Here is a 115,343-nt window from a genome sequence, read left to right as displayed (position 1 = left end):
CACGTGGTTGGCGTCGTCATTTAAGTGAAAACGCCCACAAACCTAATGCCGATATTAATGTGGTACTAAAAGCGGCAGAGTTTGTTGATGCCCAGGCATTAGCAGAGTCACAGGCTTAATTCGATTACCTAATACCTAATATCATTGAGCTTTAACAAGTGAGTCGTCACTTATTAATGTGGATAGGTATAATATGCTCTTCGCTCGACTCTCCCTTAAAAGCGCCTTTATTTAGGCGCTTTTTTGTTTTTGATTATCCACAATGGATGTGGTTTTTCCTGTCGTATTCCTTCCATATTTTCTGTTGATTTAATGTACTAGTCATTTTCGCCAACTTGGTGGTTAATTTTACTACCTGTTGGTTTTTTGAACTCGATGAGTTTATGTTTTATATTCAGTTATAAATAGTAAAACTGTTTATTATTAGTCTCTTGCAATGGATTACAAAAGTTGGCACGCAGCTTGTAATACCCATAGTGTAATCAACTAGACGGGTGTTTAGTTGCCATTAACCAACACAAGAAAGGATGCCACCATGTTTACATTAACTTCAAATAAATTAGTTCGTCGTACTGTTCAATTATCTATTGCTGCTGTTGTACTGGCTACTGCGAGTGTATCTGCGCAAGCTGATGAAATGTCGGTGAGTCACACGCTTAATGCACTTGAGCAAAATATGACTCAAGCAAGCCAAGAAATGATTTCAACCGCTAAGCATGAGTTTATGTTGTCTTTACAGACTCAAATTGCACAGCAAGTATTTGAAATCAAATCAGGCTTTGCAGAAGTGACATTTGCTGAACCTGAATTGAACAAAACGGCAATTGCAGCGAAAACTGCAGAGAACAAGTAATGGATTGGGTGTTAAATATAGGCTTGGTGCTGCCGTTAATGTTGTTGCTATTAATGCCGGTAATCAGTTTTGCATTGTTTGCTACGTTAGTGCGCTACGTGAGTCAGCGGGCTGATATGGCCAGACATTAATGACCAAGCTTAAGAGATAGCAGTAAGAGATGTTGTTCATTGCTAATACGCGAATCATGAAAGTGGTCAGCAAAAATGAATACAGAATATCGATGTGTCAGTAGTCAATGTTACAGGAGATAAAATATGAATCGTTTAATCAGTCGATTACAAGATGAAGCACGGATTGTGTGTGGTGTATCGGCTAACTTAGCCAAGCAATACGGTTGGTCGTTATTATGGACTCGTGTTGTGACCATTGGCTTAGTGGTGACTAATCCGAGTATTAGCCTCGCTGCGTACTTTATTGTTGCTGTTGTTATGAGTCAAAAAACATCACGCTTTTAATGCTCAACCCTTGTTAAGTCGTCTGGGTTGAGCGGGGTAATTAGCCCCGCAACTAATGTGTAAGGCTAATGAAGTGGTCGTTATTTGTTTAAAAAGGCTTTAAAACGTTGTTTAGCCTCATCACTTTGTAAACGCTCGGCAAACTGCACAAGTTCTAATTTCATTTGGGCTTTTACTTGAGCCTGGTTATGACGTAATAGTTGTTTTGATGCTTGCATAGATAAAGGTGGCTGGGCCGCCAATTTTTTTGCTTGCGCAAGGCTGAAGCTCATTAGCTCATCTGCGGCAACCACACGATTAATCAAATTTAACTGCTCAGCGGTTTGTGCATCAAACGCGTCACCTAATAAAATCAACTCTGCGGCTTTATGTTGGCCAACAATCGATGGCAACAATATACTTGAAGCGGCTTCTGGTACTAAGGCTAAATTGACAAAAGGCATTTGGAATTTGGCTTTATTGTCGGCATATACTAAATCACAATGCAGTAGTAACGTGGTACCGATACCGACTGCAGCCCCAGTCACTGCAGCAACGACAGGTTTTTTCAGATCCAGTAAACAAAACAAGAATTTAACCGTTGGATGATTATCATCTAATGCACCACTTTGCAGGAAATCTACGATATCATTACCAGAAGTAAAGCAGTCGTCAGTGCCATGAAACATAAAGGCGCGAATGTCGTTGTCGGCTTCGCCTTGGATCAGGTATTCTGTTAGTTGTTGATACATTTCTAGATTGAAGGCATTACGTTTTTCTGGACGATTAAACCCGATGATGCGTACGCCTTGATCATCTCTTACCTGAATATAACTCATTCGTGATTTCCTATAGTGAATGCGAGTGTGGTTTACATGGAGTTTAAGACATTGAAAGCAATATTCAAACACCTGTTTAACTTTTTAGTGTTATCATCATTGTCATTCGCAGCGTCGGCTAGCATTGTTCTTGTTGATGGACATGTTAGAGCGATGCCTGCGAGTGTGCCAAATACTGCAGCTTATTTTACGCTAGAAAACCATACAGCAAATGCAGTGACATTAGTTGCGGTCAATACACCCGCGGCTAAAGAAGCACAGTTACATACGATAATTGAAGAAAATGGCATGGTAAAAATGCGCCAAGTTAACGGTTTTTCAATACCGTCTCATGGTTCGCTAACACTGCAACCTACTGGCGACCATGTCATGCTGTTGTCGTTAACAGCACCGTTAGTGGTTGACGATAAAGTGCCACTAAATTTAATTTTTGAAGATGGTCAGCAACTTATGATTGAGTTACCTGTTTTAAAACAGGCTGCAACTCAAGAAGGTGAGCAAGCTGACCATCATCACCATCATTAAGGAGTGATATTGATGCAAGTTACAAGGAATAAAATATTAGGCGTAGTTGGAGTACTTTCTTTAGTGCTTTATGGTGTGAGTGTTTGGTGGAGTATTGAGCCAGATCCAATCAAACCGATTTCGGCGCAAACGGATAATTCGAAAAAGATCATCGGCTATAGTACTACTAGCTCATTGATTTTAACCATGGAAACCCTGCTCGATAAGCCAGGTGGATGGTTATCAAATGATGTTATGCCACCGTCATTAATGATGGATAACATGCCAGCATTTGAGTTTGGTGCGTTAGAACAGGTGCGCGATTTAGCGTTAATTATGCGTAAAGAGTTTAGCCGCTCACAGTCTCAATCGACGGCTGATAACGACTTACTTGCCGCGCATTCTAAATTAAACATCGAAAACACCAGCTGGCTTGTTCCTAGTGCAGAGGGTGAATACCGTGAAGCGATCAAATTACTGAAACTTTACCGCGCTAAGATTAGTGACCCGAATAACAATAACGCGCAGTTTTATGCTCGTGCCGATAACCTAAATGAATGGCTAAAAGAAGTGCAAAAGCGTTTAGGCAGCATGTCACAACGTTTATCTGCAAGTGTTGGTCAAGAACGTTTAAACACTGATTTAGCCGGTGATAGCTCTGCCCGTCAATCAACACCAGGCGCCTCTAGCAGCGAAATTAAAACCAGCTGGTGGAAAATTGATGACGTATTTTACGAAAGCCGTGGTTCTGCTTGGGCATTACTAAACTTCATGCGTGCAATTGAAGTTGATTTTGCTGATGTGTTAGAAAAGAAAAATGCTGAAGTCAGTTTACGTCAAATTATTCGTGAACTCGAAGCAACCCAGCAGACAGTGTGGAGCCCTATTGTGCTCAACGGAAACGGTTTTGGTTTAGTGGCTAATCACTCGTTAGTGATGGCGAATTATATCTCGCGAGCTAACGCAGCGGTTATTGATTTAACTAACTTAATTTCTCAAGGATAATGATGAAAAAGACTCTTCTTGCCACCGCTGTAGTGGGGTTATTAAGCATGTCATCGGCACATGCGGCAACTGTTGTGGGTTTTAAAGTCGGTGCGGATTATTGGTTGGCTGACACGACTAACTCATTCAATGATGACGATGGTGTCGCGCACAGTTTTTCTGACGACTCGTCGCAGGGCAGTGTTTGGATTGCGGTTGAGCATCCTTTCCCGTTTATCCCTAATATCAAAATTCGTGAAAACCGCTTAGAATCAAGTGCCGGTTTAGACAATGTCGATTTTACATTCAATGGTCATGCATTTGAAGGTGAAGTGTCGGTAACCAACGAGCTAAACAACACGGATTTTGTGCTGTATTACGAAATTTTAGACAATGATTTAGTGTCAGTTGATTTAGGTGCTGCCTATAAAAAAATGAATGGCTCGTTACGCGTTGCTGACGCAGGTCATCCTGAAGAAATTGATATCGATAGTGGTATCTTTATGGGTTATGCCAGCGCGCAAGTTGGTATGGTTGGCTTAGGCTTATTTGGTTTTGCTGACGTATTATTTGGCGTTGATGAATCTAATGTCTATGACTACGGCGTAGGCTTAGGTTGGCAGTTTGACAGTTTAGCTGTCGATACTTTAGTGCGCGTGGGTTACCGTGATTTTAACTTTGATGTCAGTGATTTTTCTGATGTGTCACAAAACACTCAATTTAAAGGCGCTTTTGCGGGCGTTGAACTGCGTTTCTAAGTCTTTAACTAAAGTGCAGCTCAATAAAAAACCGCCAACTGGCGGTTTTTTTATGGTTAACAAACGGAGGTTACTGTGCAATCAAACCGTTGTTAATGGCAATCACATCATCTTCATTTAACGTACCCGCAGCCTGTTTTAGCGCTAGGATTGAGTTAATGTAGCCATAACGTGCTTCAGACAACTGACGCTTTGAATCGTATAAGTCGCGAGTACGGTTAAGTACATCAACAATGGTACGTGTACCGACTTCAAAACCCGCTTGAGTGGCTTTTAATGCACTTTCAGATGAAATAACTGATTGCTCATAGGCTTTGATAGAACTAATCGATGCCGTCACGTTATTGAAGTTGTTACGGACATTTTTAGTTACACTACGGTGCGTTTGTTCTAATAACTCGCTCGCTTCAACATAGGCAAATTGCGCTTGCTTAACCTGCGAGGTGACCTTAAAGCCTTCAAATAATGGAATGCTTAATGTCACACCAATATTGGTGTTGTCATAATCAGGGCCAGGAGTTTGATCCATACCTTTGTTATAACCCGCATTAAAGTTTAAAGACGGCATGTGACCCGCTTTGTACAAGCTGATGGTCTCATTAGCGATATCTTTAGCGATACGTTGAGTCATTAAATCAATACTGTTGGTCTCAGCCATTTTCAACCATTCAGCTGAAGATGTTGGTGCTGGAGAGCCGGCTGAGAAGCGGTTGGTGTCTAATACGTTGATTGACTTGTGGTCGATACCGGTAATTTCACGTAATGCTTCATAGCTGTTGTCTAGCGTATTTTGTGCAAGAATTTCAAGCGCTGAAGCTAGGTCATATTGCGCTTGAGCTTCATGTACGTCAGTAATGGCTGTTAACCCTACGGCAAAGCGTTGTTTAGTTTGCTCTAATTGGCGTTCAATCGCCGCTTTTTCTGCACCCTGGAACTCATAGTTGTCTTTAGCGGTTAATACATCAAAGTATGCGCTAGTAACACGAGTAATCAGTGATTGAAGCGTTGAGGCGTAAGCAGAATCGGCTTGTGATGCTGCCATTTCAGCCAAATCTAAACCAACCCATGCACTATGGTCGTATATCACTTGAGATAAGCTAACACCACCAATGAGTCCGTCGGTATCATCAGCTGGATCGTTCCATGCTTTTGCATAACCCACATTGGCACTAATTGTTGGTAGCAATGGTGCGCGGTTTTCTTCAATGCTTTCATATAACGCATCACGTTGTGCTTTGGCTTGTAAAACGATAGGGTCGCTAGTCAGCGCTTGCTGATAAATTTGCAATAAATCGTCAGCCTGCGCTGCTGGTGCAGCAATAGCAAAAGCTAATGCTGCGTATAATGAACCAATTTTGAATTTCATTTGCTGCCCTTTTAGACAATGCCTCATCAATTTGAGGTGTTAAATAACTGATTAATTTGGTCATGCCGCACAGTTAAGCTTAAGGTAGATAGCAAAGCAAACTTAACGTGGCAATCTGTCGGAGCATTGTGCTCAATTTTTTTAAGTGCTCAATGTGGTAAAAATACTTCACAATACGCAATTGTATTGTGCACTATTTTTATATCTACCATGCACTCTAAATAGTATTGATTTTTTGTTTTTCAAGTCAAATTTGAAGTGTAACAGATTTTATTTTATTTAAATCCGTTTGTGTTCGTAATCAGTGTGCCGTTTAGTTATTAATTATGTGATTTTAACCTGTTAAAATACACTTATATGAGCATTTTTTAAGCCACAAGGAACATTATGTCTGACCATTTGAGTACATCGACTTTTAATGCCGATTCCGATTTTGAGCTGATTGCTAAAAAAGTCCTCTATAAAGGTTTTTTTCAGTTAGATGAGTACACCTTTAAACATAAATTATTTAAAGGTGGCTGGAGTGGCGAGGTTACGCGTGAAGTTTTTGAGCGAGGTAACGCGGTTGTAGTGCTTCCCTATGACCCAATTCGTGACGAAGTCGTGTTAATTGAACAAATTCGCCTGCCAGCATTAGCAACTACTAAATCAATCTGGCTTCTTGAGTTAGTGGCGGGTATGATTGAGCCCGGCGAATCACCAGAGCAAGTAGCAACGCGTGAATTGGCAGAAGAAGCGGGCTTAACATTACAAAGTTTAACGCCAATAAACAGCTACTTAGTGAGTCCAGGCGGCACCACTGAACGATTTTATTTGTTTTGGGGGCACGTTGATGCCACTAAAGCATCTGGAGTACATGGGTTAGATCATGAAAATGAAGATATCCGAGTGCACGTTGTTAGTCGCCAGCAAGCCTATGATTGGGTGAACGATGGCCGCATCGACAACGCCTCTACAGTACTGGGTATTCAGTGGTTAATGCTGAACTACCAAATGATCCGCAATACACTTTAAGCGTATTAGAGACAAAGATTTGCAGATAGGAACGATTGAGTGACAGTGTCAAACCACAATAAAAAGCAAAAGTATCAACCGAATGTCAGCGCATTTTTAGCAGTGTGCGGTCGTAATTACGCGCATATTTTAAAATGGTTACCTGAACAGTTTAGCCTCAATGAGCCTTGGCCGGTTGAGGGTGAATTTGGCACTTTGATAGTCAATATTGTTGAAAACACTAAATACACTCAGTTAGTTGAAATTTCGCGCCCTATACCAAATGGACATTTTTTTAAATCTCCAAAAGCACTTGTTCGCGTCTATCACGATGCTCAATTAGCAGAAGTGTTAACTAGCCAACAGATTTATCGTTTAAAGCCAGTGTATGATTATCCTAATATACATATGCATCATAGCGATGAGAAGTTTCAAGTGAATGCATTCCTTGAAGATTTATTGAAGATTGGCGCTCGGAGAGTGGCTTGCCAGTCATAGTTTATTTACTATTTTATTGTGTTAGGGATCTTTAGTGCTTAAAGACGCAGTACATTATTCTGTTGCTGAAAATGAACCTGTGCGATTAGTCCAAGTGACTGATCCGCATCTTTTTGCCGATCCTGAAGGTCAGCTATTAGGTGTTAACACCACAAATAGCCTTCAAGCAGTGTTAAATACGTTCATGGCAACCAAATACCCCGCTGATTTATTACTGGCTACCGGTGATATCAGCCAAGATTATTCGCCTGAGTCTTATCAACATTTCGTTGATAGAATTGAGGCGCTTAATCTTCCTTGTCATTATTTACCCGGTAACCATGACGACCCACGCTTAATGGCCTTGCGTATGCAAGGTGAGAAGGTCTTTGGCCAACAGCTTATTGTGATTGGCGCATGGATTATTTTAATGCTCGATTCAACAGTACGCGGCAAACCCGGTGGTTACATGGGTGATCAACAATTTGCACTGATTGATGCCGCTATCAAAGCTCACCCAAACAAGCATGTATTGTTAGTGATGCATCATAATCCCATTATGATGGAATGTGCGTGGCTTGATCAGCATTGTATGATGAATGGTGCCGATTTTTTAGCGCGAACCAGCCGCTACCCGCAAGTTAAAGGCGTATTATGGGGCCATGTTCATCAACAAGTCGACAAAGTCCATGTTGGGCCACATGGTGATATCCCATTAATGGCAACACCGTCTACGTGTATTCAATTTAAACCACTTTCATCTTATTTTGCTTTAGACCAAGTACAACCCGGTTATCGTTTGCTGGAGTTGGCAGGCGATGGTAGCATTCGCACTAACGTTTACCGCGTGCCTGGAAATCGCTTTTCACCTGATAACGAAGCGAATGGGTACTAATTAAGATGTAATTTACCGACTCGCGAGGAAATATGCTGCTTTATATACATGGTTTTAATAGCTCGCCGCAGTCGGATAAAGCCGTTCAAACCGCTCAGTATATCAATCAACATTACCCAAACGTCGTATTTCATCAACCGCAACTGCCTTCTTCACCGCATGCCGCGATGACACTGTTATGTGAATTAACCGAGCAAGCTAAGCGACAAGGGCAAGCATTACGCTTTATTGGCTCATCTTTGGGTGGTTATTTTGCCAGTTATTTAGCCGAAACCTATGGTGGTAAGGCTGTTTTGGTTAATCCTGCCGTAAAACCCTTCGAATTATTTGAACAGTTTATCGGGCCTCAATATAATCCCTATACCAATGAACATTATCAGGTGTTGCCTCAACATCGAGATGATGTTGCGCTGTTTGATACTAACGTGATTCAACACCCTGATCGTTTTCTGGTGCTGTTGCAAACTGGTGACGAAGTGTTAGATTATCGACAAGCATTACATAAGTACCACAGCTGCGAATTACATCTAGAACCCAATGGCGACCACAGTTTTGTCGGCTATGAACAACAATTAGACAAAATTTGTAATTTTATTCAGCTGTAGCGTTTTACGTTATAAATAATGATCAATTTGAGCTAACTTTGGCTCCATTTAACTCCAAATGTGTGGACTATGACCAACCAATATACTTCAGATGCTATTGAGGTCCTTAATGGACTAGACCCGGTAAAGCGCCGTCCTGGTATGTATACCGATACCACCAGACCAAATCACCTTGGGCAAGAAGTAATTGATAACAGCGTCGATGAGGCGTTGGCAGGCCATGCAACTAAAATCGAAGTTATTCTGCATACTGATAACTCATTGGAAGTGACCGATGACGGCCGCGGCATGCCTGTGGATATCCACCCAGAAGAAGGTATTCCTGGGGTCGAGCTTATTCTGACCAAGTTGCACGCTGGTGGTAAGTTTTCAAACAAAAATTACCAATTCTCTGGTGGTTTGCACGGCGTGGGTATTTCAGTTGTGAACGCCTTGTCTACGCGTGTTGAAATTACCGTACGCCGCGATGCTCAAGTGTACGACATGGCATTTGAAAACGGCTTTAAAGTTGAAGAACTTGTGGTAACCGGAACGTGCGGGCGCCGTAATACCGGTACGCGAGTGCATTTTTGGCCAGACGTGAGTTACTTTGATTCACCTAATTTTTCAGTCAGTAAGCTTATTTATTTACTGCGTGCTAAAGCCGTGTTGTGTCCCGGTTTGCGCATTAAATTTACCAATAAGCACACCAGTGAAGTTCATGAGTGGTTTTATGAAAGCGGGTTAACCGATTATCTTCAAGAAGCGATAAAAGACTCGTTAATGTTGCCTGAAGTCCCTTTTGTCGGCAGCTTTAAAAGTGACTTAGAAGCCGCGGATTGGGCAATTACCTGGTTACCAGAAGGCGGTGAAAGCCTTAATGAAAGTTATGTAAACTTAATTCCTACACCGCTTGGTGGAACTCATGTTAATGGCTTTAGACAAGGGTTACTAGAGTCTATGCGTGAGTTTTGTGAGTTCCGCAATTTGATCCCCCGCGGGATAAAATTATCGCCAGATGACATTTGGGATCGTGCTGCATTTATTTTATCGATCAAAATGCAAGACCCACAATTTGCCGGGCAAACCAAAGAAAAGCTCTCTAGCCGTCAAAGCTCCGCCTTTGTGTCAGGCATTGTCCGTGATGCTTTTTCTCTGTGGTTGAACTCCAATACCGAGCTAGCCGAACAATTAGCTGAGCTATGCATTAATAATGCTCAACGTCGCTTAAAAGCCGCTAAGAAAATTGCTCGTAAAAGAGTGGTATCCGGCCCAGCATTACCGGGTAAGTTAACCGATTGCAGTGGCCAAGACCCAATGCGTGGAGAGTTATTCCTTGTAGAAGGTGACTCTGCTGGTGGCAGTGCAAAACAAGCCCGTGACCGTGAGTTTCAGGCAATTATGCCGCTACGTGGCAAAATTTTAAACACCTGGGAAGTTGATGCTTCGCAGGTACTTGGCTCGCAAGAAGTGCATAATATTTCAATTGCGATTGGTTGCGATCCCGACAGTGAAGATATTTCAGAACTGCGATATGGCAAAATATGTATTTTAGCCGATGCGGACTCGGATGGATTACACATTGCGACGCTGTTATGTGCATTATTTTTGAAGCATTACCGCGTGTTAGTTGAAAAAGGTCATGTGTATATCGCCATGCCGCCACTGTTTCGTATCGATCTTGGCAAAGAAGTGTTCTATGCGTTAGATGAAGCAGAGAAAAACGCTATTTTAGATCGCATTGCCGCTGAGAATAAAAAAGGCAAAGTACAAGTCACGCGATTTAAAGGTCTGGGCGAAATGAACCCATTGCAATTGCGCGAAACCACGATGGATCCTAATACACGCCGTCTAGTGCAACTGACAATCGATGATGCCGACGAGACATGGTCACTGATGGATATGCTTTTGGCAAAAAAACGCGCGTCAGATCGAAAAACCTGGTTAGAAAGCAAAGGTGATTTAGCATTACTTTAGCCATTTTTTCTGATGGTTATACCATAAGCTGTCATTTGGATGTCATAAGCTGTTATTTTTTGTACCATAAGTTGAAATATCTTCATTTGTGGCATAACTTTGAAGAAATTTTCAAGGTTATGCAATTATGTCTAAAAATCCGAAACGTCGTGTAGTAAAAAACTGAATGTCAAAAAGCGTTAATGTTTTTAATGGACGTAAATCTTTAGATAAAGTTACTCACTTAGAGAGTCCGCTAGAAGCTGATTTCTGCTATCACCTGGAATTCGACCAGAACATCAAGAGTTACCAAGCACAGCCTTTTCATTTCTGTATTATTTTGAGGGCGCTCCCCACAGCTATACCCCCGACTTTGAAGTTCTATATCAAGATGGAAGCATTAGCTATTTTGAAATCAAGTTTGATGCCGACATTGGGTAATACCCCCTAATATCGTTGACTCTAATACTTATAATCCTAAAAAAAATGCAATTATCACAATGGACTTGTTTCTAACAATTTTCCATAAATGGGTTATAGATATTTACCATCGAGATCTAGTTGCAAAAGGTACTCTTATCCCTTGGGTCAGCTGGCAGGAGGACCTGGAATTTGTTCCTCGTAGAGTCATGAATAAAGAAGCATTAGATATAGTGTTGGCTGAAAGAGCCACAAGGAAAAATGGACCCCATGGAATTATCTTTGAGCACATTCGCTATGATAGTGATGAGCTAATGAAATTGAGGTCGTTAACTAATATCGTGTTGGCTTAACAAGATCTGAGGTTTATTAATCAATCGATGAACGGATTCATTGTTAAATAAAGACATACCAATAACAGCCCAAACCATAGCATCCATCCGGAGTTTTCGTTGCCTTAATGTGGCAATACCGTTGGGAATCTAGGAAGGTTTGGATACTATCGGGCTCAAGGACATCAGCAAGGCACGAGAACTCTGTCAGGCGGTTAATTGAAGTGCGGGCTAATGCTTCTGAAAAATTCCATAAAAATTCCGATAAAGAAGATTATCGGATTTTGGCAGACTGAAAAGGTCGGTCAATAGATAGGTTTAATTTTATAACTTCAGTTCTTAACTGATTGGCATTACCAGATCACGCCTTGATTCTCAGGGCAACCGCATGAGTGTGCATTTTTTGATCACAATGAATGTTTTCAGTATAGAATCACTTCCAATCACTCTTGAGGTGATAACATTCCGAACAAATGTATTTGACTATTTTTACACCAACCATCTTAAAAAATGTGTTATTACTTTTATAACTATAACTATTAGATATCGTTATGCATAAAGAAAATTATTATCCACACTTGTGACAAGGAAAACATTTTTTTATAGTTTACAAAGTAAACTTTGAGATTGAGATTGAGATTGAGATTGAGATTGAGATTGCAATGGTTAATATAAAAAATATATTCGAAAAAACAACTAACATTAAAGTTTTTTGCACTTCTACATTTATTATAATGACACTGTTGGTATATTGCATCGTCGACAGTCATGGTGCTAATGATAATTTTTTTAAATTGCACGAATACATTTTAAGTAACCTTAGTTGGCTTTATATCTCTTCTACAGCATTATTCTTACTCCTCATTATAACTTTAAGTATTAGTCGGTTTGGTAAAATAAAATTGGGTCCCAAAAATTCAAGTCCAGAATTTAATAATCTTAGCTGGTTTTCAATGTTATTTTCAGCAGGTATTGGTATAGGGTTGATGTTTTTTAGTATTTCAGAGCCAGTGTATCATTTTAGTCATGCTCCGCATGTTGATATCGGAACCGTTTTAGGTGCACAACAAGCCTTGAGTATTACTTTTTTTCACTGGGGATTTCATATATGGGCAACCTATGCCATTGTTGCCTTGATCATGGCATATTTAAGTTTTAAAAAAGGCCTTCCGTTAACGTTAAGCTCATTATTATATCCGCTAATTGGCAAGCGGGTTAATGGTCTATTAGGTGACATGGTCAATATAATAGGAGTACTTGGTACTCTCTTCGGTATTGCAACTTCATTGGGATATGGTGCAATACAGATAAACTCTGGGTTGAACTATTTGCTTGATCTGCCTTTTGAACAGTACATCCAAATTGGGATTATCGTATTTATAAGCTCAATAGCGATGTTATCCGTCTTCCTTGGGTTAAAAAAAGGTATTAAAACATTAGCTCAACTCAATATAATTCTAGCGGTGCTATTTATGGCTTTTGTATTAATAAGCGGTGATACAGTGATGCTAATACAGATGTTAATAACAAACACGGGGAACTACTTTTCTGAATTAATAGGAAAAAGTTTTGATTTTAATACTTATGAAAATAAAGAATGGTTTGGGCAATGGACTTTACTTTACTGGGCCTGGGCTGTTGCTTGGACACCTTTTGTGGGTATATTCATTGCAAAAGTATCATATGGAAGAACGATTCGAGAGTTTGTTTTTGGTGTACTAATTTTACCTACTTTATTTACTTTCTTATGGATAACAGTTTTTGGGAACTCAGCAATAGATTTGATTCTGAATATGGGAAAGACTCAACTATTGACTGTTATCGAACAAAATAATGCTAATGCTATGTATGCTTTTTTAGAATATGTGCCTTATTCTTCTATTATGTATGTCGTAGCCACTATTTTAGTCGTTGTCTTTTTTGTTACCTCTTCAGATTCAGCATCTATGGTTGTGGCTATGCTAGCCAGTAACTCTGAAGATGAGCCTAGTCGTTGGCAACGAGTGTTCTGGGCATCAATGCAGTGCCTTATCGCGATAACCTTACTCTTTTTCGGTGGATTAAAAGCGCTACAAAGTGCAACTATAGCAATAGCATTCCCATTTCTACTTATTTTATTATTTGGGATCTATGGTTTTGTCAAAGTGTTATTGAATGATGAGTTAGAAAACAAAAAGATGCTAATGCTTGATGATGTTTGATTTCTTATCTTCGTAATCGAAAACTTCAATGCGAGATATTGAATGTTTTACGAGTAAGTTAGGTACGTTTTTTAAACTATATTTCTCAGAATCTCTTCATGAATCGGAATGATTGGAAGTGAGTCTGTCGGCTGTTTTGAAATTATTCATTGTGAAAAAGTGCATGCTCATGTGGTTATCCTTTTGAGTGCTAAGCCTTACTTAATCACCACATAAATCTTATTATGAGTCCTTTGCCGCCTTCAAGGTTAACGCCAAGTGTTAAGAAATCGCTTTGCTGTTAACCTTATTGTGTTCACTAATTTTAACTACGATACAGAGTTTAGAACAGCGATGGGGTAAACAGGCTCAAGTGGACGTGACTGTCACTCTATTACCTGGTGTATGATTGAGTTCGTCACTTCGAAAACGAAGTAGAAGAGATTTCAGTACCTACAGATCATGTAAAGTATCGATAATGTATTGTGTCGTCTCATGCCCTGGGCATAAAGATGTATATTCTTACCATCCATTTATATGAAGCGGCTTTGATAGTACAGGTTAAAAACTGTCATTAAGGTAGTGAGGCGTGTCTAACTCAAAGCTACCGTCTTCGGTTTTAACTTTTCTGCTGGAGTAACCATTATGACTGTTGCTAGTGAGGGCTTTCTCATTTTTTGATAACCTAAATAATGTTTAAATTCATTAGTCAATACCGCTTCAACGGTAACTTTAGTTAACATTACCCTGAAATCATTTAGGTCTACTTCCTACTCTATGCCTTCCCCCTTTGGCTACTTGTTTAGCGAATAGGTCTAATTCTTGTTCTACTTTCCAGTGTCAATATAAGATACAGATTTTTTTAGTTGAAATATGTAAATAGCCAGTCTTTGAATACTTGAATACATTTGTCATTTTGACCTTCGACATTGGCAAGAAAGTAACCAATTCCTGAGTTATATTTGGGAAGTTGTAGTTCGACTAATTCGCCACGGTTAAGTTGTTCTTCAATGAATGGGCGCCAGCACAAAGCCACACCAAGCCCTTGACTTGCAGCATCAATAGCTGCAGATACTTGTTCTAAATTAATAACTACATTCTGTTTATCGTAAATAATCCCTGTACCTGCAGACCAATGTGCTAGATCGGTGTGATTTGTTTCGTAATCGGTATCAATCAGAGGTAAATTACCCAATATGGTAAGATCTGTGATACCGTTTTCGTCAAGTAGATCTTGTTTACAAAATGGAATAATAATTTCGGTTGCTAATAGCTTAAACTCATAACCCCGTTGTAAATTGTTGCAAGTAATAAATATATCCGCCGTGTTCGGTGATAGTTTGTAGAAAAGACCTGACATAACCACAAGTTTAATTTTTATTTTTGGATAGTGTTTATAAAAATCACGTAATTTTGGCATTAATACTCTAGTAATTGTTGCTTGATTCCCTGCTATGCGTAATTCTCTACCATTACTATCGCAAAATATATCGGATAATGATGCTATTTCATCCATAATACCATCAACTTTCGCATGTAACCGATGTCCATCACCTGTCAATCTAATATTTTTGCCATTCCTCTCAAATAGTTGTTTTTCATAGTATTGCTCTATAATTCTTATCTGATGAGATACCGCGCTCTGAGATATAAATAAAGAGGCAGCTGCTGCAGAAAAAGATCCAGTTCTAACAATACATTCAAACACTTCTAACGATCTAAATGGTGGTGTTTTTTTCATATCCAGCCTTTCCGATAAATAAACAATATTAAAATTATTTTTTCATATTAATTAGATGGATGGGTCGGTTTGAATTGAGATTTAAAATCAACCCTAAACTGAGTCTCTTTCTATTACGCCCCTAACGGCTAACCACACTATTTAAATTGCAATAATCTATGTAATACTTTTATTAGATTTCCTAATAGTTACTTTATATCTTTTGATAGTGTTTTTGTCTATATATTTAAATCATATTCATAATCTGCATCACATTTATTTTTTTAATATCTAAATATCTAATGTCTTTATTAAATATTGATATGTTCATGAAAAATTTTTTGTGAACTTAATCAACATAATCCGTGATTTTAAATTCTATTATAATTTTGATTTCTTACTTGGAGAAAATTTTATGAATGGTGAAAGAATTAAAATAAGTCGTCGTAAATTATTAACGTCGGCAGTCATTCTCGGAGCTGGTACAGCCTTACCTGTATCGGCGAAGAGTAAATGTGAACCTGAAGAGGTCAAATTTGAAAAATCATATGACGTTATTATCGTTGGAACTGGATTCGGTGGCAACTCAGCCGCTATGACCGCTGCCGAATTAGGGCTCAATGCTTTAGTTATTGAGAAAATGCCAGCTTTTGGTGGTAACAGCTCACTTAATGGCGGAGGTATGGCTGTTGCTGGATTAGCAGAACAAAAAACGGCAGGCATTGAAGACAGTGCCGAATTGATGGCACAAGATATTTTAATTGCAGGTCGTGGTCTTGCAATGCCTGAAATTGCAGAAACGATTGCTCATAACTCTCTTGAAACTTACAACTGGGTGGTGAAACATGGTGCTAAATTTATGGATGGCGTTTTTCACTATGGCGGACACCGTGTGCCGCGTATTCGTGTTGGTGCTCGTTCTACAGGTGCAGATATCAACGTACCGCTTCGCGAATCAGCACAAAAAGCAGGTGCCGAGTACCGTGCTAACTGTGAACTACTGGATTTAGTTAAAAAAGATGGTCGTGTTATCGGTATCAAAGTTATGGATAAAGCTCAATGGGATCGGCCCGGTACTGGTCGAATTGCATACTTTGAAGCGAAGAAAGGTGTTGTGCTCACCACTGGTGGATATGCTGCTGATTTACAGTTCAGAATGTTACAAGATGAAAGGCTAGACGCCAACTATGAAACAACTAATCAACCTGGCGGCTCTGCTGACGGTATAAAAGCCATGATGCGTGCAGGCGGCGCACCACGTCAGCTTAGTTGGATCCAGCTTGGCCCTTGGTGCTCACCAGACGAACCTGGTTATGGTAACTCGCCTGATTATTTACCTTATGCTCAATACGTGCATGGGATAGCTGTCGATGTAGCTACCGGTAAGCGATTTATGAATGAATTGGCTGACCGTCTAACACGCGCGAACGCAATCATTGATGCGTCTAATAAAGGTAATCCAGAGCTCGACTATCCTGTTGCACTATGTGATAGCACTGGTCATAACGATCCGGGTATCAGCCCAACGCGAAGAAAACGTATCGTTCACGACGGTACAGTTAAAGCATTCGACACTTTGGACGAGCTAGCAAAACATTACGGTATACCTGCTGAAGCGTTAAAGCAGCAAGTCAAAGATTATAACGATTATGTGCGAAAAGGTATTGACCCGCAATTCGATAAACCTATCCCGCTTAGTATTGGCTTAAAGCCAATTGAAAAAGCCCCATTCTATGCAATGCGCATTTGGAACAAAATTCACTACACCATGGGCGGCATTGCCATCAATGGCCAAGGAGAAGTGCTTTCTATTGATGACTCAAAACCTATCAAGGGCTTATTTGCTGCTGGTGAAGTTGCGGCTGGTGCTGCTGGTGCAAGTCGTTTAGGTGGCTGTGGAACTACTGACCCACTAGTTATGGGTCGTATCGCGGTCAAACGAATCAAAGATTTAGGTTAAGGAAGTTAGACAATGAAAAAAATCATTTTACTAATAAGTTTACTGCTAGCCATTAATGTCTACGCAGCGCCACATAAACTCAAACCTCACCATCAAGCGTTGGACATGAGCTGTGCAGACTGTCATCTAACCAAGACACCGAAAGTCATGCCGGATCAAGAAACTTGTCAGAGCTGTCACGGCACAATCGAAACGTTACGTGAAGCTGCAGCGCAGCCACAAAGTGACATGTGGCTGGATCGCAATCCTCATTATTCATTCCATTACAACTCAGGTGTTGATTGCATGGGTTGTCATAGTGAACACCAAAAATCTCGTTTGTTCTGTAATAACTGTCATGTACATGACATGAAAATGCCAGATGAGAAATAACACAACGTTAGTAAACAAGTAACATCACAAAAACAGAAAGGACAAAGAAATGAAAATTACAAAAATTGAAGTATTCCAAATAGACTTGCCATTGACCCATCCTTACAAATTATCTGGTGGCCGCTTATTGTTTGAAAAAATCGATTCAACGTTTGTTCGAATTCAAACTGACGATGGGTTACACGGCTGGGGTGAAGGTTGCCCTTGGGGTCACACTTACCTCCCAGCTCATGGGCCTGGGATCCGTGCTGGTATCGAAACACTTGCACCATTCCTAATTGGTGAAAACCCATGTGCACTGCTTCATATTAACCGGGTTATGGATCTTCAATTACCTGGTCATGAATATGTAAAATCGGCCATTGATATGGCTTGCTGGGATATCCTTGGCAAACAAGCAGGACTACCTGTATACATGCTAATGGGTGGCGCTGAAGCCACTCCGGTAGCAGTGAATTCATCGATTTCCACAGGCACGGCTGAAGAAATGCTTGCTCTTATAGACGACGCTGGTCGAGATGGTTACAAATGGCATTCTGCAAAAATTGGCGGCACCGATACTAAAGCTGACATTGCACGTATCAATGGTGTCGAAGCAGGTTTACCAGACGGTCATAAGGTCACGTTTGATGTAAATCGTGCTTGGGAACCGGCTACGGCAATTTCAGTACTTAATTCGGTCGAGTCTCGTTCATGGGTTGAACAACCATGCCAAACATTGGACCAATGTGGTCGAGTTTCTCGTAAAGTACAGCAACCTATCATGCTTGATGAGTGTATGACTACCTTCCAAGATCATTTAGAAGCATGGAAAAATGAATGTGGTAGTGGTGTAAAAGTTAAGCCTAATCGTGTGGGTGGACTCACCAAAGCGCTGCAGATCCGTGATTTCTGTGTTTCGATTGGCTGGCCAATGCATATTGAAGATCTAGGCGGTACTTGCCTTGCTGATACAGCAGCAATCCACCTAGCGTCATCATGTCCTGAAGCAAATCGTTTAGCAAGCTGGTTATGCCATTACCATTTAACGGTAGATCCAATTCCTGCTGACCAAGGTGCACGTAACGTCAATGGTTTTGCAACGCCTCCAAATGTTCCTGGTTTAGGTGTTGAGCCAATGCTTGATGTATTAGGTGAGCCTGTAGCTGTTTACATGTAATCAGACTAAGAGCCCCTTGATTGAGAGGGGCTCTATAGCCACAAGGTTCTAAACAAACATGCAACCCCTTGTTATTTTAATTAACACCTAGGTTGTGAGTTTAATAAATGACCAAATTCAGGTAATAATTATGTTTAATAATAAAGCAGTTGATCCTTCTGAAATATCAACATTTCAAAAGTATTTTGTACTCTTCTTGTTGGGTCTATCGGTTGCCGTTATTTACCGTGTGCCATATATGCGAGAGTTTGCTTATACCCCCTTGCGTGAAGGACTTGGAATAAGCCACGAACAAGTTGGAGATATTTACGCAATCTTAGGGCTGGTAGGTACGTTCAGTTACATCATTGGTGGCATGATCGCGGATAAATTTAAAGCTAAGAACCTGATCGTTTTCTCACTGCTTGGTGCGGGCGCTTGTATATTCTGGTATGCAACCCTTCCCGGTCTATTCTTAGTAAAAGTCATTCATGGTTTACTCGGTATTTTCGGTCTAATGATTTTTTGGTGCGCATACCTAAAAGGTATTCGCATGATGGGTACTGACGAAGAGCAAGGGAGGATGTTTGGCTTCACTGAAGGTGCCCGTGGTATTTTGAGTACTCTGACTGCGCTTGGTGGTGTTTATGCTTTAGAGCTTGGCGTAACAAAAATTGCAGGTCTAGAAAATATTCTCTACTTCTACGGTGTACTGCATATTATCGTAGCTGCTCTGATTTGGTTCGCTATGCCCAATGTGAAAGCAAAAGGCAGTGACGAGACCAGTAAATTTAGTTTCTCTGCGGTTAAAGACGTCATAAAACTCCCTGGACTTTGGGCTGTTACCTTAATAATTTTCGGTCTATATAATGTATTTGCACTATTGTCATACACCTCTCCTTACTTAGAAGATGTTTGGATGGTGCCTGTTGGTGTTGTGGGCATACTCGGCACAGTAAGAACTTATTTTATTCAAACCATTGGTAGCCCTGCAGGGGGATACTATGGTGATAAAGTGGCCAAGTCTTCAACTAAAGCGCTTATTCAAGGTTGTGTTTTGCTTATCGCAGTACTAGCCACATTTATCTTTTTGCCAGATGGTATAAACAACTATTTTGTGATCGGATTAGTCTTACTCTTGGCCTTCATGCTTTATGCCGTGAGAGGCGTACAGTTTGCCACAATGGGACCTGCAAACATACCAATGCACCTAACTGGTACCGCTTTAGGCGTTATTTGTACTCTGTCATATTTGCCTGATGTTTATGCTTTTAAAATGGTAGGTAGCTGGCTAGATAAATATCCAAAAGAAACAGCCTATAACATGGTATTTGCTTACCTCATTGTCTGTACTGGTATTACCATTCTAGGGGGGATTTGGGTGAGTAAAATAGCTAAGAAAAGTGCGGCTAAACAGCAAAATTACGAACGATCCGTTGAGCTTGCTTAATAATTTCTAATTCGCCATGGAAGGCTAACCTTACTCTATCGAGATATGATGATGAAAAAGAAAATAATATTAACGTTGCTCGGTCTAGCCTCTAGCTGTGGATTCGCCTTCGCAGAAGAGACAATTGACGTAACTGGTACAGTCCGCGCTAACTACTCATATAAAGACTACAGTGAAAACTCAAAAGATAAACTCGGTGATTTTGATTTAGACATGTTAGCAATAAAGTTCAATGGCAAAATCTCAGATTTTGGTCTGTCTAGTGAATATCGATTTTACAATGGTTACGATATGATCCGCTATGCTTATGGATTTTATGACATAAATCCAAACCTACAAGTTAAGTTAGGACTCATCAAAAAGCCATTTGGCAATCCTGGATATATTTCGAATAGCTTTTGGTTTGGTATACCTTATTATGTAGGGTTTGAAGATGACTCAGACATGGGTATCGCACTTGACTATAGCTATGAAGCTTGGACAACCTCCGCTGCATTCTACAAAAATGCCGAACGAGGAGCGTCGAGTAACGAACGTTATTCCACCGATATTTATGCAGGTGTAGTGAACGGTACCCAATACAGCAACGAAGAAACCAACCAAATCAATCTACGCCAAATGTATCAAGTTGATTTCGAAGGTGTCCAAGCAAAACTTGGAGCTTCCTTAGAAGTTGGCCAAATATACAATGCCAAGACAGGCAATAACGGTGACCGTTATGCAATAGCCCTGCATGCCGATATTTCTTATAACGACTGGAACCTCCAACTGCAAGCAATGCAATATGAATATGATGCTGCAGATCCTGAAGTAGGAGCAGAGAATAAGATTGCAGTTGCAGCATTCCAATGGCAATACGAAATAGCCGTTAAAGCGCAAATCTATAGTATTAATGTCGCCAAAACATTCAGCACTTCTTGGGGGAGCATTAAAGTATATAACGACTTAGGCATACTGACGCCTGATACAGTTGACGATAGTTTTGATGATAGCTTACAAAATGTCACCGGGATGGCTATTTCAGCTGGTCCAACTTACACAATGATCGATTTCATTGCCGGTGAAAACATGTACGCAAGTGGTGTTAATGACCATATAGGACTAACTCAAACGGACAGCGGTTGGGACAATAGAGTGAATATAAACTTTGGTTATTATTTCTAGGAACATTTAAATATCTGTTTATAGCATCATTAATAATCCCCCCCAATAATTAGTGATGCTATATTTAAAAGTCAAAATTACAAAGACATATATTAGCATGTACAATACAGGCAATAAAATCAGTACTATTTGTTTAAATTGACAACAAACTCAATAAATATTTTTAATATCATATATCGGCTATGAATATTCACAATATGAGATGTTAACTTCCTATTAGTAATTGATTGTAATGGTTTTTAGTTTTATTTTGTTGCTGATTTCTTGGGTTAAAACATCTACCCTCTTTGTTATATAAAACAATTTAACAATGAGGAAGTCTTTTGAAAGGGTTATTTATCCCCCAATAACGTTTATTAAACACATATTTGTAGCCATAGATATAACTTCATTGTGGCAGCTAGATCTATAACGTTACTGCCAAAAAGTGAGTTTGAACTACATGAATCTTTATTCTAAACCATCAACCGCCCGCTAAACTAAGATTCCCTGCCTGATTAGCAGATCAAATAACCAATCTTGCTGCATTTTCTTTTAGCCATAGCTTGTATTCCATGTAGTCAGGCATTACTCGTTCGACTTCTCGCCAAAATAGTGGAGAGTGGTCAAGTTGTTTTAAATGGCTCAGCTCATGGATAACGACGTAATCAACAACACGGTTAGGGGCCATCATAATTACCCAATTAAAGTCTAAATCTCCTTTGGGGTTACAACTTCCCCAGCGACTTTTGAAGGTTTTGATGTTGACGGATTTAGGTGAAACGTTCATTACTTTCGCATATCGACGTACTTTCTCTTTTAGTTTGAGTAGTGCATGGCGTTTATACCACCCCACAAGCGCCTCTCTCACCAAATTAGGCCGCGCTGACCCCATAGGGACGGTAACGATTAAACGTCCCTCTACAAGCTTTACAGGCTCAAAATTGCCAGCGTGAACTTTTAAGCGATAATGTCGGCCGAGGTAGGGCAAAGCCTCACCCGATATAAACTCTCTATCACCAGATGCTGCTAGTTCGTCATGTAGGGCTATTTTATCCATAACCCATTGGCGTTTATCTTTTAGTATCTGCTCAATGCGTTCTGTGGCTAATAGCTTAGGCACAGTGACTGTAACCAAGCCTTTTTCCACGGTAATTGATGCCGTTTTTGCTCTAGCCGTTCTGGATATTTGAGCTTTAAAGCCATTAGCTTCAATCAGTTCTTGTTTCTTCATAGCCCTAATCATTACTTGTTAAACTTGTGCTGAGCTAATTCCATAAACCTATCTTGTAGATTGGTGATTAAGATCGGGTTACTGAATGAAGCGTCAATCACAGCTCGCTTTATCTCTTTTTTCAGACGTTTTACTTCATCATCTTTATCAAAAAAATCGACTATCTGAGTCGCATCATCAAACATGGCCACAAGGCTTTGGGTAATTGTTTTAATCTCTATGAGTTGATGCTCATCGATAACTTCTATGTCGCTAGTTTGCGTAACTTCAGCGATCAAAATGTTATAAAAAGCATACTCAGTTTCAGATAATCCCGCATTTTTAGCTGCTTTTCTACGATCGATTTCAATCGTGTCCACCATCGATAACAATAGTTCTAATTGTTGCTCCCACTGGCCGGCATTCTTTTCAATAATGTCCCTTAATCGCAGACTTAAAGACTTGTAATACTCCGGATCATCTTCGAGTTTTATGGTGATGTGATGCTTAATCGCACTCTCGATTTCAGATGCTTTAGATTCAGCAGATTTCTCTGGTCGAATGCTCTCTTTAAAGTTAGCCGCTAACAGGTCTACAGGCGGAATTTTAGGGTCCACGCCGGTACTTAAAATATGTTCGTCTACAAGCTTACGTACTTTTGCGCCGATGTCAGACATATCAAGACCAGCATCGCGATACTGATTGCGTGCTGCGTTATGTACTTTACCCAGTAACTTCATGTCAGCTAAAAAAGGCGCAGCAGCTACATCGGGTAAAATGATATTCATCTGTTTAGCAAATCGCTTAAAAGCCATATCAAACTGCGAACGGACCGCTTCTTCTTTCAACGCGAGTACGTAATGATCGACCTCTTTAACTTTAATGTGTCTAAAAAAAGAAATCGCTAAAGTGTGAGTGGCTTTAAGTTTAGGTATCTCATCTTTTAAGCTCTGGTAAGTTCCTTCAACATCATCACTACTAAACATCTCCATCGCATCGACCAAATGTTTTGATAACCCAAAATAATCGACCACATAACCACAGGTTTTGCCTTTGTAAGTTCGGTTAACCCTTGCTATTGCTTGCATCAATGTGTGATCTTGCAGCTTACGGTCTATGTACATCACCTGAGCAATCGGCGCATCAAACCCAGTCAATAACATGTCTTTCACAATCAAAAATGCCGTCGGATTTTCAGATAATGGTTTAGTGAACTCTTGGATTATTTTCTTTTGTTTTACTTTGTCAGTATGTTCGGAAATGTATTGTTCATCGTTATGATCACCAGAAATAATCACTTCAGCAGGTGGCGAACCTAATTCATCTAAGGTCTTTTTAAAGATAACAGCGGCATGACGACTGCCAACCACTATCATGGCTTTGAAGCCATCAGGCTGAATGTGTTGCCTGTAGTGAGATAGCAAATCAATACACACCCAGCGAATTCGTGCAGGGGCTTCACGAACTGCCCGTTCTATGCCGTATTTTTGTTTAATTTCACGCTGTTCTTCTTTGGTGTAATGACCAAAATAAGCTTCAAATAGCTTGTCTAATGATTCGCCCGCAACTTCTGTTTGTACCTGGCGGCCTTCATACAAAATACGCACAGTTGCACCATCATCAACCGCCTGGTTAATTTTGTACTCATCAATGTAACCACCAAAAGCTTTGTCCATTTTCTGGGATTTCAGTAATGGTGTACCGGTAAATCCAATTTTTGGTGCATTGGGTAGAGCAGCATTAATGGTCATGGCAAGCCCACCAAATTGGGTTCTGTGGGCTTCATCGGCAAGCACAATGATTTTATCGGAAGGGTTTAGGTTACTAAAACCGTCAGAGTCATCATCGGTACTGAGCTCTTTTTCTAAATCTAAGAATTTTTGTACCATTGCCGTGACTAAATCAGAGCTGTCTTTTTTGAGTAAGGCTTTTAGTTCTGTAACAGAGCCAGCGTTATAAATGGTTTCGCCTTGCGCAGCACGGAAGGTGCTCGATAATTGTTCATCTAACTGGGTACGGTCAGTGATAAACACCAGTTTGTATTGTTTAAGAACTGGGTCGCGGCGCATTTTAACGGCAAGCATGACCATGGTGAGTGATTTACCACTGCCTTGTGTATGCCACACAACACCAGATTTCTCTTTACGATCTTTGCCTGTTTTGAGGCGTTCAATCACCTTGTTAACAGCGCGATATTGCTGATAGCGCGCCACTTTCTTAATCAGCTTGCCTTCTACAGGCTCAAACAGAATGAAGTTTTGCAGCAGGTCTAAAAAGTTTGCTCGGCTGAACATGCCAGCGATCAGCCTTTGCTGTGCTGTAATTCCTGTTATTGATTCATATTGTGAGCTCGTAGCACTGTAAAGGGATGGGTTGTCATGAATCTGTATATCTTCTGTTGCGCTAAATGTAGCAGTATTACTACCTGTTATTGCCAGGCTTAAGTTTTGTGCTGAAAGCGCATCGTCTGTAAAAGGGTAAGCGTCTTTCCAATCGGCATAGTGGGATGAATTCGAACTAATTGTGCCCACTTTCGCCCTATCGCGGCAGCTTGATACCATGAGTTGGTTGTACCAAAAAAGGCGTTGTGCGCCTTCATCATCGGCACTATTACGCAAGTTAGCATAACGGCGTAGTTGATTAATGCCTTCGTTGATAGGGTCAGATATATAGGGGGATTTGCATTCAATAACCGCTAGTGGCAACCCATTAATAAAGCATACAATATCAGGGATAATATTCTGGTTTACCCCCTCAACTTTAAATTGTGAAGTGCAAATAAACTCGTTGGCTTCAATATTATCAAAATCAATTAACTTAACGGTTTGGCCCTTACGGCCTTTACCTAAATCTTGTTCGACAGAAAGGTAGTTGACTAAAGTGTGATAAATCGCCTGATTGTATTCCATCAAGCCAACAAAGTTAGGGTGGGTTATCTCACGGGAAACTTTGCGAAGGTTCTCATCATTAATCCAAGGATTGATGCGCTTTATGGCTGATTCAAGGCGGCCAACTAACACAACATCACGAAGATAAGGCCGTTCGTTATGCTCAGGCGTGAGCTTTGCTCCAGCGATAAATTGCCAGCCTAGTAGTTGTAATTGACTGATAGCAGGCAATTCAACCTTATTTAGTTCATCCTGATCCATAACGATTCCCATCTTAATAAGATTGACCACATCTTTAGTGCTCGATATTACAGATACTTAGCACGAATAACAGCTACCAAAAACGAATCAGTAGTGAGTTAATTCAAAATAATACAAATTTGGACAGTTCCCCCCCCATCCAAGCAATAAAAGTCTCGGATATTATTCCTGGTGTTGGTAGAGGCTTCTACCAACATAACCTAATCTTGGAGATACAAAAATGAGTAATAACAAAACACCAATGACACCACAAGCGGCCGCTCGTATTCAAAGTACAACTGCAAAGCAAAACGATGGCACAGTCGCTAAAGGTAGCTTTGCTGCTAAGGCAACAAGTGCAGCAGCAAAGAATTTAGTTAGCGGCAAACTGGGAGGTCAGTAAAAATGTCTAAACATGACGATGATAACCGTTCACAACAACTCGACCCTGAGCATGATGCCTATTGGCAGAGTCGCGGCGAAGATGAACGCCCTGATGATTGGCAAGAGCAGCTAGACAATTAAGTTTTATGTATAAAGAAAACGCACATACAACATCATGTTGTTTGTGCGTTTTTATTAATATAAACCAGCTTAAAACGTTCAAAATACTTAGGGTAGCACGCTAATACTTCAGCGATAACCACAAGGATTCTGTGATCATTTGTCTCTTTAAGTAACCTTTCGACTAAGGTATCGATAGCATTCGCGATGCGTAGATAGATTAACGTCGACTCAATTTCATAATCCCCTAAGTCATTCGCAAGATTAGTAAGAAACTGTCGTAGCTTCTTATCAGAAGGCATATTTTTACGATTGCGCCAATCTTTAATCTGTCCATATTGCTTGTCGTTTAAAGTGTCTTCTTTGTTACCAAACTCTTCAATATCAATGTAAGACGCCAATGCACGCCAACCAGAATCGAGTTTATGGTGTGTTAATGTATTTCTTAGCTCCATTAACATAGCACCAAAGCAAGTGCATTCTTCATTAGATACTGCGTAAGTATTGAGGACCGAAGAAAATACACCGTCATTAGACTCTATTTCAATCTCTGGCATTTGCCTCGAGGCATAAAGTAAAAGACCGACCTCGTAACTTGCAATTGCAGATAAATAAAAATCAAATCTTAGATGATATTCTGCTTTCTTTACTGCGATAGCATTAGTTTCAACGCGAAACATGGGGTCACTAATGTTGCTAAAAAAATGGGTTAAGCATGCTAATTGCTCTGCTGGCAGCATACTGTTTCTTGTCCATGTATCAAGTTGAGCTTGCCAAATCGCATTGGTATCATTCTTGTCTATTATTTTTTCCCTGATTTGATGCTTTATCCCTTTTATCATTTGATAGTCAGCTTCGGCTCTCATATCAATAAAATCAAATAAAGTAATTAACTCACTATCATAACTTGAGAGCTTGAAGCCGTTAGATGTTGAGTACCAAAGCCCTGCATTAGATCCGACACGCATGGCTCGATATGTTTTTAACATTAACGGAAGATCTATAAATTGTTTAAATGGAATGGGTAATTTATTCATCCAACCAGCTAACTTACTCATCGTCGGTTTTGCTACGCCATTGTTTGTCATTTCAGCCCGGGAGCTTCTTCCTACATTTAATGGTATTCCGTGATGTTCTTCGGCAAAGGGGATCATTTTGACAACATTATCTGGAAAACCTAATAACTGACAAATATTTGCAGGTGAAGGCAAAAACACGCTTTGAAAATTAATAGTGTTAAGAACATACTTCCCATGGTGATTAGGCTTCATTTACGTCTTCCTTGGATAATTCCTTTTCAAAGCTAACTTGTATACGTTTAATCGGTTTAACTCAGGTGCCATGAGCATCAGGTAGCATTCTCAGCAGCGATTGATTTTGCATGTAATATGGCACTAGCAAGGCATTGTTCAATTTTTGCGGTTAACTCTTGAATAGCGTCTTGGGTCATTAGCTGTGAGACAGACACTTCAAATCCTGATGATACAATTGGCTGTCCATTGACATCTTTTGTGCTGTTGTGGTCGGCATCGAAAGCCTGATAAGTAGGAAAAGCACCTTGGCTCCAGATACTTGAATACCAATGTAGGTTCTCGTTTTTGAAAGGGGTATATATGCCAATTTTTACTATTGATTGAGCCTGCGTAACAGGTATAGATAAAGCCAAGCCGTCCATTTCGCTGCGCTTCATTTCTTTCTCATCCACACCCGTATCAGAATCGACATAGAATGAGATGAGAAAATCATCGATAGCGATGCTGTTTTCATCCTTTATATTTTTGAATACATAAATCGCAGACATTGCTGGCAGCATATCCCAAGCCCATTTACTAAAAGGGTTTGAGTTTCGTGATGCAGGACGAGAAAATTTTCGAGGTTCCCAAAAGTAAAAGTCAGTCCCTAGTTGAGTCGCTATTTTCTCAATACTCGGTAGTAAGCGTTGGTAGTACGCCGCTAACAGGCGGTGCGCAGTACGAACTTGAATAAGTAGCTCATCTTGGGTTTCGGGCGTTAAAGGGGAGTTATTCATTAAAATGCTCTTTGCCAATAAATTAATGGTGAGTTTTGTAGGTCTTTCAATGGGTACTTTTTCTGCCATGCATGGAGCTGTGAAAACGGTTTTAGTGTCTGCGAAGGCAGTGAATGTTGCGCAAGTTGCGGTTGATTCAACGTGAGTTGGGGGCAATTATGTCTTAGTAGTGTAGGCCAAGTGAATTCGCTGGTGATAAGCCCATAGAGTTTTAAGGCCTGAATCATATCATCTAAAATTCGCAGATCTTGTGGGTTATAGAGTTCAACATTATGCTGGCGAAAATGAACAAGTTTATCGGCGACAAACTGCCATTCAATGGCAGCCATGCCATGTAGCCACGGCTGAAAAAGTGTTAAAAAATTGGCGCTGCATGCTGCAAAATCTATTTTGTGGTTACGGCCGATTGCCAGAAAATAAAATACCTTATCCGGTTCTTCGCTTGATTCGGTATAGCCAATAATTTCATTGCGCCATTGTTGCTCGTATTGATCACCGCCATTAGGTGGTTTCACTTCGATAAGAATGTTGGCCTGGCTAAAACGCAGTAATAAATCAGGTTCGACAAACGTACGGTTGGTATCCTTGACTAACGGGTAGTGTGGCCAGTAATCAATGCCTTCAAAATCACCGAGGTTGCTTAATACAGGGCTTGTATTGGTGGCAGTTTTTGCTTTTTGAAACCAATGCTGGATAAGCGCAGCTTGAACACTCGCGGATAAATACGCAAAGCGCTCAAAAAAAGTAGAGGTGAGCAAGTCTTCTCTGGTATTAAATAACTGTGACCAACTCATAGAGTGATTTGTGCCATCGGAAACTCTTCCTGCTTTCCCGTGCAGTATTGCTGTTAACATCCTTGATTATCCTTAGTCACCTTCAGCGAACTCGGTGGTTAATTCATCGGCTAATACCTTTAGCACTTGCTTGACGTATTCAGCACGCTGGCTGCCTTGTGGCTCATATTCAACAGTCACTTAATTATTAAAAGTAGCGTCCACTTGCCAGTAAGTGAATTTCATCGCGCAATTGACGGCTTGCTGTCACTGTTAGCGACTTTGGTCGAGCATCATTTTGAATAGGCCTTGCTGTGGTGCAAGTTCATCAAGGATTTCAAGATTATTCAAGACGTAATCTTCCGTCTTGATGGTTAACTTGGACCGTGGCTTGTGGCTCATCAGCGTACCCCAACGTTTACCCGTACCTTACCCGTGAGCAGATCTTGCATTAGCGCTTTTTTGAGTATTTTTAAGCTTCTTAGTTTCTTCTCTGTGGTTGTAAGTCTCACCTCCAATGAATTTACCATATTGGTAATGACTTGTTGCTCTTCAAGTGAAGGTATTACACAGGGAATATTTTGTAGGATTGATTGGGAAATATTTGTTTGTGACATAGCAAGGCCCGATACTTTACTTGCTAAATATTTTTGTACGAAGGTATTGCTAAGCCATAATGCGAGATATTTTGAAATACATATGTTGTTTGTTTGTATTCTAATTATTTTATCAGAAAGCATTACTTTGGCTGGTACGAAGTTGACGTGAGAAATAACTCCCACACGCTCAGCTGGCCCAGCTCGAGTTATTAAAATATCGTTATTTTTCACTTGTATCTGCGGCCGAGGCTCTAGATTAAATGGTAGCTTTTTATTTGCTAAAGGATTAAAGCCATCCCATGATACTGCTGTCGTTTTAAGGATACACCAATCTCCCGTTTGAGCAGGAGTAGACTCACACTGAGGGCTCCAACCAGACTCCATTACACTAATGAGTTTACTTAATTTCGTTATCTCCCAGCTCTTGGGGATTCTGCCGACGGGTGAGTCTTTGAATTCGGTGTGGGGGATGTAACCCTTGCCATTGGCAGAGTCTTGCCTGGTGCCGACGCCATGCGTTAGCAGCTCTTGCATCATGCCGCTTTTTAACTTTTTGAGCTTATCGATTTGTGCCTGTGTTTTTTCAATCACTTCATCCACAGACGTCAAAATCGCAGCTATTTTTTGCTGCTCTGGGAGTGGGGGAATAGTTAAATTTAACGTAATCAGATCTTTCCAATAAATTGCTGCTACGCTCGTTGTACCAGCAACAATTTGTTTGAGTGCTTTAACAGTAGAATCTAAATTAAATAAATAACCCATGTATATCGAATCAACTGACTCAATAAACTTAATTCGTAATAAATTATTATCGAAAACAGCCTTGACGTTTTGATCTCTAAAAATAGATGTTTTACCAACGAGATCTGGTGTATTTCTTGTATTAAAAAGGAAATCACCTCGATTTAGAATTAGTGATGTTAAAGACTGTGTAAGCTCAACATACTCCACTTTATTATAATTAATCGAGCCTAATGATAAATTACCCATTTTTATCAATAAGATTTTTTTCTGTTCTCCTCCTCGACTTGTTGTTCCAAGCTCTTTTGAACCAACAAAATGGATAAGCTTACCAGCCTTCCAACCTTCTGGAGTCTCTTTAGGTAAAATCATTACTCAGCCCCTCCTGCATCCTTATAGTCGTGGACATTATAACCAAGCTCCTTCAGGTAACCTTGCATCACTTGTTCGGCTTCTGCCACTTCGGCATCGAGTTGGTGCAGTGACACTTGGTACTTGTCCCACCAACGTTCGAACTGGCCAACGATGAGTGTCACTGAAGCAAGCTCCGTTGTAGACGCTTGCTCTGATGAGTTATCAGTAGCACTGTCTTCAATGGCCTTAACTTGCTCAAGACTGTTTTCTACAAGCGGGCGGATCTGCTCTTTGGTGGTGATTTCGGCTTTGAACTGGTAATACTGTTGATCTGTATTCTGGCTTGCATGGTTTAGCTTAGGCTCAAATACACTGCTGACATCAAAACCCTTAAGAATTTCTTCCTGAATATAATCGTTTTCGACTTCACGCACAGGAATGCCGCCGTGAAGAATGGCGCGCACATCAAATATTTCTGCGGGTGGTGAGGTGTCGGCGTAGCGGCGGATATTGAGGTTGTAGTCGTTGTCGCGAATGTCTTGCAGATTGACTATGGCTGAATAGCGTTTAATTTCTTTGTAACTGTCGAAGGTTTCGACGATGTTAGCTATATCTTGTGGGCGTAGGCTGTTTTGGTTTTTGCCTTCTTGGTACTCAAGCTCAGCATTAATAAACAGCACCTTACCTTGGCGTTCGGTTGGCTTTTGTTTGTTGATGATAAGCAAGCTGGCTGGAATGCCTGTACCGTAAAATAAGCCTGATGGTAAACCGATAACCGCTTCGAGCAAGTCATCTTCTAATATGCCTTTACGTATGTCTTTCTCGCTTGAACCGCGAAACAGCACGCCATGGGGCATCACAACGCCCACCATGCCATCGCTATTGGTGCTGGCTATCATGTGTTGCACAAAAGCGAGATCGCCAGAGTCTTTTGGTGGTGTGCCATAAGGGAAGCGGCCAAAGGCATCACTGTCACATTCTTCTTTACCCCATTTAGATAAAGAGAATGGCGGGTTAGCTATGACTCGATCGAATGTCATTAGGCTGCCATCATGGGTGTGCTTAGGTTCGCGCAGGGTATCGCCTTTGCGAATATCGGCACTTTGCACCCCATGCAGAAACATGTTCATTTTACAGATTGCCCAGGTATTGAGGTTCATCTCCTGGCCGTATAACGATAGATTTGCCGCATTTTCACCATGGCTAGCAAGGTGATTACGCATTTGGATCAGCATACCGCCAGAGCCTGCAGTAGGATCGTAAATCCGCATACCTGCATGGGGCTTTAATAGCGCCACCAATAATTGCACCACTTCGCTTGGAGTATAAAACTCACCGCCTTTTTTACCCGCGCTGTCGGCAAACATCTTAATAAGATATTCATAAGCCGTACCAAGTAAGTCTGGGCGTTCAAAGTCGCAGTTACGCAGACGATATTTGCTGAAATGGCTGAGTAGGTCGCGCAGTTTACTGTCGGACAGTTTGTTTTTAATGTTGAAGTCGATAGTGACTAACACGCCCTCTAGGCTCTTGTTGTGTTCTTCAATTGCTTCTGTGGCCGAGTTGAGCTTAGCGCCAATATCATGTTTTAAATCTTTAAGGTTATTCCAACGGGCGATATCAGGAATATAGAAGGTACTGTCGTATTCATCATGACCTTCTGCATAGGCCTCAGCTTCAGCCTGGGTTTTACCTTTGGCAAGGTAGTATGCCACCACACTTTCGCGAGCTTCGTCGAAGGAATCAGACAAACGTTTAAGGAACATCATGCCGAAGATATAGTCTTTGAATTCCGACGCGTCCATGTTGCCACGAAGAATGTCAGCCGTTTCCCAGAGGAAGGACTCTAATTGCTGAAGTGTGATTTGAGTAGCCACGTTGATTCTCTTATTAATTCAGTTAGCACAGGGGTTTAGCTTGGAGAGAATAGCACTGCGCTTTGGTAAAAGAAGTGTACTGATAAGCGACTGGAGGTACAAGATTATAGAGACATTTAACGAATCGATAAGAGCCTTACTTAACCGTGAGTTGTCACATCATTATCAACATAACGGCCTCACCCTCAGATTAAGTTGTTTTTAAGAGGCTTGAATTGATGGCGTTGTATAGCTGACTTGGTATGAAACTAGGGGCTATAGATAAGTATTTATATCTTGGTATATCGTTTGTAGTCACAATAGTTAACAACGATTGCATTATCAGTTATGTTACACTTATCTTGCGTAATATAATGCGCTGTCTTTTTATTTGCGCGTAACAATTTTATGACATTATATGGTGTTATTTTTTGTTTTTATGACAGCTTATGGTGTGATTTTTGGTTTTTTCGGTCACTAAAGATTACAGTGTTTCCATTATAGTTTTTCATAGTAATATGTAGGTGTATAAAGGTGTTGAGCCGGTTTATCATAAAAATTAAAAATAATTACTTTTATGACAGCTTATGCAGTAATCAACAAAGTACATTAGTAATAAGACAAGCAGTTAAATGCCAATAACAATATTAAGATAAGGCAAAAGAGAATTAACATGCAGTATTTCAACCTTCGATCTTATTTGCATATAGGCAATAAATTCACATTTGCGTGGATGATGTTATTAGGGCTATTTCCAGCCTCTATAGCGTTAGCCTCTCAGTCGGTAATGATTACTGTCACTAAAGGTTTTGGGCTCAGTTTGTATGCCTCCGACTTAGGTGATATTAAACAAATGACGGTGGGTGACAACGGCACGCTATTTGTGGGCTCGCAAAAAAGCGGCACCGTGTATGCGCTTGTTGATAGCGATCAAAATGGTCAAGTGGACAAACGTTATTTAATTGCCCGCGGCTTAGAATACCCTGAAGCATTAGCGTTTCATGATGGCGCACTGTATGTCACCGAAGAAGATCGCATTATTCGCTTTGAAGAAATTGAGTCTCGTTTACGTCGTCCTAGCCGTGCCCGCGAGGTGTATTCTAACTTACCCAATTTAGATAAAAAGTATACTCGTTCAATGCGTTTTGGCCCTGATGGTCGCTTATACGTGTCAATTGGCTCTCCATGTAATGTGTGTGAAGCATCATCGCCTTTTGGCAGTATTGTCGCGATTAATGTCGACACCGGCGCCAGTGAGCAAGTCGCGTTTGGTTTACGCAGTGTCACCGGTTTTGACTGGGCACCAGGTGATAAAAAATTATGGTTTGCTGACTTAGGCCGCAATTGGATGGGCGATAATATCCCCGCTGATGAAATTAATCGTGTTGACATTAAAGGCAGCCACTTTGGATTTCCTTATTTGCATGGAACCGACGTCGTTGAGCCCGCATACGACAAACCTAAAAATTTGAATGTCATAGTGCCTGAGTTTGAATTGCCAGCTCATGTTGCTCCAACAGGCCTTAGTTTTTATCGAGGACAGCAATTTCCAGAACGTTACCAACATAAGATTTTTGTTGCTGAAAATGGTTCATGGAATCGCTCGAGTAAAGTGGGTTATCAAATCGTGATGCTCGACATTGAAAACAACAAAATTAATCAACGTGAAACCGTGGTGAGTTTTTTGGACGGAGAATTTCCCGTCGCTCGTCCGTTTGATGTGATCAATGCGCCAGATGGTGCAATGTACATATCAGATGACTTAAAAGGTAATGTTTACCGCTTGTTTTATAACGCACCCGAACTATCACAGGAATCTAACTAAATGAGTGATTCGATTGAATTAAGCCTTGATGGCGTAGAGCAAATGCCGCTGAGGCGCTTTACCGAAGAGGCTTATTTAAATTATTCAATGTACGTCATTATGGACCGCGCCTTACCGCATATTGGTGATGGCTTAAAACCGGTTCAACGTCGTATTATTTATGCCATGAGCGAGCTGGGTTTATCGGCACAATCTAAACATAAAAAATCAGCTCGTACTGTGGGTGACGTTTTAGGTAAATATCACCCGCACGGCGACAGCGCCTGTTATGAAGCGATGGTACTGATGGCGCAGCCATTCTCTTATCGTTATCCGCTCGTTGATGGCCAAGGTAACTGGGGTGCTCCCGATGACCCTAAATCGTTTGCGGCGATGCGTTACACCGAAGCAAGATTGTCTAAATTTTCGGAAGTTTTACTGTCTGAATTAGGTCAAGGCACCGTTGAGTGGGGCGCCAACTTTGACGGCACTATGAAAGAGCCTAAAACCTTACCTGCAAGATTACCGCACATTTTACTCAACGGTATCACCGGTATTGCAGTGGGCATGGCCACCGATATTCCGCCGCACAACGTGCGCGAATTAGTGTCGGCGTGTATTGAGCTGTTAGACAATCCGAAAACCGAATTAGGCCGCTTGATGGAGTTGGTGCCAGGCCCAGATTACCCAACAGAAGCTGAGATTATTACCCCAAAGGCTGACATCGAAAAGATTTACGAAAGCGGTAAAGGCTCAATTAGAATGCGCGCGGTGTTCAGAGAAGAGCAGGGCGAAATCGTTATCACTTCGTTGCCACACCAGGCCAGTAGCGGAAAAATTTTAGAGCAAATTGCTAACCAAATGCAGGCTAAAAAGCTGCCTATGGTGTCTGACTTACGTGATGAGTCGGACCATGAAAACCCTGTTCGTTTAGTGATTGTACCGCGTTCAAACCGCATTGACTGTGACCAGCTAATGACGCATTTGTTCGCCACCACCGATTTAGAAAAAAGCTTTAGAGTTAATTTAAACGTGCTAGGTTTAGACGGCCGTCCACAAGTTAAAGGATTAAAAACCTTATTAACAGAATGGTTAGAGTACCGGGTAAGTACGGTGACTCGTCGTTTGCAGTATCGTTTAGACAAGGTGTTAGCACGGTTACATATTTTAAAAGCGTTAATGGTCGCGTTTTTAAACATTGATGAAGTGATTGAAATTATTCGTTTCCATGACGAACCTAAAGCGGAGCTAATGGCACGCTTTAATTTGTCAGATAAGCAAGCTGAATCGATTTTAGAATTAAAGCTACGACACTTAGCCAAGCTTGAAGAATTTAAGATTAAGGCTGAGCAAGACGAGTTAGCCGCTGAGCGCGACAAGTTAGAGTTATTGCTGAGTTCTGATCGTCGCTTAAAGACGTTAGTGAAAAAAGAGTTACTGCAAGATGGTGAAACCTATGGCGATAATCGTCGTTCACCTATCATTGAACGTTTTGATGCTAAAGCACTAACAGAGCAAGAGCTTACCCCGACAGAATCGGTCACAGTGGTGTTATCTGATAAAGGCTGGGTACGTTGTGCTAAAGGTCATGATATTGATGTCGAGGGATTGTCTTATAAATCGGGCGACAGTTACTTGTGTAGCGCGATGGGTAAGAGTAACCAAGCTGCGGTATTTATAGACTCCACAGGGCGTGCATTTGCCACTGACAGCCATACGCTGCCGTCTGCACGAAGCCAAGGTGAGCCTATCACTACGCGCTTTAATATGGCGTCAGGCGCGACCATGCAACATGTGTTGATGGGGAACGACGAACAGTTCTTCTTGTTAGCCACAGATGCAGGTTATGGTTTTATTTGTACTTACCCAGACATGGTTAGCCGTAATAAAGCGGGTAAAGCATTATTAAGCTTGCCCACTAACGCATTGGCATTAACGCCTAAGTTAATTAGCAAAGGTAGTGAGCAGTCTTTGTTAGCAATTACCTCGGAAGGGCGAATGCTGATGTTTAGCGTTGATGCATTACCGCAGCTATCAAAAGGTAAGGGCAATAAGATTATTGGTATTCCGACAGAGCGAGCCAAAAATCGTGAAGAACTACTGTTGCACCTTAATGTTGTGCCGCACAACACGGCTGTCACTTTATGGGCGGGTAAGCGCAAGCTCACCTTGAAACCAAGTGATTTAGAGCATTATCGCGGTGAGCGTGGCCGACGTGGCGCTAAATTGCCACGAGGATTACAGCGTGTTGACAGTGTTGATGTGGAAATTGGCGCGTTAGCCGATGATGGCATCCAAGACGATAATATTGAGATTCAAGATTAAATCACGACACTAAGAGTTAAGCTTTTAGTTAAGCTCTTAGTTTAGTGCTAAGTTTGGACTTTAATTTGACCTTAGCTTAGCCCTTAGTTTTGACATAAAAAATGCTGCTCAATGAGCAGCATTTTTTTATGAAACGTAAAGCAATTTAACACTTAATGATAGTTAAGCAATGCTTATGCGACTTCATAAAAATTAGGTTCGTATTCAAGCTGTGTTTGAATAATTTGATTGGCCATACGCGCGCATTTGCCACATTGATCGGCAACGCCAAGACGTTTTTTTACATCAGCCAATGAACTGTCACCTAAGCTAACAGCGGCTTTGATTTGAGAATCAGTAATGGCATGACAAAGACAAACGTACATAAAGAAAGCCTCTTCGCTCAAAAGTTTCAATGCTAAAGAAAGTAATCTAATTCTAAATGAAAACAGTTATCATTGGCAATTACTTTTTTATCTTTATATTGATCATTTTTACGATGATTTGATCTGACTCTCATCTTTAGCGGCAAAATCCCTCGTTCAGCCACTGGCTAAGGCTCCTAGATCATACCCCGAGATCAATAACCTTGAACCGGATCGACCATATACTTTAACGGCTCAGACTGATGCCATAACGCATAGTTTTGACAAAAAATATCGACGACTTGAGTTGGAAAGCTTGGAGCAGAAATATGAGGCGTGATAGTCACATTTGGACAATGCCACAGCGGGTGTTGTGGCGGCAGCGGTTCTTGCTCAAACACATCTAATATTGCATGGCGTTGTGGAAATTGGGTTAATTCGTGCTGTAAAGCGTCAAGCTCAATCGCATTACCTCGGCCAATATTAAATAACATTGCTGTTGGCTTAAGCTGTGCAAGGGTTGTGCTATTCAGTAAATGTGTTGTTTGTACAGTATTGGGCAATACACTGACAACCACATCTGCAGCAGGCAAGTGCGTTGCCATATTGCCGATGTTATCAAGTTGATTAAACGGCTCAACAACGCTACCACGCCTATTTAAGCCGGTTACCGTCATTCCAAAATGACGGGCGGTACTGGCAATATGTTGGGCAATTGAGCCCGTGCCCAAAATCAGCATATTCAGCCCTTGTAAGCTGCAAAATGAGTTAGGTTGCCACAGTTGCTGTGTTTGTTGCTGTTGATACTGCGAATGATGGCGATAATGACTGAGTAAATAACCAAACACATATTCACTCATTAGTGGGCCAAATACACCACGGATATTAGTTAGGGTAAAGTCTTGCCTAAGTTGTGGTGACATTAATGCGTCAACCCCAGCAAAGGTAGACTGTAACCATTTAAGTGTTAGTTTGTTACTTGCTGCACTTGCCGTGGGGAGAGTTAAATAAGGTGCGGCTAAATGAGGTTCAGCAAGCCAAATATTAGCTTGTTGTACACACTGTTGTCGATCATCGCTATCATCTAAAATGGTTAAATTGGGCAGTTGTTTTTGTGCCAATAACTCACGATATTGCTGATTATGTTGAGTGAGTAATAACAGTGTATTCGTCATAGATGTTAATCAGTCGTCTTGGCGTTAGTCAAACCAAACTAGCGAAGTGTTGGTTAAGGGTAAAGTCGTTGCTGCAATGGCTTTATCTGGATAATTACTAAAAATGCCATCAACGCCCAGTGCTTTTAATGCTTGGATATCATCACTATTGTCTACCGTGTAAACATACACCTTTGCGCCGCGAAGGTGAGCATCATCAACAATGGCTTGGCTAATAAATGCCACGTCAAGATGCAACGAGTAAGCCTGTAAATCGGTGACAACTTGCGCTAAGTTTAATGGGATCCCCCCGAGTAACGGTGCTATCAATGCCTGCGGCAGGTGTTGTTTTATTTGGGCTAAATATAAGTGATTAAACGATGATATCAACAGTTGTTGGGGACTAAAGCCTAGCTCATCTCTTGCTCGAGGATACATAGCCACAAAAGGTGCTACACAGCCTACGCCTTTGATTTCAATGTTTACAATACAATTACCTTGCGAGACGGTGTTGATACGCGCGAGTACATCCCACAAGCTAGGAATGGATTGTCCGCCAACCGTTATGTGGGCTAAATCGGCTTTAGTGTTGAGATGAATAAGACCGTGCCCAGTCGATTTGCCTTCTAAGCGACGATCATGAAAAACCACTAATTCGCCTTCAACACAATGAACGTCTAACTCGATGGCTTTCGCGCCTAATTCGATAGCTTTATCCATTGCTGCTAATGTATTTTCTGGTGCGTAGCCACTGGCGCCACGGTGAGCAAAAACAAGCATAATATTCCTTATATTAACCTCATCTCTTATCCCGAGCTGATGTTAACTGTTAACGAGCTCTGATGAGTCTTTTGAACCGTGTTTGATATGAACTTCCATTTGTGGATACGCAAGTTCAATATTGTTCTCTTTTAATTTTTGGCTAATTTGCTTATGCAAGTTATGACGAAGTGGCCAACGAACAGACATGTCTTTAGCGTACGAACGCACTTCATAATCTTGGGTGTGCTGGCCAAAACCTGCAAACCAGACTTCGGGTTCAGGAGTCGAAAGGGATAACTCACATTCACGCACAGCTTGATGCAGTAAGGTTTCGACTTTTGCGGGATCGGCATCACGCGATACCGATACGGTCACAATGACCCGAGTAATAGGATCAGATAAAGACCAGTTAACTAATTGCTCTGTAATGAATGCTTTGTTGGGCACAATGATTTCTTTACGATCCCAGTCGACAATCGTGGTGGCACGAATTTGAATTTTACTTACTGTGCCGGTGAGATCGCGAATGGTCACGGTGTCGCCAATGCGGATCGGTTTTTCGAATAAAATGATCAAACCAGAGATAAAGTTCGCAAAAATCTCTTGTAAACCAAAACCTAAACCTACCGAAAGCGCTGCCACTAGCCATTGTAATTTAGACCATTCCATCCCTAGGGTTGAAAAGCCAAACAGCATGCCAAAAAACACCACTAAGTAGCTGCTTATTGTGGTGATAGCAAAGCCGGTGCCAGGTGATAAGTCGAGCCGTTGTAATAGCATTAACTCGAGTAAGCCGGGGAGGTTTTTGGCGATAACCGCAGAGAACCCCACTAAAATAATGCCAAATAAAATCGACTTTAAGGTGATGGGCACTTGTTGTTCAATACCATTAACTGTGCTGCTGGTGGTCCACAAGGTGATGCCGTCTAAAAATGAAAAAACCGCGGTATGCGTTTGCGCTAAAATACCTAATAAACTGGCAAAAAAGGCTAAAATCAAAATGGATCTGACTAATCCTAGCGATTGACTCGAGATCGTTTCTAAATCAACTACAGGTTCTTCGTAAGTTTCAATCGGTTCATTGTTCAGTTCGCCCCGTTCACGTTGTGCTAGGCGCTCTGCACGCTTGGCTTTAGCGCGGTCAAAAGCAATTAAGCGGCGCTCGATGAGCATCCAACGCTTTATTAGCTGGTAAGTCAGTAAAAATCCTAGTCCTAACAGTACCGATATTTGTAACTGTAATAGCAGTTGGAACGCAGTAAAATAATAACCAACACACGCCAATATAGCGCTAAATACGGGAGTGACAATGAGTATTGCCCACACAGCTTTTTGTACCACTTCAAGGTTATTGGCATTGGGTTTATTTTTACGGTATTGGCCAATCAATAACATCACATCTTTGTAGAGCACAAACAGCACCACACAAAATACGATAAACGCACCACGCCCCAGGCTGTTGCGCACAAGTGAAGTATCGAGCGCTTCTGTAAAGCCCATTAAGCCAATTAACGGCGCTGAAATCATCACAAACGATGCCATCGTTTTTTGAGCTTGTTGGACAATTTTTTTCGGGCGTCTGAAATGGCTAATTAATATGCCTTTATCGACAGTTAGCAAGTAGAAAAAACGATAAATAAGGTAGCTTATTCCTATCGCTGTCACACCAGAACCGACGGCATAAGCCACATTGTGCTCAGAGCGCATAAAAATGACTCCGGCAATAATAATTGGTAATGGTTTAATTAAGGCGTAAACAACACTGATGATCAGTGTTTTGATAGTGTATTTAAATTTGTCTTGGGTAACGTTACCGACAAACACCGAGTAACGGCCAATTGCTTGGTTAAACTTAGGTGTTAGCATGTCTTGCGCCATTAGACAGCACAATAATAAAATGCCCCACCAAGCCCATAAATTGCCCTGATTAGACCAAGCTTGTTGAATAGCCTCATATTGACTCGGTTGCACTAACCATACGCTGCTTTGGCTTAGGTCAATTAACCATAACCCTCCAATGCTAGGCGCATTAGGCACCCAAAAAAGATGTTCGTTAAGGGTGTTTTTTAAGGTGTTGTGCAGTTGGTTTAATTGCTCATATCCAATACGTAATTTAGCAAACTCAGCAAGGTATTGATCGTAACCTTGAAGAAGCTGCTCTATTAATATTTGCTGTGATTGTAATAGCTTAACTTGGGTTTCATTGAACAGGGTACTGTTATCAAGCTGCTGGGTATTTAACGCTTGCTGCTGTTCTAACTGATAACGTTTAAGGCGTGCATCGGCAAGTTCTGTTTGCAGTTTATCAAGGCTTGGTGGTTTGGGTAACGACTGCAACATTTGTAAAAAGCGATCACCAAAAGCGGAGTTAGTTTTAACCCAGGTAATTTGCTCAAGCACATTCGACAGCTGAGCATTTTGAGATTGGTAGCGTTTTTCAATCCGTTGTTGGCGTTCAACGACTGAGTTGTGATTGCTGGTTAAACTTTGCAATTGCTGCGCATATTGCTGATTTGTTTTGCTTAACTCTTGCGATAACGGGTCGGCTAACTCTTGCTCATCAATTAAGTTATTGGCAATGGTGTCGGCTGTTTGTTGCTGACGATATTCAATATTGTGTTTATTAATTAATTCAATAAAGCTTTCTTGTTGGCTTAAAGACAGTCGATTTACTTGTTGCTGAAGCTGGGTTATTTCCAGTTGCTTTGGGTTGGCTAAACGCTCAGCTTGCAGAGTCGCAATATGTTGAGTCAGCAGCTCAGCTTGTAATTTATTACGTTTACCAAGTGGTGTGTCTGCCGGTGCTTGCTGAGTTTTATTGTGTTGGGTTAATGCATTTTCGGCTTGAACAATTAAGTCGGGTAACTGAATTTGACGCTGAGTAATTAATCGTAACTGTTGGTTTAAGTACGACTCGGTTTCTTTTAATTCAGACAGGTGAAAATACGCCATCGATGCTTGCTGATTAAGGTCAATATCGGCGTCGAGTTTAAGCGTAGTTTGCGCGTCGCGTAATTGTTGATTGAGCGACAGTTTAGTTTCGTTGTTTGAACGCTCAACGTTATTGTAAGTTTGTTGTTCAATTTGCAGCTCGTTAATACTGCTTTCGAGCTCAGCAATCTGTGTTTGAATATCAAGTGGCTGATTATCAGTTTGAGTATTCAAACCAAGACGTTTGTCTAGGGTGATAGGCGTGTTGGCATAAGTCGATGCCGACATGATGTTGATAATAATAAAACACAGTAAAAAAGACGCTAAACGTAACATAATACTAGGCTCAAATTGGAGTCTGGCAATGGTAACAAATTTACTTAATTATATTCTATTTTTTTGGTGTTGCAGTAGGCGATAACACAGGGCTTTTGTTTGAATTGATATGAAATAAAGTCATGTTTAACAAGTGGCTAAAAAATAAAGCCGTATTTTAACAAAATACGGCTTTATGAGCAGTCGCTCGGTAGGGCTTATTTAGCGTCTACTTGTTCTTCATCAGATTCAACATCTGTTAATGCTTGAGTCAATTTCGCAAATGGTTGACCCATGCGAGTTGTCTCACCGGGTTCGACACCGTCAGCAAAGGTTTCAATTGCATCTTGTGCAAACAACATCACCACAGTGCTGCCGAGTTTAAAACGACCCATTTCAGCGCCTTTTTCTAAGGTTAATGCCTCTGGACCTGTGGTTGGGTAATCCCAACTGAAGACTTGCTTGCCGCCTGGTGGAGTGACTGTGCCTGCCCAAATGGTTTCAATACTGGCAACAATTGTTGCACCAACTAATACCATCGCCAGTGGACCTGAGTCGGTTTCAAAAATAGCTACTACACGTTCGTTACGCGCAAATAATCCCGGTACATTCTGAGCGGTTAATGGATTAACCGAAAACAGATCGCCTGGCACGTAGGTCATTTTAGACAAGGTGCCAGTGATTGGCATATGAATGCGGTGGTAGTCTTTTGGCGCTAAATAAATGGTAGCAAAGTCGCCGCCATCAAAACGCGCAGCATCAGCCTTAATGCCACCTAGCAGTGCTTCAGATGTATAGCTATGGCCTTTTGCTTGAAATATATTGCCAGCTTCAATCGGGCCGCATTGGCTAACCGCACCGTCAACAGGATGAGCCATAATATGGTCATCTTGGTCAATTGGGCGTAATTCTGGTTTTAATGCGCGGGTAAAAAAGTCATTAAAAGTTTTGTAAGCTTCGGGCTCGGGTTGCTTCGCTTCTGACATATCAATTTTATATTGTTTGATAAACCATTTAATGGCCGCCGTCGTTATCGCCCCAGCTTTTGCAGCCGCAAACTTACCCACTAAACGTGACAGAAAATGTTTTGGCAGCATGTATTGCAAAGCAATTTTAAATGAGTCCAATGTGTTTCCCTTTTTATTTTCTTGTTGATTCATATTCGTCATCTTCGATTATATATTATTCATCAATGGCACGAAAATGTCGTGCATGACGTTGTTCATCTAAACTGGCAATAATACGATGATAGTTGCTAAATCTGTCTTGGGTAATCTTTCCTGCTTCTAGTGCATCACGCAGTGCGCAGCCGGGATCGTCACCGTGTTTACAGTCTCGGAATTTACACGTACCCAAAAACTCTCTAAATTCGATGAAGCACCAACCCACACGTGTCGCGTCTAAATGCCACAGCGCGAACTCACGCACACCAGGAGAGTCAATTAAGTCGCCGCCACTTTTAAAGTGCAGTAACTTGGCTGTGGTGGTGGTGTGTTGACCTAAACCTGAGTTGCCAGATACATCACCTATTAATAACTCTGCCTCAGGCATTAACGCATTAATCAGTGATGATTTACCAACACCGGATTGACCCGCAAATACACTGACTTTTTCATTAAGCAGCGCTTTTATGTCTTCAACGCCTTCACCGGTATGGCTACTGACTCTGTAAACAGGATAACCAATGGCTTCATAACGAGCGAGTGCTTGCTCTATTTCGTCACGGTTTTCATCATTTAATAAATCGATTTTATTTAAAATAATGATAGGCGGTATATCTGTGTCTTCACTGGCAACCAGATAGCGATCGATAATTTGTGTCGTGAAACTAGGTAAAACGGATGACACAATTAAAATTTGATCGATATTAGAGGCGATAATTTTAACGCCATCATAAAGATCGGGTCGAGTGAGTGATGACTTACGAGGATGGACAGCTTCAACAATACCACCGATACTTGAACTGGCTTGTACTTCGGTAGCGAGTCTTACGATGACATTGTCGCCAGTCACTAAACTGGTTACAGCACGACGAATGTTACAGCGAGATACCGTACCGTCAGTTGTTTCAATGTCGGCATGTTGACCAAAACGCGAAATCACTACGCCCGATTGTTCAGGGCCTAATAAATTGTCCTGTAATTCAGGCGCGTCATTATTATCGCTTCGTTTTAGTCGCTTAGTCTGATTCGCACGCATACGGCGTAATTGACCTTGGCTTAGGGGTTTCTTTTTACTCACAGGCTTATCTTCATCAAATAGGTGTTTTTTTGTGTCTCAAAAAAACAGTATGATACACACTCTTTTATAAAAAAGCCTGAATTAAGGCGATAGATAACATAAGGCGACATAAATGGCTGCTGATACGAATAACCTGATTTGGGTTGATTTAGAAATGACGGGTTTAGAACCTGATGTCGATAGAGTCATTGAAATTGCTACCCTAGTGACTGATCAAGAACTCAATATCATTGCCCAAGGCCCTGTATTGGCAATTTATCAAACTGATGCAGTGCTAGCAGGTATGGACGACTGGAATCAAAAACACCATGGTGAGTCTGGTTTAATTGACCGTGTTCGCGCCAGTCAATGTTCAGAACAAGATGCGATTAAGCAAACCATTGAGTTCTTAGCCCACTATGTACCTAAAGGTGCATCGCCTATGTGTGGTAACAGCATTGGCCAAGATCGCCGTTTTTTAAATAAATACATGTTAGAGCTAGAAGAGTATTTCCATTATCGCAATATCGATGTGAGCACAATTAAAGAGCTCGTACGCCGTTGGAAGCCTGAAACCATGAATGGCTTTAGCAAAAAAAATACTCACCAAGCACTCGAAGATATTAAAGAGTCGATTGCAGAATTACAGTTTTATCGCAAAGAAGTATTTAAAATTTAACCAATCGAACAATTTTTTTTAAAAAGGGGGTTGCAGCATAGTAAAATTTACCTATAATGCGGCCTCAACTTTCTACAGAGCGCCAAACTCTGAATAATAGAAAGTTGAAATGAAATTTGAAAATTTGAAATGCGACATTAGCTCAGTTGGCATAGGTTGAAAGACGATACCTTGTTGACTGTTACAAATGAAGCAAACAGTACGCGACATTAGCTCAGTTGGTAGAGCGATACCTTGCCAAGGTATAGGTCATCAGTTCGAACCTGATATGTCGCTCCAAATTTCAGATGATGCGAGCTAGACTCAGTTGGTAGAGCAATACCTTGCCAAGCTAAAAGAGATAACTGCGTCATCGGTTCGAACCTCTCTTTGTTTAAAAGAAAGTTCGCTCCAAATTTCAGATGATGCGAGCTAGACTCAGTTGGTAGAGCAATACCTTGCCAAGCTAACAGAGATAACAGCGTCATCGGTTCGAACCTCTCTTTGTCTAAAAGAAAGTTCGCTCCAAATTTCAGATAATTTTGATATGCGACATTAGCTCAGTTGGTAGAGCGATACCTTGCCAAGGTATAGGTCATCAGTTCGAACCTGATATGTCGCTCCAAATTACAAATGCTTTTTGATTTGCGACATTAGCTCAGTTGAGTTAATTGTAAGAGTTGATACCAATCTTTTTTGCTAAGGTATAGGTCATCAGTTCGAACTTCTCTTTATTTAGAGAAGATAGCTCCAAATTACAATATGATTTAGATATGCGACATTAGCTCAGTTGGTAGAGCGATACCTTGCCAAGGTATAGGTCATCAGTTCGAACCTGATATGTCGCTCCAAATCACCTTTCTTACTCCAAATCTCTCTTATTGTTTCAACATACCACACTCTAAAATCTCTAGCTTCAAAGCTATCAAATTTTGCGATTTGCAATATTAGCTCATTTGCGCCCTTAAAAATGCGATACCTTTATGTTTGCCAAGCTAGAAGTGATAACAGCGTCATCAGTTTTAACCTCTTTTTGTAAAAGAAAGGTCGATCCAAACCAATCTTCAATTCAAAAAACGCATGCTTACATGCCTATTTACTCCATATTCCAAGACCCAAGACCCAAGAGTTATACCAAACTTCTGCTGCATATTCGTCTGCAACATTTCTTCAGTTGATATTTATTGCTTACAGATGTGAAGAAAAATACTGTGCAATCAACAAAACGCGTGATCTATCGCTCACTTCTTCATGAATCTCTAAATTAGAAGCCTTTGGAGAATGAAAAACATGACATTGCTCAAGTAATTTGTGCTCGAAATCTTTGATAATCAATTCAAGATAATTTTTTAAGCTGTTAGAGCTTTAAACGAGGTAAGTGCTATGCGTATTCAACAATTGAGCGAACTACTTGATTATGTGGCCAAATGTCATCTCGATATGGAGAAGTTGTATAAGCGCTTAGATCGTAATGCTGACTCATCTCGCGTTAAAATGATGCTGACTTATTTTCAACAACATCAGAGACATATCTACGAGACACTAGAGAGTTACATCGAAGACGCGCCATCTAGAATTTTAAACACCTGGTATAAAGACATTACTTTTGAAGACTTTAGTAAACGTTGTGCTGAAGCATCTCTGCCAGCCAATATGCATGAAGACCAGGTGCTCGAGTTACATCTTGATCTCGAAAACCGTTTGATTGCATTACTTGAAAAAACGGCAAATAGTAGCCCAACTGAAGAAATTAAGAGCACATTAATGGATTTAGTCCGTGTGGCACAAACGCAGCAAAAACGCCTTGTTCATAGCACAATTCGTATGGATGACATTTAATCGACGCATTGATAATTTGAAATAACTTCCTGAAGTGTGAATTCGCCAGCTATCCCCAATAGCTGGTTTTTTTTATTAACAAAAAATAACCGCCATAACAGTGGGAGTTAACCCATAACTTCTGGTATATTTAGCATTCTTGTAACTCTTTTTTACGGAAGCTGACTTTACACATGACATCCCTGTTTAAAACCCTTGAAAATGAACAAGCTACTGTTGCGCTAGGGCAACAAATTGCGCAGTGGATGATGCCTCCATTAACCCTTTACCTTACGGGTGATTTAGGGGCAGGCAAAACGACGTTTAGCCGAGGGATTATTCAAAGCTTAGGTCATCAAGGCGCTGTAAAAAGTCCAACTTACACCTTGGTTGAGCCTTACGAGTTTGCAAATATGGATGTATTCCATTTTGACTTGTATCGTTTGAGCGATCCTGAAGAGTTGGAGTTTATGGGTATTCGAGATTACTTTACTGACAGAAGTGTGTGCTTAGTAGAGTGGCCAGATAATGGTCACGGCTTGTTACCTAAGGCTGACATCCATTTGCATTTACGTTATAAAGAATCTCAAAGAGAAATCGAATTACAAGCCTTATCCCCTGCTGGGCAGGCCATTTTAAATAAAATTAAATAAAATAATAATGAATTTTAAACATACGTTTTTTACCTGTGTAGTAACCACGCTAGTGCTTTTGTTGCCTAATACCAGTTGGGCAGCAAATCAACTTGATAGTGTGCGTATTTGGGCTGCGCCTGAATCAACACGAGTGGTGTTTGATTTAACTCAAGCTCCCAAATATGACAGCTTTAGCTTAACGGGCCCTCATCGTTTAGTGGTTGATATCCAAGATGCTGGCTCAAAAATAAATTTAGATAAAATTGCCAATAACAGCAGTATTATTAAAAAGATACGTTTTAGCACTCCGCCTAAAAAGGGCATGTTACGTTTAGTGATGGATTTAACCAAACCCGTTAAATCGAGTTTATTTACTCTTCCACCTACCGCACCTTATGGCAATCGTTTAGTGGTCGATTTAGAAGATGCTGCTGGTGGTTCATCGAATACGCAACCGTCTGTGAGTCGTTCTGCAAATCCGTCTTCTCGAAATATTATTGTTGCTATCGATGCTGGTCATGGCGGTGAAGACCCTGGTTCTATCGGTCCCTCAGGCATGCACGAAAAACGTGTGGTGCTCGAAATCGCTAAACGCTTGGCTCGTAAAGTGGACTCTACACCGGGGATGCGTGCTGTCATGACGCGCAGCGGTGATTATTTTGTGAATTTAAACAAACGTTCTGAGCTTGCGCGCAACAGTAAAGCTGACTTATTAATTTCAATCCATGCTGATGCCTTTACTTCTCCGCAACCCCGTGGCGCGTCGGTGTGGGTGTTATCTATGCGCCGTGCAAACAGCGAAATCGGTCGATGGTTAGAGCAAAAAGAAAAACACTCGGAGTTATTGGGTGGTGCTGGTGAAATTATTCAAAACTCTGACAGCGAACAGTATCTTGCGATGACGTTGCTGGATATGTCGATGAACAGCTCAATGGCTATTAGTCATTCTGTTGCTGGCGATATTTTACGAGACCTAGATTCAATTACGCATTTGCATAAGAGAAAACCTGAATCAGCCAGTTTTGCAGTGCTTAAGTCGCCAGACATTCCGTCAATTTTGGTCGAAACCGGCTTTATTTCTAATCCTGGTGAAGAACGCCTATTGTCTAACGGTAATCACCAAGAGAAGCTAGCTAATGCCATTTATAAAGGCGTGTTGCGTTACTTTGAGAATAACCCGCCTGCTGATACCTTAATGGCCAAAACGACCAGTTCGTCTAATACCAAGCACAGTGTAAAGCGTGGTGAATCGTTATCGATTATTGCACAGCGTTATAGGGTGTCTGTGAGCAGCCTTAAACGAGCCAATAATTTAAAATCTGATGTGGTGCGCATTGGCCAAACACTGGTAATCCCTAGGGCTTAACATGGCAATTCAACTACTCCCCCCACAATTAGCTAACCAAATAGCTGCTGGCGAAGTAGTTGAACGGCCTGCGTCTGTGGTTAAAGAACTGGTAGAGAACAGTTTAGATGCCGGAGCGACCCGAGTAGATATTGATATTGATAAAGGCGGCAGTAAGCTCATCCGTATCCGTGACAACGGCGCTGGTATTGCCAAGGACGAATTGGCCTTGGCGCTGTCTCGACATGCTACCTCTAAAGTGCATACTCTGGACGACTTAGAAGCCATTCTTAGTTTTGGATTTCGTGGTGAAGCATTAGCCAGTATTAGTTCCGTGTCTCGATTAACATTGACGTCAAAAACCGCTGAGCAATCTGAAGCTTGGCAAGCCTATGCCGAAGGTTCGCAAATGGATGTCAAAGTGACGCCGGCTGCGCATCCACAAGGTTCTACTATCGAAGTAGTGGATTTATTTTTTAATACACCCGCACGTCGTCGATTTCTTAAAAGCGATAAAACTGAGTTTACTCATATTGATGAATGGCTAAAGCGGATAGCCATTGCTCGTAGTGATATTCATTTTGCACTCACACACAATGGTAAATTAGTGCGCCAATATCGTCCGGCAAACACCGAAATTCAGACTCAACAACGCCTTGCTCAAATCTGTGGTCGGGCATTTGCCGAGCAAGCGTTAAGTATTGCATGTGAACATGATGGATTATCGTTAAGTGGTTACCTACAATCACCTCATGATAGCGTGATAACCGATACCAGCTTTTTCTATGTAAATGGCAGATTAGTCAGAGACCGTTTGGTTAATCATGCAGTAAAACAAGCATTCGCAGAACATGGTATCGATCATCAACCCGGCTATGTGCTGATGTTAGCGCTTGACCCACATCAAGTGGATGTTAATGTGCATCCCGCGAAACATGAGGTGCGGTTTCATCAATCTCGTTATGTACATGATTTTATTTTACAAGCGATACAGTCGGCATTATTACAAATGCCGCAATTGGTGTTAACCGAGGCGATAACAGAGCCTGAACCGCATGAAGCTGTCCACAATGCTGCAATGCATGAACAGGCAATCACATCGGCAACTGATGATATTTTTACAGAGACAAAGGCAGATTTATTCAAACCAGCTGCTACTCAGCGGCCGATAAATAGTGCCAGCCCTTTTGGTACAATGCATGTTCCGGGTAAGAATGGTGCGTCTTTTGGTGGTTCTTCAGCTGCAGTTAAGCCAAGTTATGATAAAAAGCCTATAGCAAACGCTTCAACAGGGATAACCAAAACTGCCATTGCTAATTATGGGCAATTATTACAAACCCCTGCTGGCCATTATGAAAAACACGTCAGTGAAGTCAGTTTACAAACGAGTATGCCACCTTTACTTTCAGGTGCTCATTGGGTTATTTGCCAAGACGATACCTTGTCATTATTACCGTTTAAAGTGGTATTGTTTGCGGTGAGAAAAGCTGAAATCATTAAAAAATTAGCTAATGGTTTAGTGTCACAACCCTTACTGATGCCAATTGCGATTGCTGTCGACCCAGATTGGAGTGAAACATTATCAGCACGTGATCAATTACTGCGTCAAATGGGTATTGAACTAAGTATTCGCTATCAGCAGTTGATAATTAAAAAAGTGCCCCCATATTTGAGGGAGAGCCAATTAGCAATTGTTATCCCTGAGTTTTTACAATGGATAGCGCTAGAGCAGCCAAACGACAGCGCGATAGCGGACTGGTTAGCGAAACAAAGCCTAGTGCAATTTGAGTCTGCGCAAAGTGTTTGGCAGCAGTTTTGTTTATTAGACGATACAATAAAACAAACAGTTTATGCTCAGGCTACTGATTTACCTTGGCAAACTTGGATGAAAGATAATTAACGTGAACACTATCAACCGGCCGAAAGTGATATTTTTGATGGGGCCTACGGCGTCAGGCAAAACGGCATTGGCTATCGACATGGCCACACAGCATGACTGTGAAATTATTTCAGTTGATTCAGCGTTAATTTATCGTGGTATGGATGTTGGCTCTGCTAAGCCTTCAGCACAAGAATTGGCCTTAGCGCCGCACAGATTGATTGATATTCTCGATCCAAGCGAAAGCTATTCTGCCGCAGATTTCCGCCGCGATGCACTGGTGGCCATAGAAGATATTATTGCTCGTGGTAAAACACCGTTACTTGTAGGTGGTACCATGATGTATTTTAAGGCATTGCTAGAAGGATTATCGCCTTTACCCAGTGCCGATGAAGCTATCAGACAACAGATTTTGTTGCAGGCAGAAAACCAAGGTTGGGACGCATTGCACCAAGAGTTGTGCCGTATTGACCCTGTAGCTGGGGAGCGTATTCATCCAAATGATCCGCAACGTTTGTCGCGTGCATTGGAAGTTTACCGTATAAGCGGCAAAACGATGACAGAGTTAACGAAGACTAAGTCAGCTGCTTTGCCGTATGATGTAATACAATTTGCTATTGCACCGACTGACAGAAAAGTATTACATGACTTAATCGCTGAGCGGTTTAATATCATGCTTGAACAAGGTTTTATCGATGAAGTCACGCGTTTAAAAGCACGTGGAGACTTGCATTTAGAGATGCCATCAATGCGCTGTGTCGGTTACAGACAGTGTTGGCAATACCTTGATAATGAATTTGATCATGCGACTATGGTCGAAAAAGCTACCGCAGCCACTAGGCAATTGGCCAAACGTCAATTAACATGGTTGAGGAGTTGGCCTGATTTACAGTGGCTTGAAAGTGGTGTAGAAGGGAATTTAGTTACGCTTATGCGACAAAGCCGCTAGCTTATTAGCCGTTGCTGTATAATACTAAAACTAAACAATAAAACTTAATTCAACATATTTATAAAATAAAAAAGGAAATTGAAAATGGCTAAGGGGCAATCTTTACAAGACCCATTTTTGAACGCATTGCGTCGAGAGCGTGTACCAGTCTCTATCTATTTAGTGAATGGTATTAAGTTACAAGGCCAGGTTGAATCTTTCGATCAATTTGTGATCTTACTTAAAAACACAGTGAGCCAAATGGTTTACAAACACGCTATTTCTACCGTAGTACCAGCACGTCCATTTAATGTTTCTGCTCATCAGGGTACTGCCCATGGTGAAGAAAGCGATGCTGAATAATTGAAAAGGAATATAATTTTTGTTTGATCGTTATGAAGCGGGTGAAACAGCTGTATTAGTTCACATAGACTTTTCTGACGAAGAGCGTCGAGAAGACCTAATTGAATTACAGTTGTTAGTTGAATCTGCTGGTGCTCGCTCTGTTGGAGTGATTACTGGCAGCAGACGCTCTCCGGACCGAAAGTTTTTTATTGGTTCCGGTAAAGCAGAAGAACTTGCTGCTATGGTCGCTGCAACTGAAGCCAATGTAGTGATTTTTAATCATGCTTTGAGCCCTGCTCAAGAACGCAATCTTGAAGTTGTGTGTCAGTGCCGAGTTTTAGATCGAACTACGTTGATTCTTGATATTTTTGCTCAACGAGCGAGAACTCATGAAGGTAAGATGCAAGTGGAGCTAGCGCAATTGCGCCACATGTCAACGCGCTTAATTCGTGGTTGGACTCACTTAGAAAGGCAAAAAGGTGGTATCGGGATGCGCGGGCCGGGTGAAACCCAGCTTGAAACAGACCGTCGTTTACTTCGTGGGCGAATTAAAAACATTAATCGTCGTCTCGATAAAGTAGACAAACAACGTGAGCAAAGTCGTCGTGCACGTAAGCGAAGTGACTTAGCCACAGTATCATTGGTGGGTTATACCAACGCGGGTAAATCAACGTTGTTTAATTCGCTGACGTCTTCGGATGTGTATGCAGCCGATCAGTTGTTTGCCACATTAGATCCGACATTGCGTAAATTAGCGCTACCTGACGGAGCTGTGATTCTAGCCGATACCGTGGGGTTTATTCGTCATCTACCGCATGACTTAGTGGCGGCGTTTAAGGCCACATTGCAAGAAACTCGTCAAGCAGAAATATTGCTACATGTTGTTGATTGTGCTGATGAAAACATGACAGAAAATTTTGACCAAGTACAACGTGTACTGGAAGAAATTGATGCTGATGAAATCACTCAATTAGTGGTTTGTAATAAAATAGACCTACTTGAAGATTTTGCGCCTCGTATTGACTACGGTGAAGACGGAAAACCTGAGCGAGTATGGGTTTCTGCGCAAAAACGCATTGGATTTGATTTGCTGCTGAAAGCCATTACCGAGTTAATCGGTGAGGTTATCCGTGAGCTTACATTGAAAATACCTGCATCAGCAGGACATTATCTTGGCCAGTTTTATCGACTGGATGCAATACAGCAGAAAGACTATGACGATCTGGGGAACTGTATTTTATCTGTTCGTTTATCGGATGCCAATTGGCGCCGATTAGCTAAACAGAGTCAGGGGGAATTAGAGGCATTTATTTTTGAACCTTCAGAAATAGACGTCACTTGTTAATCTCATTTATTTCATCCAATTATGGAGTGCTAAATGGCTTGGAATGAGCCCGGTAACAAGGGTAATAAAGACCCTTGGGGAAATAAAGGTGGTAACGATAAAGGGCCACCGGATCTCGACGAAGTTTTTCGTAACTTATCAAAACGTTTTGGTGGCAAAGGCGGTAACTCCGCATCTGGCCAACCATTCAACTCATCGATATTGATTGTAATCGCTGTTATTGCCTTAATTATTTGGGGTTTATCAGGATTATATACAGTCAAAGAAGCTGAGCGCGGCGTGTTACTTCGTTTTGGTCAACACATTGGTGAAGTGAGCTCTGGTTTACACTGGAAAGCCACTTTTATTGATGAAGTGTATACCGTAGACGTAGAAACGTTCCGTTCAATTCCTGCTTCTGGCAGTATGTTGACGTCCGATGAAAATGTAGTAAAAGTCGAATTAGTGGTTCAGTACAGTGTATCTGACGCGTATTCGTACTTATTTAGTGCAGTTGAAGCTAACGAAAGTTTACGTGAAGCGACAGACAGTGCATTACGTTACGTGATTGGTCATAACCGCATGGATGACATTCTAACGACTGGCCGTGATGCGATTCGTCGTGACACGTGGAAAGAGTTAGAGCGTATCATTGAACCTTATAAACTAGGTTTACAGATCCGCGACGTTAACTTTTTACCTGCCCGTCCACCTGAAGAAGTGAAAGATGCATTTGATGATGCAATTTCTGCTCAGGAAGATGAACAGCGCTTTATCCGTGAAGCTGAAGCTTATGCTCGTGAAATTGAACCAAAAGCTCGTGGTCAAGTTGAACGTATGGCGCAACAAGCTAATGCATATAAACAACGTGAAGTGTTAGAAGCTCAAGGTAAAGTTGCTCGTTTTGAAAAGCTATTACCAGAGTACAACGCTGCGCCTGCAGTAACACGTAATCGTTTATATTTAGATGCGATGCAAGCGGTCATGTCTGATACGAACAAAGTGTTAATTGATGCTAAAAATAATGGCAACTTGATGTACTTGCCTTTGGATAAGTTAATGGATGCGTCTAAAAGCTCGCGCCAAGAAGCTGAGCCAGAAGCTGAACGTCATGTTAACTCAGTATCAAACACAGGCGTAAATACACCGATCACTAGCATGTCGTCTGATGGACGTCTCAGCCGCGAAGAGCGTCTTCGCCAAGGGAGGAACTAATCATGGGTAGATTTGCTCTGATCATTTTGATTGTCATCTTAGGCGTTGGTTTTTCATCTTTAATGGTGGTTAACGAAGGCGAGCGTGCAATCGTTGCTCGCTTTGGTAAAGTCCTTAAAGACGATGACGTGACTAAAGTGTTTGCTCCAGGTTTACACTTTAAGTTACCCGTTGTTGATAAAGTGCGATACCTAGATGCGCGTATTCAAACATTAGACGGCGCAGCCGATCGTTTTGTGACTTCTGAAAAGAAAGACTTAATGGTTGATTCGTACGTTAAGTGGCGTATTCATGATTTTGAAAAGTATTATCTTTCTACCAACGGCGGTATTAAAGCCAATGCAGAAAGCTTATTACAAGCCAAAATCAATAACGATTTACGTACTGAGTTTGGTCGCCGTACGATTAAAGAAATCGTATCGGGTAAGCGTGACGAGTTGCAAACCGATGCACTACAAAATGCATCTGAAAGCGCTGAAAACTTAGGGATTGAAGTTGTTGACGTACGAGTTAAGCAAATTAACTTACCTGCTAATGTGAGTAACAGTATTTATCAACGTATGCGTGCTGAACGTCAAGCTGTGGCGAAAGAGCATCGTGCACAAGGTAAAGAACAAGCTGAAATTATTCGCGCAACGATTGATGCTAACGTAACAGTGAAGATTGCTGAAGCTGAACGTAAAGCCCTTACCGTACGTGGTGAAGGTGATGCACTCGCTGCCAAGATTTACGCTGATACTTACAGCAAAGATGCTGAGTTTTATAACTTTTTACGCAGTTTAGAAGCCTATAAAGAAAGTTTTGCAGGTAAAAACGACGTGATGGTGTTAGAGCCAGAAGGTGATTTCTTTAAGTACATGAAATCGTCTAGCGGTAAATAATCGTTAATTAGCTTTAGTGCAAAAACGACAAAAAGCTCAGTTAATACTGAGCTTTTTTGTATCTGCAATTCAAATTCAGTTTTTCGAAAAATCCCTTTCTTTAGTATCAGATGACTACGTTTTACTGTTTTTAGATTAAAACGTATATAAGCAGTTGATTAGGTATAGGAATAAATCATCCTATTTTATAAGTTAATATCGATAAGATTGTTAAAAAGATGCTGATTTATATGCTATTTTGAAAAAAATGTTAATATCCTCAACTTAGATGCGTGTTTTCACTATGATCTAGTTCTAATTTTTCGCTATAATGAGCACCGCCTCAAACTATGATTTTAGCGTTTTACCATTATGGTCGCTAAAGTATTGAAATATAAAAATTCCAACACCCTCTGGGAGATAAGTGGATGAGCAATGCGCCAGTCGATACCGGACGTCGCAGATTCCTGACAGCCGCAACCGCCGTAGTAGGTGGTGCTGGTGCCGTCGCTGTAGCGGTTCCTTTCATCAAGTCATGGAATCCGAGCGCCAAGGCGAAAGCTGCAGGTGCGCCGGTCGAAGTAAATATTAGTAAAGTAGAACCAGGTCAGTTAATTCGTGTCGAATGGCGCGGAAAACCGGTTTGGGTCGTTCGTCGTACAGAAGCTGTATTAGAGAATCTTAAATCTTTAGACGGTCAATTACGCGATCCTGCTTCTGAAGAAATGCAGCAACCAGAATATGCAACTAACCCTGCACGTTCTATTAAGCCTGAATTCTTCATTGCAGTCGGTATCTGTACTCACTTAGGTTGTTCGCCAACTTATTTGCCCGATTCATTCGGTGAGCAGGTTGAAGGTGTACCATCTGGTTTCTTCTGTCCTTGTCACGGTTCTAAATTCGACATGGCCGGTCGTGTGTTCCAGGGTGTTCCAGCACCATTGAACCTCGTTATCCCGCCACACAAATATGTCGATGACGCTACCGTGATTATCGGTGAAGACACAGGAGCGGCGTAATGGTTAAGAATATTATTGATTGGATTGATGCGCGCATCCCAATGACGGCAACTTATAACCGTCACGTGGGCCAATATGCGACACCAAAGAATTTCAACTTTTGGTATTTCTTTGGTTCATTAGCGCTATTAGTTTTAGTTAACCAGTTACTTACGGGTATTTGGTTAACCATGAATTACGTACCAACAGCAGAAGGCGCATTTGCTTCTGTTGAGTACATCATGCGTGATGTTGAGTACGGTTGGTTATTACGTTATATGCACTCAACGGGTGCATCGGCGTTTTTCTTTGTTATCTATATGCACATGTTCCGCGGATTAATCTACGGTTCCTATCAAAAACCAAGAGAGCTGTTATGGCTGTTTGGTATGTTGATTTTCCTTGTGCTAATGGCTGAAGCATTCATGGGTTACTTGCTACCTTGGGGACAAATGTCTTACTGGGGCGCACAGGTAATTATCTCTTTGTTTGGCGCTATCCCTATCATTGGTGATGACCTAACATTGTGGATCCGTGGTGACTACGTTATTTCGGGTGCAACGCTAAACCGTTTCTTTGCATTACACGTTATTGCGCTGCCACTTGTGTTAGTTGTATTAGTGTTCTTACACTTAATTGCACTGCATGAAGTGGGCTCAAATAACCCTGATGGTGTTGAGATTAAAAAGAACAAAGATGAGAACGGTTGGCCTGTTGATGCTATTCCATTCCACCCTTATTACACCGTAAAAGATATTATGGGTGTCGCGGGCTTCTTAATTGTGTTCTGTTATGTGTTGTTCTTCATGCCTGAAGGCGGTGGATACTTCCTTGAAAAGCCAAACTTTGAAGCGGCTAACCCAATGAAGACTCCAGAACACATTGCGCCAGTTTGGTACTTCACACCTTTCTATGCCATTTTACGTGCTATCCCTGATAAGTTAGTGGGTGTTATTGGTATGGGTCTGTCAATTGCAGTGTTATTTATTCTGCCTTGGCTTGACCGTTGTAAAGTGAAGTCTATTCGCTATCGCAGTACGATCCACAAGATCAACATTGCTCAGTTTACTGTGTCGTTCATTATTCTTGGTTATTTAGGTGTGGTTCCTGCAACGCCTGAGTTAACTATTGCGGCACGTATTTTCACTTTCACTTACTTTGCTTTCTTCGTAGCCTTATGGGTTTACAGTAAAAATGAGAAAACAAAAGAAGTCCCAACGAGGGTGACACACTAATGAAAAAGTTATTAATTGCATTAGTTACATTGTTGCCATCTTTGGCGATGGCAGCGAGTGGACACAATGTTCACTTAGAAAGTGCTAACGTTGACTTGCATGATAAAGAGTCGCTAGTGCGTGGTGTTGATTTATTTCAACACTACTGCTCTGGTTGTCATAGCACTCAATACCAGCGTTACGAACGTGTTGCTACAGATCTCGGTATTTCTACCGATGATATGCGTAGTAAGTATATTCTTAACAATGCAAAAATTGGCGATTTAATGGAAAACGCAATTCCTACTGCCGATGCTGCTAAATGGTTTGGTGCTGCGCCTCCAGATTTAACATTGGTTGCTCGTGTACGTGGTGAAGACTGGGTATATTCATACCTTAAAGGTTTTTATGCTGATGAGACTCGTCCATTTGGTGTAAATAACACAGTGTTCCCATTAGTGGGTATGCCTCATGTATTACAAGACTTACAAGGTCTTGCAGTAAAACAAGAAGACGGCACTTTTGTTACCACTGGTGGCAAAATGACGGCAGAAGAGTATGACCAAGCGGTTCGTGATATCACGGGTTTCTTAGTTTACTCAGCTGAACCTGTACAGTTAGAGCGTAAAGCTCTTGGTATGTGGGTACTTGGATTCTTGTTTATTTTCTTCATCATTGCGTATTTGTTGAAGAAAGAGTACTGGAAAGATGTACACTAGCTATCAATAACGGTTATTATACATTATCCGCATATTGTAAACGGGGGGCTTAGCCCCTCGTTTGTTTTGTTTTTTTTAGATTCTGGAGAGTATCAATGGCTGTTGCTGCCAACAAGCGCTCTATCATGACACTTTTTTCTGGTGCCGATGATTTATATAGTCACCAAGTACGTATCGTATTGGCTGAAAAAGGGGTTACCGTTGATGTTTTGCAGGTAGACCCAAGTGAAATGCCTGAAGATTTACTTGAAGTTAATCCATACAACTCAGTACCGACCTTAGTTGATCGCGAATTAGTATTGTATGAATCTCGTATTATTATGGAATACTTGGATGAGCGTTTTCCGCATCCTCCATTAATGCCTGTTTACCCGGTATCTCGTGGTCAAAGCCGTTTGATGATGCACAGAATCGACACCGACTGGTATGCGCTTGTTGAGCGTATCCGTAAAGGTGAAAAAGCTGATGCAGCGCGTAAAGAGTTAACTGAAAGCTTAGTTGCTTTAGCGCCGGTATTTGCAGAAATGCCATATTTCATGAGCGAAGAATTTGGTTTGTCTGATTGCTACTTAGGCCCATTATTATGGCGCTTACCAGTATTAGGGATTAACTTAGACCCTCGTACAGCAAAAGAAATCAATGCTTATATGACTCGTATTTTTGAGCGCGAATCGTTTAAAGCGTCATTAACTGAGCCTGAGCGCGAAATGCGCATGGGAATGTAATGAAACCAATAACACCTAATCGTCCGTATTTATTGCGCGCTTATTATGAATGGTTGATGGATAACCATTTAACACCGCATGTAGTCGTGGACGCTTTTGTTAAAGGTACTCAAGTTCCGCAGCAATTTGTTAAAGACGGTCAAATCGTATTAAACATTGCAACTGGAGCTGTGGCAAATCTTCATATGACTAATGATGCCGTAGAGTTTAATGCACGTTTTGGTGGTGTACCACAAAATGTGTTTTTACCTATGGCCTCTATCGTAGCCATTTATGCACGTGAAAACGGTGCCGGTACGGTGTTTGATATGGAAGATGCTTACATGATTGAAGATGAGCATGATGAGCTTTTATCAGTGCCATCTTCGATTAAGTCTGTTGAAGAGCCTACAACTGCGCCTAAAACAACTAAGCCGAGCAGTTCAGACGATAAAGCGAAACGCAGAAGTCACCTAACCGTGGTTAAGTAATTATCCATGTTAGGACATAAAACCAGTCGCAAGGCTGGTTTTTTTTAAGCTAAAAAAAGTGACGAGTATCGATAATGTTATTGATGATTGATAATTATGATTCATTTACGTTTAACCTGGTTCAGTATTTTCAAACACTGGAGCAAGCGATCATCGTTAAACGCAATGACGACATTACTCTTGAACAAATTGAAGCATTAGCGCCTAGCCATTTAGTGATTTCACCCGGCCCTTGCACCCCAAACGAAGCGGGTATATCACTTGCTGCAATCGCCCATTTTGCCGGGAAAATTCCAATTTTAGGGGTGTGTTTAGGTCATCAAGCGATAGCGCAAGTCTTTGGTGCTAATGTGATCCGTGCTAAGCGTGTGATGCATGGTAAAACCAGTTTAATACAACATAATCAACAAGGCTTATTTTCTGAGCTAGCACTGCCTTTACAAGTTACCCGTTACCATTCACTGCTCATTGACAGTATTCCCAGGGGATTTGAACTCGATGCTTGGTATGATGATCCGATCCACGGTCGTGAAATTATGGCCATGAGTAATCAGGCGTTAGGTATATACAGCGTACAGTTTCATCCAGAATCTATTTTAACCCAGCAAGGCCATGAGTTACTGGCTAACTTTTTACGTGCGTAATCTATCGTTATATCAATAAGCATACACTTCAAGCTGTTGATATCTTGAACGTATTTTATGTTACAACTTCAGATATTCACCCCCGGTCAATCTTACGTATAATATGCTATAAATAGCGCTTAAAATAATAAAAGGGATGAACATGAACAGCTTTTTGCGACACTTTGCCATTAGTGCAGTTTCATTGGCCATGATGGGTGGCTGTGCAGCCACAGTCGACTCAACAGTGGTGACAACCACTGCGATACCTACACAAATTACCGTAGCACTAGCTACACCTGTTCAAGCTGAAGAAGCGCTAACACTCAAGCAAATAATGGCTAATCCAGATTGGATGGGCATTTTAGCCCAGGGTGCTTATTGGAGTGACGACAGTCAGTCAGTGTATTTTAGTCGCCAAGCTCATCAGTCACCTGTTCGTGATTATTATCAGCAAAGTATTACAGCAACAACGGCCAACCAGCTTGAACTTTCTCAGCTGCATTTAGCTGACCAACGTAATGGTGTGATTAACCAAGCCAAATCTCAAAAGGCGTATATTTACCAAGGCAATGTGTTTGTTAAAAACCTTCAAAGTGGTGATATTAGTCAAATTACTCGTCAAAATGATGCGATAAGTGGCGTGCGTTTTTTGAATAATGGCGATCTTGCTTACTGGCAAGGCAACAATATTTTCCGCCTGCATCAAACCACTGGCATGGTTGAGCAAATTGCAGCGATTCAAATGGCTAATGAGCCGACAGGCACAGAAGAGCCTAGTACTTATATTGCCAAGCAACAACATCGTTTAATGGGTTATGTGGCGCTGCAACATAACAATGACAAGGCTCGTGAAGATTATCGTGAATCATTGGCTAAAGCAGATCCCACATTTTCAGCTCAGCCATGGTACTTAGGCGACTCTGAAACTATTTCAGAAATGAGTCTATCGCCCGATGGTCGTTATGTGATGTTGGCACTCACCGACAAAAATTATACCAGGCGAGCAGAGCACGACATTATGCCTAATTATTTAGGTAAAGACGGTTATGTTGATGCCGTTCCTGCACGAGCGCGTGTCGCTGAAGATGCCTTTCCTGGCCAACGTTTAGTGTTACTTGATCTTATTGAACACACTAAAAAAGACATCACTATCGAAGGCTTAACAGGGTTTGATGAAGATGTATTAGCCAGTGTTAAAGCTGAAAATGCTAAAGCCCAAGGCAAAAACTATAAAAGTGTCAAAGCCCCACGTTTAATCCAACTGATGCAAGATTGGGAGTGGAGCCAAAGCGCGATGCAGTGGCGTGAAACCGATAACCAGTTGATGGTGATGGTTGAAGCTGTTGATAACAAAGATCGCTGGATTGCGCGTGTAGACCTGCAAAAGGGCAAACTTATTACCGAACATCGTTTACACGACGATGCGTGGGTTAACTATAACTATAATCAATTTGGTTGGATAACCGGGACAGACTCTGTTTACTATTTGTCTGAGGAGTCAGGTTTTTCTCATTTATATACTAAATCGGCCTCAGGTAAGATTACTGCGCTAACAAGCGGTAAATATGTGGTTGATAATGTGACCTTATCTCCTGATGGTAAACACATTTATTATCGTGCCAACAAAGATCATCCAGGGAGCTACAATGTTTATCGAGTAGCGGTCGCTACGGGTAAAAGTGAGCAATTAACCCAATGGTTTGGCACATTAGATTACAGCTTAAGCCCAGACGGTAGCGCATTATTGTTAACGGCCTCAGCGACAACAAGCCCCGATGAGTTATTTATTCAACCGATTGGGGGGGAAATTAAACCGCTGACTCACTATACCAGCGACACATTTAAACAATACCCTTGGCAAGCGCCACAGGTTGTTGCCGTACCATCAAGCCACGGAGCAGGGCAAGTTTACGCCCGAGTGTATTTGCCGCAAGGTTATGATGCTAAGCAAGCCGATAAATATCCCGCGGTAGTGTTTAGCCATGGCGCGGGTTATTTACAAAATGCGCATTATGGATTTTCTGGGTATTTTCGTGAGTTTATGTTCCATAACTTATTAACCCAACAAGGTTATGTTGTCATGGACATGGATTACCGCGGTTCAAAAGGTTATGGACGTGATTGGCGCACTGCGGTTTATCGCAACATGGGCCATCCTGAAGTTGAAGATTTAAAAGATGGTGTTGCTTGGTTGGCGAGTAACGCCAATGTGGATGCAAAACGTGTGGGCACTTACGGCGGTTCTTACGGTGGTTTCTTAACCTTTATGGCTTTATTTAATGAACCTGAGCTATTCCAAGCAGGCGCCGCATTACGCCCTGTAAGCGATTGGGCTCATTATAATGCGCCTTATACGGCTAACATTTTAAATACGCCTGACGTTGATCCTATTGCTTATGAGCGTAGCTCACCAATAGAGCATGCTCACGGATTACAAAAACCATTGTTAATTATGAGTGGCGTATTAGATGACAACGTGTTTTTCCAAGACAGCGTGCGCATGGTACAACGGTTAATTGAACTTGAAAAACCGATGTTTGAAACCGCTATTTATCCGGTTGAACCGCACGGGTTTGTGCAACCGTCTAGCTGGTTAGATGAATACCGTCGTATTTATAAATTATTTGAGCAAGAGCTAAAATAGCTACTGAGTTCCAAATTAGTAAATAAAATCGTATTAAGGCTTTCTTTGGAGAGCCTTAATTTTTATGATTACTCCTAACATCATATTCAAGGGTAGTGTTGAGTGGCAATATCAGTCGCGGGTGGCGTAAGACCCGGAAAAGTCATCGAAATAGAACGTCGACTCTACAATCAGCTTATTGTGGGTAAACACGTTGTGGGTTCAATGTTAGATGAACTGAATACCGAAATAGAAGAAAGTGCCAATAAACTTGATATAGAACGTAAAGCGTTAAAACTGCGCATAGAAAAACAAGTGCAAGAGCGCCATATATACCTCGAAGTTTCTAGTCACTTAACGCATACCGTCAATAATGCTGTTGAACATCAAATGATAAACCCTCTGTCTATTATTGAGTCAGCGGGCATTACCGAAAGCCAAGTGTTGTTATTAGATTTACTGTTAAGCCCGGATCTAAACTTAAACCGTTTGCGACCGATTATTGAAGATAATAGCTGGTTATGCCGCGATTTAATTAATTTGATCAACAGTCCAACCTCACGACACAGGCGCCCGAAAAACTCAGATGTACAAGTTACCGATATCAAATTGGTGATAAATTACATTGGTTTAGAAAACCTTCGCTTATTGATCCCGTATTTTTGTTTACGTAACTGGTTACCGTCAGGGAATGCCAACTTATTATGGATAACCCGCAAGTTATGGCGCTACAGCATCATGAGCGCAATCGCGGCACAAGCCTTAGCTGAGCTACATAATAAAGAGCCAAGTCTGACATATACTTGCGCGCTAATGTACCAATTTGCCACCTCAATTATTTTGAGCCAAAGTGGCCAAATTTTCGATAAAACATGGGGTACTTGGCTAAGAGAGGCAAGTCAAAGTCGAGATAAACAAGTGTATGACGCGATTATGGCCACCGACTTTCCGGCAGAATCTGTATTTGAACAGGTGATGCAACATGGCCATACGTTAAATTGGCAGTTGCTCAATTTATTGAAGTTTGAAGATTCGAAAATGACCAGTGTGTTGAAAGAACTTGATCATGATTATCATTTTTCTGAGTTATCAGCCGATGCAGCCATTGTGGCCAAAGCAAGTTGTTATGCCAAAGTGCTATTATTAGAAGAGCAGCAGCTAATCGACCCGCAAGAGAGACGCATCATGTTTGATTATTACGAGTTTTCTCCCCAAGAACTGCTGCGACTGAAAGCGCAAAACTTTCGTAAGCTTGATTTACTTTAAGCGAACCAAATATCCAATATTGCTAAATGTTAAATTTGTGTAGTTATTCACTTTTGGTGAATAGGTACACAAAATACGTTGAAATAACTTTTTTTATGACTATTTATGCTTGTTAGCCCCCCAATAAACGCTTTATTTAGTCATATTTTTCAATCTTTATGCAGAATAGACCTGTCGCCTGCAGAAGTTAATTGTACAGAACTGGTATTTTGATCACATTTTCGCTAATAATGTCCCATAAATAACACAAGCTTCCGCCAATGCACTTACAGAATATAAAGCAAACAGCGGAAACAGCGGCTTTCAAGCTGCTTATAACCTGAAGGATGAAATGCAATGAGTCTAGAAATGAATCTAACCCGTGCCCAATTCGATGAAGTCATGGTGCCTAATTATGCGCCTGCAGCCGTTATTCCTGTTCGCGGAGCAGGTAGCCGTGTATGGGATCAAGAAGGCAATGAATTCATCGATTTCGCTGGTGGTATTGCAGTTAATTGTTTAGGTCATTGCCACCCTGCTTTAGTGTCTGCATTAAAAGAGCAGGGCGAAAAGCTGTGGCACTTATCAAATGTAATGACCAACGAGCCAGCGCTTGAATTAGCCACTAAATTGGTTAACTCAACCTTTGCTGAACGAGTTTATTTTGCCAACTCTGGCGCAGAAGCAAACGAAGCCGCGCTTAAATTAGCCCGTCGTTATGCATTAGATAACCATAGTGCTGACAAAGACCAAATTATTGCTTTCGACAAAGCATTCCACGGCCGTACATTCTTTACTGTAACCGTTGGCGGACAAGCTGCTTATTCAGACGGTTTCGGCCCTAAGCCACAAAGTATTACTCACGTACCATTTAATGATATTGCTGCACTAGAAGCGGTAATTTCAGACAAAACTTGCGCCATTATGCTCGAGCCATTACAAGGCGAAGGCGGAATTATCAATGGTGACCCTGAGTTCTTAAAAGCTGTGCGCCGTTTAGCGGATAAGCATGATGCTTTGGTTATTTTTGATGAAGTACAAACCGGTGTGGGCCGTACTGGTGAGCTATTTGCTTACATGGGTACCGACATCGTGCCTGATATTTTAACCAGTGCTAAAGCATTAGGTGGCGGTTTTCCAATCGCAGCCATGCTAACAACGGCTAAAATTGCTGCTCACTTAAAGGTTGGCACGCATGGTTCTACTTATGGTGGTAATCCATTGGCGTGTGCCGTGGGTAACGCCGTAATGAACGTAGTAAACACCAAAGAAGTGCTTGATGGCGTTAAGCATCGTGAACAGTTATTCCGTGATGGTTTAGCGGCCATCAATGCTAAATACAACGTATTTAGTGAAGTGCGTGGTAAAGGTTTGTTGCTTGGTGCGGTATTAAACGAAAAATACGAAGGCCGTAGCCGCGAATTTTTAGTTGCATCAGTTGCCGAAGGATTAATGAGCTTAATTGCTGGCGCAAACGTGGTGCGTTTTGCTCCATCATTGGTGATCCCAGAAGCTGATATTGCTGAAGGCTTAGCGCGTTTTGAACGTGCTGTTGCAAAAGTAGTAGCAGGTTAATGAACAACTGAGTGCAAGCGTGGCTTGCACTCTTGTTGTTTGGGTTCGCCATAATCGTTTGTTGCGTTGGTGGGTAAACTATCAGCGCTGCAAGCTAGTGGTGCAATGAGGAGATTAAGATGTTAATCATACGTCCTATCCGTGCTAGTGATTACGATGCACTTTATAGTATCGCAGTTGAGTCAGGCCACGGTTTCACATCTTTACCAGTAAACGAAGAGTTACTGCGTTCAAAGATCGCTAGGGCAGAAGCATCTTTTACTAAGCAAATTGATAAGCCTTTTGACGAAGGCTACTTAATGGTGCTTGAAGACACCAAAACCAATGAAGTTGTTGGTACTTGTGGTGTTGAAGCTGCCGTCGGCATGCAAGATGCTTTCTATCATTACCGTTTAGGCACTGAGGTTTATCACTCTCAGCAAATTTCTGTGCGCAATGAAGTTGAAACCCTCACGTTATGCCATGACTATACTGGCGCTGCAGAAGTGTGCACTCTGTTTTTAAAAGACGCATATCGAAAAGGCAATAATGGCCGCATGCTGTCGCGTTCGCGTTTTCTATTATTAGCTCAGCATCCACAGCGTTTTGGCGAAACTGTCATTGCTGAAATGCGCGGCGTAAGTGATGACCATGGTGAGTCACCGTTTTACGAATGGCTACAGCATCATTTTTTAGGCATCGATTTTGTTGAAGCAGACTATTTGTCTGGTTTAGGCAAAAAAGCGTTTATGGCCGAAATGATGCCACGTAATCCTGTGTATGTTTGCATGTTGCCTAAAAAGGCACAAAAAGTGATTGGCGAAGTCCATAAAAATACCAAGCCAGCACTGCGATTATTACAAGCCGAAGGCTTTAAATTCCGTAATTACGTCGATATTTTTGATGGTGGTCCAACGGTTGAGTGCGCTCTGAGCGAAATTCGCTCGGTTAAAAAAAGCCGCTTACTCACGGTGTCGATTGGCAAAATGCCACACGCAGATCATCATTTTATTATTTCCAACACGTCGCTGGCTGATTATCGTGCATCAGCGGCCAAACTGTTGGTCTCTGATGAACACGACGATGTTGTTCTTAGCCCAGAAATTGCAGCCGGTTTACTGGTTAGCGATGGCGAGCAAATTCGTGTTTTAGCAATGTAGGAGTAAGAAATGACACAATATATTCAAGGTCAGTGGTTAGCTGGCGAAGGTCATGATGTTAACTCAAGCAATCCAGCAAACGGTGAAGTGATTTGGCAAGGTAAAACCGCCACACCAAGCCAGGTTAATGCTGCGGTTGATGCTGCCCGTGCAGCCCAGTTTGATTGGTTTATGTTGGGCTATGAAGCTCGCTTGGCCATTGTCGAAGCGTATCGTGCACAACTAGAAGCAAATAAAGACGAAATCGCCGAAACAATCGCCCAAGAAACCGGTAAGCCTCAATGGGAAACGGCCACAGAAGTGGGCGCGATGATTGGTAAAATTGGTTTGTCTGCTAAAGCGCATGACAAACGTACAGGAACAGAAACAAACGACTTACCCGCAGGGCGTGCTGTATTACGCCATAAACCGCATGGTGTCGTGGCAGTATTTGGCCCTTATAACTTCCCAGGGCATTTGCCTAATGGCCACATTGTGCCAGCATTGCTTGCCGGTAACACCGTGGTGTTTAAGCCGTCTGAGCTAACACCCAAAGTCGCTGAGTTAATGCTGAAATGCTGGGATAAAGCAGGCTTGCCTCAAGGTGTTGTTAACCTTGTTCAAGGTGAAGTCGAAACCGGTAAAGCACTGGCTTCGCACCCGCAAATTGATGGCTTATTCTTTACTGGTAGCTCGCGCACTGGACACATTTTACATCAACAATATGCTGGTCATCCTGGTAAGATTTTAGCCTTAGAAATGGGCGGCAATAACCCGCTTATTGTTAAAGGCGTTACCGACACCAAGGCTGCAGTACATGACATCATTCAATCTGCTTATATTTCGTCTGGCCAGCGTTGTACCTGTGCCCGTCGTTTATACATAGAAGAAGGTGCACAGGGTGATGCGCTAATTGCTGAACTTGTCACTGCGATTAAGCAAATCAAAGTGGGCGCTTGGAATGCACAGCCGCAACCATTTATGGGATCGATGATCTCTGAAACGGCCGCTCGTGGCATGGTTGCTGCGCAAGCCACATTGCAATCGCTTGGCGGTGTATCGTTAATTGAATTGACACAAGTTGAAGCCGGTAAAGGGATTGTGACACCTGGTTTGATTGACGTAACGCCAATTGCCGACTTACCAGATGAAGAATACTTTGGTCCGTTATTGCAACTTGTTCGTTATCGCGACTTTGACCAAGCAATCCATTTAGCCAATGCAACGCGTTATGGTTTATCTGCTGGTTTATTAGCTGACAGCCGTGAAGATTATGATTATTTCTTAGCCCGCATTCGTGCTGGTATTGTTAACTGGAATAAGCAAATCACTGGCGCTTCAGGCGCTGCACCGTTTGGTGGTGTTGGGGCATCGGGTAACCACCGTGCCAGTGCATTTTATGCTGCTGACTACTGTGCTTATCCTGTTGCTTCAATGGAAGCTGACTCTGTCAGCCTACCTGCCACTTTAAGCCCTGGTTTATCAATTTAAGTTGATAAGTCCATCGCATGATTGGTGCTGGTGATATTGACATGATATCACCAGCCTTATTATAAGGATTTAACCATGCATACTGACGTTAATGCTTTGTTTGCCGAGTTATGGCAAGACTATATTAAGATGACACCTTCAGCGGCGAAAATTCATCAATTGCTTGGCCACGGCGCAGCGATCATTAATGATCATATTGCCTTGCGTACGTTCAATATCGCTAAAGTTAATCTCAGTGTATTGGCTGAGCATTTTACTTCAATGGGTTATGTTGACTGTGGCGATTACAAGTTTGAGCAAAAAAAGCTAGTAGCTAAACATTTTGAGCACCCAGACCCAACTCAGCCTAAGGTATTTATCTCTGAGTTGCTGGTAGAAGAGTTTAGCCCCGAACTGCAAAAAACCATCCATGGTTTAATTGAGCAAGTTGATGTTGCCGCCACAACCGCAGATAACTTTATTTATTCTGGTCGCCACTGGAACCTGGATAAATCAACTTACAAAGCGTTGTTGGCTGAGAGTGAATATGCTGCTTGGGTTGCCGCTTTAGGTTACCGTGCTAATCACTTTACGGTATCGATTAACGATTTACCGCAGTTTGAACGCATTGAAGATGTTAACCAGGCACTTAAAGATGCAGGTTTTGTACTTAATGGGTCGGGTGGCGAAATTAAAGGCACACCAGAGGTGTTGTTAGAGCAGTCATCTACCATGGCCGATAAAGTAGTGGTTAACTTCACAGATGGCGATGCTGAAATTCCAAGTTGTTTCTACGAGTTTGCTCGTCGTTACCCAATGGACAACGGCAAGCTGTATACCGGTTTCGTTGCGGCATCTGCTGATAAAATTTTCGAAAGTACCAACGCAATGATGTAGTGTCAGTAGCGTCAAAAAAAGACCTGCTTGAGCAATCAAGCAGGTCTTTTTTTATGGATTCATAACGATGAGGTCATAACGATTGCTTCATGACGATGGGTTGATGGCTATTGCCACATGGCTATTGCCTCATGACAATGGTGACACCCAGTCCGTTTAGCGTCTCACTTCGGTTAAATTGCAAACTGAAACCATATTGTTCGCAAATCTCTTTAACAATAGATAACCCTAAGCCATGGCCCATTGTCGCTTCATCTAAGCGGGTGCCTCTGGCTGTCAACGATGCGATTTTATCTTGTTCTACGCCATTGCCGTCGTCTTCAATTTGTAGCGAAATATCGCCATTTTGCATTTGCTTAATGTGCACATTAACCTGGGTATTAGTCCATTTAAAGGCATTGTCGAGCAAGTTTCCAAATAGCTCCATTCCATCTTCACGGTGAATAGGGAGCCTGCTAATGTTATCTGGATTAATGACCACACAGTGAATATCACGCTGGCGATGCACTTTATGGAGAGTATTAATTAAACTGTCGAAATCTTTGGGTACGGCCAATTGCGCGGCAGGCAACATATCGCCAGTAATGCGCGCAGCTGCTAACTTACGTTCAATCATTTTGTGCACTAAGTCTAATTGCTGCTGCATAGCCATTGCCGCTTCTGGGTGAGATAACCCTAAGGCTTCGACTTGTTGCTGCATCACCGCCAGAGGTGTTTTTAAGCCATGGCTTAAGTTGCCTAAGTTATTACGACTGCGCTCTATTTGCTTGGCTGTGTAATCTAATAATTGGTTGTAGGTTTCAGCTAATGGGCGAATTTCCGCTGGAATTTGAGCTATTTCAAGTGAGGCTATATCACCTTCACGAAGCTTGGCTAGGGCCCCTTGGATTTGATTTACAGGTTTAAACGATTGGCGCAAAATAATGAAAATCCCTGCAATCATTGCCAGTAACATGCCAATATTAATGGCCAGTTTGGTGCCAAAAATTTCACTAAATACACGACGTCCAATACTGAGATCTTGCGCTACAGTAAGCGTTGCTGTGTTATCACTATCTGGCGCACCGATGCCAATCGATAATAATTGCATATCATTGTTTTTCGGGCCTTTGGCTTGCCAAACGCGCTTTTGCTGAGCCTCTAAATTAACAATGTGTAGCTCAGCATCCCACAAGGATCGCGAGCGAATGGTGTGGTTTGGCAGGTTTAATTGGAAGTAACGACCAGAGTAAGCGGGTCGATAAAAACTGGATAATTGATTTTGGTCTATCACCAATTTGCCGTCTTCTAAGCGTGTGGCAATAATGATGTGTTCTAAATCTTCTTCTAGACGATTAATGATTGAGTCATGAAAGGCATCACGCAACATTGATTCGAACAGAAATAAACCAATCAAGGTTGCGATGATAATAAGGCCACTCAGCCACAGGCTGAGCTTAAAGCGAATCGACATCATTCCACTAAACCGTGAAAGATATAACCTTGTCCGCGACGCGTTTCAATGGTGGTTTTACCCAGCTTTTTACGTAAATGGGTAACGTAAACTTCAACTACATTACTTTCTTTCTCATCGTCAAATTGATACAGCTTATCGGTAAGTTGAGACTTTGACAGTAGCTTTTTAGGCGACATTAAAAAAATCTTTAATAGCCTAAACTCCATCGATGTTAGCTCATATTCTTGCTCACCAACGGTCACTTTCTGTTCGTTTTCATCTAAGTTAACACCGCCATAGCACAACAGTTTAGAGGCTGAGTTTGCACGACCATGGGCTCGATGAATTAATGCCTGAATACGGGCAAGTAATTCTTGTGCATGAAATGGTTTGCCTAAGTAATCATCAGCTCCAGCGTTAAACCCTTCTACTTTCTCATGCCACTGGCTGCGGGCCGTGAGCATGATAACTGGCGTACTTACGCCACGTTCGCGCCACTGGGTTACCAGCGATAAACCATTACCATCGGGTAAGCCAATATCTAAAATAACGCAATCGTATTCCGTTTCTTTCATTAGATAATCGGCTTCAACCGCTTTATCGGTAACGTCAGTAATATAACCTGCCTGCTTGAGTTGTTTTTCAAGCTCGGCGACCAGTAATGGGTTATCTTCAACGAGTAACAGTTTCATGTTTAGTACATTCGCTCGGTAATTGTGGCAACGGGTCTTGCATGCCATTAACTGCATCTAACTGCAGATTAATAACATGTCCTTGGGCGAGTTTAAATTGTAAATCATAACGCCACTTATCTTGATATTGGTAAAGCTGAGCATCGACCAAATGGCCATCACAATATTGCGACACCCAAGTTAAATAGTCATCTAATGGACGTATATTACCAGAAGTCACTAATTTTTGGACTTTATCATGATCAAGCGGGAATTCGGTAACAGAAATATCTTGCTGATTAATGGACAGGGCCATTAAGCTGATTGTGGCGATGAACAAGCTATTCATGTTCGCTCCCAAATAAAAAAAGTGGCGTTCAGAGTATGAACACCACTTTAATAATCTAGGCTTAAATCAAGCTGAAGTAGAGCATGATTGACGCTTAAATCGCGCCTATAGGGTTAGCGTGTACCGTAAACCACTATTGTTTTACCGTGTGCTTGGATTAAGTTTTGCTCTTCAAGCATCTTCAAAATACGGCCAACAGTTTCACGTGAACAACCTACAATTTGACCAATTTCTTGACGGGTTATTTTAATCTGCATTCCGTCAGGATGTGTCATAGCATCGGGTTGTTTTGCTAGGTGCAATAGTGTTTGTGCAATGCGTCCCGCAACGTCTAAGAAGGCTAAATCACCGACTTTTTGACTTGTGCTTTGTAAGCGATAGGCCATTTGCGCAGAAAGCTTCATTAAGATTTCTGGGTTAACTTGAATCAATTGCTTAAATTTCTTATACGAAATTTCGGCAATTTCACACGCTTGTTTAGCGCGAACCCAAGCAGTACGTTCTGCTTGTTCTTCAAATAAACCAAGTTCACCGATGAAGTCGCCTTGATTAAGATAAGAAAGGATCATTTCTTTACCTTCTTCATCTTTGATCAATACAGCAACAGAACCTTTTACGATGTAATATAACGTGTCAGAATCTTCACCCGCGTGGATCAATGTGCTCTTTGCTGGGTACTTATGAATGTGACAATGTGAAAGAAACCATTCTAATGTTGGGTCAGGTTTTGGCTTACCAATCAGAGCCATACGATATTCCTCGATTGATTAAAAATGAAAGTAAGTAATGTCTAATTAAGCATTCTACGCTATTACAATCGTAAAAACTTTGATAGAGATCGTATTTAGAAGTGTCAGTAGTGTATATTAACTTGTTAAATAGTTGATTAAATTTCTTTTGTTTGTGATCAACGTCAGCTTTTTATTTTATACGCCATACTCTATCGTAATGTTTTAACCGTCAAGTCTATTGAATTATTCGCTTCACGGGCTGTCTATTGAATTGGCTAGGCGAGTTAGCTACTGTTATTTATTAATACCACAAATTGTTGTAGAGGTGTGCGTGAAAAAATTGAGTCAAATAGCAACGGCTGCATGCTTAGTGGCGTTTAGCGTATTAAGTTTACCCTCTCAAGCATTTTATGTTCCGCCAACCATTGAGTCTCAAGCCGCCAGTAAACTGGTGCATATACAAATAAAAGCCAAACAAGGCGATGCCGATGCACAATTTCTTTTAGGTTTGATGTATTTATCGGGTCGGTTTGTGAGCCAAGATACCAATGCAGGATTAACCTGGGTGACACAAGCTGCTTCACAAAACCATATTAAAGCCCAGCAAACCGTTGCTGATTTGGCCTTTGAAGGTAAATTATTTCCTCGTGATTTAGCCTTAGCTGAGAAATGGTATTTAGTGATGGCCGAACAAGGCGATAAGTGGGCTAATTTTCGTTTAGGCTTTATCTATTCTGCTGGTGGCGATGGCGTGGTACGTAACTGTGGCAAGGCTATGGTGCAGTTTAATACTGCTGGTGATACCGTATCTATGGGGAATGTAGCGTGGATTTTAGCAACTTGCCCAGAAGCTGAGTATCGTGACGGTTCACGTGCAGTGTCTATGTCACTTAAACTGTTAGCGCAAAATCAAAATGATCCAACCGTGCTAGACAATTTAGCCGCTGGTTATGCTGAGATTGGTGATTTTACTTCTGCAATTGATGCACAAAAGAAAGCCATCGAGGCTTTAAAACAAAACCCTGCACTTGCGCACAGTGATGAGTTTATACAGCGCTTAAAGCAATACCAGAATAACCAAGCATACCGTGAAATTATCCCGTTAATGTAATTGTTCTGCTATAAGTCAGTCTTCTTGGTGCGTCGAGAATGATGTTCCGAGAATGTGGCTCCGAGAGTTTAGTTGCGAGTAACTGATTGGGTGAACATGATTAATAGCGCGAGTGCTAGGTAATCGTTGATGTGCTTAATACGCTAACAGAAAAAAGGGGGAATTAGCGCCCCAAGCACATCAACTGCCGTTATTTCGCTTGAAATCACGATAAAACAATCTTAGTGCTATTGACTTAAATCAAGCTTAATCGGGCTTGATATCATTGATGTTTTGTAACTCTATTCGTTTGTCGATTAAGTCTTTAATCAGTGGGGTTAATATAAGCTCCATGGCTAAGGACATTTTACCTCCCGGCACCACAAGCGTATTGACCCGTGACATGAACGATCCTTGGATCATGTTCAGGTAATAAGGGAAGTCGACGTTATTAATGCCGCGAAAGCGGATCACTACAAAGCTTTCGTCAAGACTGGGAATATCTTTAGCGCTAAATGGGTTAGATGTGTCAACGGTAGGCACGCGTTGAAAGTTGATATGAGTGCGTGAGAACTGCGGTGTCATGTGATTAATATAATCGTCCATACTGCGCACAATAGAGCCCATGACTTTTTCACGGCTGTGACCACGTTCAGTGGTGTCCCTAATGATTTTTTGAATCCACTCTAAGTTAACAATGGGCACCATACCAATCAGTAAATCGACGTGTTTTGCCACGTCAGCATCATCGGTTACCACTCCACCATGTAAGCCTTCGTAATACAGCATGTCGGTGTTTTCTGGCAAGTCACGCCATTGCGTGAAAGTACCTGGCATTTGGTTAAAAGGCACCGCTTCATCAAAGGTATGTAAATAACTGCGGGTTTGGCCATTACCGGTATCGCCATAGCTAATGAAGCATTCTTCTAGTTTTTTAAAGTTGTTGGCTTCAGGACCGAAATAGCTAATATTACGATTTTCAGCTTGCGACTTACGGATTAATACTTCCATTTCTGCGCGAGTGAAATGATGAAAACTGTCGCCTTCTACAAATGCGGCATTAACACCAAGTTGCCTGAATATATGAGTAAAGGCGGTTGTCGTGGTGGTAGTGCCAGCACCAGATGAACCGGTTACAGCAATAATAGGATGTTTTGCTGACATGTTATTCGCCTACGTTTGTGATTCACCAAAGAAAATCGAATCACTAGTTATACGGTAATCATCACCTATGGGTCAATTAATCACAGGTCATAACGTTAATATTTATATAGAATTATTGCTTAAGCATGCAGGTTAATCATTAACTCTTGCTGAAATATGTTCGCGCTGACGGATCGCGATAGATTCATCATCTTCACTGTACTCAACCACCAGTTCGCCTTTTTTAAGGGCGAGTTTACAACGCTCCGTAGCATAAGCCAGCTGCTGCTCGTCAACATCACTAAAGCTGCCATCTTCAAGTTGCGATAATAAATACTCTTTAATCATTCCTTGAAGTGTTTCTTGGGGCAATGACAATAATGCCTCATACGGGACAAGCATGGTTATTCCTTTTCTGTCGCAGCAACAGTATTTTGCGCTAATGTTTTATTATCGTCAGCGAGTAAAAAGTTAATGATCCGATCTTCTAAATAGAATTTGGGTTTCCACGGCCACCCGCCATCCACAAAGCCAACATGGCCACCACATTGATGTAGCTCATATTCTACCATTGGCGATAACTGATCTTTGCTTGGGATCACATCGTCAGTCATAAAAGGGTCGTCTTGAGCATGGATCACTAGCGTTGGCTTAGTAATGTGTTTTAAATAGTTCATCCCACTCGATTTTTGATAGTAATCGTTCACCCCAGTAAAACCATGCAAAGGTGCCGTGACTTGATCATCAAATAAATAAAATGTGTTGAGCATTTTAAGTTGTTTTTTATTGATGGGCATTTGCGCCGTGAGATCGGCCGTATTGATTTTATCGAGCATTTTACGCTGCAAGCGTTTAATTAAAAAGCGCTGATACACGGTCGAAAAACCACTTTCTAAACGTTTTGCACACGCGGCTAATGTTAATGGCGCCGACACCACGACAGCCCTTTCTAATAGGCTATCTTGTTGCTCACTTCCCTGGTATTTTGCCAGCACATTGCCGCCCAAACTGTAGCCGACAGCGTAGAGGCGTGATTCAGGGTAGTATTGTTTTAACTGTGACAAGGTATATGCTAAGTCATTGACATCACCGCTATGATAACTGCGTGCTAACCGATTAGGCTCGCCTGAACAGCCTCTGTGATGATGCACTACCGCAACAATGTTGGCCTTTTTAGCTTCTAGTAACATTCTGCGTGCGTAATGTGATTCAGTGTTCCCTTCAAGTCCGTGAATAATCACTAAAATGGGTTCACCATTTTGAGCTTGGCCTAACCAGTCTAAATCAATGAAATCACCGTCAGGCAGCTCTTGTCTTTGCCTAAATGTAGCTGGTTTGGCCACTTTAAAAATAAAAGGTAGAATCGTTTGTACGTGCGGACTAGCAGCCCACCAGGGAGGAGAAAACATCTTTTTCATAAAGGGAATCGTTCTGCAATTGTTTGTGAATATTTAAACGTGTGTTTAAATGTTACCCATGCCACTTTAGCATATAAAAATTACCGACAACAATAACTCAAAGGGGAAGTAAATGAAGCGTCGTACCTTTCTCACCGGTGCTTTTGCAGGAACGGCTGCACTGGCATTAGGTGTTAATCTGTATGTGCCAACATCCTCAACAGCAATAGATGATATCCATCATCGAGTGTTGTTTAGTGTGTTTATTCCTATTTTCCTCGACGGTAGCTTACCTGAAGTGGCTAATCACAGGGAGATGGCGATCAATCGAACCTTAGATGCTATTTCGCAGTCGATTACCCATTTACCACAAGCCCAGCAAGATGAGTTGATGGAGCTATTAGACTTACTTGAAGGCCGTTTTGGTTTGTTGTTGCTCAGTGGCAGTATGACGCCGTTATTGGGGCGTGAACCGCAGCAATTGATCGATATGCTAGAATTTTGGCGTTACAACTTTCTCGATATGTTAAAAACAGCCTATTCAGGGCTGCGTGAGCTTATTATGGCCAGTTATTATGCTTGCCCTGAACATTGGGGTAACTTGCGTTATGCCAAGCCCACTTTCTTGGTGAGCAACTCAAACTAATCACCCTGTGTATAAAGGAGTATTCTCGTGGCTATTATTGATCCTATTATCACAGGACTGAATGCGGGTTGGCACCATATTGATGCCAGCACATTAGAGAAAGATCGTCATTTTGAAGCCGATGTGGTTATTGTCGGCACGGGTGCTGGTGGCGGAACAGCGGCTGAAATATTGTCTCAAGCTGGGCTTAAAGTCATTATGATTGAAGGCGGCGCGTTAAAGTCGTCAACGCATTTTGATATGGAAGAGCGACACGCTTATCCAAATTTGTACCAACAAGCGGCGGCAATGAAAACCGCAGATAAAGGAGTTGGTATATTCCAAGGTCGCACGGTTGGCGGTTCAACAACGGTTAACTGGACCACCTCGATACGCACACCTGAGCCGACATTGGATTTTTGGCAGCAAGCTAAATCGGTTAAAGGATTATCGGCGACGGAATTACAGCCTTGGTTTGAAAAAATGGAGAAGCGACTCAATATCGAGCAATGGCAATACGACGCAAACCGTAACAACGGCGCATTACGTGATGGCTGTGAAAAATTGGGTTGGGAATACACGGTCATAAAACGTAATGTTAAAGGCTGTTGGAATACCGGTTATTGCGGAATGGGTTGCCCAGTTAATGCTAAACAATCGATGCTGGTAACCACTATCCCTAGCGCACTTGAGCATGGTGCGACATTAATCTCACGGGCAAAAGTCGTCAAGCTTGAACATAAAGGCGACAAGGTTGTTGGGCTTACTGCACAAGCCATGACAGAAGGGTTTAAACCCACAGCATTAAAAATTACATTCAGTGCCAAACATTATATTTTAAGCGCAGGCGCTATTCATACACCCACTATTTTAATACGCTCTAATACGCCCGATCCTCACAAGCAACTTGGTAAAACCTTTTTGCATCCTTCATTACTATCTGGCGGTATGTTTGCCGAACAAATTAATGGTCACAGTGGTGCGCCGCAATCGATATATTCTGATGAGTTTGTTTGGCGCGATGGTGCCGCTGGCGAGTTAGGTTATAAGCTCGAAGTCGCGCCTGTGCATCCTGTGCTTATTGCCTCTAAAACCATAGGTTATGGCGTTAGTCACGCACAGCTAATGGCTAATTTTAATCAAATGCAGGTCACCATAGCATTAATCCGTGACGGTTTTAATGAACAAAGCCCTGGCGGACAAGTGCGGTTAACCGATAATAGCTTTGCCCTTGATTACCCCTTAACTGATGGTTTTTGGAGTGCAGCGCGTCGGGCATTTTTATCGATGGCGGAATTGCAGTTTGCCGCAGGAGCTAAAAAGGTATTGCCTATGCACGATGGCCTAAGTTTTTTTGAGTCCTGGAATGATGCTAAACAAAGTATTAATCAATTAGATTTGGGTTTAATTAAGACGATTGTGGCTTCAGCGCATGTGATGGGCGGCTGCCCTATGGGCGAAGATAAAACCCAGGCGATGGTCGACTGTTATGGTAATTCACACTATTTTGAAAACTTATCAGTAATGGATGGCTCTGTATTTCCAACCAGCCTAGGCGCTAACCCACAATTGACTATCTATGGCATTGTAGCCCGTAATGCGACAGCGTTAGCGCAAAAGCTGACAACGAAATAACCTCATATTTGATGGATTAGATGGCGCTGTCGTCTAATCCATAAATACCTAAGTACGCATTGACATTACTGCTCACACTTGGGCTGCAAGTGTCAGTGCTATTCGACATCGATTGCCCATCTATTGAGTGAAGTTTCTGCAATAAAAACTGTTGTGACTTTCGCTCCATAATCAATTCAACATCAAGCATTTTTTGGTATTCATCTTCTGTTAAATGTCTTTTGGCAATTCGGCGTAATTGACGGTAAGGCACTAATACCGAATCTTCCCATTTCTCAATAACACTCAACATGCTTTGCCATTGTTCGGCAGACAGTAAAAAGGCTTGCTGATCAAGATATTGTGCTAACAATAATATGTTAACATTAACGTGATAGCTATCTTGCAGTTGGAGATAGGCGCTTGGGTTTTGGCTGTAAACAAGTTCGCATTGATGCCACAATGTATGGGTAAATACAGGGCGCTTGAGTGTAGCTTGCATGAGATGTCCTAAGGCGTTTATGGATAAACGCCACAGCATAAAAAGTTATTGTTGAACCGCTTGTTCAATCTCTTCAATTTGTTCTTGCAGCTCTAACCAGTTCATTTCACTTTCGTCCATTTCCTGGGTTAGGCTGGTACGCTCGTTAAGCACTTGAGTCATTTTGGCTTTGTTTTCAGCTTCGTATAAGCTGCCATCGGCCAGTTCGGTTTCTAGCTCTGCCAATCGTTGTGATATCTTCTGTTGCTGTGTTTCTAATTTAGCTTGCTGTTTTTTAAGCGGTGAGGTTTTTTGTCTTAGTTCTGCTTCAATGCGCTTTTGCTGTTTTTTATCGATTTGATCGCCATTAACAGCTTGAGATTCACTTTTATTGCTGGCTTGAGCGGCTTTTGCTGCATCGAGTAACCATTGATGATAATCGTCTAAATCGCCTTCGAAAGGCTTCACCACGCCCTGATCAACCAAGTAGTAGTCACTGCAGCTTAGACGCAATAAATGACGGTCATGGGATACAATAACCATAGCCCCTTCAAAGCTTTGTAATGCCATGGTTAACGCATGACGCATTTCTAAGTCTAAGTGGTTGGTCGGCTCATCGAGTAACAGCAGGTTAGGGCGTTGCCACACCAATAATGCCAATACTAAACGTGCTTTCTCGCCACCAGAAAAGGGTCTCACTGGTGCTAAAGCCATATCGCCATTAAAGCCAAAACCCCCTAAAAAATTACGCAATTCTTGCTCGCGGGTACTGGCCGGAGCTAAGCGTACTAAGTGCTGTAGTGGTGAGTCGTCTAGGCTTAAAAACTCGATTTGGTGCTGGGCAAAGTAACCAATATTAAGCCCGGGGTTAGGCTCGTACTTACCGGTTTTAGCGTGGAGCTGCCCAGATAACAACTTAATTAAAGTCGATTTACCCGCGCCATTACGACCTAATAATCCAATCCGTGCGCCAGGGACTAGGTTGAGCTGCACTTGTTTTAAAATAGTGTTGTCATCGTAACCAATCGAGACATTTTCCATCGCCACGAGTGGGTTAGGTAACGCTTCTGGTTCTCTAAACGCCATTTGAAATGGGTTATCAACTTGTGACGGTAATAACTCTGCCATACGCTCAAGTGCTTTTAAGCGGCTCTGTGCCTGTTTCGCTTTACTGGCTTTGTAACGGAACCTGTCAACAAATGATTGCATGTGCGACCGTTCTTTTTGTTGGCGTTCAAACGCAACTTGTTGTTGCGCCATACGTTCTGCACGAACACGTTCAAAGGCACTGTAATTACCTTTGTAGAAATTTAATTTATGATTTTCGACATGAACAATCTCATCAACAATGCCATCAATAAAGTCGCGGTCGTGACTGATAAGGATTAATGTGCCTTGATAAGATTTTATCCAACCTTCTAGCCAGTACATGGTGTCTAAATCTAAGTGGTTGGTGGGTTCATCGAGCAGTAATAAATCGGAACGGCATAATAGCGCCTGGGCTAAGTTAAGGCGCATACGCCAGCCACCCGAGAAGCTTTTTACGGGGTTACTTTGTTCTGCTTCACCAAAGCCTAAACCAGCGAGCAGTGAACCTGCTCGAGCGCGAATAGCATAACCACCAATGGCATCAATTTTACCGTGGATAAGGGCAATGGCATTGCCGTCATTGTCATGTTGAGCCTGGTTTAGTTGGTTTTCGAGTTGGCGAAATTCAACATCGCCATCGAGCACGTATTCCAGTGCCGATACGTCAAGCGCTGGCGTTTCCTGGGCTACGGTGGCAATTTGCCAACCGGCAGGCAAACTAAAGTCGCCTTTATCAAGATGTAAGTGGCCCAATATTAGTGCAAGCAATGATGATTTACCGGTACCGTTAGCGCCTACGAGTCCGACTTTATGGCCAGGGTAGATAGTGAGTGAGGTTTCATCGAGAAGGGTTTTACTGCCGCGAACTAATTGAGCTTGGCTAATGTTGATCATTAATTACAACTTGATTGCTTAACAATAGAATAATGGTGTAGATGATATCGCATCTGCAATTTATTTCCCACAATCACGGGACTCAAGTGGGTGAATAAGGCAAAATAGGCGTATATATTTAAAAGGTATTTATTAAGAGAACATCATGACTAAAATCAAAAAACGCTTTGTTGCTGGCGCTAAATGCCCTAAATGTGGTGCGAAAGACAGCATTTTGTTATTCAAAGAAAATGGTATCGAAACCGTTGAATGCACAGATTGTGATTACCGTGCATTACAAACGGATATCGAAGTGCCGAAAAAAGCCAGCGGCAGTATGATTGGGGTGTTTAAGCCAGATTAATGGGGCGCTAAGCTTCTAAACTTAATTGCTCATGTATTCATCAGGGGGAGTTTCAGCTGATATTTTCATTTTATGCTGATTCAACACCCTGATGACATTAATGTTATTTTTGGTAAGCTCGTTAAAACGATCGGTAATTTCTTGTAACTCTAAGCCATAGCTCGGGTCGTCTTTTGGCTTGGTTTGCCAATAACGTTTACGGTCTAGCTTTTGAATTTCGCTGGCACGAAGGATCTCAAAATAGCTGTTTTCTTGTTTAAGACGATAGATTTCTCCGTCTAACAACTGTAAAAGTTTTTCTTTGGAAATGGTTTGTTTGTTTAATAACGCTTTAAGCGGATCTTCTTTTAACTCACGCTTGTCCGAGTCGACTTCGGTAGTAATACCAAGTTGATATTCAATTTTATGTTGGCGAAATTCTTGCGGGCAAACGGTTTGGCTGAACACGACTTTTTCGTCTTTCATGCATTTGTAAATAGTATTAGCCTGAGCCCCAAAAGCGCTCAATGCAAACAACATGAATAACAGTCTTTTTGCCATGCGGCCACACGTCCTTTTGCGATACTATTTTGATTTAATTCACTCATTTAACACTACAGATGTTAAGCAATTGACCACTGTGCTTGGTCGTACATCACATTATCTAGTCGTCATGTTAAGTGGTAATAACGGCTCGTTTAGCTACACGTTAACAACCTATTGTTAAGATTGTGATAACAATATATTTGATTGAGCAGATTATCATAGTTTTACCGTACTCAAGTAAGACATTCGCCATTCTCGCTACCGGATATTCACTATAGTTGCACCATATTTGCTCAATTGTACAAGGCTTGCCCTTTTATGGGGGCATAGCACTGATTAAATATGGGTCAAGTTTATCGATAAAACCAGTTTTTTGACAATCAAATTTTACTGATAAGAACAATCTTTGTTTTTTATTTTATTAACTTAGCAAAAAATTAAATGATTGTTCCCATGATTGTTATACGGGGTGACGGGAAAATGACGCGTTATCAATCAAACGTGCTTTGCCTAAGTAAGCCGCCGCAATAACAACAAGCTGGTTATCGTCAGCTGTTGCTTGACGTAATGTATCGGCATTTCTCAGTTCAAAGTAATCAGGCGTAAAGCCTGCAGCTGTTAATTGTTTCACAGCTTGTTCAATAGCATGTTGCGGGGATTTGTTGTGCTGAACGGCATGAATAACACTGTCTATTGCGCGTTTTAATGCTGCTGCGTTGTGTTTTTCATCTGCGGTTAAATAGCCATTGCGTGAACTCATTGCCAAGCCTGATGCTTCGCGAATGGTTTCAATACCAATGACCTCGATTGGCATTGATAAATCGTCAACCATGGTTTTAATGATCATTAATTGTTGAAAGTCTTTACGACCAAATAATGCCATGTCCGGCTGAACAATATTAAACAGTTTAGCGACAATAGTGGCCACACCACGAAAATGCCCAGGGCGACTTGCGCCACATAATTCATCACCAATATGGGGTACTTCAATAAAGGTTTGCTGGGCTAAACCTTTAGGGTAAATAATCTCAGGTGTTGGCGTAAAGAGCAGTTCCGCGCCAGCGCTTTCCAGCTTTTCGCTGTCTTGAGCTAATGTACGTGGATATCCGTCTAGATCTTCTTTAGGACCAAATTGCATTGGGTTGACAAAAATAGACACCACCACGTGATCAGCACGGCTTTTCGCTTCATTAACTAAGGTAATATGACCTTGGTGTAAGTTACCCATGGTAGGCACAAAAGCAACGGTTTCGCCTTTTGCACGCCAAGTCTTTACTTGTTCACGGATCGTTGAAATGACAGCGGTGGTTATCATGTTATTGTCGAACCTTACTCAAAAATGGTTTATGAGTGCTGCTTGGTAAAATAACATCGCAGCACTAACAGTTAGTTAAATGTATGTTCTTCTGCAGGGAAGGTACCGTCAGCTACTTCGTCAATATACGCTCTAATTGCTGAGCGAATTTCGCCTGTTTGCTTGAGGTAGTTTTTAGAAAAACGGGGAATATAACCGCTCGAAATACCTAATACATCATGCATGACCAAAATTTGCCCGTCGGTGTCGGCGCCTGCGCCAATACCAATAACTGGAATGGTAAGTGCTTCAGTAATAGCTTTAGCCAATTGTGGTGGAATGCATTCAACCACGAGCAACTGTGCTCCCGCGGCTTGTAATGCTTTGGCTTCGTCAAGAATTCGCTGGGCATTTTCAGCATCACGACCTTGGATTTTAAAACCACCAAATACATTGACTGACTGCGGTGTTAAGCCTAAGTGAGCACACACTGGGATGCCACGTTCTGTTAGCATTTTCACGCTTTCAAGTAACCAATGTCCACCTTCTACTTTAACCATGCTGGCACCCGCTTGCATGAGTATTGCGGCGTTTGTCATTGTTTGTTCTGGTGTGCTGTAGCTCATAAATGGCATATCGGCGATCAATAACGCACGAGCAATACCGCGTTTAACACAAGCAGTGTGATAAGCGATATCTGCAATTGTCACGGGTAAAGTGTCGCCATGCCCTTGCAATACCATGCCCAGAGAGTCGCCAACAAGCAATACATCAACACCTTCGCTGTCAAATGCACCTGCAAAACTGGCGTCATAGGCGGTAAGCGCAGTGAATTTTTTGCCTTCTTTTTTGAACTTGATTAGGGTCGAACTGGTGACTTTTGACATAGTAGACTCTTAAAAAATTAAAATACTAAAAGCTGAGCTTAATGTGCTGCCGATTAAGATCAACTTTACTCGATAAGCTTTTGCAATTCATCGCGCATTGTCACACTAATTAGGCTTTCAAGGCTGGTATTACAGGGCAGTGTGAGGGTTGGCGCAATGTCTGCTAACGGTATTAACACAAAGCTGCGTTGTTTCATGCCGTAATGTGGCACAGTAAGTCGTGGCAATGATATTTGCTGTTGGCCGTAAAGGAGTAAGTCTAAATCTAGGGTACGAGGCCCCCAATGCTGCAGTCTTACTCGGCCCTGCTGTTGCTCAATGCCTTGCAAAGCATCAAGTAACTCAATGGGGGTTAATGCCGTTTCAAAGCCCGCTACGGCGTTAACGTAGTCAGGCTGTAACACTTCACCCATAGGTTTAGAGGCGTAATAACCAGACACACGCAATGAATCGCCAGTGGCTAGTGCACCTAGTGCACTAACAGCATCGTCGAGTTGCAGTGTCGGATTAGCTAAGTTTGCCCCCAGAGCCACATACACTTGAATTGCCACTGTCATTACTCAGCTGTCGGGTTAGCTTTCGCTGCAGGTTTACGGCGACGCTTGCGCTGCGGCGCATTGCGGTTACGACTGCTACCACTTTTACTGCCACTTTTGGCTATTTCGCTACGTTCAGTTTCATCTGCTTCAACAAAGCTTTTCCACCAATCAGCAATTTTAGCAATATTACCTGATTCAACTTCACCACGAAGCAGCAATAAATCGTAACCGGCTCTAAACTTAGGGTTCTCTAACATTTTAAATGCTCGAGTCCCTTGGCTACGCTCTAAACGAAGCTGCAGTTGCCAAATATCTTTGGCTGGGGTGCTAAATCGACGTGGAAGACTAATAGTACGACATTGTTGTTCCATCACATCGCCCATCGCAGCAACGTGAGCGTCGTAATGAGTTAGCCCACTTTCGATAGCGATATCATCGGCACGCTGTTTAAGCGGGTACCATAATATTGCCGCATAGAAAAATGCTGGGGTAACAGGCTTGTCTTGGCTAACGCGTAAGTCGGTGCTGTTCATCACAGCTTGCAACATTTTAGCGGCATGACCTTTAGGCGATTCGCTAATTAATGCGCTCACCTGCGGAAATAACGGCGCAAACAAACCAAAACTTTGCATCATGTGATAATTGGCTTCAGCTTTGCCTGCAAAGAATAGCTTTAACACTTCTTCATACATGCGGGCTGCTGGAATATCGCTTAACAAAGGGGCTAAGGCTTTTATTGGCGCGGCTGTAGTGGCATCGATTTGCATGTCTAACTTAGTGGCAAAACGAACGGCACGTAGCATACGCACAGGATCTTCACGGTAACGTGTATCTGGATCGCCAATTAACTTAATAGTGCGGTTATTAAGATCGTTAATACCGCCGCCATAGCTGCGAATAGAGTAGTCGCTGATATCATAATAAAGCGCATTGATGGTGAAATCGCGGCGCTCAGCGTCTTCGTCAATCTCGCCATATACGTTGTCACGTAACAAACGGCCTTCAGCATTTGATTTTGATATTTTATCGTCGGTTTCACCGTGGTGACCGCGAAATGTTGCCACTTCAATGACGTCACGACCAAACACAATATGTGCCAGTCTAAAACGACGGCCAACTAAACGACAATTGCGAAATAACTTCTTAATGTCTTCTGGAGTCGCATTGGTGACAACGTCAAAATCTTTGGGTTGTAAACCAAGTAAAATATCGCGAACGCCGCCGCCTACTAAATAAGCTTTGTAGCCAGACTTATTCAGACGATAAAGCACTTTTAGTGCATTTTCACTAATTTGGCGACGTGAGATTGAATGACCATCTCTGGAGATGATATCCAGACGTAAGCCATCTTCTTGAATGGGCTCTTCAAGGACTGGAGCTACTTTGTTGTCTTCAAATAGCTGTTTACAGAATTGGCTAATACGGCGAAAAATAATACACCTCGTAATACTTGAATAAATTGATTAAAAATCTGGCGGGTATAATACATTAAATGTTGATAAATGAGTATATGTGCTAAGCAGCTAAAAGCCCTTAATCCACAACCACGACTGCATTTATGAACTCTGTATCGACTATGTTGCCAGGTTTGTTGCTGCTAATACGATTTCTTTGTGTTTTGGGATCCGATCTAAGCAAAATTGTGCCACCGCCTGTTGCAGCATCACTTCGACCGAATCGATATCGACACTCGCTTGACCCAAAAATGCTAATGCAGCATTAATGCTGGCTTGAGGACGTTGAGTGTCAATCGCCGGAGCATGATTTTGCTTTGATAACTTAAAGCCTTTTTCGGCACAGGCTAATGGCAAATGCAGCCAGTTAGGTGTGCTTAGGCCTAGTTGCAAGAATAAACTGATTTGTCGGCAGCTCGCTTCGAGTAAATCACAGCCTCGAACAACCTCTGTAATGCCTTGATAAGCGTCATCTAACACTACGGCAAGTTGATAAGCATATAAACCGTCACTGCGTTTAATCATAAAGTCTTCGGCAGCAAAGTGGCTATCGACGCTTACCTTGCCTTGAAGTAAGTCGGTAAAATTATCGACTTTTGCCTGATTGCGGATCCGAATTGCACCTTGAGATAACCTTGGTTGGCATTTTCCGCATCGGCCGTCGTATAGCCCACCACTGGCTTGAATAATTTTGCGAGTGCATTGGCAAAAATAGGCTTTATCGTGGCTAATTAACTGATCAATTTGTTGTTGATAGGCGTCATAACGTTGATGTTGATATAACGCTGGGCCATGCCAATGTAAGCCATAGGCATCAAGTGTGCGCAGGATGTCATCGCTGGCACCGGCAACTTCACGTGGGGGATCAATATCTTCAATGCGGACGAGCCATTGGCCTTGCTGGCTGTGGGCGCGAAGGTAACTGCCTAGGGCAGCAATAAGCGAACCAAAGTGTAAAGGTCCTGAAGGGGATGGCGCAAATCGGCCGATATATTGAGTAGTGCTCATAGCGGTGAATTTTTTAGTCGCTAAGTTACATAGACGACACCAACTTATCATGGCACGTGACTATGTTATTTATTTTTAGATTTTAGAAAACAAAAAGGCGAGATAATCTCGCCCTTATGAATAACGGGTTAACCCGCCATCTGTTTTTCTTTAATCTCTGCTAGCGTCTTACAGTCGATACATTGATCGGCTGTTGGACGAGCTTCAAGACGACGGATGCCGATTTCGACACCACAAGAATCACAGAAACCGAAATCATCTTCTTCAATTTTCTGTAATGTCTTTTCAATCTTCTTGATCAGTTTACGTTCTCTATCACGAGCACGTAATTCTAAGCTGAATTCTTCTTCTTGGGCTGCACGGTCTACAGGATCAGGAAAGTTAGCAGCTTCATCTTGCATGTGAGTTAACGTACGGTCGACTTCTTCACGCAATTGGTTACGCCATGCTTCGAGGATCCGTTTAAAGTGACCTCGTTGCTTGCTATTCATATACTCTTCACCAGCTGACTCCTGGTAAGGATCTACACCAGCAATAGCGAGTACGCCAAGTTTTTTAGTGCCTTCAGGCATAACGCATCTCCTGTAATCTCTTGCGTTTTAAGGGCGTCTTAAATTTACGGCCGCTGTGTCTTATTTTTACGGCCGCTATCTATACCAGAAACTCTATAGCTAGGCAAATTTTTTACGTAGTATTTCAGTGTTTTTTTATCTAAAGCATTACTTTACAGGGTTCGACTATTTGGCTTCCCTGTGGGGTAAGTGCTGTTTTATAGGCTAACACTTCAACACCCTTAACAACGGCTTGTTCAAGTAAGTCTGCGTATTGTGGGTCGATATGTCGCGCGGGTTTTACGGTCGATATGCCACTGTGCTGCACCACAAACAATAATACCGCTCGGTGGCCCATGGTGACCATTTGGATAAGTTCGCGTAGATGCTTTTGTCCCCGCGTTGTGACGGCATCTGGAAAGTAGCCCACTTGGTCTTCTAGCAAGGTACAACTTTTCACTTCAATATAGCACTCTGGGCGGTTTTGGCTAGTGAGCAAGATATCGATTCTGCTATTTTCATGACCGTATTTTACTTCGCGCTTTAGGGTGTCATATCCTTGAAGCTCAGTAATAACCTGTTGGTTAATTGCTTCTTCAGCTAATGCATTGGCGCGGCCAGTATTGATGCCAATAAAATGTTGTTGATCTGTTTGCATTATCTCCCAAGTATGGGGGTATTTTCGTTTAGGGTTATCTGAGGTTGAAAACCAAACAGGCTCTCCTGGAAACAAACAGTTTTTCATTGAGCCTGTGTTAGGGCAATGAATAGTGATGACTTGTCCGTCGGGTAGGGCAACGTCGGCCAAAAAGCGTTTATAGCGTTTTAACAATACACCTGTTTCTAATTTTGGTTCAAATAGCATGTGTATAACTATGTCTTGGGTTGATTTACAACAATGTTAACAAATTTTAGCTTGGTTTATCGATTGTGTTTTGTCTACACTACTGCCATTAGCTCGTGTTTAGGCTAGGGTATTTGCGCCGCCTGGCGCACAACAAGGAATGACTATGGATATTATGACGGTAACGCTTACTAATGACGCACCAGCAGCGCATTGGGGCAAAGCAGATGTGACTTATCAAGGCGCGCAAACACTGATCCATTTATCTGGCTGCGATGAGCTGCGTCAGGTGCAAATGGCCGCGAGAAAAATACGGAACCAAGGCGTTAACGCTGTACAGCTTACTGGCGACTTATGGAATCTGCATTCTCAGTGGGCTTTTGCGCAAGGTTTTGCCACTGCTAAAGCGGGTTATCAAGTGCTTTGGTGTGGCAGTGATGCAGATCAAGCGACCTTAACTCAGCGCGCTGAAGCGGCTCAATTTGCGCGTAAGTTAATTAATGATACCCCAGAAGATTTATCACCAGTGGGATTAGCGACGCAAGCTGCAGCCTGGATAAAAAACATCGGTGGCGACAAGGTAAGCTTTACTATTGTTGAAGGCCAAGAGTTATTAGAAAAGAAATGGGTCGGTATTCATGCGGTAGGTCGCGGCAGTGAACGTCCACCGGCATTGCTTGAGCTTGATTTTAATCCGCTTGCAGCAGATGCTCCGGTATCGGTTGCATTAGTGGGCAAAGGGATTACTTTTGACTCAGGCGGCTATAGCCTTAAGTCATCAGAAGGCATGCTGGCAATGAAATGCGACATGGGCGGGGCGGCAACAGTTACCGCGGCATTAGGCTTAGCGATGAAAGCGGGCTTAAATAAGCGTGTAAAACTGTTTTTATGTTGCGCAGAAAACCTGGTAAGCGGCCGTGCATTTAAATTAGGTGATATTTTAACTTATAAAAATGGCACTACAGTTGAAATCGTTAATACCGATGCTGAAGGTCGTTTAGTATTAGCCGATGGTTTACAAGCAGCTTCTGACACTGGCGCGCCATTGATTATTGACGCAGCAACCTTAACCGGTGCAGCAGTTATGGCTGTGGGTTCAAATTACAATGCGATTTTCTCGCCACAAACTGCCACGCTACAACTTGCTCAAAAACGTGCAGCTGCAGTATCTGAAAATGTATGGCCACTGCCATTAGATCCATGGCACAAAGATATGTGTCCATCGGCTTATGCAGACACGGCAAACAGTCGTCCTGTTAAAGGTGGCGGCGCGGGTGGCGCATCTAATGCAGCTGGTTTCTTATGGCGCTTTGTGTCACCACAAGCTAATTGGTTACACGTTGACCTCGCTGGCGCATTTGAGTCTTCTGCTTCAGCATTATGGGCTGCAGGTGCAACTACTCATGGTGTACTCACAATTGCAGAGCTACTAAAAGACTAGCCTTCAAGCGATAACAAACTCAAAGACAGCCGCAGATAATGACGTTCATTATCTGCGGTTTTTTATTACTACAGTTGTCAAGATTCAAGAATTGAATCGTCGGTCATTAAGCAGCTTATGAGTAGGTTCACATTGTAATTTTGGTGTGCATCGCAATATGAGTAAATTCGTCATGTTAATATGGCAAATTAAGCTAACGTGTCGCGGATGTTGGTATTTACTTATGTGCCAGTGGTTGCGTGTAGCGATAATACTTAAAGAGCTTGCGGTAATGCTAATGACTCTAACTATTGGTGATATATCATTTAGGTATAGCGCTTATTTGTTCAATAACGCTAGGCTAACTGGTCCGATCTACGAGACTTAAAAAGCCGCTTGTCATGTGAAAATCAAGCTGGGGACGCGCTGAGTTACCGAGGAGGAAAGATGGCTCAAACCCATGCAGTAGCGCTGATATTTGATTTCTTTTGTGTCTTCTCTAAATCAAATTCAACAAGTCACTGCTGCGAATAGCGGGTATGCATTCACTAACCCTTAATTAGTAATGAGTTGAATCCCTAAGCCTAATAGATTATTAATACAGCATGATATAAACAAATATCGTTAATTGTGAGTGACTAAACTACACTTAGATTAGTGTTAATGACAAACTTAACGATAAAATAGCGCATATTTTTATCCCTAAGCAAATTGAATTGCAAACCTTGATTGAGTTGATGAATGGCAGATAGCACCCAACAACTATTGAAAAGTGTGTTCACAAATGGACCTATTGAAGGGAATAATACCTCGGTGTTAGATCTGCTCAATCGGGCGCTTCAGCTTGTCTGTAACAGGCTCGATTGCAGTGCTGCATTCATACTAACTAGCCAATATGACAATGTGTTTGCCCCCGACAGTGACATCATCGACACCACAGAACTACAATGTGTTAGTCATTTTACCGCTTCACCCGAGGCACAATTATTATTTAATCAAGGCATCAATAGCCATCAAGTCCTGTGTGATTCTTTATTGGAAAATACCCAATCCATCCTTTACAACGCATCGCAAGACAATATCGCTCTGCTTGAAGATAAACCCTATCTGTCGTCGTTATTACACACCTTTACATCACTCAATATCCACTGCAAACATTTTGCTCTCAGCCCTGTATTGCGGGTGGGTAATGTTAAAGTGATATTGGGTGCTCTGTGCGTCACTGAGCTTAAATCGGTAGCCGATGATCAACCCGATCCTTGCGCATTTGTGGCTAAATTACTTGATGATACCGCCTATCAATTAGCGTCGGCACTAGAATTACGCCGTTTAGCGGTGGTGCTCGATAATAAAGATAAACAATATCAAGAGTTGTTCCAGTTATTGCCAATGGCCTGCGCCCTAATTGATTTACACAATAATGTCGTGCTGCAAAATGATATTTGGCAAAGTATTTTGCCTATAAGGCTGGGGGATAATCTATTTCATATCGTGCGCGATGAAGACCACCCGCTGCTTAACGATACCTTACACATAGTCCGCGAAGGTATTCTACGTCAGGCCTGGTGCGAAATCCCTTTACGTAACGGGGTCAAAAGTCACTGGTATAAATTCAGTTTTTGTCATGCGTTAAACCGCCAGCAACAATTATTACTGATGGTTGAAGACGTGACCGAGCGTTACCGTTTGGCTGATGAACTGTCTTTTCATTCAAATTATGATGTTTTAACGGGCTTACCCAATCGAGTGCAGTTTGAAAACATGCTCGAAGAACTGTTAAAAGATGAAGACCATGTTCCGGCCTGCATTGCGTTTCTCGATCTTGATCAATTTCAGGTGGTTAACGATCTTAGCGGCCATCAAGCTGGCGACCAATTACTGCAACAAGTCGCAGTGCGCTTAAAGCAATTACTCCGCAAAGGCGATGTTGTGGCGCGTTTAGGCGGCGATGAATTTGGTTTGTTAATGCATTATTCAGACAAGTCTTCGGCGCAGCAGGTTGCCAAACGAATTTGCCAACAATTGTTTGACCATGAGTTTGTGTGGAAAGGCATTAAACACAATATCAGCGCCAGTATTGGTATTGCTCAAGTTGACTATGCTGACACCGACATTTATGGGGTAATGAGCAAAGCCGATGCCGCGTGTCAGTTAGCAAAAGAAGATGGCCGTAATCGTTGGCATTTTTATAATCCAGACGATCCGCAAATGCACATTATGTATAACCAAATGTTAGCGTCTGTCGACATTGCCGGTGCATTGGCGCTGAATCAATTTGAATTGTTTTACCAACTCATTGAACCCCTCGATAAACAAGAAAGCGGCATCCACATGGAAATCTTGCTGCGCATGGTCCAAAGTGATGGTACTTATGTGTCACCTGGGGTCTTTTTACCTGCCGCAGAACGTTATAATTTGGCGCCGCGAGTAGACCGCTGGGTGATAGATAATCTGCTAAAATGGGGTGGCGAAAACCTCAATATTTGGCAGCAACTGTCGATGGTGTCGGTTAACTTATCTGCCATGTCTTTAGCCGACCAAAAGTTTATGAGTTGGCTTGAGATGCGCCTGATGGTTGAGCCTGAGTTGGTTGATAAATTGTGTTTCGAAATTACTGAAACCGCCGCCGTTAGCCAGTTAGATCAGGCTACAGGACTCATCGATTTACTGAAACCTTTTGGCTGTAAATTGGCCCTAGATGATTTTGGTTCTGGTTTTTCCAGTTTTGCCTATTTAAAATGTCTTAATGTTGATTACGTAAAAATTGATGGTCAGTTTGTGGTGAATTTATGCAGCAATCGCAGCGACAAAGCCATTGTGTCAGCGATTTGCCAATTAGGTAAAGACATGAACTTTGAAGTGATCGCCGAGTTTGTTGAAAACACTGACATTGGAGAATATCTGAGAAATATCGGTGTCGATTATGCCCAAGGTTACGCCATTAATAAACCGACTCGTCTCGCCGAACTCGACAGTGGTCTTCGTACCCCTTGGTTAACAGATGCGACGAGTATTATCACTGAAGAAGAGAGAAAGGCATTAGAGATCTAGCGCTCGAAACCTATGTGTATGTGCGCGGTATTAGTATAAAATACTGCGTAAAATCACAGCCATAGTAGATGCCGTTGACCATATCTGACACCGCTAAGCCTGACACATCATTAACCACCCAGCAGGCGGGTTCTGCCACATTGCCTATTCATGCTGTCTTAAATGATATTCGCAGCGCGCTCAATAACCACTCACAACTTATTCTTGAAGCGCCTACCGGTGCGGGTAAATCAACTGCATTGCCATTAGCCATGTTAGCGTGGCCCGAAATCAGTGGCAAAATACTCATGCTTGAACCAAGAAGAGTGGCTGCACGTAACGTGGCGCAATTTATTGCTAAGCAATTAGGACAACCGGTCGGGCAAGATGTGGGGTATCGGGTTCGTGGCGACACGAAAGTGAGCAAACATACCCGGCTCGAAATTGTCACCGAAGGCATTTTAACCCGCATGATCCAACACGACCCTGAGCTTACCGGGGTTGCTGTGATTATTTTTGATGAAATCCATGAGCGTCATTTACCCACAGATCTTGGCCTGGCTCTTGCGCTTGAAGTGCAGCAATCCCTACGAGATGACTTAACCATTATTGCTATGTCTGCCACCTTATCTGGCTTACCTTTGGCAGAATTAATGCCTACTGCACAGCAAATTAGCAGTGAAGGGCGTAGCTTTGAGGTACAACATCAATACCAACCTTGTCCGGCGCAGCAACCATGGTTAATGCATATGGCAAGGGTGATTAACGACACCGTGAATGATGCCAGCTTAGCTGAATATCAACTCGGCAGTGTGTTAGCATTTTTACCGGGTAAAGGGGAAATCAACAAACTGGCGCGCTTGCTCCGCGAACGTTTAGATCCCACATGGCTAATTTGCCCTTTGTATGGTGACTTAAGCCCAGCAGAGCAAGATCGCGCGATTGGATTGACCGAACCGGGGAAACGCAAAATCGTTTTAGCCACTAACGTAGCTGAGTCGAGTCTCACCATCGAAGGCATCACGATGGTTATCGACAGTGGTTATCGCCGCGAAGCCAGCTTTAATCCTAAAACCGGTGTGACGCGTTTAGGGCTTAAGCGCATTAGCCAAGCATCTGCCGTGCAGCGAAGTGGTCGTGCAGGGCGTTTAGCGCCGGGTTGTTGTGTGCGTTTATGGAGTCAAGAAGAGCATGGCCGCTTGCGTAAAGTCGATGAGCCCGAAATTAGCCAAAGCGAACTCACCTCAATGGCATTAGATTGTGCTAGTTGGGGAGCCAAGGCGCTCAACGAATTAGCGCTACTGACCGCACCGCCAGTTATCCATGAGCAAGTGGCATGGCAGCTATTGCAACAGCTAGCGTTAACTGATCCCCAACGAAAATTAACACCATTGGGCCATGAGGCTTATGCGTTAGGCTGCCATCCTCGTTTGGCTCACATGTTACTTAAAGCCAAACACATTGCCAGTGAACAATCTCAGCCGCTGTTGTGTGTGTTGGCTTGTGTGCTAGCGGGTATTATTGAAGCGCGCGGCTTACCCAAAAAAGGCGCAGATATTTACCATTACCTTGTCGAAGCCCAACATGGGCAAATAAAACAACAAGTACGCCAATGGCAGCAATCTTTGGGCGTCTCAGGCCAAGTGCAAGACGCCATAAGCCAGGCTTCAACTCGAGATATCAGTTATTTGTTAGCGCTTGCTTACCCCGACCGTATTGCTAAAGCACGTGGTCATGATGGGTTTTTATTGAGTAACGGTACCGGCGTGGTCATCGCTGCTGACGACAGCCTGGCACACGAACCTTGGTTAGTGATTGCTGACTTTCAAGAGAATCAAGGCCGTAATGCCGGCCAGGTGTATTTAGCCGCTCGATTTGATGAGCGTTTATTTGATGATGAACTCAGCGAGTTAGTCACTCGCCAGGTGCAAGGCGGTTGGGATGAGGCAAAAGGGCGATTTTTTGCCGAAAAACACACTAAAGTCGGCCAGATTATTATTAAAACAGAAACCGGTATTGCACCACAAAGAGCCCAAATTACCGCAGCACTGTTAGAACAAGTTCGCGTCAAAGGGTTAACAATCCTTAATCGCGAAGAGACCTTGATCCAGTTACAATACCGGGTCGAATTGGCGCGATATTATGCCCCACAACATGACTGGCCTTGCTTAACGGACGCGCATTTACTGGCCACCTTGTCTGATTGGCTAGGGCCGTACATTGAACAGGTTAATTCACTGACAGCGTTGGCTAAAATTGATGCCTATGGCTTAGTGAAAAACCGCTTAAGTTGGCAGCAGCAAACCTTGCTCGATCAGTTAGTGCCCACTCACTGGCCAATGGCAACAGGCACGCGGGCACCAATAAGGTATCAAATGCCACTCGATGCAGAAGGGCATTTTTATCATAATGATGAGCAGCAAGGCCGAGCATTATTAAGTGTGCGTTTACAAGAGGCGTTGGGTTTAGCGCAAAGTCCCAGCATTTTGCATGGCAAAATGACGGTGACCATGGAGTTATTGTCTCCAGCACAGCGTCCATTAGCCGTGACCGCAGACTTAGCCAGTTTTTGGCAAGGACCTTATGTTGACGTAAAAAAAGAAATGCGTGGCCGCTATCCTCGACATTTATGGCCAGACGACCCTGTGAACACCGTCGCCACCAAATTTACTAAAAAGAAAACGCCAGGTTTATAAGCCAGTTGCTTGTAAACTCATCGCTTATAAAATAAGACGCATCGGTTACCGTGCAAAATTAGATGAATAATTGATTTATGACAAAAAAAACAGCCAAGAAACCCCGCGCTAAAAAAGCCACCACATCATGGTGGCGTTCGCTCTGGTCGTTAACATGGAAACTCGCTATTGTCGGGTTAGCCGTAGTGACATTTTATGCGATCTATTTAGATCAAATTATTGCGCAAAAGTTTGAAGGGCAAAAGTGGCATCTACCTGCACAAATGTTCAGCCGCTCAATGGCGTTGTACCCAGGTGCAGCGGTTAACCACCCGCAATTAATGGCCGAATTGAAGCTATTGGGTTATCGCAAAGTGGCAGATCCTCGTCAAGTTGGAGAGTTCTCAGCATCTAGCACTCGCATTGAATTATGGCGTCGCCCGTTTTTACACCCAGAGGGTAATCAAGTCGAACAGCGAGTGATGATAAGTTTCGACTCAAACGGCGTCAGCTCAGTTAAGCGCATGTCTGATAAACGCGAGTTAGCAGTATTTCATTTAGAGCCTGTGCTGCTTGATCGCATTATTGCGGGCGACGGTGAAGACCGATTATTTGTACGCACGCCAGAAATGCCTGCCAGCATAGTCGATGCATTAATTTTAGTTGAAGACCGCAGTTTTTATGATCACTACGGGGTAAACCCGCTGGCGATTGCACGTGCAGCGTTAGTCAATATTAGTGCAGGACGCACGGTTCAAGGTGGTTCTACCCTAACGCAACAGTTAGCCAAAAATTTCTTTTTAAGCAGTGAGCGCTCTATTGTTCGCAAAGTGCGTGAAGCATTAATGGCGCTGATTATTGATTTTAGGTACAGCAAAGATGAGATTTTAGAAGCGTACCTGAATGAAGTGTATATGGGCCAAGATAAGGCCCGCGGTGTACACGGAATGGGGCTTGCCTCGCAGTTTTATTTTGGTCGTCCAGTGGGTGAGTTAACTGTGTCGCAGCAAGCATTTTTGGTGGCTGTGATCAAAGGGCCGTCTTACTACAACCCTTGGCGTTATCCAGAGCGTGCTCAGGAGCGTCGTGATTTGGTACTGCGCCTATTAATGGAAAATGACAAATTGACTGTTGCGCAATATAAGGCAGCAGCAGAGTCACCGCTTGGCTTACGCAGTTCGCAAAAATCAGTGCATCAAAAACTACCGGCATTTTTTGCTGTGGTAAAACAAGAATTACGTGAGCGTTACGGTGATTCTTTGTTGCAGCAATCTGGGGTTAAAGTGTACACCACGCTTGATCCTATGGCGCAAGAGGCTGCCGAAAAAGCAGTGTCATCCACCATGGCGTCATTAGATAAGCGCGCTAAAAATATTCAAGTAGGTATGGTTGTCACCGACAAATATACCGGCGGGATAGCGGCGATGGTTGGCGACAAAGTCCCTAGTTATGAAGGCTTTAACCGCGCAGTTGAAATTCGCCGTCCTATAGGGTCGTTAATTAAACCTTTTGTCTATGCTAGTGCATTAAATCAAAGTGATAAGTTTTCGTTGGCTACGCCGATTGACGACAAACCCATTACTTTGAAAAACGAGCAAGGCAAAACTTGGTCGCCTAAAAACTTCGACAAAAAGTTTAGCGGCCAAGTGCCATTATTGACCGCGATTAAAGACTCAATGAATGTACCAACAGTGAATGTTGGGTTAGCAGTGGGTGTTGATAATGTGGTGTCTACCTTGCAAAAGTCGGGGTGGGAAGAGTCTGTTTCACCATACCCTTCAGTGTTATTAGGTGCCGTGAATGGCTCACCATTAATGGTGGCACAGGTTTATCAAACCTTGGCTGACGAAGGTCGCTATCGTAAGTTAACGTCGATTACCGCGGTGTTAGACAGTCAAAACAAGGCATTAGAAGTTAGCCGGGCACCAAGTTTGCAAGCCATTGCGCCAGCCACCGACTATTTAGTGCAATATGCAATGAATCATGTAGTGCGTTCTGGTACGGCTAAGCGTTTAGGCGCTGCATTCCCCGGGGTACGATTAGCCGGTAAAACGGGTACCAGTAATGACAGTCGAGATTCTTGGTTTGCAGGCTTTGACGAGCGAAACGTCGCAGCCATTTGGGTTGGTCAAGATGACAACAGCAAAACAGGCTTATATGGTAGTAGCGGCGCAATGGCGGTGTATCAGGCGTTCTTACAGCAACGTCCTCCGCTGAGTTTGCGAATGATCCCAGTCAATGGGGTGATTAATGGCTACTTTGATCGTACCACCGGTATGGCTAAGCAAGGCAACTGTGACAATATTATTGGTTTGCCTGCATTAGAGGCCAGCTACCGCCCTGCAGAAAATTGCGGTGAACCATTATCCTGGTGGCAAAAGCTGGTGGGCGGTTAATTGTCGTCTTAATTAACTTACGTTTTAACTAACTTACGTGTTAGTTAATTGATGTGTTATACCATTGCGCGTTAGTAAATGATCTCTCAGCGAGAATTTAAAAGGGCTTAAACAAGGCGAATGACTGAATGAATAGTTTTCTCTTTCGAAGTCATGCAACGCAGTGTAAGCCCTTTTAAAACTCGCCTGAAAGGAATGCCCCAGCGGCTTTTGCTTTGTGTTCTCGCTATTTGAAAGGGAACAACCATTACTACATAGCGACGCCTTAATCAAAAACCGCTGGATGCATTCTGAGTGGTCACTTATTAATGCGCAATGGTCTTATTAGTCGAACATAATCAAAAGCCCAAGTTCATATGAATTTGGGCTTTTTGGTCTGTCCTGAACAGATGGATTAAACGGTGTGCGATTACGCTATCGTTAATGCTTATCGAGCTGCTGTCTGAGCTTGGTGATTTCTTCAAGCATTTGTTGTTGATTCTGTTCCATCTGCAATTGATTTTGTTGCATCTGTTCTAGTGCGGCTTCGAGTTTACTGTTGATCTGTTCTTTATGCGCTTCCTTTGCTTCTTGTTCTTCTTGGCGCTCGGTTTCATCAGGTGCGACAAACACCGATGCCATATAACCTGAAATTACCCCGAAAAAGCTCACACCACTGACAATCACTAATCCACCAATCACATGGCCTATGGTACTCACCGGATAAAAGTCGCCATAGCCTACCGTGGATATGGTCACTAATGCCCACCAAATGGCTTGTTCTGCGGTTTGAATATTGGCATTAGATTCGGCACTTTCTACTAATAAAATCAATACCGAAGCGGTCGCTAGAATTAATACCATCGCCACAAGTAAGCTGGCTAACGTCGCTTGTTTGCGCTGACGAAGCAGGGGGATCAATAACGACCGACTCATGCGGATTAAGCGGATGACACGCAGAATTTGAAATATTCGCGCAAAACGCAGCGCTTCAATGGCTGGAATACTGGCGACAAAATCAATCCAGTGATGGCGTATATAGTAGATTTTATTACGCGCCTTGTATAAGCCATGAAAAAACTTACTCAAGAAAATCATACAAATACTACTGTCTATATACAGCAACACTTTATTGGTTTCGGCATCTAAACGGCCAAAAGTAATGGTCAATACAATGACCACAGACACCAATGACAGCACCATCATGGCTAGCTCAAATGGACTGGGACCATCGACGTTTTTCAGTGCCCAACGTTTAGATTCAAACATGAATGCCTGCTTTGATTCATTGTTATTAACTTATAAACGTTATCATAACAAAAAACGCACAAGACGTGAGCCTAGTGCGTTGTTTTTAAGCGACATAACCTATAACGGATATTACGTTGATGACTTTTTATCAACAAAGTGAACTAAATCATCGAGTACACGCTTTTTGATCTCTAATTGAGAGTCGCTGTCTAAACCGTACTTTTGCGCTAATAACACGTAGTCTTCACCGCTTAATGATACGGTTAAACGTGGACGTTTTGGACGCTTAGAAACTGATAATCCGAGGATAGTGCGTATTTGATCCGACGGACTTACGCCTTTATCTAAAGCGGCTTTACGGATGGAGTATTGAAACTTTTCATCCAGATCAAAAGCCACTTGAGTGGCCTTTGCTGCTTGTTGGTTTTTAAGCCATTTATCGGGTAACGGTTTACCTGAGCTCATAAGAACGTCATCTCCTACTGATGTCAGCTTGCCGGCCAGTATTCTCTAATATCGGATAATGGGCGATATAAGGTCAACATCACTTCAGTGTCGCCGCCTTCATACACTTCAATATCAACGGCATGAGTGTCTTGATTGTTCACTAGGCTATAGCTTTCAAAGCCTTCGCCTTTTGCGCCATTGTCATCTTGAGGTGGTGTTAAGCCACGGTAGTCTTGACGATGAAAATAACCAAATCCAGCAAACTCAACCTGATGATACTCTTCACTCAACCATTGACCAAACTCGGTTTCAAGTTCTGCTGACAGTGATTGGGTTGTCAGGAGCGCTTTACCGGGTTCTTCAAATATTTCAGCAAAAGCATCAAGGTCAAACATTTGTTCAACATCGGCACGATTGATTTTGATTGAAATACTGAGGTAAGACTCGTCTTCTTGAATATAAGACAAAAAGATTGCAGTGCCGCTATGGCCACGCAATAAGAATTCACAAAGCTGCGAGCGCTGATATTCATAAGTATGAATGGCTTCAACCTTTAGCTGTTGCCCGCGCAATTGTGCGGGCAAAGCAAAACTGTCATCAAGGGTTAACATATCACCCTTGAGCAGTTTGTTTGGGTGGTCAAGCTGGCGCTTCGGGGCTTCTTTTTTGCCAAAAAGGCCGCTAAGAAATCCCATACCAATTAACCCTTACGCGCTTTAATACGATCTAACACAGCGTTGGCATTTGACTTCTGCTCGCCAATACCGGCTTCTGCTAACTTCTTGTGCAGAGACTTGTCGCTGTTTTCTTCAGCTAGAGTTTCAGACGCTTTTAAGCGGTCATCAAACTGTTGCTGGCGCGCTTTAATACGCTCTAACGAGTCTTTAGCATTAAGCAGTTTTGAATTGCTAGACGCAAATGAGTCAGTAATAGTTGCTGTCGCTTTTTGCACGCTTTCAGTGGTTTTAACCATGGTTAATTGACGTTGATAATCAGACAATTGACGTTCGGTCTTTTTCACTAAATCTTTTAAACGTACAGCGTGTGAACTAAAGCTGTCGTTAGCGGTTTGCTGTTCAGACAATTCCTCGTCTAGCTGAGCAATTTTTTCAGCAATTTCGATAGCTAACGCTTCATTACCTTTGTCTAGCGCCTGGGTTACATAGCCTTCATGCTCAGCAACACTGCGTTTTAGACGATCAATTTCACGACTGGCTTGCATTTCTTTAGCCATGACGTCAGTTAACTCACGTTTAGCTTTGGTTAAATGCTTTTCTGCATCACGAATTTCTTGTTCAAAAATACGTGTTGAGTTTGCGTCTACGATACTCTGGCCAACTTCTGTTGCACCACCACGAAACGCTGTAAGAATCTTGTTTAGAATGCCCATAATGTGGCTCCTTAGTTTAAAAATTCGACGAGTTCGTCGATAACTTCCAGACAGTTGTCTGACAGTACTGCTAATTCTTGTTCAATTTCAATCATGCTTGATTGCACTGACAATGCACCGTAAACCACGTACTTATCATCAATTTTTGCAAATGAAGATAATGGCATTGGAATGTTGAGCTCTAACATTGTCTCAAACATTTCAGCGCGGCGGGCCTGGTTTACTTCGTTTTCGCCCCATAAATAACTGATACACAATATTTGGTTGTCAGTTACTGATACAAACACCGGAATTTCTTCACGGCCAACAACATTAACTTGTAACACTTCAACATCACCATCAATCGGATAGCAGTCAAACTGAAAGCCGGTTTGGCTTTGGTCGCATAGTCCGTTTAGGTGACTCGCAATAGTATGGATGTTCATATTCGTCCTTAATTGACATATTATGTCTGTGAGTAAAGATAGCATCTAGACATAATATGTCAAGTGCTATCTGGTCCAATTAAAAAAGATTTATTAGTTCGTTTTCTGACCAAGCCGCTAAGTGATAGTTATACAGCTGGAGTGAGCCTATTTCGTTCACTTTGATTTTGTCTATATCATCATAAAAATGCTTTGGGAATTCAAACGCACCATGAATAAGTCCTGGTGTTAACCAGTCCTCAGGTACCGGAATTTGCTGTAAAACCACTAATCGCTGCTGAGCATCTTTGCCTGTTTTAGTGGCAATACTCCAACCCCATTCGCCAAAACTGGGCACGTTATGATGATATTGTTTAACGTTAAACCCTGCTGCGCTGAGCGTTTTACCCACTGAAATAAAAGCATTAGGCGCATGATAAGGCGAGGTTGATTGCACCGTAATCACGCCATCGGCATTGAGTAATTCATTAAGCTTTCTGTAAAATAAATCAGAATAGAGTTTGTTTAAATCAGGATGGCTAGGGTCTGGCAAATCAACAATGATGGCATCAAACATTTGGCCATTACGGATCAATTTATCGACGCCGTTAAAAGCGTCATCAACCATCAAGGTTAAACGAGGATCATTTAAGGCGTCACCATTTAATGTCAGTAACGCATCACTTAAATGTTGCGGCATATCTGCAGGAGGCGATTGAAATAACGTTAATAGATCTTGGTCTAAATCCATCAGAGTAACGGCTTTGGGTTGCCATTTAAGGACTTGTTTAAGCCCAAGGCCGTCACCACCGCCAATAATTAATACATTGTCATGACGGGCACTGGCCGCCAAGGTTGGGTGCACTAAAAAGCTGTGATAAATATGCTCGTCGCTGCTAGAAAATTGCAGACGCCCATTAATGTATAAATTATAAACGGGAGGTAATCCGCCACCGCGCAAACGTTCTGTAAAGTTGAGCTGCTGGAACCGCGTAGCTTTGGCGTACACCACATGGTCTTTATACAGCAGGTTATTAAAGTGCTGTTCCCACGTTGGGCCTTTAATGGCCAATAAACCAATCACAACACTGGCAATAATGTGGCCTACAAGCAGGAGTTTCACGTGACGGATCTGTGCCCAAAAACGCCATATAAACGCAAGGCCTGCCAGTAAGTTCACACTGGCCGTTAATGCCGCAGCCAGTTGAATATCAATCGCCAGCATAAACCCAACCCAAATAGCCGCACCAATACCTGCACCAATGTAATCGGCACCATATATGGTGCCGGCGTTATGCAGTAAGTGTGCTTCAGATAAGGATTGCCGTACTCGCGCAATTAATGGGATTTCCATACCAATCATTAACCCGAGTAATACGCCCCAAACGTAGGGTAAGTATTCGCTTAAGGTTTGTAAGCTGGCAATAAAGCCGCCATTAGGTAAATGATCAGGTGGTAAGCCAAGGGTATTGGCAATGGTGAGAGGTAATTGCTGACCAAAGCCGATAACAGCAGCCGTAATGATAATGGCAAAAGAGCCGCACATTGCCACCGTTAATTCGAGCATGGCAAAACCGGTAAAAGCACATTTGATTTTGCGGGCAGCGAATGCACCAACACCCATCGACACAATCATTAACCCAATCATGGTGTAAATGGCTGCTTCTAGCGCACCTAAGATGCGCCCTGCATAGTGTGATAATAGATATTCGTAAATAAGGCCGCATCCCGCTAGTGCAGCCATGATGCCCAGTAATAGGGCATCATCAAACCACGACACATTGCGGGATACTGGAGGGCTTTGCTCTTCGCCCCCTTGTGGTAATGCGTCGGGGCTAGATTCAAGCAAAGGGGTTGTCATAAATTACGCCATCAACGCCGTTAAAATAAGCGCAACAGCAATACTGATTGCCATTTCTACTGCGGCAATACCAATGTTGTGTTGCTTTTCAACTTCTTCAGCCAGGTTGATCCCCGCTAAAACCAGTTTTTTCACTAAGGCAATGAGTAAAGACAGTGCGACAAGCATAATTAACGAGAATACAAACCAACCGATAATGTTGGTTACGTAAGCCGTTGGCTGATAAATAATAAAATGACTGGCGGCATTAAAGCTTAATGCCATGGCAATCATGTACCCACTGTGACGCAGTGCTAAGGCTGTTTGCCCTTGTACTAATGCTTGTTGCATCGATGCGTTTTGATTACGTTTAGCATAACGACGCTCACGTAAACGGGTTAACAATACCAATATGAGTTGTGAGATTAAAAACGCACTGAAAATAGCGATGAAGGTATCGAGGGTGATGTCTTCTGCCCACATCAGCACCGCGCGAATAATAATCGCAGTGGCAATGGCTGCTGCGGCATCAACGATAGCAACAGAAACGTTACCTTTTAAAATCTCTGCATTTTTAGCAAACTCGTTTAACGCGATTTTGTCATGTAAAAAGCGACCTAGCTTAATCAGCACTAGACCAAACAAACCATAAGCCGACATGCCAATGGCTTCGGTTAGGTATGATGGTGCGGCTTCGCCGGTAATGGCACCCGTGAGTACAATGCCTAATGCGGCAACAGCACCGGCGGTGCTAATACCAAAAGCAAAATTATCACGCTCAGCCAATTCGGCGCTGCTGTTCACTTTGATGCTCCAACCCTGTAAGTAACGCATCAATGCCAGTAACACAATGGCGATACTTAAGTCGATTGCTAAGATGATCGCCAGTGGTTGAGTTAAGCCATATTCTTGAAAAAATGTCATGGGGAGTCCTTACCTATTTACCACGGCTAACACCGCGACTAGTGCGGCTGCTTGAGTTACGAAAACTGCTGTCTTTAGAATAATTCGAACGAAACTTGCTGCTAGAGCTTGCCGTACGAGTCGTGCTACTGGGTTTTGGTGCGCTAGCGCTCTGACGCGACAAGGTTGTTGAGCCTGTGCGAGTTTTAGCGTAAGGGCTATCAAAACGCTTACCTTGGCTGTCAAAACGCTTCTTCGTTTGTTCAAACGTTTTAGCTTGTGAGGTGGCTTGTTTTGGCGATGTGTAGCGATAACGGCCAACATCGTTGTAATAGCTGTAACCGCGACGATTTGACCAGCTGTCATAACCGATAGGGCGCGAAAAGTTTGAGAACATCGCATACATGCCGTACCAAGCCCAAATAGACATACCACTTGAGTTGTTTTGCCAGCTGCCATAAGCCGGGTTGCCAACAAGTTGGCTACCCGCACCGCTACCATCAGTACCATTGGCCAGTGCTTCAGCTTCACGGCTAATAGCATTGACTCGGGCTAATTGGCCTTTAGACATATCGGCAACCACGTTAACCGGATCAGATAACATGTCGTTATATAAGCTCGTGTCGGCGGCTTGATAAATATTTTGCGCCTCGGCCAACTGCTGATCTAGGTCGACAAAGTTTGCACTATTACCCAGATCTTTATAACGACGCGTTAGCGACTGGAACATAGGTCCGTCTGTGCCTGCATCTTTGGCAAGCTCATCAAGCAAAGGGGTGAGATCAGGCTGACGCTTGGCTAAAATACTGGTGTATTGCTTCAGTAGATTGGCGTTGCGTAATTGATCGTCTTTAAGCGATGTAGCAAGTAACTCAAGACGCTGTTGCGTTAACTGCTGGTACTTAGCAATTTGCTCCGGTCTGTCGTCGCCGCAGGCGCTTAGGGCCAGTGCAACAATCATCACGGTTATCAATGTGAGTACACGGGGGAGGTGACCTACCATGTTTTCTCCAAAATGTAGATTTTTCATGTGCTAATTCAATATGACACAGGTTATAGTAATCTTGATGTCAATGATATTAATCTGCATCAATAGACTGATCATTAGATATAGCATTCACGACATAATATGTCCAACATTCATTTTCTTTAGGGATATTAATTGCCATGCAAAACCAAAGTAACAAGGTGTTATCTGCAGCGCTAGTGGAAACAGCAGATCGTTACTGGTTAAGACTTTGCGAAGTTTGGCCCGACGCTAAAACAGCATTGACTGCCGAGCAACAACAGGAATTAAAGTTAGTGTTTGGCCTAAGTGATTTTATTGCTGAGCAATTATGTCGTCATCCTGAATGGATCCCCAAGCTATTTGATGGATTATTAGAAGACGTTATACGCAGTCAGTTTGATGTCGAATTACATGCACTTTTAGAAGACATTACTCAAGAAGAACAAGCAAAATCTGTTTTACGACGTTATCGTAATCTGCAAATGGTACGGTTAGCGTGGCGCGACTTTGTAAACTACGCCGCAGTTGAAGCATCGTTACTTGATTTGTCTTCTCTCGCTGAAGCCTTGGTTATTGCAGGCCGCGATTGGGTCTATCAAGACATGTGCAAGCAATTTGGCACCCCAACAAGCGCTGAGGGTAAGCCGCAGCCGTTACTGATATTGGGCATGGGCAAGCTGGGTGGCCGTGAGCTTAATTTTTCATCCGACATCGATTTAATCTTTACCTTTCCTGAACATGGCGAGACGGTCGGCGGACGTCGTACTCAAGCTAATCAACAGTTTTTTATCAAAATGGGTCAGCGACTCGTTAACATACTTGACCAAGTCACCGTTGACGGTTTTGTATTTCGTGTCGACATGCGTCTGCGTCCTTATGGCGAAAGCGGACCGTTAGTCGTCAGTTTTAGTGGTTTAGAAGATTATTACCAAGAGCAAGGGCGTGATTGGGAACGCTACGCCATGGTGAAGGCCCGTGTACTGGGGCCGTGGAGTGGTTATTGCGACGAACTGCATGATCTATTGCGCCCGTTTGTTTATCGACGTTATATCGATTTCTCTGCCATTGAATCATTACGTAAAATGAAGCAACTGATTGCCCAAGAAGTCAGACGCAGGCAATTAACCGACAACATTAAGCTGGGCGCTGGCGGGATCCGTGAAGTCGAGTTCGTGGTGCAAAGCTTTCAGTTAATCCGTGGCGGCCGCGAACCCGCGTTACGCCAACAAAGTTTATTCGGTGCCATCGATACCTTATATAGCCTCGGGCAATTAGAGTATCTCGCAGTCGATGAGCTTAAACACAGCTATATTTTACTGCGCCGAGTGGAAAACTTATTACAAGCCATCGACGACAAGCAAACGCAAACGTTACCCAATAACGATCTTGATTGGCAACGATTGTGCGTACCGCTCGATCTTGCCGATGAAGCGCAATTACGGCAACAAATTGCAGATGCGATGTCTACCATTCACGGCCATTTTAATGCCACTGTGGGTGGCAGTGATAATCAAGATTACAACGATCACTGGTCATCTTTGTTTTGGAATATTCAACAAGACGATGATGCCGCAACGTTACTGCAAGAGCAGCAAATCGAAGATGAAGCGCTTTGGCCAATGTTAAGTGATTGGCGTCAAACCGTGTCTAAACGCTCAATTGGCCCTCGTGGCCGTGAAACCTTAGACAAACTCATGCCAAAATTGCTTGAAGAGTTATTTAATCAATCTACCCCAAGTTTGGCATTTAAGCCGGTATCTAACGTACTGGATAAAATTTTAACCCGCACCACCTACCTTGAATTGTTATGTGAAAACCCAGGAGCAAGGCAGCAATTAGTGAGTTTATGTTGTGCCAGTCCGTGGATTGCGCGAGAGCTGGCTAACTTCCCCATGCTGCTTGATGAGCTCATTGACCCATCGCAGCTATACGATATTACCTCCATTGATGATTATCCAAGTGAGTTACGCCAATATTTACTGCGCGTGCCAGAAGATGACATGGAACAGCAAATGGAAGCACTGCGACAGTTTAAGCTGTCACAGCAGTTAAAAATTGCCGCCGCCGATGTCACAGGTGTATTGCCAGTGATGCAAGTGAGCGATCATTTAACCTTTTTGGCAGAAGCGATTATTGAACAGGTCGTGCTACAAGCCTGGCACCAGGTTGCAGCTCGACATGGTGTGCCAGAAGGCACAAGCCCAAGTAACATGGGCTTTGCGGTAATAGGTTATGGTAAGTTAGGTGGTATTGAGCTGGGTTACGGCTCAGATTTAGATTTGGTGTTTTTGCATGGTCATAGCGGTGCGGGTAGCACCAATGGTGAACGACCAATCGATAATAGTCATTTTTATTTAAAACTGGCTCAGCGTATCGTGCATTTATTTGCCACTCGTACTACCTCGGGTGAGTTATACGAGGTCGACATGCGCTTACGTCCATCGGGCGCATCGGGATTGTTAGTGAGCGAAATAGAGCAGTTTGGCCAATATCAATTAACCGAAGCCTGGACATGGGAACATCAAGCATTGGTTAGGGCACGTTTTGTATTTGGAGACAATGTATTAGCAGCGCGATTTAGTGAAGTCCGCGGACAAATATTACAACTTGAACGTGATCAAACTGAGCTTGCAAAGGCCGTACGCGATATGCGCACTAAAATGCGCGATCATTTATTGCACGCAGAACCCGGGCTGTTTGATCTTAAACAAAGTGCGGGTGGCATTGCCGACATCGAGTTTATTGCCCAATATTTAGTCCTTGCTTACGCACACCAACATCAAGAATTGACCATTTGGTCTGACAATGTGCGGATTTTTGAGGTGCTAGCGGACTTAGAGTTAATCCCGGTCATGCACGCGCAGCACCTAACGCAAACATATTGTTGGCTACGTGATGAAAACCATGAACTGACGTTACAACAATTACCCGGTAAGTTACCTCATCACGTAGTGGAACAAAAAACCGACGCTGTCATTGAAATTTATAATGAAATATTATCTGTCTAAACAGGTTTTAGCTTGAAATAGCAGCATTTTACTGCTTTGATTAGGGCATCTGTTTTAGTCAAAGGCGGTATTAATGCTGTTAGCTCCGATACCTGAAAATGAGCACTCGCGACTCGAAACCCTCAGAGGGTTGCGTATACTCGACACTATGGCTGAGGAACGTTTCGATCGTATTACCCGACTCGCACGACGCCTATTTTCGGTATCGATTAGTGTAGTAAATTTGATCGACAGCGATCGACAATGGTTTAAATCGGTGCAAGGCATAGATGTATGCGAAACGAGCCGAGATATTTCATTTTGTGGCCATGCCATTAATCAACCTAAAGTCATGATTGTGCCAGATGCCTTAAATGATCCCCGTTTTGCTGACAATCCGCTGGTGCTTGCCGCGCCTAATATTCGTTTTTATGCCGGTTTTCCGTTAACCATGCCAAATGGTATGCGGGTGGGAACATTGTGTATTATTGACGATAAACCCAAGGAATTTAGCCTGGAAGATGAGCAAGCTTTAGAAGATTTAGGCCGATTAGTTGAAGGTGAATTGTTATCGATTCAGCAAAATACATTGGATGCACTCACTGCGATTTCTAATCGACGTGGGTTTGAATTATTAGCAGAGAAAACCCTCGCCAATACTGACCGACTAGGCTTAAACACAAATCTCATCTTTTTTGATCTCGATTATTTCAAAGAAATTAACGATAAATTTGGTCATGAAGAAGGTGATATTGCTCTTAAGTGTTTTGCTGATTTGTTGATTGACTGTTTTAGAGAGTCGGATGTTATAGCACGCTTTGCCGGCGATGAGTTTGTGGTCTTACTTAGCCAGAGTGAGCAGATCTCTGTCGACTCATTGTTACAACGCTTTAGTGATTTAGTGAAGCAACACAACCAACAAAATGGTAAATCTTATGCATTAGCTTATAGCCGAGGTGTGGTGAGCCGTCATGCGAAACAAGATATGGATTTATGTGAATACCTCGCACTTGCCGATCAAGCCATGTTTATCGAAAAAGCGAAGCATCATAAAAGCGATTAAGTGGATAAAATAAACAGGCCCACTGAAAATATTTGTGAGTGGGCCTTTTATTTTGATAAGCCATTACATCAAGAGTTGTTCAATCCACATTTGATAAAGTGGCAAGCCAATAAGCACATTTACTGGGAACGTAATTCCGAGTGATGCCAACATGGCCAGCCCAATATTCGCATCTGGGATAGCGGCTTTAATTGCTGCAGGAGCGGCAATATATGAGGCACTGGCACTTAATCCGGCTAATACTAAAATGCTGCCAGAGGGCAACTCAAGCGCAAAGCCTAATCCGATACCAACCCATGCCAACACAAACGGTGCCACCGCAGCAAAAGCCAATAAACGCCATTGTTTATACGGAATAGGAAAACACACTTTAGCCGTACTGATCCCCATTTCGAGTAAGAACAAGGCTAACAAGGTTTTAAATCCTGCAAGCAACATTGGTGTTAAAGGCGCCATGCCACTGGTGCCATATAGCCAGCCAATCACAACGCCACCACAGAGCAATACGACCCCGCGACTGGTGAGAGCCTCATGCAAAATACTGCCTGCAGACGAGTGCACTTCATTGCTAGCGGTTTTAGCCTGTAAGTACCGATGTAGCCACAACATAATGATAATGGCTGGCAATTCGAGTAACACTAAATACAAGGTCGTTTCAGGGCGTAATGGCCATTGCGATTTATCGACCATCGCCATCACTACAGCAAAAGTTCCCGCACTCACCGATCCATAATGGGCTGCAATGCTAATGGCTTCTTTTTGCGGTAATTTAATGAGTTTGCGTAAAAGAGGGTACAAGCTCAGTGGGATAATAAATCCTAATGCGATCACAGCCAGTAATTCAGATATTGCTAGATTGGCGGTTTCACCGTGTAACGCCATACCGCCTTTGAGGCCAAGGGTTAACATCAGTAAAATAGACAAGGTTTCGTAGGTGGCTTTGGGGACTTTTAAATCTGACTTAATTAACCCCGCGATCAAACCGAGGGCAAAAAAAGCTATCACAATATCAGGCATAGTATTGGGTTCTGTCTGTTATGAAGTACGGCGATTCTGCCTTGTTGCAGGGTGAAATGGAACTGTTTTAAGCATTTTTTTAAGACAATTGGACAGCATTGTTGTTGTGAGCGTATTGTAGGATATGTGTAGTTCACCGGATGTATATGATGAAAAATGAAATTGATATTCACCGAGCGTTAAAAGTGTTTAATAAAGTGACTCAATACGGTGAAAAACGTATGGCTGACAACGATGAGACCAAAAACAATGTCTTTGGTAACGACTATTATTTATGCGGCATTAGTGCGCAAACCGATCATGACGGTTATACCATTGTATTGTCCGATGCACAGGTAAGCTTAACGGTGTTTTTTCATAATAAATACCAGTTTGAATACCCGTCTAATGATGCGTTAGACAATTTTTTGCGTCGTTTTAGTGACGTCGAAAATTATCAAGCTGCATAAATTGACGCGGTACGTCAAACGGGGTCATTGAGCCGTTATGCGTGCTCGTTTGCTGCAGATATCGCCCACTGCTTCATTTCTGTTAAGCGGCTATAAGTGCGCCTAAATTCAAATGATAGCGCCCCATCGAGATATAACTCATCTAACAACCACTGACTGTGTATGATCAAAATGACTTTTTGATCATACAGTTCATCCACCAAACTAATAAAGCGCCGCGCGGGATCGTCCTCGCTCGCATACGCTAATTGACGCTCACCGGTTACAGTGGCTTGCGAACCATCTTCAGTGCCTCTCGCCCTAATCCAACTGCGAACTTGACCACCTAACTGTGGCACGTTGCTTAACAGTACATAGCTAAATTGACTGGCAATTTCTATGTAATCTAATGCTGATCTTGGGCCTTCACATAATGCAGAAAATTCAAACCAGCCAAGTCGGTCATGCCGTGCTTCGATAGCAATGTCGCGCTGGCAGATCCATAAAATCTGTTGAGAGATTTTTGGCACACTGGTATGGCTAAATAATTGGCTCATTTGAGTAAAGATACCATCAGCTTCTTCAATTGATGGCAGCGAAATCCAGGCTAATGATGTTTGATGGGGCTGCCGCGAAGCTGCCAGAGTCATGCGATGATCTTTATCACCATCAAGGTGGATCTCTTGGGTAAAACGCTGCAGTAAATTGATTGTCGGTAAAAAACGATCGCGCTGTAAACCGTTTTTGTATAAGTCGACAATTGGAATATTGGACGTAGCCACTAAGGTTACCCCCGAGTGGAACAGAGTATCAAACAGCCGCGCCAGTAAAATCGCATCACCAATGTCTGACACAAAAAACTCATCAAAACAAATGAGTTGATATTGCGAGGCGATCTGTTTGGCAATATGGGTGAGAGGATCGCGGATCCCAGATGTTTGATTAAGTTGCTGGTGGATCATGGCCATAAATCGATGAAAGTGCAGACGTAAAATCGGTGCTTGATTATCGCGATGGTATTGCTTACCGAGATGGTATTGATTAATGCACTGATAGAACAAGTCCATTAAAAAGGTTTTCCCCCGGCCAACATCACCCCACATGTACAAGCCTTTTACGGCTGATGTTGTGGTTATATGCTGTTGATAAAGCGCCTCTAATGCCAACAATACTTGCTGCTGTGCGGGGTCTTGTTGCAGGTTTTCGTTTAATGCTTTTTGGTATGCCTGTAATGGCGAATCCGTTGCGACTTGAGATAAAGCGGCATTTGAGCGTGCAATTACCGATGGGGAGCTGGATTTATTGTTAGCGGATGTCGACATAAGGATATAAACGTAACACAAAAGGCAAATTGTTGATCTAGGTAATATAGCATGAATCGTAGGCTTTATTATGCTGCATATTTACTTTAAGATTCATGGTTGCCTGTAACAATTTATTAACCCAAGGGCGTGTTTATCTTTGTTGATAAATTATGCAGTCGGCAATTTTTCTGTCAGACAATCGCAAATGAACGCCGTTTAGCCTGCTAAATAAGTGAATTTGTGGGCAGTATGGCTGGAAAATAGCCACTGCCCGTAGGGTTGAGGCTAAAATGGCTTTATGCCGCGTTGAATAATCTCGACGTAGAGCAAGTATGCCCACAATTATCCGCCTTGCCTAAAGCCATTTTAGCTTTCAACATAAAAAATAAACAAAGATAAACACGCCCTACTCAAACCCGAAAAGGATGCTAAGTGAATAATAAGAATAAGGGGATAACCTACATAGGTGCTGACATGTCATTAGCGGGCGATATGAGCATTCGTGGTCCTGCAATGATTGCTGGCAAAACCAAAGGTAAAATTAGTTCAAGTCATCAAATTGAGATTGCTGTTGGCGGCGAAGTTGAAGGTGAAGTGTTTTGTCAGGAAATGCGCGTCTCAGGTGTGTTTAAAGGTAAATTACACTGTAATAAATTAGTCATTGTCAGTTCTGGCGTCGTTGACGGCGAAGTGTCGAGTCATCAAATGGAAATTTACGATGGCGGCCAGTTTATTGGTATGCGCACCAAAGGGCCAGAGGCATCAGTCTTGCCAGAGCCAGAAGCGGGCTCTACCGCGGTTAATATGCCTGCCATGACCGACTCAAACAAATCTGCGTCATCTCCTAAATGGGCTTATGCTGCTTTGGCTGGAGCCATTATTGTTGCGGGTATTCTATTTTTACCGCAAATAAACTCAGTCATCATGTCGCCAAATGTGTCGCCTGATCCTGTCACAAACCAAGCCAGTCAGTCTCCGCAAACCTCAAGTGATATAACCGAAGATGATGCTGCATTATTAATGCAGGATGTTGAGCAGCAAAGTGCATTTGTCGAGCAGCGCGAAGAGCTTATTGGTGCAGGACAAACTGATATCAATACCGCGATGGAAGACTTGCATGCATTGGAGCAAACCAATCAAACTCTAGGTGATACACTCAATACCGATGAAACCAATGAGCAAGATATTGAACTAAGACCTTGATAGGCATAACACTTTGATTAGCATGATACTTTGATTGAGTAAACTCCTTGAGTGAATGTAGACATTTAAACGTCAAAAATAAAAAATGGCTTGATTAACATCCGCTAAACCGGAGTAATCAAGCCATTTTTGTTAATACACTTTGCCTATGAAGGCCAAGAGCATTTATGGATTAATGCGTGTTGGCATGCCGGTACGTTTTTCTAATAAACGTTTTAATGTTGTTGAGTCTGTTTCTGGGTGAGCCAGAAAACGCGTCATGTTTTTGTCTAACGTTAATGCCACTGGCTCTTTTGAATCAAACTCAGCTTGAGTTTTAGACAATGGCTCATGCACTTCAAGATAACGACTGCCATCTGGCTCCGCAGTTGCCTTGATCGGTTTATTTAAAAATTCAACACGAGTACCAACCGGCACAGTTTCAAATAAGTGTTTAATGTCTTCGTCGCGTAAACGGATACAACCAGAGCTAACACGTAAACCTATACCAAATGTGGCGTTAGTACCGTGAACCGCAAATAGGTTACCGACATACAGTGCATATAACCCCATTGGATTATCTGGGCCAGCTGGCCACACTGCGGGTAAGGTAATGCCGTTAGAGGCATAAATACGACGAGTATTTGCCGTTGGCGTCCACGTTGGGTTGGCGCGTTTACGTTGTACAGTGGTAACCCAGTTTTCTGGAGTATCACGGCCTATTTGGCCAATACCAATAGGCAATACTTCAACAATATTTTTACCCTTAGGATAATAATATAAACGCATTTCAGCAGAGTTAATCACAATGCCTTCTTGCTTAGTGTCTGGCAGAATTAACTGGTGAGGAATAATTAACGTGCTACCTGGTTTTGGTAAAAATGGATCGACACCCGGGTTGGCTTCGGTAAGGTTAGTTAAGCCTAATTGAAATTTGGCAGCGATTTGCTCTAGTGTGAGCTTGCCTTCTTGTGGAACCACATAATACTGGTTCTCACCCACTAATTTGCTGCCATTAGTCGGTAAACGATATTCAACCGCAGTGCTTGAGAAGCTTAATAATATCGCAGTCGTGGCTACGAATGCTGTGCGTAACGAAATCATCATAAGGGGTACATTATTCCTAAAAATAGACGTTATATTAGTCAGGTTACAATATCTTGCTAAGCTTGACTATTTATACTGTGCCATGCAAATTCCAATTATTCTCTGAATGATCACATCATTAATCGAATTGGTGTTATAGCGCGCATCGTCACTTATTAAACTTAAAAACTCAACTGATTTTTTTGCACTTTAATCATTTTAATCCCAAGCGTTTAGCTAAACGGTGTAAGTTGCCAGAATCAAGCTGCAGGCTGCGTGCAGTCGCAGCCCAATTACTCTCAGTTTGGGCCAGTACTTGTTCAATAAACTGACGTTGAAACTGATCTGTTGCATCACGTAAGTTCATTTGTGGTAAAGATGTTAATGATTGTTTAATGCCGATATTTTTATGCGGTAGCACCTTTTCATCGTGATGTGGAGCAAACTCAAAGTGTTGAGGTTGAATCATGCACATGCCATTGTGCACGCCAGCTGAACGAGCCAATACCGCCGCGCGATGAATGGCATGTTCAAGTTCGCGAATGTTACCTGGCCAGTCATATTGGCTCAGTAATGATAGCGCAGCAGTATCTAAGCCTAAATGGCTGAGTTGCAGCTGTTGGCGATAGCGTTCAACAAAAAAACCGGCCAATAAATGAATATCCTGCGGGCGCTCCCTAAGTGGCGGTACAACAACAGGGAATACACTTAATCGATGGTATAAATCTGCACGAAAACGTCCTGCTAAGACTTCGCTTTTAAGATCTTTATTGGTGGCGGCAATAATTCTTACGTCCACTTTTAAACTGCGATCGTCACCGACCTTTTGTAAATCACCGTATTGCAGCACCCGTAGTAACTTTGCTTGCAAATTTAGTGGTAATTCACCAATTTCATCTAAAAATAATGTGCCTTTATCGGCGACTTCAAACTTGCCACTGCGATGGCTAATGGCCCCCGTAAATGCGCCTTTTACGTGGCCAAACAATTCACTTTCGGCCACTGACTCTGCTAATGCGGCGCAGTTTAAATACACTAAAGGTTTACTTGCCCTTGGTGAGTGTAAATGTACCGCCTTGGCGATGAGCTCTTTACCTGTGCCTGTTTCGCCTAAAATCAGTACATTTAATTCTGTAGCAGCAACTACGTTGACCTCGTTCAGTAAGGCAATAAAATTATCGTCTTGACCAATAATTTCGGTTTGAGTATCTAATTGTCCAGTTGGTTTAGTGCTGCTAATTGTGAGGTTGTTAGCTTGTTTTTCTAACTTATCAATCAACAAGGCATTATTCAGTGATGCTGCGGTAATAGCACTGATACTGCGCAGCTCATTATTGGTAAATTGATCAAATTTGTTTGGGTCAAACGCATCAATGGTTAACGCCCCAATTAACTGTTCATTTGCAAACAGTGGCAATCCCACGCAAGCATGCACTTTTAAATCACCTTCCAGATTAGGAATAAGGCC

Annotated in this window: 100 protein-coding genes, 3 tRNA genes and 1 pseudogene (2 of these 104 cut by a window edge); 58 read left to right on the top strand and 46 right to left on the bottom strand. The window is 42.4% G+C overall.

From position 1 onward, the window contains the following. From dusA to AC19MX_RS04685, 4 genes are all read left to right on the top strand, one after another. Window positions 1-119, top strand: partial view of a tRNA dihydrouridine(20/20a) synthase DusA gene (gene dusA, locus AC19MX_RS04700; protein ID WP_498296729.1) — the end only. It extends 883 nt beyond the left edge of the window; the window shows 119 of its 1,002 coding nt (coding positions 884-1,002); its start codon lies beyond the left edge, outside the window; its stop codon occupies window positions 117-119. A 416-nt stretch (window positions 120-535) separates the two neighbouring features. Further along, complete coding sequence (locus AC19MX_RS04695; RefSeq protein WP_498296727.1) at window positions 536-853, top strand: hypothetical protein; 318 nt, start codon at window positions 536-538, stop codon at window positions 851-853. Continuing rightward, window positions 853-984: a hypothetical protein gene (locus AC19MX_RS04690; protein WP_432399991.1), complete on the top strand. Its 132-nt coding sequence runs from the start codon at window positions 853-855 to the stop codon at window positions 982-984. Before AC19MX_RS04695 ends, AC19MX_RS04690 begins: the two co-directional genes overlap by 1 nt. Before the next feature lie 126 nt (window positions 985-1,110). Further along, window positions 1,111-1,311 carry a PspC domain-containing protein gene (locus tag AC19MX_RS04685; protein WP_160052655.1) on the top strand — a complete coding sequence of 67 codons (201 nt, stop codon included), beginning with the start codon at window positions 1,111-1,113 and terminating at the stop codon, window positions 1,309-1,311. 80 nt (window positions 1,312-1,391) lie between these two features. Here the strand turns inward: AC19MX_RS04685 and AC19MX_RS04680 are convergent, their stop codons facing one another. Then, window positions 1,392-2,129, bottom strand: a complete 738-nt coding sequence (locus AC19MX_RS04680) for an enoyl-CoA hydratase-related protein (RefSeq protein WP_498296725.1) — start codon at window positions 2,127-2,129, stop codon at window positions 1,392-1,394. A 36-nt stretch (window positions 2,130-2,165) separates the two neighbouring features. Between AC19MX_RS04680 and AC19MX_RS04675 the strand changes: the two genes are divergently transcribed. The 3 genes from AC19MX_RS04675 to AC19MX_RS04665 are packed head-to-tail and all read left to right on the top strand — an operon-like array spanning window position 2,166 to window position 4,375. Continuing rightward, a complete protein-coding gene (locus tag AC19MX_RS04675) occupies window positions 2,166-2,654 on the top strand; it encodes a copper chaperone PCu(A)C (protein WP_498296723.1) in 489 nt (162 codons plus the stop codon). A 12-nt stretch (window positions 2,655-2,666) separates the two neighbouring features. Further along, window positions 2,667-3,638, top strand: coding sequence for a DUF2333 family protein (locus AC19MX_RS04670; RefSeq protein ID WP_498296721.1), 972 nt, complete (start codon window positions 2,667-2,669; stop codon window positions 3,636-3,638). 2 nt (window positions 3,639-3,640) lie between these two features. After that, window positions 3,641-4,375: a TIGR04219 family outer membrane beta-barrel protein gene (locus AC19MX_RS04665; RefSeq protein ID WP_498296719.1), complete on the top strand. Its 735-nt coding sequence runs from the start codon at window positions 3,641-3,643 to the stop codon at window positions 4,373-4,375. 70 nt (window positions 4,376-4,445) lie between these two features. On the opposite strand, the gene tolC is transcribed toward AC19MX_RS04665, so the two are convergent. Further along, window positions 4,446-5,741, bottom strand: a complete 1,296-nt coding sequence (tolC, locus tag AC19MX_RS04660; protein WP_498296717.1) for an outer membrane channel protein TolC — start codon at window positions 5,739-5,741, stop codon at window positions 4,446-4,448. Between the two features lie 387 nt (window positions 5,742-6,128). On the opposite strand from tolC, the gene nudF reads away from it, so the two are divergent. The 5 genes from nudF to parE all read left to right on the top strand — a co-directional run bounded on the left by nudF (window position 6,129) and on the right by parE (window position 10,667). Beyond that, window positions 6,129-6,755: an ADP-ribose diphosphatase gene (gene nudF, locus AC19MX_RS04655; protein ID WP_498296715.1), complete on the top strand. Its 627-nt coding sequence runs from the start codon at window positions 6,129-6,131 to the stop codon at window positions 6,753-6,755. A 39-nt stretch (window positions 6,756-6,794) separates the two neighbouring features. Next, window positions 6,795-7,232: a DUF1249 domain-containing protein gene (locus AC19MX_RS04650; RefSeq protein ID WP_432399984.1), complete on the top strand. Its 438-nt coding sequence runs from the start codon at window positions 6,795-6,797 to the stop codon at window positions 7,230-7,232. Window positions 7,233-7,266: 34 nt separating this feature from the next. Then, entirely contained in the window at window positions 7,267-8,106 is an 840-nt protein-coding gene (gene cpdA, locus AC19MX_RS04645) for a 3',5'-cyclic-AMP phosphodiesterase (protein ID WP_498296713.1), read from the top strand. A 32-nt stretch (window positions 8,107-8,138) separates the two neighbouring features. After that, complete coding sequence (locus tag AC19MX_RS04640) at window positions 8,139-8,711, top strand: YqiA/YcfP family alpha/beta fold hydrolase (RefSeq protein WP_498296711.1); 573 nt, start codon at window positions 8,139-8,141, stop codon at window positions 8,709-8,711. A gap of 69 nt (window positions 8,712-8,780) precedes the next feature. Then, window positions 8,781-10,667, top strand: a complete 1,887-nt coding sequence (parE, locus tag AC19MX_RS04635) for a DNA topoisomerase IV subunit B (RefSeq protein WP_498296709.1) — start codon at window positions 8,781-8,783, stop codon at window positions 10,665-10,667. Window positions 10,668-11,410: 743 nt separating this feature from the next. On the opposite strand, the pseudogene AC19MX_RS04630 reads toward parE, so the two are convergent. Continuing rightward, a pseudogene (locus AC19MX_RS04630) lies at window positions 11,411-11,618 on the bottom strand (transposase domain-containing protein); the annotation flags it as partial. 442 nt (window positions 11,619-12,060) lie between these two features. On the opposite strand from AC19MX_RS04630, the gene AC19MX_RS04625 reads away from it, so the two are divergent. After that, entirely contained in the window at window positions 12,061-13,599 is a 1,539-nt protein-coding gene (locus tag AC19MX_RS04625; RefSeq protein WP_498296707.1) for a BCCT family transporter, read from the top strand. Window positions 13,600-14,440: 841 nt separating this feature from the next. On the opposite strand, the gene AC19MX_RS04620 is transcribed toward AC19MX_RS04625, so the two are convergent. Beyond that, complete coding sequence (locus AC19MX_RS04620) at window positions 14,441-15,319, bottom strand: LysR family transcriptional regulator (RefSeq protein WP_498296705.1); 879 nt, start codon at window positions 15,317-15,319, stop codon at window positions 14,441-14,443. A gap of 394 nt (window positions 15,320-15,713) precedes the next feature. On the opposite strand from AC19MX_RS04620, the gene AC19MX_RS04615 reads away from it, so the two are divergent. The 5 genes from AC19MX_RS04615 (at window position 15,714) to AC19MX_RS04595 (ending at window position 21,382) form a co-directional block, all read left to right on the top strand. Further along, window positions 15,714-17,258 carry a flavocytochrome c gene (locus AC19MX_RS04615; RefSeq protein WP_498296703.1) on the top strand — a complete coding sequence of 515 codons (1,545 nt, stop codon included), beginning with the start codon at window positions 15,714-15,716 and terminating at the stop codon, window positions 17,256-17,258. A 12-nt stretch (window positions 17,259-17,270) separates the two neighbouring features. Next, the gene (locus tag AC19MX_RS04610; protein ID WP_498296701.1) at window positions 17,271-17,630 is read left to right on the top strand and encodes a cytochrome c3 family protein; all 360 of its coding nucleotides are present in this window, start codon (window positions 17,271-17,273) and stop codon (window positions 17,628-17,630) included. A gap of 49 nt (window positions 17,631-17,679) precedes the next feature. Continuing rightward, on the top strand, window positions 17,680-18,789 hold the full coding sequence (locus tag AC19MX_RS04605; RefSeq protein WP_498296699.1) for a mandelate racemase/muconate lactonizing enzyme family protein: 1,110 nt from the start codon (window positions 17,680-17,682) through the stop codon (window positions 18,787-18,789). Between the two features lie 130 nt (window positions 18,790-18,919). Continuing rightward, the gene (locus AC19MX_RS04600; protein ID WP_498296697.1) at window positions 18,920-20,218 is read left to right on the top strand and encodes an MFS transporter; all 1,299 of its coding nucleotides are present in this window, start codon (window positions 18,920-18,922) and stop codon (window positions 20,216-20,218) included. Window positions 20,219-20,266: 48 nt separating this feature from the next. Next, the gene (locus tag AC19MX_RS04595; protein ID WP_498296695.1) at window positions 20,267-21,382 is read left to right on the top strand and encodes a hypothetical protein; all 1,116 of its coding nucleotides are present in this window, start codon (window positions 20,267-20,269) and stop codon (window positions 21,380-21,382) included. A 505-nt stretch (window positions 21,383-21,887) separates the two neighbouring features. Here the strand turns inward: AC19MX_RS04595 and AC19MX_RS04590 are convergent. Next, window positions 21,888-22,595 (bottom strand): M48 family metallopeptidase, encoded by a 708-nt coding sequence (locus AC19MX_RS04590; protein ID WP_498296693.1) that lies wholly within the window; start codon window positions 22,593-22,595, stop codon window positions 21,888-21,890. An 11-nt stretch (window positions 22,596-22,606) separates the two neighbouring features. After that, on the bottom strand, window positions 22,607-25,723 hold the full coding sequence (locus tag AC19MX_RS04585; RefSeq protein WP_498296691.1) for a type I restriction endonuclease subunit R: 3,117 nt from the start codon (window positions 25,721-25,723) through the stop codon (window positions 22,607-22,609). A gap of 220 nt (window positions 25,724-25,943) precedes the next feature. Between AC19MX_RS04585 and AC19MX_RS04580 the strand changes: the two genes are divergently transcribed. Next, the gene (locus AC19MX_RS04580) at window positions 25,944-26,105 is read left to right on the top strand and encodes a hypothetical protein (protein WP_498296689.1); all 162 of its coding nucleotides are present in this window, start codon (window positions 25,944-25,946) and stop codon (window positions 26,103-26,105) included. 154 nt (window positions 26,106-26,259) lie between these two features. Here AC19MX_RS04580 and AC19MX_RS04575 read toward each other — a convergent pair whose 3' ends face one another. From AC19MX_RS04575 to AC19MX_RS04555, 5 genes are all read right to left on the bottom strand, one after another. Next, window positions 26,260-27,477 (bottom strand): hypothetical protein, encoded by a 1,218-nt coding sequence (locus tag AC19MX_RS04575; RefSeq protein ID WP_498296687.1) that lies wholly within the window; start codon window positions 27,475-27,477, stop codon window positions 26,260-26,262. 77 nt (window positions 27,478-27,554) lie between these two features. After that, the gene (locus tag AC19MX_RS04570; RefSeq protein ID WP_498296685.1) at window positions 27,555-28,235 is read right to left on the bottom strand and encodes a PM0109 family protein; all 681 of its coding nucleotides are present in this window, start codon (window positions 28,233-28,235) and stop codon (window positions 27,555-27,557) included. Next, a complete protein-coding gene (locus AC19MX_RS04565; RefSeq protein WP_498296683.1) occupies window positions 28,235-29,089 on the bottom strand; it encodes a hypothetical protein in 855 nt (284 codons plus the stop codon). The genes AC19MX_RS04570 and AC19MX_RS04565 overlap by 1 nt, the downstream gene beginning before the upstream one ends. A gap of 320 nt (window positions 29,090-29,409) precedes the next feature. Next, complete coding sequence (locus AC19MX_RS04560) at window positions 29,410-30,720, bottom strand: restriction endonuclease subunit S (protein ID WP_498296681.1); 1,311 nt, start codon at window positions 30,718-30,720, stop codon at window positions 29,410-29,412. Beyond that, the gene (locus AC19MX_RS04555) at window positions 30,720-32,579 is read right to left on the bottom strand and encodes a type I restriction-modification system subunit M (protein WP_498296679.1); all 1,860 of its coding nucleotides are present in this window, start codon (window positions 32,577-32,579) and stop codon (window positions 30,720-30,722) included. The genes AC19MX_RS04560 and AC19MX_RS04555 overlap by 1 nt, the downstream gene beginning before the upstream one ends. Before the next feature lie 712 nt (window positions 32,580-33,291). On the opposite strand from AC19MX_RS04555, the gene AC19MX_RS04550 reads away from it, so the two are divergent. Next, window positions 33,292-34,383 (top strand): PQQ-dependent sugar dehydrogenase, encoded by a 1,092-nt coding sequence (locus AC19MX_RS04550; protein WP_432400135.1) that lies wholly within the window; start codon window positions 33,292-33,294, stop codon window positions 34,381-34,383. After that, window positions 34,384-36,687, top strand: a complete 2,304-nt coding sequence (parC, locus tag AC19MX_RS04545) for a DNA topoisomerase IV subunit A (RefSeq protein WP_498296677.1) — start codon at window positions 34,384-34,386, stop codon at window positions 36,685-36,687. It begins immediately after the preceding gene. Window positions 36,688-36,860: 173 nt separating this feature from the next. Here parC and AC19MX_RS04540 read toward each other — a convergent pair whose 3' ends face one another. The 6 genes from AC19MX_RS04540 to rsgA all read right to left on the bottom strand — a co-directional run bounded on the left by AC19MX_RS04540 (window position 36,861) and on the right by rsgA (window position 44,434). Further along, the gene (locus AC19MX_RS04540) at window positions 36,861-37,052 is read right to left on the bottom strand and encodes a bacterioferritin-associated ferredoxin (RefSeq protein WP_160052643.1); all 192 of its coding nucleotides are present in this window, start codon (window positions 37,050-37,052) and stop codon (window positions 36,861-36,863) included. A gap of 194 nt (window positions 37,053-37,246) precedes the next feature. Then, entirely contained in the window at window positions 37,247-38,206 is a 960-nt protein-coding gene (locus tag AC19MX_RS04535; protein WP_498296675.1) for a D-2-hydroxyacid dehydrogenase, read from the bottom strand. A gap of 24 nt (window positions 38,207-38,230) precedes the next feature. Next, a complete protein-coding gene (locus tag AC19MX_RS04530; protein WP_498296673.1) occupies window positions 38,231-38,965 on the bottom strand; it encodes a glycerophosphodiester phosphodiesterase in 735 nt (244 codons plus the stop codon). A gap of 42 nt (window positions 38,966-39,007) precedes the next feature. Next, window positions 39,008-42,214, bottom strand: coding sequence for a mechanosensitive ion channel domain-containing protein (locus tag AC19MX_RS04525; RefSeq protein ID WP_498296671.1), 3,207 nt, complete (start codon window positions 42,212-42,214; stop codon window positions 39,008-39,010). A 197-nt stretch (window positions 42,215-42,411) separates the two neighbouring features. Then, a complete protein-coding gene (asd, locus tag AC19MX_RS04520) occupies window positions 42,412-43,320 on the bottom strand; it encodes an archaetidylserine decarboxylase (RefSeq protein ID WP_498296859.1) in 909 nt (302 codons plus the stop codon). A 55-nt stretch (window positions 43,321-43,375) separates the two neighbouring features. Continuing rightward, entirely contained in the window at window positions 43,376-44,434 is a 1,059-nt protein-coding gene (gene rsgA, locus AC19MX_RS04515) for a small ribosomal subunit biogenesis GTPase RsgA (protein ID WP_498296669.1), read from the bottom strand. 112 nt (window positions 44,435-44,546) lie between these two features. Between rsgA and orn the strand changes: the two genes are divergently transcribed. The 25 genes from orn (at window position 44,547) to AC19MX_RS04390 (ending at window position 69,100) form a co-directional block, all read left to right on the top strand. Beyond that, window positions 44,547-45,092 (top strand): oligoribonuclease, encoded by a 546-nt coding sequence (gene orn / locus AC19MX_RS04510; RefSeq protein WP_498296667.1) that lies wholly within the window; start codon window positions 44,547-44,549, stop codon window positions 45,090-45,092. 203 nt (window positions 45,093-45,295) lie between these two features. Beyond that, window positions 45,296-45,371: transfer RNA gene (locus tag AC19MX_RS04505), tRNA-Gly, on the top strand. Window positions 45,372-45,620: 249 nt separating this feature from the next. Beyond that, a tRNA-Gly gene (locus AC19MX_RS04500) sits at window positions 45,621-45,696 on the top strand. Between the two features lie 150 nt (window positions 45,697-45,846). Then, window positions 45,847-45,922, top strand: a tRNA-Gly gene (locus AC19MX_RS04495). Window positions 45,923-46,454: 532 nt separating this feature from the next. Further along, on the top strand, window positions 46,455-46,910 hold the full coding sequence (locus tag AC19MX_RS04490) for a hypothetical protein (protein ID WP_432399973.1): 456 nt from the start codon (window positions 46,455-46,457) through the stop codon (window positions 46,908-46,910). A gap of 173 nt (window positions 46,911-47,083) precedes the next feature. Beyond that, complete coding sequence (gene tsaE / locus AC19MX_RS04485) at window positions 47,084-47,542, top strand: tRNA (adenosine(37)-N6)-threonylcarbamoyltransferase complex ATPase subunit type 1 TsaE (RefSeq protein ID WP_432399972.1); 459 nt, start codon at window positions 47,084-47,086, stop codon at window positions 47,540-47,542. Between the two features lie 7 nt (window positions 47,543-47,549). Continuing rightward, window positions 47,550-48,890, top strand: coding sequence for an N-acetylmuramoyl-L-alanine amidase (locus AC19MX_RS04480; RefSeq protein ID WP_498296665.1), 1,341 nt, complete (start codon window positions 47,550-47,552; stop codon window positions 48,888-48,890). Between the two features lies 1 nt (window position 48,891). After that, a complete protein-coding gene (gene mutL, locus AC19MX_RS04475) occupies window positions 48,892-50,769 on the top strand; it encodes a DNA mismatch repair endonuclease MutL (RefSeq protein WP_498296663.1) in 1,878 nt (625 codons plus the stop codon). Between the two features lies 1 nt (window position 50,770). Then, complete coding sequence (gene miaA, locus AC19MX_RS04470; RefSeq protein ID WP_498296661.1) at window positions 50,771-51,697, top strand: tRNA (adenosine(37)-N6)-dimethylallyltransferase MiaA; 927 nt, start codon at window positions 50,771-50,773, stop codon at window positions 51,695-51,697. 84 nt (window positions 51,698-51,781) lie between these two features. Then, complete coding sequence (hfq, locus tag AC19MX_RS04465; RefSeq protein WP_011638750.1) at window positions 51,782-52,039, top strand: RNA chaperone Hfq; 258 nt, start codon at window positions 51,782-51,784, stop codon at window positions 52,037-52,039. 19 nt (window positions 52,040-52,058) lie between these two features. Next, the gene (hflX, locus tag AC19MX_RS04460) at window positions 52,059-53,366 is read left to right on the top strand and encodes a ribosome rescue GTPase HflX (RefSeq protein WP_432399968.1); all 1,308 of its coding nucleotides are present in this window, start codon (window positions 52,059-52,061) and stop codon (window positions 53,364-53,366) included. Window positions 53,367-53,399: 33 nt separating this feature from the next. After that, on the top strand, window positions 53,400-54,560 hold the full coding sequence (gene hflK, locus AC19MX_RS04455) for an FtsH protease activity modulator HflK (RefSeq protein ID WP_432399967.1): 1,161 nt from the start codon (window positions 53,400-53,402) through the stop codon (window positions 54,558-54,560). A gap of 2 nt (window positions 54,561-54,562) precedes the next feature. After that, window positions 54,563-55,441 carry a protease modulator HflC gene (gene hflC, locus AC19MX_RS04450; protein WP_432399966.1) on the top strand — a complete coding sequence of 293 codons (879 nt, stop codon included), beginning with the start codon at window positions 54,563-54,565 and terminating at the stop codon, window positions 55,439-55,441. Between the two features lie 407 nt (window positions 55,442-55,848). After that, complete coding sequence (gene petA / locus AC19MX_RS04445; protein WP_432399964.1) at window positions 55,849-56,439, top strand: ubiquinol-cytochrome c reductase iron-sulfur subunit; 591 nt, start codon at window positions 55,849-55,851, stop codon at window positions 56,437-56,439. Continuing rightward, entirely contained in the window at window positions 56,439-57,653 is a 1,215-nt protein-coding gene (locus AC19MX_RS04440; RefSeq protein ID WP_498296659.1) for a cytochrome b, read from the top strand. Before petA ends, AC19MX_RS04440 begins: the two co-directional genes overlap by 1 nt. After that, window positions 57,653-58,351: a cytochrome c1 gene (locus AC19MX_RS04435; protein ID WP_498296658.1), complete on the top strand. Its 699-nt coding sequence runs from the start codon at window positions 57,653-57,655 to the stop codon at window positions 58,349-58,351. Before AC19MX_RS04440 ends, AC19MX_RS04435 begins: the two co-directional genes overlap by 1 nt. A gap of 95 nt (window positions 58,352-58,446) precedes the next feature. Continuing rightward, entirely contained in the window at window positions 58,447-59,076 is a 630-nt protein-coding gene (sspA, locus tag AC19MX_RS04430) for a stringent starvation protein SspA (protein WP_432399958.1), read from the top strand. Further along, window positions 59,076-59,546 carry a ClpXP protease specificity-enhancing factor gene (locus tag AC19MX_RS04425; RefSeq protein WP_432399956.1) on the top strand — a complete coding sequence of 157 codons (471 nt, stop codon included), beginning with the start codon at window positions 59,076-59,078 and terminating at the stop codon, window positions 59,544-59,546. The genes sspA and AC19MX_RS04425 overlap by 1 nt, the downstream gene beginning before the upstream one ends. Before the next feature lie 74 nt (window positions 59,547-59,620). Next, window positions 59,621-60,190 carry an anthranilate synthase component II gene (locus AC19MX_RS04420; protein ID WP_432399954.1) on the top strand — a complete coding sequence of 190 codons (570 nt, stop codon included), beginning with the start codon at window positions 59,621-59,623 and terminating at the stop codon, window positions 60,188-60,190. A 142-nt stretch (window positions 60,191-60,332) separates the two neighbouring features. Further along, window positions 60,333-62,816, top strand: a complete 2,484-nt coding sequence (locus tag AC19MX_RS04415) for a S9 family peptidase (protein WP_498296656.1) — start codon at window positions 60,333-60,335, stop codon at window positions 62,814-62,816. A gap of 102 nt (window positions 62,817-62,918) precedes the next feature. Further along, window positions 62,919-64,061, top strand: a complete 1,143-nt coding sequence (locus tag AC19MX_RS04410; RefSeq protein WP_432399952.1) for an HDOD domain-containing protein — start codon at window positions 62,919-62,921, stop codon at window positions 64,059-64,061. 336 nt (window positions 64,062-64,397) lie between these two features. Then, window positions 64,398-65,615 carry an aspartate aminotransferase family protein gene (locus AC19MX_RS04405; RefSeq protein ID WP_432399950.1) on the top strand — a complete coding sequence of 406 codons (1,218 nt, stop codon included), beginning with the start codon at window positions 64,398-64,400 and terminating at the stop codon, window positions 65,613-65,615. A gap of 119 nt (window positions 65,616-65,734) precedes the next feature. Continuing rightward, complete coding sequence (gene astA, locus AC19MX_RS04400) at window positions 65,735-66,754, top strand: arginine N-succinyltransferase (protein WP_432399948.1); 1,020 nt, start codon at window positions 65,735-65,737, stop codon at window positions 66,752-66,754. Window positions 66,755-66,763: 9 nt separating this feature from the next. Then, window positions 66,764-68,224: a succinylglutamate-semialdehyde dehydrogenase gene (astD, locus tag AC19MX_RS04395; protein ID WP_432399946.1), complete on the top strand. Its 1,461-nt coding sequence runs from the start codon at window positions 66,764-66,766 to the stop codon at window positions 68,222-68,224. A gap of 75 nt (window positions 68,225-68,299) precedes the next feature. After that, a complete protein-coding gene (locus tag AC19MX_RS04390) occupies window positions 68,300-69,100 on the top strand; it encodes a DUF1338 domain-containing protein (protein ID WP_498296654.1) in 801 nt (266 codons plus the stop codon). 121 nt (window positions 69,101-69,221) lie between these two features. Here the strand turns inward: AC19MX_RS04390 and AC19MX_RS04385 are convergent, their stop codons facing one another. The 4 genes from AC19MX_RS04385 to crp form a co-directional block, all read right to left on the bottom strand. Beyond that, a complete protein-coding gene (locus AC19MX_RS04385) occupies window positions 69,222-70,556 on the bottom strand; it encodes an ATP-binding protein (RefSeq protein ID WP_498296652.1) in 1,335 nt (444 codons plus the stop codon). Beyond that, a complete protein-coding gene (locus tag AC19MX_RS04380; protein WP_188953670.1) occupies window positions 70,553-71,227 on the bottom strand; it encodes a response regulator transcription factor in 675 nt (224 codons plus the stop codon). Before AC19MX_RS04380 ends, AC19MX_RS04385 begins: the two co-directional genes overlap by 4 nt. Then, window positions 71,208-71,555 (bottom strand): PepSY domain-containing protein, encoded by a 348-nt coding sequence (locus tag AC19MX_RS04375; protein ID WP_432399943.1) that lies wholly within the window; start codon window positions 71,553-71,555, stop codon window positions 71,208-71,210. Before AC19MX_RS04375 ends, AC19MX_RS04380 begins: the two co-directional genes overlap by 20 nt. 113 nt (window positions 71,556-71,668) lie before the next feature. After that, window positions 71,669-72,304 carry a cAMP-activated global transcriptional regulator CRP gene (gene crp / locus AC19MX_RS04370; RefSeq protein WP_130598440.1) on the bottom strand — a complete coding sequence of 212 codons (636 nt, stop codon included), beginning with the start codon at window positions 72,302-72,304 and terminating at the stop codon, window positions 71,669-71,671. A 313-nt stretch (window positions 72,305-72,617) separates the two neighbouring features. Between crp and AC19MX_RS04365 the strand changes: the two genes are divergently transcribed. Beyond that, window positions 72,618-73,397 carry a tetratricopeptide repeat protein gene (locus AC19MX_RS04365; RefSeq protein ID WP_498296651.1) on the top strand — a complete coding sequence of 260 codons (780 nt, stop codon included), beginning with the start codon at window positions 72,618-72,620 and terminating at the stop codon, window positions 73,395-73,397. Between the two features lie 246 nt (window positions 73,398-73,643). Here the strand turns inward: AC19MX_RS04365 and AC19MX_RS04360 are convergent, their stop codons facing one another. From AC19MX_RS04360 to AC19MX_RS04350, 3 genes are all read right to left on the bottom strand, one after another. Continuing rightward, window positions 73,644-74,540 carry a phosphoribulokinase gene (locus AC19MX_RS04360; RefSeq protein ID WP_432399941.1) on the bottom strand — a complete coding sequence of 299 codons (897 nt, stop codon included), beginning with the start codon at window positions 74,538-74,540 and terminating at the stop codon, window positions 73,644-73,646. 132 nt (window positions 74,541-74,672) lie between these two features. After that, the gene (locus tag AC19MX_RS04355; RefSeq protein ID WP_432399940.1) at window positions 74,673-74,921 is read right to left on the bottom strand and encodes a YheU family protein; all 249 of its coding nucleotides are present in this window, start codon (window positions 74,919-74,921) and stop codon (window positions 74,673-74,675) included. Window positions 74,922-74,923: 2 nt separating this feature from the next. Continuing rightward, entirely contained in the window at window positions 74,924-75,937 is a 1,014-nt protein-coding gene (locus AC19MX_RS04350; RefSeq protein WP_498296649.1) for a hydrolase, read from the bottom strand. A 112-nt stretch (window positions 75,938-76,049) separates the two neighbouring features. Here AC19MX_RS04350 and AC19MX_RS04345 point away from each other — a divergent pair, with 112 nt between their 5' ends. Together AC19MX_RS04345 and AC19MX_RS04340 are read left to right on the top strand one after the other, a co-directional pair. Beyond that, window positions 76,050-76,562 carry a TAT leader-containing periplasmic protein gene (locus AC19MX_RS04345; RefSeq protein ID WP_432399938.1) on the top strand — a complete coding sequence of 171 codons (513 nt, stop codon included), beginning with the start codon at window positions 76,050-76,052 and terminating at the stop codon, window positions 76,560-76,562. Window positions 76,563-76,589: 27 nt separating this feature from the next. Further along, window positions 76,590-78,176, top strand: a complete 1,587-nt coding sequence (locus AC19MX_RS04340) for a GMC family oxidoreductase (RefSeq protein ID WP_498296647.1) — start codon at window positions 76,590-76,592, stop codon at window positions 78,174-78,176. Window positions 78,177-78,192: 16 nt separating this feature from the next. Here the strand turns inward: AC19MX_RS04340 and AC19MX_RS04335 are convergent, their stop codons facing one another. After that, a complete protein-coding gene (locus AC19MX_RS04335) occupies window positions 78,193-78,657 on the bottom strand; it encodes a TIGR02444 family protein (protein ID WP_498296645.1) in 465 nt (154 codons plus the stop codon). A gap of 45 nt (window positions 78,658-78,702) precedes the next feature. Then, on the bottom strand, window positions 78,703-80,619 hold the full coding sequence (locus AC19MX_RS04330) for an ABC transporter ATP-binding protein (RefSeq protein WP_432399934.1): 1,917 nt from the start codon (window positions 80,617-80,619) through the stop codon (window positions 78,703-78,705). A 145-nt stretch (window positions 80,620-80,764) separates the two neighbouring features. Between AC19MX_RS04330 and AC19MX_RS04325 the strand changes: the two genes are divergently transcribed. Further along, window positions 80,765-80,962 (top strand): YheV family putative zinc ribbon protein, encoded by a 198-nt coding sequence (locus AC19MX_RS04325; protein ID WP_498296643.1) that lies wholly within the window; start codon window positions 80,765-80,767, stop codon window positions 80,960-80,962. A 21-nt stretch (window positions 80,963-80,983) separates the two neighbouring features. Here the strand turns inward: AC19MX_RS04325 and AC19MX_RS04320 are convergent, their stop codons facing one another. From AC19MX_RS04320 to sfsA, 8 genes are all read right to left on the bottom strand, one after another. After that, on the bottom strand, window positions 80,984-81,502 hold the full coding sequence (locus tag AC19MX_RS04320; RefSeq protein WP_432399930.1) for a DUF4124 domain-containing protein: 519 nt from the start codon (window positions 81,500-81,502) through the stop codon (window positions 80,984-80,986). A 445-nt stretch (window positions 81,503-81,947) separates the two neighbouring features. Continuing rightward, window positions 81,948-82,802: a pantoate--beta-alanine ligase gene (gene panC / locus AC19MX_RS04315; RefSeq protein WP_498296641.1), complete on the bottom strand. Its 855-nt coding sequence runs from the start codon at window positions 82,800-82,802 to the stop codon at window positions 81,948-81,950. Window positions 82,803-82,873: 71 nt separating this feature from the next. Further along, a complete protein-coding gene (gene panB / locus AC19MX_RS04310) occupies window positions 82,874-83,668 on the bottom strand; it encodes a 3-methyl-2-oxobutanoate hydroxymethyltransferase (RefSeq protein ID WP_432399927.1) in 795 nt (264 codons plus the stop codon). Window positions 83,669-83,733: 65 nt separating this feature from the next. Next, the gene (gene folK / locus AC19MX_RS04305; RefSeq protein ID WP_498296639.1) at window positions 83,734-84,225 is read right to left on the bottom strand and encodes a 2-amino-4-hydroxy-6-hydroxymethyldihydropteridine diphosphokinase; all 492 of its coding nucleotides are present in this window, start codon (window positions 84,223-84,225) and stop codon (window positions 83,734-83,736) included. Next, window positions 84,225-85,535, bottom strand: coding sequence for a polynucleotide adenylyltransferase PcnB (locus tag AC19MX_RS04300; RefSeq protein ID WP_432400134.1), 1,311 nt, complete (start codon window positions 85,533-85,535; stop codon window positions 84,225-84,227). Before AC19MX_RS04300 ends, folK begins: the two co-directional genes overlap by 1 nt. Before the next feature lie 246 nt (window positions 85,536-85,781). Next, window positions 85,782-86,669, bottom strand: coding sequence for a tRNA glutamyl-Q(34) synthetase GluQRS (gluQRS, locus tag AC19MX_RS04295; RefSeq protein ID WP_498296637.1), 888 nt, complete (start codon window positions 86,667-86,669; stop codon window positions 85,782-85,784). A gap of 128 nt (window positions 86,670-86,797) precedes the next feature. Further along, entirely contained in the window at window positions 86,798-87,241 is a 444-nt protein-coding gene (gene dksA / locus AC19MX_RS04290) for an RNA polymerase-binding protein DksA (protein ID WP_188737863.1), read from the bottom strand. A 139-nt stretch (window positions 87,242-87,380) separates the two neighbouring features. Next, window positions 87,381-88,085, bottom strand: coding sequence for a DNA/RNA nuclease SfsA (sfsA, locus tag AC19MX_RS04285; RefSeq protein WP_432399924.1), 705 nt, complete (start codon window positions 88,083-88,085; stop codon window positions 87,381-87,383). A 145-nt stretch (window positions 88,086-88,230) separates the two neighbouring features. Here sfsA and pepB point away from each other — a divergent pair, with 145 nt between their 5' ends. The 4 genes from pepB (at window position 88,231) to mrcB (ending at window position 97,585) form a co-directional block, all read left to right on the top strand. After that, window positions 88,231-89,505, top strand: coding sequence for an aminopeptidase PepB (gene pepB, locus AC19MX_RS04280; protein ID WP_498296635.1), 1,275 nt, complete (start codon window positions 88,231-88,233; stop codon window positions 89,503-89,505). Window positions 89,506-90,225: 720 nt separating this feature from the next. After that, a complete protein-coding gene (locus AC19MX_RS04275) occupies window positions 90,226-92,535 on the top strand; it encodes a putative bifunctional diguanylate cyclase/phosphodiesterase (RefSeq protein ID WP_498296633.1) in 2,310 nt (769 codons plus the stop codon). A 68-nt stretch (window positions 92,536-92,603) separates the two neighbouring features. Beyond that, window positions 92,604-95,210, top strand: a complete 2,607-nt coding sequence (gene hrpB, locus AC19MX_RS04270) for an ATP-dependent helicase HrpB (RefSeq protein WP_498296631.1) — start codon at window positions 92,604-92,606, stop codon at window positions 95,208-95,210. Between the two features lie 77 nt (window positions 95,211-95,287). Further along, window positions 95,288-97,585 (top strand): penicillin-binding protein 1B, encoded by a 2,298-nt coding sequence (gene mrcB, locus AC19MX_RS04265; protein WP_498296629.1) that lies wholly within the window; start codon window positions 95,288-95,290, stop codon window positions 97,583-97,585. A 420-nt stretch (window positions 97,586-98,005) separates the two neighbouring features. Here mrcB and AC19MX_RS04260 read toward each other — a convergent pair whose 3' ends face one another. The 8 genes from AC19MX_RS04260 to AC19MX_RS04225 all read right to left on the bottom strand — a co-directional run bounded on the left by AC19MX_RS04260 (window position 98,006) and on the right by AC19MX_RS04225 (window position 104,802). Continuing rightward, window positions 98,006-98,833 (bottom strand): potassium channel family protein, encoded by an 828-nt coding sequence (locus tag AC19MX_RS04260; RefSeq protein WP_498296627.1) that lies wholly within the window; start codon window positions 98,831-98,833, stop codon window positions 98,006-98,008. 111 nt (window positions 98,834-98,944) lie between these two features. Beyond that, window positions 98,945-99,280 carry a hypothetical protein gene (locus AC19MX_RS04255; protein WP_160052593.1) on the bottom strand — a complete coding sequence of 112 codons (336 nt, stop codon included), beginning with the start codon at window positions 99,278-99,280 and terminating at the stop codon, window positions 98,945-98,947. Window positions 99,281-99,303: 23 nt separating this feature from the next. Then, window positions 99,304-99,957, bottom strand: coding sequence for a hypothetical protein (locus AC19MX_RS04250; RefSeq protein WP_432399918.1), 654 nt, complete (start codon window positions 99,955-99,957; stop codon window positions 99,304-99,306). Between the two features lie 5 nt (window positions 99,958-99,962). Continuing rightward, a complete protein-coding gene (locus AC19MX_RS04245; RefSeq protein WP_160052591.1) occupies window positions 99,963-100,652 on the bottom strand; it encodes a PspA/IM30 family protein in 690 nt (229 codons plus the stop codon). 11 nt (window positions 100,653-100,663) lie between these two features. Next, a complete protein-coding gene (locus tag AC19MX_RS04240; RefSeq protein ID WP_160052590.1) occupies window positions 100,664-101,077 on the bottom strand; it encodes a YjfI family protein in 414 nt (137 codons plus the stop codon). Between the two features lie 79 nt (window positions 101,078-101,156). Next, the gene (locus tag AC19MX_RS04235; RefSeq protein WP_498296625.1) at window positions 101,157-102,917 is read right to left on the bottom strand and encodes a polyamine aminopropyltransferase; all 1,761 of its coding nucleotides are present in this window, start codon (window positions 102,915-102,917) and stop codon (window positions 101,157-101,159) included. Between the two features lie 3 nt (window positions 102,918-102,920). Continuing rightward, window positions 102,921-103,820 carry a DUF350 domain-containing protein gene (locus AC19MX_RS04230; RefSeq protein ID WP_432399915.1) on the bottom strand — a complete coding sequence of 300 codons (900 nt, stop codon included), beginning with the start codon at window positions 103,818-103,820 and terminating at the stop codon, window positions 102,921-102,923. Between the two features lie 13 nt (window positions 103,821-103,833). Next, window positions 103,834-104,802, bottom strand: coding sequence for a hypothetical protein (locus AC19MX_RS04225; RefSeq protein ID WP_498296623.1), 969 nt, complete (start codon window positions 104,800-104,802; stop codon window positions 103,834-103,836). Between the two features lie 158 nt (window positions 104,803-104,960). On the opposite strand from AC19MX_RS04225, the gene glnE reads away from it, so the two are divergent. Continuing rightward, window positions 104,961-107,816, top strand: a complete 2,856-nt coding sequence (gene glnE / locus AC19MX_RS04220) for a bifunctional [glutamate--ammonia ligase]-adenylyl-L-tyrosine phosphorylase/[glutamate--ammonia-ligase] adenylyltransferase (RefSeq protein ID WP_498296857.1) — start codon at window positions 104,961-104,963, stop codon at window positions 107,814-107,816. A 73-nt stretch (window positions 107,817-107,889) separates the two neighbouring features. After that, window positions 107,890-108,858 (top strand): GGDEF domain-containing protein, encoded by a 969-nt coding sequence (locus AC19MX_RS04215; RefSeq protein WP_498296621.1) that lies wholly within the window; start codon window positions 107,890-107,892, stop codon window positions 108,856-108,858. 63 nt (window positions 108,859-108,921) lie between these two features. Here AC19MX_RS04215 and AC19MX_RS04210 read toward each other — a convergent pair whose 3' ends face one another. Continuing rightward, a complete protein-coding gene (locus tag AC19MX_RS04210; protein WP_498296619.1) occupies window positions 108,922-109,875 on the bottom strand; it encodes a sodium-dependent bicarbonate transport family permease in 954 nt (317 codons plus the stop codon). A gap of 146 nt (window positions 109,876-110,021) precedes the next feature. Between AC19MX_RS04210 and AC19MX_RS04205 the strand changes: the two genes are divergently transcribed. Continuing rightward, the gene (locus tag AC19MX_RS04205; RefSeq protein WP_432399911.1) at window positions 110,022-110,324 is read left to right on the top strand and encodes a DUF3081 domain-containing protein; all 303 of its coding nucleotides are present in this window, start codon (window positions 110,022-110,024) and stop codon (window positions 110,322-110,324) included. 35 nt (window positions 110,325-110,359) lie between these two features. Here AC19MX_RS04205 and zapE read toward each other — a convergent pair whose 3' ends face one another. Further along, a complete protein-coding gene (gene zapE / locus AC19MX_RS04200; protein ID WP_498296617.1) occupies window positions 110,360-111,625 on the bottom strand; it encodes a cell division protein ZapE in 1,266 nt (421 codons plus the stop codon). A 414-nt stretch (window positions 111,626-112,039) separates the two neighbouring features. Between zapE and AC19MX_RS04195 the strand changes: the two genes are divergently transcribed. Then, window positions 112,040-112,810 carry a bactofilin family protein gene (locus AC19MX_RS04195; protein ID WP_498296615.1) on the top strand — a complete coding sequence of 257 codons (771 nt, stop codon included), beginning with the start codon at window positions 112,040-112,042 and terminating at the stop codon, window positions 112,808-112,810. 165 nt (window positions 112,811-112,975) lie between these two features. Here the strand turns inward: AC19MX_RS04195 and AC19MX_RS04190 are convergent, their stop codons facing one another. Both AC19MX_RS04190 and norR read right to left on the bottom strand, forming a co-directional pair. Beyond that, window positions 112,976-113,893: a L,D-transpeptidase family protein gene (locus AC19MX_RS04190; protein ID WP_432400132.1), complete on the bottom strand. Its 918-nt coding sequence runs from the start codon at window positions 113,891-113,893 to the stop codon at window positions 112,976-112,978. A gap of 196 nt (window positions 113,894-114,089) precedes the next feature. Next, a protein-coding gene (gene norR, locus AC19MX_RS04185; protein WP_498296613.1) for a nitric oxide reductase transcriptional regulator NorR crosses the window boundary here: on the bottom strand, window positions 114,090-115,343 show its 3' portion. Its footprint extends 297 nt past the window's final position; 1,254 of the gene's 1,551 nt are visible here — the last part of the coding sequence; its start codon lies beyond the right edge, outside the window; the stop codon is at window positions 114,090-114,092.

This window comes from Shewanella sp. MF05956 (assembly GCF_059758055.1).
Note: the sequence above shows the minus strand (reverse complement) of the source record. Positions and strands in the feature narration are given on the sequence as shown.

What these genes read in the sequence shown, in the direction of transcription:
- tolC (WP_498296717.1), bottom strand. Translation starts at nt 5,741, where the DNA reads ATGAAATTCAAAATTGGTTCATTATACGCAGCATTAGCTTTTGCTATT.
- AC19MX_RS04640 (WP_498296711.1), top strand. Translation starts at nt 8,139, where the DNA reads ATGCTGCTTTATATACATGGTTTTAATAGCTCGCCGCAGTCGGATAAA.
- AC19MX_RS04680 (WP_498296725.1), bottom strand. Translation starts at nt 2,129, where the DNA reads ATGAGTTATATTCAGGTAAGAGATGATCAAGGCGTACGCATCATCGGG.
- sspA (WP_432399958.1), top strand. Translation starts at nt 58,447, where the DNA reads ATGGCTGTTGCTGCCAACAAGCGCTCTATCATGACACTTTTTTCTGGT.
- AC19MX_RS04560 (WP_498296681.1), bottom strand. Translation starts at nt 30,720, where the DNA reads ATGATTTTACCTAAAGAGACTCCAGAAGGTTGGAAGGCTGGTAAGCTT.
- AC19MX_RS04215 (WP_498296621.1), top strand. Translation starts at nt 107,890, where the DNA reads ATGCTGTTAGCTCCGATACCTGAAAATGAGCACTCGCGACTCGAAACC.
- AC19MX_RS04605 (WP_498296699.1), top strand. Translation starts at nt 17,680, where the DNA reads ATGAAAATTACAAAAATTGAAGTATTCCAAATAGACTTGCCATTGACC.
- AC19MX_RS04550 (WP_432400135.1), top strand. Translation starts at nt 33,292, where the DNA reads ATGATGTTATTAGGGCTATTTCCAGCCTCTATAGCGTTAGCCTCTCAG.
- AC19MX_RS04415 (WP_498296656.1), top strand. Translation starts at nt 60,333, where the DNA reads ATGAACAGCTTTTTGCGACACTTTGCCATTAGTGCAGTTTCATTGGCC.
- AC19MX_RS04225 (WP_498296623.1), bottom strand. Translation starts at nt 104,802, where the DNA reads ATGGTAGGTCACCTCCCCCGTGTACTCACATTGATAACCGTGATGATT.
- AC19MX_RS04585 (WP_498296691.1), bottom strand. Translation starts at nt 25,723, where the DNA reads ATGGATCAGGATGAACTAAATAAGGTTGAATTGCCTGCTATCAGTCAA.
- mrcB (WP_498296629.1), top strand. Translation starts at nt 95,288, where the DNA reads ATGACAAAAAAAACAGCCAAGAAACCCCGCGCTAAAAAAGCCACCACA.
- AC19MX_RS04260 (WP_498296627.1), bottom strand. Translation starts at nt 98,833, where the DNA reads ATGTTTGAATCTAAACGTTGGGCACTGAAAAACGTCGATGGTCCCAGT.
- AC19MX_RS04255 (WP_160052593.1), bottom strand. Translation starts at nt 99,280, where the DNA reads ATGAGCTCAGGTAAACCGTTACCCGATAAATGGCTTAAAAACCAACAA.
- dksA (WP_188737863.1), bottom strand. Translation starts at nt 87,241, where the DNA reads ATGCCTGAAGGCACTAAAAAACTTGGCGTACTCGCTATTGCTGGTGTA.
- hrpB (WP_498296631.1), top strand. Translation starts at nt 92,604, where the DNA reads ATGCCGTTGACCATATCTGACACCGCTAAGCCTGACACATCATTAACC.
- hfq (WP_011638750.1), top strand. Translation starts at nt 51,782, where the DNA reads ATGGCTAAGGGGCAATCTTTACAAGACCCATTTTTGAACGCATTGCGT.
- AC19MX_RS04390 (WP_498296654.1), top strand. Translation starts at nt 68,300, where the DNA reads ATGCATACTGACGTTAATGCTTTGTTTGCCGAGTTATGGCAAGACTAT.
- AC19MX_RS04385 (WP_498296652.1), bottom strand. Translation starts at nt 70,556, where the DNA reads ATGATGTCGATTCGCTTTAAGCTCAGCCTGTGGCTGAGTGGCCTTATT.
- nudF (WP_498296715.1), top strand. Translation starts at nt 6,129, where the DNA reads ATGTCTGACCATTTGAGTACATCGACTTTTAATGCCGATTCCGATTTT.
- AC19MX_RS04480 (WP_498296665.1), top strand. Translation starts at nt 47,550, where the DNA reads ATGAATTTTAAACATACGTTTTTTACCTGTGTAGTAACCACGCTAGTG.
- AC19MX_RS04600 (WP_498296697.1), top strand. Translation starts at nt 18,920, where the DNA reads ATGTTTAATAATAAAGCAGTTGATCCTTCTGAAATATCAACATTTCAA.
- AC19MX_RS04335 (WP_498296645.1), bottom strand. Translation starts at nt 78,657, where the DNA reads ATGCAAGCTACACTCAAGCGCCCTGTATTTACCCATACATTGTGGCAT.
- AC19MX_RS04595 (WP_498296695.1), top strand. Translation starts at nt 20,267, where the DNA reads ATGATGAAAAAGAAAATAATATTAACGTTGCTCGGTCTAGCCTCTAGC.
- folK (WP_498296639.1), bottom strand. Translation starts at nt 84,225, where the DNA reads ATGACAGTGGCAATTCAAGTGTATGTGGCTCTGGGGGCAAACTTAGCT.
- AC19MX_RS04350 (WP_498296649.1), bottom strand. Translation starts at nt 75,937, where the DNA reads ATGAAAAAGATGTTTTCTCCTCCCTGGTGGGCTGCTAGTCCGCACGTA.
- AC19MX_RS04535 (WP_498296675.1), bottom strand. Translation starts at nt 38,206, where the DNA reads ATGACGAATACACTGTTATTACTCACTCAACATAATCAGCAATATCGT.
- AC19MX_RS04205 (WP_432399911.1), top strand. Translation starts at nt 110,022, where the DNA reads ATGATGAAAAATGAAATTGATATTCACCGAGCGTTAAAAGTGTTTAAT.
- AC19MX_RS04540 (WP_160052643.1), bottom strand. Translation starts at nt 37,052, where the DNA reads ATGTACGTTTGTCTTTGTCATGCCATTACTGATTCTCAAATCAAAGCC.
- petA (WP_432399964.1), top strand. Translation starts at nt 55,849, where the DNA reads ATGAGCAATGCGCCAGTCGATACCGGACGTCGCAGATTCCTGACAGCC.
- AC19MX_RS04375 (WP_432399943.1), bottom strand. Translation starts at nt 71,555, where the DNA reads ATGAATAGCTTGTTCATCGCCACAATCAGCTTAATGGCCCTGTCCATT.
- AC19MX_RS04685 (WP_160052655.1), top strand. Translation starts at nt 1,111, where the DNA reads ATGAATCGTTTAATCAGTCGATTACAAGATGAAGCACGGATTGTGTGT.
- crp (WP_130598440.1), bottom strand. Translation starts at nt 72,304, where the DNA reads ATGGCTCTGATTGGTAAGCCAAAACCTGACCCAACATTAGAATGGTTT.
- astD (WP_432399946.1), top strand. Translation starts at nt 66,764, where the DNA reads ATGACACAATATATTCAAGGTCAGTGGTTAGCTGGCGAAGGTCATGAT.
- AC19MX_RS04405 (WP_432399950.1), top strand. Translation starts at nt 64,398, where the DNA reads ATGAGTCTAGAAATGAATCTAACCCGTGCCCAATTCGATGAAGTCATG.
- AC19MX_RS04625 (WP_498296707.1), top strand. Translation starts at nt 12,061, where the DNA reads ATGGTTAATATAAAAAATATATTCGAAAAAACAACTAACATTAAAGTT.
- AC19MX_RS04620 (WP_498296705.1), bottom strand. Translation starts at nt 15,319, where the DNA reads ATGAAAAAAACACCACCATTTAGATCGTTAGAAGTGTTTGAATGTATT.
- AC19MX_RS04425 (WP_432399956.1), top strand. Translation starts at nt 59,076, where the DNA reads ATGAAACCAATAACACCTAATCGTCCGTATTTATTGCGCGCTTATTAT.
- AC19MX_RS04420 (WP_432399954.1), top strand. Translation starts at nt 59,621, where the DNA reads ATGTTATTGATGATTGATAATTATGATTCATTTACGTTTAACCTGGTT.
- AC19MX_RS04615 (WP_498296703.1), top strand. Translation starts at nt 15,714, where the DNA reads ATGAATGGTGAAAGAATTAAAATAAGTCGTCGTAAATTATTAACGTCG.
- AC19MX_RS04360 (WP_432399941.1), bottom strand. Translation starts at nt 74,540, where the DNA reads ATGTCAGCAAAACATCCTATTATTGCTGTAACCGGTTCATCTGGTGCT.
- gluQRS (WP_498296637.1), bottom strand. Translation starts at nt 86,669, where the DNA reads ATGAGCACTACTCAATATATCGGCCGATTTGCGCCATCCCCTTCAGGA.
- AC19MX_RS04580 (WP_498296689.1), top strand. Translation starts at nt 25,944, where the DNA reads ATGAGTAATAACAAAACACCAATGACACCACAAGCGGCCGCTCGTATT.
- AC19MX_RS04530 (WP_498296673.1), bottom strand. Translation starts at nt 38,965, where the DNA reads ATGCTTGTTTTTGCTCACCGTGGCGCCAGTGGCTACGCACCAGAAAAT.
- AC19MX_RS04245 (WP_160052591.1), bottom strand. Translation starts at nt 100,652, where the DNA reads ATGGGCATTCTAAACAAGATTCTTACAGCGTTTCGTGGTGGTGCAACA.
- hflK (WP_432399967.1), top strand. Translation starts at nt 53,400, where the DNA reads ATGGCTTGGAATGAGCCCGGTAACAAGGGTAATAAAGACCCTTGGGGA.
- pepB (WP_498296635.1), top strand. Translation starts at nt 88,231, where the DNA reads ATGGATATTATGACGGTAACGCTTACTAATGACGCACCAGCAGCGCAT.
- orn (WP_498296667.1), top strand. Translation starts at nt 44,547, where the DNA reads ATGGCTGCTGATACGAATAACCTGATTTGGGTTGATTTAGAAATGACG.
- AC19MX_RS04695 (WP_498296727.1), top strand. Translation starts at nt 536, where the DNA reads ATGTTTACATTAACTTCAAATAAATTAGTTCGTCGTACTGTTCAATTA.
- sfsA (WP_432399924.1), bottom strand. Translation starts at nt 88,085, where the DNA reads ATGCTATTTGAACCAAAATTAGAAACAGGTGTATTGTTAAAACGCTAT.
- AC19MX_RS04565 (WP_498296683.1), bottom strand. Translation starts at nt 29,089, where the DNA reads ATGTTAACAGCAATACTGCACGGGAAAGCAGGAAGAGTTTCCGATGGC.
- AC19MX_RS04330 (WP_432399934.1), bottom strand. Translation starts at nt 80,619, where the DNA reads ATGATCAACATTAGCCAAGCTCAATTAGTTCGCGGCAGTAAAACCCTT.
- AC19MX_RS04230 (WP_432399915.1), bottom strand. Translation starts at nt 103,820, where the DNA reads ATGACATTTTTTCAAGAATATGGCTTAACTCAACCACTGGCGATCATC.
- zapE (WP_498296617.1), bottom strand. Translation starts at nt 111,625, where the DNA reads ATGTCGACATCCGCTAACAATAAATCCAGCTCCCCATCGGTAATTGCA.
- AC19MX_RS04325 (WP_498296643.1), top strand. Translation starts at nt 80,765, where the DNA reads ATGACTAAAATCAAAAAACGCTTTGTTGCTGGCGCTAAATGCCCTAAA.
- AC19MX_RS04380 (WP_188953670.1), bottom strand. Translation starts at nt 71,227, where the DNA reads ATGAAACTGTTACTCGTTGAAGATAACCCATTACTGGTCGCCGAGCTT.
- panC (WP_498296641.1), bottom strand. Translation starts at nt 82,802, where the DNA reads ATGATAACCACCGCTGTCATTTCAACGATCCGTGAACAAGTAAAGACT.
- panB (WP_432399927.1), bottom strand. Translation starts at nt 83,668, where the DNA reads ATGTCAAAAGTCACCAGTTCGACCCTAATCAAGTTCAAAAAAGAAGGC.
- AC19MX_RS04235 (WP_498296625.1), bottom strand. Translation starts at nt 102,917, where the DNA reads ATGACAACCCCTTTGCTTGAATCTAGCCCCGACGCATTACCACAAGGG.
- AC19MX_RS04210 (WP_498296619.1), bottom strand. Translation starts at nt 109,875, where the DNA reads ATGCCTGATATTGTGATAGCTTTTTTTGCCCTCGGTTTGATCGCGGGG.
- parE (WP_498296709.1), top strand. Translation starts at nt 8,781, where the DNA reads ATGACCAACCAATATACTTCAGATGCTATTGAGGTCCTTAATGGACTA.
- AC19MX_RS04690 (WP_432399991.1), top strand. Translation starts at nt 853, where the DNA reads ATGGATTGGGTGTTAAATATAGGCTTGGTGCTGCCGTTAATGTTGTTG.
- AC19MX_RS04590 (WP_498296693.1), bottom strand. Translation starts at nt 22,595, where the DNA reads ATGAAGAAACAAGAACTGATTGAAGCTAATGGCTTTAAAGCTCAAATA.
- AC19MX_RS04675 (WP_498296723.1), top strand. Translation starts at nt 2,166, where the DNA reads ATGGAGTTTAAGACATTGAAAGCAATATTCAAACACCTGTTTAACTTT.
- AC19MX_RS04320 (WP_432399930.1), bottom strand. Translation starts at nt 81,502, where the DNA reads ATGGCAAAAAGACTGTTATTCATGTTGTTTGCATTGAGCGCTTTTGGG.
- hflC (WP_432399966.1), top strand. Translation starts at nt 54,563, where the DNA reads ATGGGTAGATTTGCTCTGATCATTTTGATTGTCATCTTAGGCGTTGGT.
- parC (WP_498296677.1), top strand. Translation starts at nt 34,384, where the DNA reads ATGAGTGATTCGATTGAATTAAGCCTTGATGGCGTAGAGCAAATGCCG.
- AC19MX_RS04275 (WP_498296633.1), top strand. Translation starts at nt 90,226, where the DNA reads ATGGCAGATAGCACCCAACAACTATTGAAAAGTGTGTTCACAAATGGA.
- AC19MX_RS04250 (WP_432399918.1), bottom strand. Translation starts at nt 99,957, where the DNA reads ATGGGATTTCTTAGCGGCCTTTTTGGCAAAAAAGAAGCCCCGAAGCGC.
- AC19MX_RS04575 (WP_498296687.1), bottom strand. Translation starts at nt 27,477, where the DNA reads ATGAAGCCTAATCACCATGGGAAGTATGTTCTTAACACTATTAATTTT.
- AC19MX_RS04665 (WP_498296719.1), top strand. Translation starts at nt 3,641, where the DNA reads ATGAAAAAGACTCTTCTTGCCACCGCTGTAGTGGGGTTATTAAGCATG.
- AC19MX_RS04490 (WP_432399973.1), top strand. Translation starts at nt 46,455, where the DNA reads ATGCGTATTCAACAATTGAGCGAACTACTTGATTATGTGGCCAAATGT.
- AC19MX_RS04670 (WP_498296721.1), top strand. Translation starts at nt 2,667, where the DNA reads ATGCAAGTTACAAGGAATAAAATATTAGGCGTAGTTGGAGTACTTTCT.
- mutL (WP_498296663.1), top strand. Translation starts at nt 48,892, where the DNA reads ATGGCAATTCAACTACTCCCCCCACAATTAGCTAACCAAATAGCTGCT.
- AC19MX_RS04240 (WP_160052590.1), bottom strand. Translation starts at nt 101,077, where the DNA reads ATGAACATCCATACTATTGCGAGTCACCTAAACGGACTATGCGACCAA.
- AC19MX_RS04570 (WP_498296685.1), bottom strand. Translation starts at nt 28,235, where the DNA reads ATGAATAACTCCCCTTTAACGCCCGAAACCCAAGATGAGCTACTTATT.
- AC19MX_RS04440 (WP_498296659.1), top strand. Translation starts at nt 56,439, where the DNA reads ATGGTTAAGAATATTATTGATTGGATTGATGCGCGCATCCCAATGACG.
- AC19MX_RS04355 (WP_432399940.1), bottom strand. Translation starts at nt 74,921, where the DNA reads ATGCTTGTCCCGTATGAGGCATTATTGTCATTGCCCCAAGAAACACTT.
- AC19MX_RS04190 (WP_432400132.1), bottom strand. Translation starts at nt 113,893, where the DNA reads ATGATTTCGTTACGCACAGCATTCGTAGCCACGACTGCGATATTATTA.
- AC19MX_RS04345 (WP_432399938.1), top strand. Translation starts at nt 76,050, where the DNA reads ATGAAGCGTCGTACCTTTCTCACCGGTGCTTTTGCAGGAACGGCTGCA.
- AC19MX_RS04525 (WP_498296671.1), bottom strand. Translation starts at nt 42,214, where the DNA reads ATGTTACGTTTAGCGTCTTTTTTACTGTGTTTTATTATTATCAACATC.
- AC19MX_RS04610 (WP_498296701.1), top strand. Translation starts at nt 17,271, where the DNA reads ATGAAAAAAATCATTTTACTAATAAGTTTACTGCTAGCCATTAATGTC.
- astA (WP_432399948.1), top strand. Translation starts at nt 65,735, where the DNA reads ATGTTAATCATACGTCCTATCCGTGCTAGTGATTACGATGCACTTTAT.
- AC19MX_RS04435 (WP_498296658.1), top strand. Translation starts at nt 57,653, where the DNA reads ATGAAAAAGTTATTAATTGCATTAGTTACATTGTTGCCATCTTTGGCG.
- tsaE (WP_432399972.1), top strand. Translation starts at nt 47,084, where the DNA reads ATGACATCCCTGTTTAAAACCCTTGAAAATGAACAAGCTACTGTTGCG.